121 protein-coding genes, 1 tRNA gene, 1 CRISPR repeat array and 1 riboswitch (2 of these 124 running past the window's edge) are annotated in these 112,092 nt (G+C 55.5%); of the genes, 42 read left to right on the top strand and 80 right to left on the bottom strand.

Going from position 1 to position 112,092, the window contains the following annotated elements; all coding sequences use genetic code 11:
* The 4 genes in view from YERSI8AC_RS01260 to YERSI8AC_RS01245 are tightly spaced (at most 38 nt apart) and all read right to left on the bottom strand, a layout consistent with a single transcriptional unit that may run on beyond the window.
* Positions 1-1,249 carry the 5' portion of an alkaline phosphatase D family protein gene (locus YERSI8AC_RS01260; RefSeq protein WP_022520754.1) on the bottom strand. Its footprint begins 671 nt before the window's first position, so the window shows 1,249 of its 1,920 coding nt (coding positions 1-1,249); its start codon is at positions 1,247-1,249; its stop codon lies off the left edge, out of view.
* Positions 1,250-1,268: 19 nt separating this feature from the next.
* Positions 1,269-2,657, bottom strand: coding sequence for a sensor histidine kinase (locus YERSI8AC_RS01255; protein ID WP_022520755.1), 1,389 nt, complete (start codon positions 2,655-2,657; stop codon positions 1,269-1,271).
* Entirely contained in the window at positions 2,654-3,328 is a 675-nt protein-coding gene (locus YERSI8AC_RS01250) for a response regulator transcription factor (RefSeq protein WP_022520756.1), read from the bottom strand. Before YERSI8AC_RS01250 ends, YERSI8AC_RS01255 begins: the two co-directional genes overlap by 4 nt.
* 38 nt (positions 3,329-3,366) lie before the next feature.
* Entirely contained in the window at positions 3,367-3,726 is a 360-nt protein-coding gene (locus tag YERSI8AC_RS01245) for a PepSY domain-containing protein (RefSeq protein ID WP_022520757.1), read from the bottom strand.
* Positions 3,727-3,900: 174 nt separating this feature from the next.
* Between YERSI8AC_RS01245 and YERSI8AC_RS01240 the strand changes: the two genes are divergently transcribed.
* Positions 3,901-4,380, top strand: a complete 480-nt coding sequence (locus tag YERSI8AC_RS01240) for a PepSY domain-containing protein (protein WP_159175936.1) — start codon at positions 3,901-3,903, stop codon at positions 4,378-4,380.
* 122 nt (positions 4,381-4,502) lie between these two features.
* Positions 4,503-5,516, top strand: a complete 1,014-nt coding sequence (locus YERSI8AC_RS01235) for a DUF1853 family protein (RefSeq protein WP_159175935.1) — start codon at positions 4,503-4,505, stop codon at positions 5,514-5,516.
* Positions 5,517-5,536: 20 nt separating this feature from the next.
* Here YERSI8AC_RS01235 and proB read toward each other — a convergent pair whose 3' ends face one another.
* From proB to rplU, 4 genes are all read right to left on the bottom strand, one after another.
* Positions 5,537-6,676 (bottom strand): glutamate 5-kinase, encoded by a 1,140-nt coding sequence (gene proB, locus YERSI8AC_RS01230; RefSeq protein ID WP_022520759.1) that lies wholly within the window; start codon positions 6,674-6,676, stop codon positions 5,537-5,539.
* Between the two features lie 181 nt (positions 6,677-6,857).
* Positions 6,858-8,045 carry an Obg family GTPase CgtA gene (gene cgtA, locus YERSI8AC_RS01225; RefSeq protein ID WP_022520760.1) on the bottom strand — a complete coding sequence of 396 codons (1,188 nt, stop codon included), beginning with the start codon at positions 8,043-8,045 and terminating at the stop codon, positions 6,858-6,860.
* A 188-nt stretch (positions 8,046-8,233) separates the two neighbouring features.
* Positions 8,234-8,491, bottom strand: coding sequence for a 50S ribosomal protein L27 (gene rpmA, locus YERSI8AC_RS01220; RefSeq protein WP_008957069.1), 258 nt, complete (start codon positions 8,489-8,491; stop codon positions 8,234-8,236).
* Positions 8,492-8,520: 29 nt separating this feature from the next.
* On the bottom strand, positions 8,521-8,832 hold the full coding sequence (gene rplU, locus YERSI8AC_RS01215) for a 50S ribosomal protein L21 (protein WP_022520761.1): 312 nt from the start codon (positions 8,830-8,832) through the stop codon (positions 8,521-8,523).
* 334 nt (positions 8,833-9,166) lie between these two features.
* On the opposite strand from rplU, the gene ispB reads away from it, so the two are divergent.
* The 7 genes from ispB (at position 9,167) to YERSI8AC_RS01180 (ending at position 13,443) form a co-directional block, all read left to right on the top strand.
* Positions 9,167-10,171, top strand: a complete 1,005-nt coding sequence (gene ispB / locus YERSI8AC_RS01210) for an octaprenyl diphosphate synthase (RefSeq protein WP_022520762.1) — start codon at positions 9,167-9,169, stop codon at positions 10,169-10,171.
* 100 nt (positions 10,172-10,271) lie between these two features.
* A tRNA-Pro gene (locus tag YERSI8AC_RS01205) sits at positions 10,272-10,348 on the top strand.
* A 161-nt stretch (positions 10,349-10,509) separates the two neighbouring features.
* The gene (locus YERSI8AC_RS01200) at positions 10,510-10,695 is read left to right on the top strand and encodes a type II toxin-antitoxin system HicB family antitoxin (protein ID WP_236557221.1); all 186 of its coding nucleotides are present in this window, start codon (positions 10,510-10,512) and stop codon (positions 10,693-10,695) included.
* 329 nt (positions 10,696-11,024) lie between these two features.
* The gene (locus YERSI8AC_RS01195) at positions 11,025-11,207 is read left to right on the top strand and encodes a type II toxin-antitoxin system HicA family toxin (RefSeq protein ID WP_159175934.1); all 183 of its coding nucleotides are present in this window, start codon (positions 11,025-11,027) and stop codon (positions 11,205-11,207) included.
* Positions 11,208-11,245: 38 nt separating this feature from the next.
* Positions 11,246-11,665, top strand: a complete 420-nt coding sequence (locus YERSI8AC_RS01190) for a type II toxin-antitoxin system HicB family antitoxin (RefSeq protein ID WP_022520765.1) — start codon at positions 11,246-11,248, stop codon at positions 11,663-11,665.
* A gap of 295 nt (positions 11,666-11,960) precedes the next feature.
* Positions 11,961-12,140: a transcriptional regulator gene (locus YERSI8AC_RS01185; RefSeq protein WP_176316341.1), complete on the top strand. Its 180-nt coding sequence runs from the start codon at positions 11,961-11,963 to the stop codon at positions 12,138-12,140.
* A gap of 70 nt (positions 12,141-12,210) precedes the next feature.
* Complete coding sequence (locus tag YERSI8AC_RS01180; protein WP_223828039.1) at positions 12,211-13,443, top strand: MFS transporter; 1,233 nt, start codon at positions 12,211-12,213, stop codon at positions 13,441-13,443.
* Positions 13,444-13,453: 10 nt separating this feature from the next.
* Here the strand turns inward: YERSI8AC_RS01180 and YERSI8AC_RS01175 are convergent, their stop codons facing one another.
* From YERSI8AC_RS01175 to YERSI8AC_RS01120, 12 genes are all read right to left on the bottom strand, one after another.
* On the bottom strand, positions 13,454-14,236 hold the full coding sequence (locus YERSI8AC_RS01175; protein WP_009287879.1) for a sulfite exporter TauE/SafE family protein: 783 nt from the start codon (positions 14,234-14,236) through the stop codon (positions 13,454-13,456).
* A gap of 21 nt (positions 14,237-14,257) precedes the next feature.
* Complete coding sequence (locus YERSI8AC_RS01170; RefSeq protein WP_159175933.1) at positions 14,258-16,561, bottom strand: ATP-dependent DNA helicase; 2,304 nt, start codon at positions 16,559-16,561, stop codon at positions 14,258-14,260.
* Positions 16,558-18,249 (bottom strand): VRR-NUC domain-containing protein, encoded by a 1,692-nt coding sequence (locus YERSI8AC_RS01165; protein ID WP_159175932.1) that lies wholly within the window; start codon positions 18,247-18,249, stop codon positions 16,558-16,560. Before YERSI8AC_RS01165 ends, YERSI8AC_RS01170 begins: the two co-directional genes overlap by 4 nt.
* Positions 18,250-18,301: 52 nt before the next feature.
* The gene (locus YERSI8AC_RS01160; RefSeq protein WP_159175931.1) at positions 18,302-20,101 is read right to left on the bottom strand and encodes a peptidase M14; all 1,800 of its coding nucleotides are present in this window, start codon (positions 20,099-20,101) and stop codon (positions 18,302-18,304) included.
* Positions 20,098-20,952 carry an ABC transporter permease gene (locus tag YERSI8AC_RS01155; protein WP_009287872.1) on the bottom strand — a complete coding sequence of 285 codons (855 nt, stop codon included), beginning with the start codon at positions 20,950-20,952 and terminating at the stop codon, positions 20,098-20,100. The genes YERSI8AC_RS01160 and YERSI8AC_RS01155 overlap by 4 nt, the downstream gene beginning before the upstream one ends.
* A gap of 2 nt (positions 20,953-20,954) precedes the next feature.
* Positions 20,955-21,878, bottom strand: coding sequence for an ABC transporter permease (locus YERSI8AC_RS01150; RefSeq protein ID WP_009287871.1), 924 nt, complete (start codon positions 21,876-21,878; stop codon positions 20,955-20,957).
* Positions 21,879-21,972: 94 nt separating this feature from the next.
* Positions 21,973-23,502 carry an ABC transporter substrate-binding protein gene (locus YERSI8AC_RS01145; RefSeq protein WP_159175930.1) on the bottom strand — a complete coding sequence of 510 codons (1,530 nt, stop codon included), beginning with the start codon at positions 23,500-23,502 and terminating at the stop codon, positions 21,973-21,975.
* A 50-nt stretch (positions 23,503-23,552) separates the two neighbouring features.
* Positions 23,553-25,409, bottom strand: coding sequence for an ABC transporter ATP-binding protein (locus YERSI8AC_RS01140; protein ID WP_159175929.1), 1,857 nt, complete (start codon positions 25,407-25,409; stop codon positions 23,553-23,555).
* 230 nt (positions 25,410-25,639) lie between these two features.
* Complete coding sequence (locus YERSI8AC_RS01135) at positions 25,640-25,975, bottom strand: hypothetical protein (protein ID WP_022520776.1); 336 nt, start codon at positions 25,973-25,975, stop codon at positions 25,640-25,642.
* 102 nt (positions 25,976-26,077) lie between these two features.
* Entirely contained in the window at positions 26,078-27,112 is a 1,035-nt protein-coding gene (locus YERSI8AC_RS01130; RefSeq protein WP_022520777.1) for a histone deacetylase family protein, read from the bottom strand.
* 35 nt (positions 27,113-27,147) lie between these two features.
* Positions 27,148-27,447: a GIY-YIG nuclease family protein gene (locus YERSI8AC_RS01125; protein WP_022520778.1), complete on the bottom strand. Its 300-nt coding sequence runs from the start codon at positions 27,445-27,447 to the stop codon at positions 27,148-27,150.
* Entirely contained in the window at positions 27,440-27,913 is a 474-nt protein-coding gene (locus YERSI8AC_RS01120) for a YchJ family protein (protein WP_022520779.1), read from the bottom strand. Before YERSI8AC_RS01120 ends, YERSI8AC_RS01125 begins: the two co-directional genes overlap by 8 nt.
* Positions 27,914-28,097: 184 nt before the next feature.
* Here YERSI8AC_RS01120 and YERSI8AC_RS01115 point away from each other — a divergent pair, with 184 nt between their 5' ends.
* Positions 28,098-28,409 carry a hypothetical protein gene (locus YERSI8AC_RS01115; RefSeq protein WP_022520780.1) on the top strand — a complete coding sequence of 104 codons (312 nt, stop codon included), beginning with the start codon at positions 28,098-28,100 and terminating at the stop codon, positions 28,407-28,409.
* 81 nt (positions 28,410-28,490) lie between these two features.
* Here YERSI8AC_RS01115 and argE read toward each other — a convergent pair whose 3' ends face one another.
* Entirely contained in the window at positions 28,491-29,654 is a 1,164-nt protein-coding gene (gene argE / locus YERSI8AC_RS01110) for an acetylornithine deacetylase (RefSeq protein ID WP_022520781.1), read from the bottom strand.
* Between the two features lie 216 nt (positions 29,655-29,870).
* Between argE and ugpB the strand changes: the two genes are divergently transcribed.
* The 8 genes from ugpB (at position 29,871) to YERSI8AC_RS01070 (ending at position 37,086) form a co-directional block, all read left to right on the top strand.
* Positions 29,871-31,196, top strand: coding sequence for a sn-glycerol-3-phosphate ABC transporter substrate-binding protein UgpB (ugpB, locus tag YERSI8AC_RS01105; RefSeq protein ID WP_144813989.1), 1,326 nt, complete (start codon positions 29,871-29,873; stop codon positions 31,194-31,196).
* A gap of 90 nt (positions 31,197-31,286) precedes the next feature.
* The gene (gene ugpA / locus YERSI8AC_RS01100; protein WP_022520783.1) at positions 31,287-32,171 is read left to right on the top strand and encodes a sn-glycerol-3-phosphate ABC transporter permease UgpA; all 885 of its coding nucleotides are present in this window, start codon (positions 31,287-31,289) and stop codon (positions 32,169-32,171) included.
* Between the two features lie 18 nt (positions 32,172-32,189).
* Positions 32,190-33,032, top strand: a complete 843-nt coding sequence (gene ugpE / locus YERSI8AC_RS01095) for a sn-glycerol-3-phosphate ABC transporter permease UgpE (RefSeq protein ID WP_022520784.1) — start codon at positions 32,190-32,192, stop codon at positions 33,030-33,032.
* A gap of 1 nt (position 33,033) precedes the next feature.
* A complete protein-coding gene (locus tag YERSI8AC_RS01090; protein WP_022520785.1) occupies positions 33,034-34,089 on the top strand; it encodes a sn-glycerol-3-phosphate import ATP-binding protein UgpC in 1,056 nt (351 codons plus the stop codon).
* Between the two features lie 90 nt (positions 34,090-34,179).
* Complete coding sequence (locus YERSI8AC_RS01085) at positions 34,180-35,409, top strand: RNA polymerase sigma factor (protein ID WP_138800158.1); 1,230 nt, start codon at positions 34,180-34,182, stop codon at positions 35,407-35,409.
* A gap of 82 nt (positions 35,410-35,491) precedes the next feature.
* Complete coding sequence (locus YERSI8AC_RS01080) at positions 35,492-36,337, top strand: YciI family protein (protein WP_138800157.1); 846 nt, start codon at positions 35,492-35,494, stop codon at positions 36,335-36,337.
* A complete protein-coding gene (locus tag YERSI8AC_RS01075) occupies positions 36,334-36,696 on the top strand; it encodes a YciI family protein (protein ID WP_138800156.1) in 363 nt (120 codons plus the stop codon). The genes YERSI8AC_RS01080 and YERSI8AC_RS01075 overlap by 4 nt, the downstream gene beginning before the upstream one ends.
* Positions 36,697-36,717: 21 nt before the next feature.
* Positions 36,718-37,086, top strand: a complete 369-nt coding sequence (locus tag YERSI8AC_RS01070; RefSeq protein WP_022520789.1) for a DUF1428 domain-containing protein — start codon at positions 36,718-36,720, stop codon at positions 37,084-37,086.
* 67 nt (positions 37,087-37,153) lie between these two features.
* Here the strand turns inward: YERSI8AC_RS01070 and YERSI8AC_RS01065 are convergent, their stop codons facing one another.
* Together YERSI8AC_RS01065 and YERSI8AC_RS01060 are read right to left on the bottom strand one after the other, a co-directional pair.
* Complete coding sequence (locus YERSI8AC_RS01065; RefSeq protein ID WP_159175928.1) at positions 37,154-38,863, bottom strand: bifunctional metallophosphatase/5'-nucleotidase; 1,710 nt, start codon at positions 38,861-38,863, stop codon at positions 37,154-37,156.
* A 308-nt stretch (positions 38,864-39,171) separates the two neighbouring features.
* Positions 39,172-40,176: a porin gene (locus YERSI8AC_RS01060; RefSeq protein ID WP_022520796.1), complete on the bottom strand. Its 1,005-nt coding sequence runs from the start codon at positions 40,174-40,176 to the stop codon at positions 39,172-39,174.
* Between the two features lie 323 nt (positions 40,177-40,499).
* Between YERSI8AC_RS01060 and YERSI8AC_RS01055 the strand changes: the two genes are divergently transcribed.
* The 5 genes from YERSI8AC_RS01055 (at position 40,500) to YERSI8AC_RS01035 (ending at position 44,057) form a co-directional block, all read left to right on the top strand.
* Positions 40,500-41,663 carry a glycosyltransferase family 4 protein gene (locus tag YERSI8AC_RS01055; RefSeq protein WP_022520797.1) on the top strand — a complete coding sequence of 388 codons (1,164 nt, stop codon included), beginning with the start codon at positions 40,500-40,502 and terminating at the stop codon, positions 41,661-41,663.
* On the top strand, positions 41,626-42,165 hold the full coding sequence (locus YERSI8AC_RS01050; RefSeq protein ID WP_022520798.1) for a phosphatase PAP2 family protein: 540 nt from the start codon (positions 41,626-41,628) through the stop codon (positions 42,163-42,165). Before YERSI8AC_RS01055 ends, YERSI8AC_RS01050 begins: the two co-directional genes overlap by 38 nt.
* 965 nt (positions 42,166-43,130) lie before the next feature.
* Positions 43,131-43,262: an entericidin A/B family lipoprotein gene (locus YERSI8AC_RS01045; protein WP_027958157.1), complete on the top strand. Its 132-nt coding sequence runs from the start codon at positions 43,131-43,133 to the stop codon at positions 43,260-43,262.
* Between the two features lie 5 nt (positions 43,263-43,267).
* A complete protein-coding gene (locus tag YERSI8AC_RS01040) occupies positions 43,268-43,795 on the top strand; it encodes a YqiA/YcfP family alpha/beta fold hydrolase (RefSeq protein WP_027958156.1) in 528 nt (175 codons plus the stop codon).
* 88 nt (positions 43,796-43,883) lie between these two features.
* Entirely contained in the window at positions 43,884-44,057 is a 174-nt protein-coding gene (locus tag YERSI8AC_RS01035) for a DUF6435 family protein (RefSeq protein WP_007111925.1), read from the top strand.
* Positions 44,058-44,383: 326 nt separating this feature from the next.
* On the opposite strand, the gene ntrC is transcribed toward YERSI8AC_RS01035, so the two are convergent.
* The 4 genes from ntrC to YERSI8AC_RS01015 form a co-directional block, all read right to left on the bottom strand.
* Positions 44,384-45,811 carry a nitrogen regulation protein NR(I) gene (gene ntrC, locus YERSI8AC_RS01030; protein ID WP_022520802.1) on the bottom strand — a complete coding sequence of 476 codons (1,428 nt, stop codon included), beginning with the start codon at positions 45,809-45,811 and terminating at the stop codon, positions 44,384-44,386.
* Positions 45,808-46,866 carry a nitrogen regulation protein NR(II) gene (gene glnL / locus YERSI8AC_RS01025; protein ID WP_027958155.1) on the bottom strand — a complete coding sequence of 353 codons (1,059 nt, stop codon included), beginning with the start codon at positions 46,864-46,866 and terminating at the stop codon, positions 45,808-45,810. The genes ntrC and glnL overlap by 4 nt, the downstream gene beginning before the upstream one ends.
* A 248-nt stretch (positions 46,867-47,114) precedes the next feature.
* Complete coding sequence (locus tag YERSI8AC_RS01020) at positions 47,115-47,399, bottom strand: hypothetical protein (protein WP_236557220.1); 285 nt, start codon at positions 47,397-47,399, stop codon at positions 47,115-47,117.
* Positions 47,336-47,488 carry a DUF4124 domain-containing protein gene (locus YERSI8AC_RS01015; RefSeq protein WP_223828040.1) on the bottom strand — a complete coding sequence of 51 codons (153 nt, stop codon included), beginning with the start codon at positions 47,486-47,488 and terminating at the stop codon, positions 47,336-47,338. Before YERSI8AC_RS01015 ends, YERSI8AC_RS01020 begins: the two co-directional genes overlap by 64 nt.
* Between YERSI8AC_RS01015 and YERSI8AC_RS01010 the strand changes: the two genes are divergently transcribed.
* A complete protein-coding gene (locus tag YERSI8AC_RS01010; RefSeq protein WP_255200397.1) occupies positions 47,438-47,563 on the top strand; it encodes a hypothetical protein in 126 nt (41 codons plus the stop codon). The genes YERSI8AC_RS01015 and YERSI8AC_RS01010 overlap by 51 nt on opposite strands.
* A gap of 99 nt (positions 47,564-47,662) precedes the next feature.
* Here the strand turns inward: YERSI8AC_RS01010 and glnA are convergent, their stop codons facing one another.
* Positions 47,663-49,069, bottom strand: coding sequence for a glutamate--ammonia ligase (glnA, locus tag YERSI8AC_RS01005; RefSeq protein WP_022520804.1), 1,407 nt, complete (start codon positions 49,067-49,069; stop codon positions 47,663-47,665).
* Positions 49,070-49,602: 533 nt separating this feature from the next.
* On the opposite strand from glnA, the gene YERSI8AC_RS01000 reads away from it, so the two are divergent.
* Complete coding sequence (locus YERSI8AC_RS01000) at positions 49,603-50,226, top strand: hypothetical protein (RefSeq protein ID WP_022520805.1); 624 nt, start codon at positions 49,603-49,605, stop codon at positions 50,224-50,226.
* Positions 50,227-50,287: 61 nt separating this feature from the next.
* Here YERSI8AC_RS01000 and YERSI8AC_RS00995 read toward each other — a convergent pair whose 3' ends face one another.
* Positions 50,288-51,316: an acyltransferase family protein gene (locus YERSI8AC_RS00995; RefSeq protein WP_159175927.1), complete on the bottom strand. Its 1,029-nt coding sequence runs from the start codon at positions 51,314-51,316 to the stop codon at positions 50,288-50,290.
* Positions 51,317-51,468: 152 nt separating this feature from the next.
* Between YERSI8AC_RS00995 and YERSI8AC_RS00990 the strand changes: the two genes are divergently transcribed.
* Together YERSI8AC_RS00990 and YERSI8AC_RS00985 are read left to right on the top strand one after the other, a co-directional pair.
* Positions 51,469-52,407, top strand: a complete 939-nt coding sequence (locus tag YERSI8AC_RS00990) for an alpha/beta hydrolase (RefSeq protein WP_022520807.1) — start codon at positions 51,469-51,471, stop codon at positions 52,405-52,407.
* 66 nt (positions 52,408-52,473) lie between these two features.
* Positions 52,474-52,782 (top strand): hypothetical protein, encoded by a 309-nt coding sequence (locus tag YERSI8AC_RS00985; RefSeq protein WP_159175926.1) that lies wholly within the window; start codon positions 52,474-52,476, stop codon positions 52,780-52,782.
* 42 nt (positions 52,783-52,824) lie between these two features.
* Here the strand turns inward: YERSI8AC_RS00985 and YERSI8AC_RS00980 are convergent, their stop codons facing one another.
* Positions 52,825-53,928 carry a M48 family metallopeptidase gene (locus YERSI8AC_RS00980; RefSeq protein ID WP_159175925.1) on the bottom strand — a complete coding sequence of 368 codons (1,104 nt, stop codon included), beginning with the start codon at positions 53,926-53,928 and terminating at the stop codon, positions 52,825-52,827.
* A complete protein-coding gene (locus tag YERSI8AC_RS00975; RefSeq protein ID WP_201304170.1) occupies positions 53,928-55,136 on the bottom strand; it encodes a DUF898 family protein in 1,209 nt (402 codons plus the stop codon). Before YERSI8AC_RS00975 ends, YERSI8AC_RS00980 begins: the two co-directional genes overlap by 1 nt.
* Positions 55,137-56,034: 898 nt before the next feature.
* Between YERSI8AC_RS00975 and YERSI8AC_RS00970 the strand changes: the two genes are divergently transcribed.
* Positions 56,035-56,466 (top strand): DUF29 domain-containing protein, encoded by a 432-nt coding sequence (locus YERSI8AC_RS00970; protein ID WP_159175924.1) that lies wholly within the window; start codon positions 56,035-56,037, stop codon positions 56,464-56,466.
* Positions 56,467-56,819: 353 nt separating this feature from the next.
* Here the strand turns inward: YERSI8AC_RS00970 and YERSI8AC_RS00965 are convergent, their stop codons facing one another.
* The 7 genes from YERSI8AC_RS00965 to cas1f form a co-directional block, all read right to left on the bottom strand.
* Positions 56,820-57,791, bottom strand: coding sequence for an SEL1-like repeat protein (locus YERSI8AC_RS00965; RefSeq protein WP_159175923.1), 972 nt, complete (start codon positions 57,789-57,791; stop codon positions 56,820-56,822).
* A 136-nt stretch (positions 57,792-57,927) separates the two neighbouring features.
* A CRISPR array of direct repeats spans positions 57,928-58,616; the repeat unit is 28 nt; unit sequence TTTCTGAGCTGCCTGGGCGGCAGCGCAC.
* Between the two features lie 129 nt (positions 58,617-58,745).
* Positions 58,746-59,315 (bottom strand): type I-F CRISPR-associated endoribonuclease Cas6/Csy4, encoded by a 570-nt coding sequence (gene cas6f, locus YERSI8AC_RS00960; protein ID WP_159175922.1) that lies wholly within the window; start codon positions 59,313-59,315, stop codon positions 58,746-58,748.
* Positions 59,316-59,318: 3 nt separating this feature from the next.
* On the bottom strand, positions 59,319-60,344 hold the full coding sequence (csy3, locus tag YERSI8AC_RS00955; protein ID WP_159175921.1) for a type I-F CRISPR-associated protein Csy3: 1,026 nt from the start codon (positions 60,342-60,344) through the stop codon (positions 59,319-59,321).
* A gap of 15 nt (positions 60,345-60,359) precedes the next feature.
* Entirely contained in the window at positions 60,360-61,328 is a 969-nt protein-coding gene (gene csy2, locus YERSI8AC_RS00950; RefSeq protein WP_159175920.1) for a type I-F CRISPR-associated protein Csy2, read from the bottom strand.
* On the bottom strand, positions 61,321-62,694 hold the full coding sequence (csy1, locus tag YERSI8AC_RS00945; protein ID WP_159175919.1) for a type I-F CRISPR-associated protein Csy1: 1,374 nt from the start codon (positions 62,692-62,694) through the stop codon (positions 61,321-61,323). Before csy1 ends, csy2 begins: the two co-directional genes overlap by 8 nt.
* A gap of 397 nt (positions 62,695-63,091) precedes the next feature.
* Positions 63,092-66,436, bottom strand: coding sequence for a type I-F CRISPR-associated helicase Cas3f (gene cas3f, locus YERSI8AC_RS00940; RefSeq protein WP_159175918.1), 3,345 nt, complete (start codon positions 66,434-66,436; stop codon positions 63,092-63,094).
* Positions 66,433-67,407 carry a type I-F CRISPR-associated endonuclease Cas1f gene (cas1f, locus tag YERSI8AC_RS00935; protein ID WP_159177880.1) on the bottom strand — a complete coding sequence of 325 codons (975 nt, stop codon included), beginning with the start codon at positions 67,405-67,407 and terminating at the stop codon, positions 66,433-66,435. Before cas1f ends, cas3f begins: the two co-directional genes overlap by 4 nt.
* A 157-nt stretch (positions 67,408-67,564) precedes the next feature.
* Here cas1f and YERSI8AC_RS00930 point away from each other — a divergent pair, with 157 nt between their 5' ends.
* The 5 genes from YERSI8AC_RS00930 (at position 67,565) to YERSI8AC_RS00910 (ending at position 71,240) form a co-directional block, all read left to right on the top strand.
* Positions 67,565-68,236, top strand: coding sequence for a hypothetical protein (locus YERSI8AC_RS00930; protein ID WP_159175917.1), 672 nt, complete (start codon positions 67,565-67,567; stop codon positions 68,234-68,236).
* Between the two features lie 155 nt (positions 68,237-68,391).
* Positions 68,392-68,541 (top strand): hypothetical protein, encoded by a 150-nt coding sequence (locus tag YERSI8AC_RS00925; RefSeq protein ID WP_162836274.1) that lies wholly within the window; start codon positions 68,392-68,394, stop codon positions 68,539-68,541.
* On the top strand, positions 68,538-69,272 hold the full coding sequence (locus YERSI8AC_RS00920) for a metal ABC transporter ATP-binding protein (RefSeq protein ID WP_035539377.1): 735 nt from the start codon (positions 68,538-68,540) through the stop codon (positions 69,270-69,272). The genes YERSI8AC_RS00925 and YERSI8AC_RS00920 overlap by 4 nt, the downstream gene beginning before the upstream one ends.
* Complete coding sequence (locus YERSI8AC_RS00915; RefSeq protein WP_159175916.1) at positions 69,256-70,146, top strand: metal ABC transporter permease; 891 nt, start codon at positions 69,256-69,258, stop codon at positions 70,144-70,146. The genes YERSI8AC_RS00920 and YERSI8AC_RS00915 overlap by 17 nt, the downstream gene beginning before the upstream one ends.
* A gap of 35 nt (positions 70,147-70,181) precedes the next feature.
* Positions 70,182-71,240 carry a metal ABC transporter solute-binding protein, Zn/Mn family gene (locus YERSI8AC_RS00910; RefSeq protein WP_159175915.1) on the top strand — a complete coding sequence of 353 codons (1,059 nt, stop codon included), beginning with the start codon at positions 70,182-70,184 and terminating at the stop codon, positions 71,238-71,240.
* Between the two features lie 23 nt (positions 71,241-71,263).
* On the opposite strand, the gene YERSI8AC_RS00905 is transcribed toward YERSI8AC_RS00910, so the two are convergent.
* Positions 71,264-72,136 carry a LysR family transcriptional regulator gene (locus YERSI8AC_RS00905; protein ID WP_269318634.1) on the bottom strand — a complete coding sequence of 291 codons (873 nt, stop codon included), beginning with the start codon at positions 72,134-72,136 and terminating at the stop codon, positions 71,264-71,266.
* Between the two features lie 152 nt (positions 72,137-72,288).
* Between YERSI8AC_RS00905 and ampC the strand changes: the two genes are divergently transcribed.
* Positions 72,289-73,461 (top strand): class C beta-lactamase, encoded by a 1,173-nt coding sequence (gene ampC, locus YERSI8AC_RS00900; RefSeq protein WP_159175914.1) that lies wholly within the window; start codon positions 72,289-72,291, stop codon positions 73,459-73,461.
* Positions 73,462-73,652: 191 nt separating this feature from the next.
* A complete protein-coding gene (locus YERSI8AC_RS00895; protein WP_022520852.1) occupies positions 73,653-74,318 on the top strand; it encodes a cupin domain-containing protein in 666 nt (221 codons plus the stop codon).
* On the opposite strand, the gene YERSI8AC_RS00890 is transcribed toward YERSI8AC_RS00895, so the two are convergent.
* The gene (locus tag YERSI8AC_RS00890) at positions 74,315-74,683 is read right to left on the bottom strand and encodes a DUF6164 family protein (protein WP_022520853.1); all 369 of its coding nucleotides are present in this window, start codon (positions 74,681-74,683) and stop codon (positions 74,315-74,317) included. The genes YERSI8AC_RS00895 and YERSI8AC_RS00890 overlap by 4 nt on opposite strands.
* A gap of 9 nt (positions 74,684-74,692) precedes the next feature.
* Positions 74,693-75,229 (bottom strand): lactoylglutathione lyase, encoded by a 537-nt coding sequence (gloA, locus tag YERSI8AC_RS00885; protein ID WP_159175913.1) that lies wholly within the window; start codon positions 75,227-75,229, stop codon positions 74,693-74,695.
* A gap of 244 nt (positions 75,230-75,473) precedes the next feature.
* On the opposite strand from gloA, the gene YERSI8AC_RS00880 reads away from it, so the two are divergent.
* The 6 genes from YERSI8AC_RS00880 (at position 75,474) to YERSI8AC_RS00855 (ending at position 79,676) form a co-directional block, all read left to right on the top strand.
* Positions 75,474-75,818, top strand: a complete 345-nt coding sequence (locus YERSI8AC_RS00880) for a hypothetical protein (RefSeq protein WP_022520854.1) — start codon at positions 75,474-75,476, stop codon at positions 75,816-75,818.
* Positions 75,819-75,872: 54 nt separating this feature from the next.
* Positions 75,873-75,971: riboswitch (TPP riboswitch) on the top strand.
* Between the two features lie 23 nt (positions 75,972-75,994).
* Complete coding sequence (gene thiM / locus YERSI8AC_RS00875) at positions 75,995-76,804, top strand: hydroxyethylthiazole kinase (protein ID WP_159175912.1); 810 nt, start codon at positions 75,995-75,997, stop codon at positions 76,802-76,804.
* Positions 76,794-77,426: a thiamine phosphate synthase gene (gene thiE, locus YERSI8AC_RS00870; protein WP_159175911.1), complete on the top strand. Its 633-nt coding sequence runs from the start codon at positions 76,794-76,796 to the stop codon at positions 77,424-77,426. The genes thiM and thiE overlap by 11 nt, the downstream gene beginning before the upstream one ends.
* Positions 77,423-78,343: a LysR family transcriptional regulator gene (locus YERSI8AC_RS00865; protein WP_159175910.1), complete on the top strand. Its 921-nt coding sequence runs from the start codon at positions 77,423-77,425 to the stop codon at positions 78,341-78,343. The genes thiE and YERSI8AC_RS00865 overlap by 4 nt, the downstream gene beginning before the upstream one ends.
* A 78-nt stretch (positions 78,344-78,421) precedes the next feature.
* The gene (locus tag YERSI8AC_RS00860; RefSeq protein ID WP_051052153.1) at positions 78,422-78,859 is read left to right on the top strand and encodes a DoxX family protein; all 438 of its coding nucleotides are present in this window, start codon (positions 78,422-78,424) and stop codon (positions 78,857-78,859) included.
* 79 nt (positions 78,860-78,938) lie between these two features.
* Positions 78,939-79,676, top strand: coding sequence for a DODA-type extradiol aromatic ring-opening family dioxygenase (locus tag YERSI8AC_RS00855; protein ID WP_159175909.1), 738 nt, complete (start codon positions 78,939-78,941; stop codon positions 79,674-79,676).
* On the opposite strand, the gene trhP is transcribed toward YERSI8AC_RS00855, so the two are convergent.
* The 33 genes from trhP to fusA form a co-directional block, all read right to left on the bottom strand.
* The gene (trhP, locus tag YERSI8AC_RS00850) at positions 79,669-81,060 is read right to left on the bottom strand and encodes a prephenate-dependent tRNA uridine(34) hydroxylase TrhP (RefSeq protein ID WP_159175908.1); all 1,392 of its coding nucleotides are present in this window, start codon (positions 81,058-81,060) and stop codon (positions 79,669-79,671) included. The two genes, YERSI8AC_RS00855 and trhP, sit on opposite strands and share 8 nt — an antisense overlap.
* Positions 81,061-81,200: 140 nt before the next feature.
* Positions 81,201-82,076: a DMT family transporter gene (locus tag YERSI8AC_RS00845; RefSeq protein ID WP_022520861.1), complete on the bottom strand. Its 876-nt coding sequence runs from the start codon at positions 82,074-82,076 to the stop codon at positions 81,201-81,203.
* A 91-nt stretch (positions 82,077-82,167) separates the two neighbouring features.
* Positions 82,168-83,499, bottom strand: a complete 1,332-nt coding sequence (locus tag YERSI8AC_RS00840; RefSeq protein WP_053856922.1) for a D-alanyl-D-alanine carboxypeptidase family protein — start codon at positions 83,497-83,499, stop codon at positions 82,168-82,170.
* Between the two features lie 330 nt (positions 83,500-83,829).
* Positions 83,830-84,216: a 50S ribosomal protein L17 gene (gene rplQ, locus YERSI8AC_RS00835; protein WP_008959150.1), complete on the bottom strand. Its 387-nt coding sequence runs from the start codon at positions 84,214-84,216 to the stop codon at positions 83,830-83,832.
* Between the two features lie 39 nt (positions 84,217-84,255).
* A complete protein-coding gene (locus YERSI8AC_RS00830) occupies positions 84,256-85,251 on the bottom strand; it encodes a DNA-directed RNA polymerase subunit alpha (RefSeq protein WP_009288137.1) in 996 nt (331 codons plus the stop codon).
* Positions 85,252-85,349: 98 nt separating this feature from the next.
* Positions 85,350-85,970: a 30S ribosomal protein S4 gene (gene rpsD / locus YERSI8AC_RS00825; RefSeq protein ID WP_008959152.1), complete on the bottom strand. Its 621-nt coding sequence runs from the start codon at positions 85,968-85,970 to the stop codon at positions 85,350-85,352.
* A gap of 12 nt (positions 85,971-85,982) precedes the next feature.
* Positions 85,983-86,369, bottom strand: a complete 387-nt coding sequence (gene rpsK, locus YERSI8AC_RS00820; protein ID WP_007111985.1) for a 30S ribosomal protein S11 — start codon at positions 86,367-86,369, stop codon at positions 85,983-85,985.
* A 39-nt stretch (positions 86,370-86,408) separates the two neighbouring features.
* On the bottom strand, positions 86,409-86,765 hold the full coding sequence (rpsM, locus tag YERSI8AC_RS00815; RefSeq protein ID WP_022520863.1) for a 30S ribosomal protein S13: 357 nt from the start codon (positions 86,763-86,765) through the stop codon (positions 86,409-86,411).
* Between the two features lie 123 nt (positions 86,766-86,888).
* A complete protein-coding gene (gene rpmJ / locus YERSI8AC_RS00810; protein ID WP_008959154.1) occupies positions 86,889-87,002 on the bottom strand; it encodes a 50S ribosomal protein L36 in 114 nt (37 codons plus the stop codon).
* Positions 87,003-87,066: 64 nt separating this feature from the next.
* A complete protein-coding gene (gene secY / locus YERSI8AC_RS00805; RefSeq protein WP_008959155.1) occupies positions 87,067-88,398 on the bottom strand; it encodes a preprotein translocase subunit SecY in 1,332 nt (443 codons plus the stop codon).
* Positions 88,399-88,833: a 50S ribosomal protein L15 gene (gene rplO / locus YERSI8AC_RS00800; protein WP_009288138.1), complete on the bottom strand. Its 435-nt coding sequence runs from the start codon at positions 88,831-88,833 to the stop codon at positions 88,399-88,401. It abuts the gene before it with no gap.
* Positions 88,834-88,836: 3 nt separating this feature from the next.
* Positions 88,837-89,019, bottom strand: coding sequence for a 50S ribosomal protein L30 (rpmD, locus tag YERSI8AC_RS00795; RefSeq protein ID WP_022520864.1), 183 nt, complete (start codon positions 89,017-89,019; stop codon positions 88,837-88,839).
* A 6-nt stretch (positions 89,020-89,025) separates the two neighbouring features.
* Positions 89,026-89,526, bottom strand: a complete 501-nt coding sequence (gene rpsE, locus YERSI8AC_RS00790; protein WP_007111990.1) for a 30S ribosomal protein S5 — start codon at positions 89,524-89,526, stop codon at positions 89,026-89,028.
* Between the two features lie 11 nt (positions 89,527-89,537).
* Positions 89,538-89,888, bottom strand: coding sequence for a 50S ribosomal protein L18 (gene rplR, locus YERSI8AC_RS00785; RefSeq protein ID WP_022520865.1), 351 nt, complete (start codon positions 89,886-89,888; stop codon positions 89,538-89,540).
* Between the two features lie 9 nt (positions 89,889-89,897).
* Complete coding sequence (gene rplF, locus YERSI8AC_RS00780; RefSeq protein ID WP_009288139.1) at positions 89,898-90,428, bottom strand: 50S ribosomal protein L6; 531 nt, start codon at positions 90,426-90,428, stop codon at positions 89,898-89,900.
* 9 nt (positions 90,429-90,437) lie between these two features.
* Entirely contained in the window at positions 90,438-90,830 is a 393-nt protein-coding gene (rpsH, locus tag YERSI8AC_RS00775; protein ID WP_007111993.1) for a 30S ribosomal protein S8, read from the bottom strand.
* 32 nt (positions 90,831-90,862) lie between these two features.
* A complete protein-coding gene (gene rpsN, locus YERSI8AC_RS00770) occupies positions 90,863-91,168 on the bottom strand; it encodes a 30S ribosomal protein S14 (RefSeq protein ID WP_022520866.1) in 306 nt (101 codons plus the stop codon).
* A 10-nt stretch (positions 91,169-91,178) separates the two neighbouring features.
* A complete protein-coding gene (gene rplE / locus YERSI8AC_RS00765; protein WP_007111995.1) occupies positions 91,179-91,718 on the bottom strand; it encodes a 50S ribosomal protein L5 in 540 nt (179 codons plus the stop codon).
* 18 nt (positions 91,719-91,736) lie between these two features.
* On the bottom strand, positions 91,737-92,051 hold the full coding sequence (rplX, locus tag YERSI8AC_RS00760) for a 50S ribosomal protein L24 (RefSeq protein ID WP_007111996.1): 315 nt from the start codon (positions 92,049-92,051) through the stop codon (positions 91,737-91,739).
* Positions 92,052-92,065: 14 nt separating this feature from the next.
* Entirely contained in the window at positions 92,066-92,437 is a 372-nt protein-coding gene (rplN, locus tag YERSI8AC_RS00755) for a 50S ribosomal protein L14 (RefSeq protein WP_008959163.1), read from the bottom strand.
* A 49-nt stretch (positions 92,438-92,486) separates the two neighbouring features.
* A complete protein-coding gene (rpsQ, locus tag YERSI8AC_RS00750) occupies positions 92,487-92,747 on the bottom strand; it encodes a 30S ribosomal protein S17 (RefSeq protein ID WP_007111998.1) in 261 nt (86 codons plus the stop codon).
* Between the two features lies 1 nt (position 92,748).
* Positions 92,749-92,940 (bottom strand): 50S ribosomal protein L29, encoded by a 192-nt coding sequence (rpmC, locus tag YERSI8AC_RS00745; protein ID WP_007111999.1) that lies wholly within the window; start codon positions 92,938-92,940, stop codon positions 92,749-92,751.
* Positions 92,940-93,353, bottom strand: coding sequence for a 50S ribosomal protein L16 (gene rplP / locus YERSI8AC_RS00740; RefSeq protein ID WP_007112000.1), 414 nt, complete (start codon positions 93,351-93,353; stop codon positions 92,940-92,942). Before rplP ends, rpmC begins: the two co-directional genes overlap by 1 nt.
* A 15-nt stretch (positions 93,354-93,368) precedes the next feature.
* Complete coding sequence (rpsC, locus tag YERSI8AC_RS00735) at positions 93,369-94,070, bottom strand: 30S ribosomal protein S3 (RefSeq protein WP_009288141.1); 702 nt, start codon at positions 94,068-94,070, stop codon at positions 93,369-93,371.
* Positions 94,071-94,080: 10 nt separating this feature from the next.
* Positions 94,081-94,413, bottom strand: a complete 333-nt coding sequence (gene rplV, locus YERSI8AC_RS00730; RefSeq protein WP_007112002.1) for a 50S ribosomal protein L22 — start codon at positions 94,411-94,413, stop codon at positions 94,081-94,083.
* 18 nt (positions 94,414-94,431) lie between these two features.
* Positions 94,432-94,707, bottom strand: coding sequence for a 30S ribosomal protein S19 (gene rpsS / locus YERSI8AC_RS00725; protein ID WP_013330996.1), 276 nt, complete (start codon positions 94,705-94,707; stop codon positions 94,432-94,434).
* Positions 94,708-94,740: 33 nt separating this feature from the next.
* Positions 94,741-95,571 carry a 50S ribosomal protein L2 gene (rplB, locus tag YERSI8AC_RS00720; RefSeq protein ID WP_008959166.1) on the bottom strand — a complete coding sequence of 277 codons (831 nt, stop codon included), beginning with the start codon at positions 95,569-95,571 and terminating at the stop codon, positions 94,741-94,743.
* 17 nt (positions 95,572-95,588) lie between these two features.
* Positions 95,589-95,885: a 50S ribosomal protein L23 gene (rplW, locus tag YERSI8AC_RS00715; protein ID WP_008959167.1), complete on the bottom strand. Its 297-nt coding sequence runs from the start codon at positions 95,883-95,885 to the stop codon at positions 95,589-95,591.
* On the bottom strand, positions 95,882-96,487 hold the full coding sequence (gene rplD, locus YERSI8AC_RS00710; RefSeq protein ID WP_007112005.1) for a 50S ribosomal protein L4: 606 nt from the start codon (positions 96,485-96,487) through the stop codon (positions 95,882-95,884). The genes rplW and rplD overlap by 4 nt, the downstream gene beginning before the upstream one ends.
* Before the next feature lie 15 nt (positions 96,488-96,502).
* The gene (rplC, locus tag YERSI8AC_RS00705) at positions 96,503-97,141 is read right to left on the bottom strand and encodes a 50S ribosomal protein L3 (protein ID WP_159175907.1); all 639 of its coding nucleotides are present in this window, start codon (positions 97,139-97,141) and stop codon (positions 96,503-96,505) included.
* 160 nt (positions 97,142-97,301) lie between these two features.
* The gene (gene rpsJ / locus YERSI8AC_RS00700; RefSeq protein WP_007112007.1) at positions 97,302-97,613 is read right to left on the bottom strand and encodes a 30S ribosomal protein S10; all 312 of its coding nucleotides are present in this window, start codon (positions 97,611-97,613) and stop codon (positions 97,302-97,304) included.
* A 159-nt stretch (positions 97,614-97,772) separates the two neighbouring features.
* Positions 97,773-98,966, bottom strand: a complete 1,194-nt coding sequence (gene tuf, locus YERSI8AC_RS00695) for an elongation factor Tu (protein ID WP_009288143.1) — start codon at positions 98,964-98,966, stop codon at positions 97,773-97,775.
* Positions 98,967-98,995: 29 nt separating this feature from the next.
* Positions 98,996-101,119 (bottom strand): elongation factor G, encoded by a 2,124-nt coding sequence (gene fusA / locus YERSI8AC_RS00690; RefSeq protein WP_009288144.1) that lies wholly within the window; start codon positions 101,117-101,119, stop codon positions 98,996-98,998.
* A 99-nt stretch (positions 101,120-101,218) separates the two neighbouring features.
* Between fusA and YERSI8AC_RS00685 the strand changes: the two genes are divergently transcribed.
* A complete protein-coding gene (locus tag YERSI8AC_RS00685; protein ID WP_081742684.1) occupies positions 101,219-101,434 on the top strand; it encodes a pentapeptide repeat-containing protein in 216 nt (71 codons plus the stop codon).
* On the opposite strand, the gene rpsG is transcribed toward YERSI8AC_RS00685, so the two are convergent.
* The 6 genes from rpsG to rplJ all read right to left on the bottom strand — a co-directional run.
* Positions 101,367-101,837, bottom strand: a complete 471-nt coding sequence (gene rpsG / locus YERSI8AC_RS00680; protein WP_009288145.1) for a 30S ribosomal protein S7 — start codon at positions 101,835-101,837, stop codon at positions 101,367-101,369. The two genes, YERSI8AC_RS00685 and rpsG, sit on opposite strands and share 68 nt — an antisense overlap.
* A gap of 174 nt (positions 101,838-102,011) precedes the next feature.
* Positions 102,012-102,386 carry a 30S ribosomal protein S12 gene (rpsL, locus tag YERSI8AC_RS00675; protein WP_008959173.1) on the bottom strand — a complete coding sequence of 125 codons (375 nt, stop codon included), beginning with the start codon at positions 102,384-102,386 and terminating at the stop codon, positions 102,012-102,014.
* A 213-nt stretch (positions 102,387-102,599) separates the two neighbouring features.
* A complete protein-coding gene (gene rpoC, locus YERSI8AC_RS00670) occupies positions 102,600-106,814 on the bottom strand; it encodes a DNA-directed RNA polymerase subunit beta' (RefSeq protein ID WP_159175906.1) in 4,215 nt (1,404 codons plus the stop codon).
* Positions 106,815-106,824: 10 nt separating this feature from the next.
* Positions 106,825-110,901, bottom strand: a complete 4,077-nt coding sequence (gene rpoB, locus YERSI8AC_RS00665; RefSeq protein ID WP_138800118.1) for a DNA-directed RNA polymerase subunit beta — start codon at positions 110,899-110,901, stop codon at positions 106,825-106,827.
* Between the two features lie 345 nt (positions 110,902-111,246).
* A complete protein-coding gene (gene rplL / locus YERSI8AC_RS00660; RefSeq protein ID WP_022520870.1) occupies positions 111,247-111,615 on the bottom strand; it encodes a 50S ribosomal protein L7/L12 in 369 nt (122 codons plus the stop codon).
* A 112-nt stretch (positions 111,616-111,727) separates the two neighbouring features.
* Positions 111,728-112,092 carry the 3' portion of a 50S ribosomal protein L10 gene (rplJ, locus tag YERSI8AC_RS00655; RefSeq protein WP_022520871.1) on the bottom strand. The gene runs 136 nt beyond the window's last position, so only the last 365 of its 501 coding nucleotides appear in the window; the start codon falls outside the window, past its right edge; the stop codon is at positions 111,728-111,730.

Raw genomic sequence — 112,092 nt, 5'->3', positions numbered from 1 at the left:
CGATTAGTGTGGGAGTGCCGGGCACCTGAAACTCCCAGCCCTGAAAACGCAGCAGCCGCTCAATCAGCCCATCCTGTTCAGCGCAGACTAGCGGTTGGTCGCCATCACCCAGCAGGGTCAAGGCATGGTGGACTAACGGATTCAATTTATCCGGATCGTTACCCCAGGCTTGGCAAAGCAGATAGGCCACCAGGGCGTTACCGATAATTCGCTTAGAGAACGGGTGACCGTAGGCGGCGCGCTCCCAGTCGGCGGTTAGGTTCCAGTCGTCGGTAACGTCGTGGTCATCGAAGATCATCAGGCTGGGCAGGTGCGCCATCACCCGAGCGCATTGGGGCAAGCCTTCAGCAAAGGCATCGATTATCGCCTGCTCCTGACGATAGAGCTCGGCGTCTTTTTCATCTAAGGCAGGCGCTTCAGGGGCAATTACCTGCCAGGGCACCGGTGACCACACCAGGCAGTACATGGCGAGCATTTCTGCCAGCGTCATCAAGTGATTATGGGCGTTCGCCGAGGTAAACACCGGCTTTTTGACACCGCCAAAAAAGCGCTCGCGCAGCGCCACGTTACTGGTCACATCCGGCAACAGTGCAGCACGCCGGTAGTAGCTATCCGGCGAGCGGTAGAGCGCCTGGCTATCGTCGACAGTCGCGCCTTCCAGCCACTCATCCACCAGCCCTAACCGCTCAATCACCGCATGCACGGCGCGTAGCATCGGCCCGGCCACGTCGTCGGCGTACACCTGGTCGCCGGTCATCAGCAGCCAAGCGGGCCACTCGGTGGGCGCTGACTGCTGCTCAGCAAGCCAACTGTCGGCGCGCACCAGGCCATCGGCACTGTCGTGATGGGGCTTGCGGCAGGAGCCATGCATCAGGCGGTGATGGCGGGATGCAATCACAAAGGCAGGATAGGCGGCGCCATCATAACAGAGCCACGGCGCCCACTCGGGCAGAGAGCGCCACTCGCCCTGCTGTGTTTCCACCTGCAGGTCGTACTCGATGCGCTCGTCACAGGGCAGCGCTGACTCAAGCTCACAATCAATTAGGTAGATAAAGGCCCGCTGACCGATGGGGATGCACTGCTGGTGGTGCGCTAAGCCGATTGACTGGCTATCGGCGTGCCCTGGGCGCAGCACTAATGCCATATTCAGTGGCCGAGTGGCGACGAGCCAAAGTACCAGCCGTGTAGTGCTGATACGTCTTAATAGGGGGCCGGCGACTATATCGGGCAGCGTATCTGTACGATTCATTCGGTGCGGTCTCCATTATTTATACGAGACGATTACGAGCGACGACGGGCAGCTCCACCACGACTTTTAACCCACCAGTGCTGGCGCGGCTAAGGTGCAGTTGGCCGCTATACAGAGCGACAAGATCAGTCACAATGGCCAAACCCAAGCCACTGCCCGAACGCTGTTCATCCAACCGTTTACCGCGCTGCACCGCCTGCTGGCACTCTGCTTCGTTCATACCGGGGCCGTCGTCGCTAACGGTCAAGGTTAACTGCTGCCCGTCACTCTCTAGCTGTAGCTGCACATCGCTATGCGCCCAGCGCAGCGCGTTATCCATTAAGTTACCCACCAGCTCTTGAATATCCTGCCCATCCATATGGACTTTAATCTCACCCGCCCAGGTTTGGCGCAGCTCAATGCCACGCCGCTGGGCAAGCCTGGCCAGCCCATTGAGCAGCGGCGCCAGGGTGGCATGTAAATCAATGGGCGCAAAGCGAACGCCTTCGCCCGCCGCTGAAGCGCGTGCCAAATGATGACGTACCGCACTATCCACGCGTTCTAGCTCAACCTCCCAGGCGGCTCGGTTCGCTTCCGGCAACTGGCGTAGCTGCAGGCGCATCACGCTCAGCGGGGTTTTCAGCGCATGGGCAAGGTTGCCAGCGGTATGGCGGCCACGCTCAATCAAGCGCTGATCGCGGGCCAGCACCGCGTTCATTGAGGCAGCAAGCGTTGCCAGCTCGTCGGGCAAGCGGGTATCTAACTGCTCGGCGCGCCCCTGCTCCACCTCATGCAGGTTGGCATGCATGCGGCGCAGTGGCGCTAGCCCCCAGCGTACCTGGAGCGCCAATACGCCAAGCAACAACACGCCCAGGCCCACTAAACCGCCCCACAGCAGGCGCTGAAATTCGCCAATGTCCCGGGCCAACACATCGTCCCGGGCGGCGACGCTAATATGTAGCGGCGTTTCTAACGGCGCCAAATAGATATCACGCTCCACCACGCGCAGCGACTGCCCCCGAGGGCCAGGTATCGAGCGAGCGCTAAGAGTGTCGCTATCAATCACCGGCAGGCGCTGATCCCACAGCGAGCGCGAGGCCAACGTATGCTGCTCGCCATCGGTGATTTGCCAATACCAGCCGGAGTAGACATTGTCAAAACGCGGGTCGCCCAGCGCCCGGTCATGGACAAGCTGTTGCTCTATGCGGTCGTAGGTAACGCCCGCCATGATGACGTTGAGGGTGGCCCCCAGGCGCTCATCAAAGGCCTGAGTAGCCGAGGCACGGTAATGATGAGAAAGCAGCGTGCCCGCAACGGGCAGCGCCAGCCCTATCATCACTAGCACCGCCAGCAGTAGCCGCAGGCTTATAGAGCGCTTTGCCCAGCGCCTTACCCAAAGTTCAGGCCAGACCGAATTGAGTCGACTCATTCGGTAGCGGGCTCTTCTGCTAATAAGCGATAGCCCTGGCCACGCAGGGTGGCAATTCGCCAACTGCCCAACTTACGCCGCAGGCGGCTGACCTGAACATCAATCACGTTGGAGTCCGGCTCGTGGTCGCGGTCATAAACGTGCTCCGAGAGCTCGGTGCGGCTCACCACCCGCGGTGCGGCGTGCATTAAATAGCCCAGCAGTCGGGTTTCCTGGGCGGTTAATCCCACCGGACGCCCTGCCAAGGTGACGTGCTGGGTGTGGGTATCCAAACTCAGCTCACCCACTTTCAGTACTGGATGGGCATGGCCGTGGCTGCGGCGCACAAGGGCGCGCAGGCGAAACAGTACTTCCGCGGGCTCAAAGGGTTTTGTGACGTAGTCATCCGCCCCGGCAGTAAAACCCGCGGCTTTATCGGCCCAGCGTTCCCGGGCGGTAAGGATCAGCACCGGCAGGTCGATACCATCTTCCCGCCATGCCGAAAGCCAGCGAGTGCCATCGCCATCGGGTAGTCCGACATCCAGAATCAGCGTGTCGTAGGCTTCCGTGCGTACCAGAAAATCGGCATCCTGACCGTTAGCCGCATGCTCTACAAGCCAGTCGCCATCGCGCAACGCTTGGCTAAGCTCGCGAGCCAGCGCCTGGTCGTCCTCTACCAACAAACACTTCATCGGCTAACTACCCTTTTTTGGCAAGTGACATCAACAGGCTAGCGGCGCATATCATTGATACGCACCCCTTCAATGGCCATTAATTGGCCGTTATGGCCATCAAACTCGAACTCGACAACTTGGCCCTGGGGGCCAAGCAATTTGATCTCATACTCGACATAACCTCCTTCACGTTCCACCTCAACCTCCAGCACTTCCCCTATATAGTGCGCTTCCAGCCAGTCCAAAATAGTGTCGAGCGGCACGACCTCACCGCGGCGCACTTCGCCGTGTAGCGACTCCCAATGCTGGTCACCCACCGCGCTACCCGCCAGCAACAGCACCAAGGCTAACCCAGTGACGTTGCGACGAGGGACGCTGCGCAGTAGCTTTTTAAAGTGGCGTAGGATTTTACTCATAGGGTCAGCATGCCAAAGGCAACATGAACGTTAGATGAACAGCTTTGTCAGCTTAAGGAAAGTATCGGGGTGGTATAAATTCCCTGTCGCATTCGCTGAATGCCGTTTATTCACTATTGTATAAACATTGACGTACAGACATTCTCGTACAGATACGTAAAGAAGGAATTTGCTATGAACACCATGAAAAAAATGCTGCTGATCCCGACCTCTGCGCTGCTGCTTGCTGCGGCTGCAGGGAGTGTTCAGGCCGACGATTCGCTGCCGATGGATCGCATTGATGACGTATTGACCCACGCCAATGACTACGGTTTCAGCCACTACGAAGAAGTTAGCATTAAAAGCCATGGCCGCGTAGAGGTAGAAGGTTGGCTGGACGATGAGTGGTACGCCGATGTGGAATTTTCTCTTGATAACGGTGAAACGCTACAAGAGAAACGCGAGCGCCTGATTACCGGTGCCTGGGGTATGAGCGAAGACGATATCCGTCAAGCACTGGACGTAGCTAGCCAGGAGGGTATGGTTGAATTTGAAGATCTCGATATCGATAAAAGCGGCATCATCGATATTGAAGGCCGCGGCGAAGATGGCCGTGAGCTAGAAATCAGCGTCCGTCAGGGTTCTTCCGAAGTGACTCAAATTGACCGCGATTAATTTTTATCCAGCTAATCGCTTTGCGGGCTCCCCACGGGGAGCCCGCTGCGTTTATGGTAGGCTGACAAATCATGTAGCTAAAGTGATAGTGCTGACCTTATCAGGTTGCTGAGGAGATATCCGTGCTGAACGAAGGCGTTGATGGCGCGCTGGAGAATGTAGAACTCGGCAACACGGTGTCAGTGCTAAGAGATTTGGCTTGGCTGATCTCCACGCCTGATCTTGTGGTGCTTCCTCCGCCGATTCCCTGTGGAGGGCGGCCCACCATTAAAGAGTTAGGGCTGGAGAAATCGCTATTGGCCTGGCTACGTAAGCTTGGTCTATCACCGCTGACCGCGTTGAACGGCAGCCGCGCAACGCGCATGGGCCATTACCACGAACGCCTGTGGCATATGCTGTTAGATCACGCACCGAATACACGGCTGCTCGCCCGGAACGTGCGCATCACCCGCCAGCGCAACACCCTGGGCGAGCTGGATATGCTGTATAGAACCCGCGACAATCCGGCACCGATACATTTAGAAGTCGCTATTAAGTTCTACCTGGGGCTGCCCGAAGGGCCTGGGGCAGCCAATAGTCAAAGCCGCTGGATTGGCCCCGGCGGGTTAGACAGCCTGGCGCTTAAGTGCTCTCACCTCAGACGTCATCAGCTCCCCCTTTCCACCACGGCGTCGGCGCTGGAAACGCTTACGCATTGGCTAACGCCACGGGATCTGGGTGTTTCTGATCTGCGTTTAGGCGAGCAGTTAACCCAGCGGTTGGCGATGCCCGGCGTACTTTACTACCCCTGGCACGCCGCCATGCCAGCGCCCGAAGGCGCGACGGCAGACCATCGCCGAGGTACCTGGTGCTACTTACGTGACTGGCCTGCGCTGGCAGCCCGGTTTCCCGCCATGCCGCGCATGGCGTGGTTGGAAAAACCTCACTGGTTGGCACCGCCGCCCCTCAGCGCTTTTCGCCCTGCGGCGGAGCAGTTGCCCGCCATTATCGAAAAGGTTCACGCCTGGCGCTCACCCCAGCAAGTGATGCTGTGCTTCTCAGAGCGGGAGCACAATGAACAACGCTACGAGCGGCTATTTTTGGTACCTGATGACTGGCCCCGGCAAGTGCCTCTACCGCCCCGCATTCGGGACTGAAAAACGACCAGAAGAAGCCTCTATATCACGACAAGGTTATCGCGATGGATCAGTTCATGGGCTTCTACGTAGCCGAGGATGGCTTCGATCTGGTGGCTGGGCTGGCCCGCCAATTGGCGGGCTTCAGCAGCACCATAGTTGACCAAGCCTTTGGCCACTGACGCACCCTGCTCATCCACGCACACCACCATATCGCCGCGTTTGAAACCGCCCTGTACGTCGCGCACGCCCACTGCCAGCAGGCTTGAGCCTTTATCGCGCAATACTTTGACTGCTCCCGCATCCAGCACCAGCGTACCACGCACCTGCAGTTGACCCGCCAGCCAGCGCTTGCGCGCCGCCATGGGCACTTGGTCAGGACGCAGCAGCGTGCCTAGCGCTTCGCCCGACATTATCCGGTTGATAACGTCAGGCTGGCGGCCACTGGCAATCACCGTGACCGCCCCGGAGCGCGCCGCCAACTGCGCCGCGCGCACCTTGGTGGTCATACCACCCCGCCCCAGCGCGCCACCGCTACCTGCCACGGCGGCTAAGCGCGGGTCGTCGGCGCGCCCTTCGGCAATCATCTGGGCATCGGGGTTGTGCCGTGGGTCGGCGTCAAACAGGCCTTCCTGGTCGGTCAATAGCAGCAGAGCATCCGCTTCCAGTAAGTTAGCAACCAGCGCGCCTAACGTGTCGTTGTCGCCAAAGCGAATCTCATCGGTGACCACGGTGTCGTTTTCATTGATCACCGGCACCACGCGCATCTCTACCAACGTACGCAGCGCTGAGAGCGCATTCAGGTAGCGCTTGCGGTTGGAAAGATCATCATGAGTAAGCAGAATCTGCGCGGTGAGCATGTCGTGGCGGGCAAAGTGCTGCTCGTAGCATTGGGTCAGGCCATTTTGGCCTACCGCCGCAGCCGCCTGCAGTTCATGCACGGCGCTGGGGCGCACCTGCCAGCCAAGACGCACCATGCCAGCCGCCACGGCGCCGGAAGAGACCAGCACCACTTCAATCCCCTTCTGGTGCAAAGCGGCAATTTGATCCACCCAACCACCGATGGCGGGTTCGTCCAGGCCGCGGCCATCGTTAGTCAGCAGCGCACTACCAATCTTCACCACGACCCGCCGTGCACGGCTTAGCGCGCTGCGGCCCAGGATTTGCTCGTTACTTTCCATGCGACCCACCTCAATCAGACGCTAACAACTTAATCAGGCACTCATCACTAAATCAGATACTCACCACTAAATCAGCCACGTGCAACTTAATAAGACGCCCATAAAAGGGGCCGCGCGAACGCAGCCCCTTTTTGAATACTACCGATTTTAGCTGACTACCGAATGCACCCGCTTAATACCACTAAGGGGCGTATTCGACTTCAACGTCGTAATCATCGTCGTCGAAATCTTCGTCATCTTCATCGTCCCGCTTACGCCGACGGCCCAGGCGAGCTTCGGTACGCGCAACCGACTCTTCTTCCATGCGGCGACGCATCTCTTCTTCACGGGCCAACGCCTCTTCATCTTCGTGCTCAAGGCGGCGCTGCTCGGTCAACCAGCGGTAAGCCGCCTGAACCAGTTTATCGGTGCCGTCGCTGCTGATCGCCGAAATACGGAATACCGGGCCTTCCCAGTTGAGCGCCTGAATAATCTTCTGGGCGCGCTCTTCGCGCTCATCTTCCGGCAGCAGGTCAAACTTGTTCAGCACCAGCCAGCGCGGCCGCTCAGAAAGCGCCGGGGAGAACTGCCCCAACTCGTGAACAATCGCCTTCGCCGCTTCCACCGGATCGGATTCATCAAACGGTGCCACATCGACCACGTGGAATAGCAGCCGCGTGCGGGTTAAGTGCTTCAAGAAGCGCAACCCTAAACCGGCGCCATCAGAGGCTCCTTCAATCAAGCCGGGTACATCGGCCATTACGAAGTGCTCGTGCATACCCAGTTTTACCACGCCCAAGTTGGGCACTAAGGTCGTGAACGGGTAGTTGGCAACCTTGGGCTTGGCGGCAGACACCGAACGAATCAGCGTCGATTTACCCGCGTTGGGCATGCCCAGCAGGCCGACATCGGCCATCACTTTCATTTCCAGGCGCAGGTTGCGGCGATCACCGTCGGTGCCCGTTGTGGTACGGCGCGGTGCGCGGTTGGTAGACGATTTAAAGTGGATGTTACCCAATCCACGCCGACCACCTTCGCCCACCAGCACCACCTGGCCAATTTCGGTCACATCGGCGATGACTTCCAGGGTGTCTTCATCAATCACCGTGGTACCCACCGGCACTTTGACGTGCAGGTCTTCACCGGCCTTGCCGCTCATTTGACGGCCCATGCCGCCCTGCCCGTTCTGGGCTTTATAGAAGCGCTGGAATTTAAAATCGATCAAAGTGTTAAGAGCATCGTCACCAATTAGGTAAACGCTACCACCATGACCGCCATCGCCCCCATCGGGGCCGCCCCTGGGCACATATTTTTCGCGGCGAAAGCTCAGACAGCCATTGCCGCCTTTGCCCGCCTCAACAATAATCGAGGCTTCATCGACGAACTGCATTGGATTCTCCCGGCCGCTTCCGCCGCCCTAATATATGCACTACTTTTTCTCCAACCCTTTATTCCCACCAGTATCTTGGTAAAACCCAGCATTCTGGTAAAGCGTATTGGAAAAGAGATTTAACCGACAAAAAAGCCCCGCCATAGCGGGGCCTTTTTTCTCGCAACCGCGAGCATAGCACTAGCCGTTTAGGCAGAAACGATGCTAACGAACTTGCGGTTTTTCGGGCCTTTGGTCTCAAACTTCACAAAACCGTCGCTCAGTGCAAACAGTGTGTGGTCACGACCAAGGCCTACGCCCGTGCCCGCGTGGAAACGCGTGCCGCGCTGACGCACGATGATGTTACCCGCAGTCGCCGCTTGGCCACCGAAGAGTTTTACACCTAAGCGTTTGGACTCGGAATCGCGACCGTTACGCGTGGAGCCGGCTGCCTTTTTATGTGCCATTGCAAAATCCTCCTAAGGGAATTGACCGCTTACGCAGAAATTCCGGTAATTTTGACTTCAGTGAACCACTGGCGGTGGCCCTGACGCTTCATGTGGTGCTTACGACGACGGAACTTGATGATGGTGACTTTATCGCCGCGCCCGTGGGAAACCACTTCGGCAGAGACTTTAGCACCACTGATCATCGGCGCACCGATGTTGAAGTCATCGCCGTCAGCGACCATCAGCACTTCGTCAAACTCAATCGTTTCGCCGGTAGCGACTTCGATTTTCTCGAGCTTGAGGGTTTGACCTTCTTGAACGCGGTACTGCTTACCACCGCTTTTGATAACTGCGTACATGTCGCTCTCCGGACTGTCGTTAATGCCGTTCTAACGGTTAAACGGCACTCATCTCCTACGCTCTTTCGAGTCGTGCTCTTATCGACCTGCTGCGAGTGGCGCCCCTTTTGGAGCCATCTGACAGGGAGCAAGATGAGTGGGTCGCGGATTATAACGACTATCTTCTCTTACCACAAGACCATAGGCCGTTGTCAATTGACACGACCATCTCCTTATAACGGCATATCATAGCGTGACCACAGCGCGTGTCTTGACGCCTAACAGGCAGCCCCATAGCATGACCTCCACTATGGGCGGGAGTTACCGCCTCAATCTGCCGCGATGAACGTATCCCATGACCGCTAACGTCTCCTCAGCCCAGCCTGACAGCCCAACGCCTTCACCGCTGCATGCCGTGGTGGCCGATGATTTCGCAGCCGTCAATCGGACAATTGTCGAGCAGCTCAATTCTAAAGTGCCACTGGTTGAAACGATCGGCCAGTACATCACCGAAAGCGGCGGCAAGCGCTTGCGCCCTTTACTGGCACTCCTAGCCGCCCGCTCCCTCGACTACACCGGCGACAAGCATATTCCGCTGGCCACATTAATAGAGTTTATGCACACCTCCACGCTGCTACACGATGACGTGGTGGATGAATCGCATATGCGCCGGGGCAAGAAAACCGCCAACGACGCCTGGGGCAATGCGCCCTCGGTACTGGTCGGCGACTTCCTCTACGCCCGCTCGTTTCAGATGATGGTCGATGTGGGCTCGATGCGCATTATGGCGATCCTTTCCGGTGCTACCTGCATCATCGCGGAAGGGGAAGTGCTGCAGTTGACCAACATCGGCAACCCCAGCATCTCCGAAGAGGACTACTTCGAGACCATTTTGGGCAAAACCGCCATGCTGTTTGAAGCGGCTTCCCACAGCGGTGCTGTGCTGGCAGAAGCAACGCCGGAACAGGAGCGCGCTCTCCAATATTATGGCCGCTACTTAGGTCTCGCCTTTCAGTTGATCGATGACCTGCTGGATTACCAGGGCGACGCCGATGCCATGGGCAAAAACGTTGGCGACGACCTAGCCGAAGGCAAGCCGACACTGCCGCTGATCCACGCCATGGAGCAAGGTACGCCGGAACAGGCCAAGCTGATTCGCCAGGTGATTCGCGATGGCGGGCTTGAGCAGCTCGACGCCGTACTGGAAATTATTCACGCCACCGGCGCACTCGACTATACCCGTCAGCGCGCCGAAGAGATGGCCGATAAAGCCCTGCAGCAACTGGACGCCCTACCGCCCAGCGCCTACCGCGACAGCATGGCCCAGTTGGCCCGCTTAGCGGTTGATCGCCAAGCATAAAAATTGCTAGATCACACCGCCGAGGACTTGAAAAAACACGTCTGGCTAAGTATGATCCACCTCCGTTGTTGAGCACAGATAAGCATTGCTCGGCAACCTTCGGAATATAGCTCAGCTTGGTAGAGCGCTGCCTTCGGGAGGCAGAGGTCGTAGGTTCGAATCCTGCTATTCCGACCAAAAAATTTAGAAAAAACGGCCACTTAGCTAATATAGCAAGTGGCCGTTTTTTGTTGGTAGCAACACTAGGTTCCAAGCAGAAACATTAGGGGCTAGCAGCAAATGGCTAATACATCGCATACGCCGATAGCGTTGCCAGGCTACGCGACGAAGGCAAAATCTTGCTGCGTATTTTTCTGGATGAATGCCAAAAGCGCGGCATTAAACCCACCAAGTCCTACTCTGGCAAGTTTCAGGTGCGTCTACCGGAAGAACTGCACAAACACGCCGCCGACGCCGCCACGACCAAAGGACAAAGCCTTAATCAGTTTGTAACCACCGCTATCGAACACGAACTTTCTGTTTAAGCAATTCAGCCGCTTCATTTTCCCAATGCCCTGTTTTAAAAACATAATCCCCGGCCATCCAATGGCCGATGGTCTTTGGTATCCGTCTCCTTACAGAAAAGCTGGCTCCTTCCAGCTCGCGCATCCAAGCGTCATAGCCAGCTCCTCAAGCCCCCATTGATGTAAGCCATTGCCGACAAGATTTGTAAAAGATCTCTTACACCGACAATCACCGGATAATCGACGGAACCACCCATTGAGTAAACTGGGGTTATCAGGGTTATAGAAGTTGACTCTTTTTAAATTCGGGGTTATAGTAACCCCAATAATTAACAGCACAGGGGCAGGAGGTGGATAGCAGAACACTGATAAAAGAACTGAAGAAAGATGGCTGGGCGTTGGTCAGAGTCAACGGCAGCCACCACCACTTCAGGCACCCTATCAAGCCCGGCACGGTCACCGTGCCACATCCTAAAAAGGATTTGAAAACGGGCTTGGTAAGAGCAATCAGAAAAAGCGCCGGCCTCTTATGAGGTTGGCCACTGCTGCCCCCCATAAAGGAGATCAACGTATGTTGTTTCCCATTGCAATTGAGCGCGGCGACGAACAGCACGCCTATGGCGTAGTAGTACCCGATCTTAACGGCTGCTTTTCAGCGGGTGACACCTTTGAAGAGGCGTTAGCCAATGTGAAAGCAGCGATCGAAGGATGGCTGGAAGTAGCCGTGGACTATGGCGACCCCATTCCCGAAGCAACGTCTATTGAGCACCACATGGACAACCCTGAATACGCCGGCTGGATCTGGGCGGTGGTGGATATCGACCTGACCCCCTATCTGGGCAAAAGCCACAAGATCAACGTCACATTACCTGATTTACTGGTTAAGCAAATTGACGACTTTGTGGCCAGCCACCCCGGCGACAAAACCCGCTCGGGCTTTCTGTCCCGCGTCGCCATGGCCGAACTGGCCAGAGCACGCAAAGGCGCATAACCCAAGCAAAACAAAACCCCCGGCTACTCCAAATAGCCGAGGGTTTTTATTGCCGCATTATTCTGGCGAAGCGTTTCCGCAACGCGTGCTCTTAGGCGACACTTTCACTATGGCAAAGTTTTGCTAAGTTGCAAACAAGTAATTTAACGTTACGTAATGTAATAGTTCGCCTACACCGCCCAACACCTGGCTTGCCTTACCACCACCCCTTGAACTGCTGTGCGGTCACAAAACAGCCCTGGCCACCATTTGTTGGCACGCATCAACAGTACGACCACGTAAATGCGGAGACTGTATGATGAATATCCAGCCTATCCATAACGATGCCGATCCTGATCGTGCATTTGCTCGCCTAGAAGAGCTATGGGCCGCAGATGCTGGTACTCCAGAGGCTAATGAGCTTGAGGCACTCTCCTTGCTCATCAAGAAATATGAAGATGACCGCTACCCCGTCGGTTCTTCCCATAGCGCTTAACGGTTCGTAGCCGAACCTTACTGCTTGAGAAGTAGAAGGTAAAAAACACAAACATAGCACGCTAACAAACATGCTACGATTAGCGTTTGTGCTCTTCACTCTCTCCCCTCCTCTTGATATGGACAAGACTATTAGCCAATTAACGCATATTAAGGCCGTACTACTGTTTGCCAGCACCATGACCGTGATGTCGGGGGCAATTATCGCGCCTGCACTGCCGGGCATCAGCCGCCATTTTCCCGACCAGCCCCAGGTAGTGATCCAGCTGATTCTGACCCTGCCTGCGCTGATGATTACGCTGTTCAGTCCACTGATGGGTTATCTTGCTGACCGGTTTGGGCGCAAGAAATTGCTGCTGATGATGCTGGGCATCTACGGTTTTGCGGGGGGCGCGGGCTTTTTCATTGATCGCGTGGATCTGCTATTAAGCTCCCGCGCACTGATGGGGATTGCGGTAGCCGGTATTCTCAGTATCAGTACCACGCTGGTGGGGGATTATTTTGACAGCTCCGAACGCGCCCGTTTTTTGGGGCTGCAAAGCAGCTGCATGGCGCTGGGCGGGGTAATCTTTATTAACCTGGGCGGGCTACTTTCCGACTGGAGTTGGCGCGGCCCGTTTTTACTCTATATGACCGGTGTGCTGCTGCTTCCCTATGCCTGGGCGATTCTCCAAGAGCCTCAATCCAGTGATGGTGCCAGCCGCGATACAAGCGATGCGCCGGTAACGGTGGACTACGGACGTACCTGTCTTGCTTACCTGATCGCCATGATCAGCATGACCATGTTTTATATGTTTCCCGCGCAGCTGCCCTTTCTGCTTTCCCAGCAGGGTCAAGTCAGCGGCGTAGCGATCGGCGTGGCGCTCTCGATGGCAGCCCTGACGGCCAGCATCGTGGCGTTTTGCTATGGTTACTACAAGCCGTTCCTGTCGGTGATGACAATCTATGTGCTCGGCTTTTTCCTGGCGGCAGCCGGTTTTTTGGTGGTGGGCTTCACCCAGAGTTACGCCATGGCAATCGTGGGTGCGGCGATCTCCGGATTTGGCCTTGGCGCCTTTATGCCCAATACCACCACGTGGCTGATGCGGATCACTCCTCAGCGAGTACGCGGCCGGGTATTTGGCGGTTTTACCTCGACCTTCTTTTTTGGCCAGTTTATCTCCCCGGTGGTGGTCGCCCCGGCGGTGATCTGGCTGGAGTCGTTGCGTAACGTGTTTACCGGCATGGCAGTCGTGTGCGGCCTGCTAGCCGTTGTCCTGATCATTCTGGGCAAGACAACGCTCAAAGCCGACAGCCAGCTTTGAGCATCAGCACTTACGCAGGCGGGTGAATCAACCCCACGACACTGACAAGAATCAGCACCGCGCCCAGCACACGAAAGAACAGACCGGTGTTCGCTTTAAGCATATAGCGATGGGCTTTCTCGCCCACCAAATGGCCGATAAAGGCACAGGGCAGCAGCCACAGCTGGTGAATTAACTGAAGATCCACGCCTGCAATCAGGAACGAGACCATCTTGATCATCACCAGGATAAACCACAGCACAAACATGGTATCCCGCAGTTGCTCTTTGGCGACGTGAGTGGCGAATACCGCCACAATCAACGGCGCGCCAATCAGCGACGTACCGCTGACATACCCACCAAGCGCCAGCAGCACGTAGTCCACGTACTTGTTCTTGCTTTTGAACGGCTTATTCAATACATAGCCAATGGCATAGATGATCACAATGCCGAAAATGATACTGGTCATGACTTGTGCGGGCAGCGTTAACAGCCCCACTACCCCAATCAGCTTGGGGATGATCATGATTTTCAAGGCTTTGGTTAAATAACCCCAATCGATATTACTCTCTGGCGATGTGGTGCCCACGCCCGCTTGCTGTAGCTGGCGATGCCCACTCCAGGCGATCCAACTGGAGAAAATCAGCAGGTGAATGGCAATAATCGGCAAGAATACCAGTGGCTCGTTGACGACCAAAAGCAGGAAAGGCAGTGCCAGCACGGCACCGCCAAAGCCCAAGCTGGTTCGCACAAAACCGCTCCAGGCAAAAATTAGCCCAATCAGCGCATACTGGTACCAGAGTAGATCTGTCATGGTTCGCGTTAGGATCCTAAGTTAGGGGTGGATATCTCCCAGCGTCCACCAGCGTGGCAATAGCGCACGTACGCTGGCCTGGGCAAAACGATCATCCATTAATACCACAACCCCTTGATCTTCTGGACTGCGAATAACGCGACCTGCGGCCTGCACCACTTTGATCATGCCGGGAATGCGGTAGGTATAGTCGTCACCTTGGCCGAAGCGGGCGGTTAGTCGTGCTTTAAGCGCTTCGTTAAAGTCGTTAAACGGCGGTAGTCCCAAGGTGGCGATAAAGGCTCCGATCAATCGGTCGCCGGGCAGGTCGATGCCTTCTGCAAAGGCACCGCCCAACACCGCAAAGCCGATGCCTTCTCCGCCGGGTGCAAAGCGCGCCAGAAATTCCTCGCGCTGCGCTTCCGGCATCCCGCGGGTTTGGCTGAAAACGGGTACTTCCGGGTGCGCCTCGCGAAACCGCGCCAGCGCTGCCTCCAGGTAGGCAAAGCTGCTGAAGAACGCTAAATAGTGGCCTGATTTGCGCTGATACTGCTGCGCTATGGCCGCGACGATAGGATCGACAGAGGCGTCCCGATCCCGAAAACGCGTGGAGATATCCGTGCGTATACGCACCTCCAACTGACACGCGGTAAAGGGCGATGCCACTTCCCGCCATACCGTGTTTTCCTGCAAGCCCAGCAGATCCCGGTAGTAGTGGGCAGGGTTTAACGTCGCCGAAAACAGCACCACTGAGTGGGCCGCGTTAAACCGTGCGGCCAGAAAATCGGCGGGTATCAGATTGCGTAACCCCAACACCGCCCGACCGCGCCCATAGCGGGTAAGATCACACAGGGAGTGCTCACCAAAGCGCTCCGCCAGGCGGCAGAATGCCAGCGCTTCAAATAACAATTCCTGTAGTTCCAGGCTGGCATCTTCGGGGTGCTCACCCAGGTGGTCAGTGATGGCGGCGCCCACCTGTTGGGCAGCGGTGACTAGCTTGTCGGGCAATGCCGTAAGCAGCCGGTAGGCCGGTTTCCTGGGGTCGCCCTCCTCTTCCAGCCCTGCCTCTTTAAACGACGTATCTTTAAACAACGCCTGCCACTGACGGGCCAAACGACCCAGGGGCCGGGAGAGCGCTTTGGGCGCAGCACGGCGAACCCGGTTGAAACGCTGCTGATCGAGCTCGGCGCTGTACATGCCGCGGGCGCGCTCAATCAGATTATGCGCTTCGTCGACCAGCACGCCCGTTCGCCAATCGTTGGCCTGGGCCAAACCGTGCAGCAGTGCGTGGCTATCGAACCAGTGGTTAACGTCACCGACGATCACATCCGCCCAGCGCGCCAGCTCCTGGCCGAGATAATACGGGCAAACATCGTGGGCCAACGCCACTTCGCGCAGCGCGTCGCGATCCAGCCATCCCTGATCCACCGCCGCCTGGCGTGCTGCAGGCAGGCGATCGTAAAAGCCGGCGGCCAGTGGGCACGACTCGCCGTGGCAGGCGCGATCTGGGTATTCGCAGGCTTTCTCCCGCGCCACCAGTTCCAGCACCCGCAGAGGAAGTGTTTCATCACTAGTGCGCAGTGTAGCCAGGGCATCCAGCGCCAAACGGCGGCCAGGGGTTTTCATGGTCAGAAAGGCGATCCGATCGAGCTGCTGGCGGGGCATGGCCGAAAGCATCGGAAACAGCGTGCCCATGGTTTTACCAATACCGGTGGGCGCCTGGGCGAGCAGGCAGCGCCCGGTGCTGGCAGCTTTGTAAACATCTTCAGCGAGTTCGCGCTGGCCGGGGCGAAACGCAGCATGGGGAAAACGCAGGGTCTGCAGGCCACTATCGCGATCCTGACGGTGAACGGCCTCCTGTTCTGCCCAGGCAAGGAAGCGTTGGCACTGCTCGGCAAAGAACGCCTGGAGTTCGTCGGCAGTGGCTTCCTGGCTGATCAGGGTCTCTTTGCCGCTGGCAATATCCAGATAAACCAACGTCAAGGTAATCGGTTCCAGCGCACGCTCAGCACACAGTAACGCGCCGTAGACTTTTACCTGCGCCCAGTGGAGGGCGCGCTGATTATCCGCCATGCGCTCCAGGCTGCCACGGTGGGTTTTGATCTCCTCCAGGCGGTTGGCCGTGGGGTCGAAACCATCGGCGCGGCCGGTAACTATCAGCCCTTCAAACTTCCCCGACAGGGGCAGTTCAGCGAGATAGTCTTCTCCCCGGCGGCTGGTCACCAGCGTATGCCCTTCCATCCCTTCGCGCGCACTGGGCGCCGGGGTAAAGCGGTGATCGAGATCCCCCTGCCGAGCAGTGAAGTCGCACAGCGCGCGCACTGCCACGCGATAGGTCGCGCTCATGGTTCAGGCTCGTCGCCAGTCGACCAGCTCACGTAACACACCGCCACGGGCATGGCATGGCGGTGAAAAAACGTAAGCCAGCGGCGCTGGTTATCCTGCAGCCGATCGCCGGGGCCTTTGACCTCAATCATCCGATAGCGTGGCTCGCCAACGGGTGCATCGGGCATAAATTGAATTAAATCCGGTAGCCCGGCCCGGTTGGCTTTCAGATCCCCCAGCAACCGCTCAAAGCACAGGCGTAGGTGCACGGCGGGAATGCACGTCAACGCCAGCTCAACCAGCGGTTCATCGACAATCGCCCAGTGCACAAAGGGAGACGCCAGGCCGTGTTTCTCCCTCCAGGTCGAACGAATCACTTCGCGGTAACTGCCGTCCTCCAGACGCGCAAGGCAAGCATCGAAGGCGTCTCGCCGTCGCGCCACGAAGTCCTCACGGTACAAGTCCGCCGGGCCATTGTGGAAAGGATGGAAGAAGGCCCCCGGCAATGGAGCAAAAATCGCCGACCAGCAGAGCAAACCAAACAGCCCGGTCAGCAGCGCGTTTTCCACGTAGTAGACCGGCGCCCCAGGCTCGCTGAGTGCCTCGACCACGGCGCGTTCGACCCACTGCGGCCCCGGCAATGATAAGTCCCAGCGCTCATGAGTGGGTTCGGGGTCGCTCGGCTCAGCAGGCAGTTTAAGCCGCCGCCGCAAGCGGGGCAGAATCCGCGCCAGCGCCTGGTGCTCGGTTTCGTTGGGGGAACTCTTAAGCGCTTGGGTCGCCAGCTCAAAGGCCGCAGGGTGCTCGCCTTGGCGCTCCAACACACGCAACTGCCGAATGCGCGCCTCGCTACTGCCTGACTCGCTATACAGTGTTAGCGCCAGCGCCGTATCACCGCTACGCTCTGCTTCACGGCCCAACTGGAGCAGCAGTCTTGCGCGCCGCGTGGCCAGCCAGCGGTTATCCGCGGGCGGCGGTACCTCAGGATAAAGGGCGGCGGGCAGCTCACCGGCATCGAGACGTTGGCGTAGGTAATGGAGCTCCAGATAGACATCCACCTCGTGGCGGCATTGGAAAGCGCGTGATTGCGGCGTAAAGGGCACCGTCTCAAAGCGCTGCAGCCCCAGTTCGGTTAACACGAACTCGGCCCAGTCCTGGCGCAGGTTGCCAAAGAACATCAGGCGCAGGCGGTCGCAGGTTTCCATGACTGTTAGCCGCAGAACTGGATCGTTTGCCTCGGGCCACCACTGGCATAACCGCTTGGGTTCATTGAGCTGGCTCGCCAGCGTGTCGTAGAGCACGGTTTTAGCGCTTGAGGCGCTCAGCCCGGCAGCGCGTATCTCCGCTACCAACGCCTGGCGCAGTTCGGCCAAGCGTAGCTGGTTAAACAGCTCATCAACGCTAAGCACCGATTCACTATCGACCCAACCTAGCGACATCAAGGGCGCCATGGCGCTGGCACTGTCGCCAACCTCGGCGTAGCTTAATTTGCTGAGCCGAAACAGCTCGCCCTTGCGCATCACCATGCGCACCAGCAGCGCTTGGGAGGCTTGCGGTAAGCTCTCAAACTGTTCAAGAAAAGCGAGCTCGTCTGCCGCGAGCAGATCAGCGTGGCGCTCCCCCACCCAGGCCAAAACGAAGCGGAAGTTCGTTAAGTAATAGAAGGGGTCATCAAGGGAGGCGGTAGGTGTCGCGAAAGCACTGTTCATTTATCCATTGTATCAGTGCGATGCTATTTTGACAGTCTCGCCGTCATTGAGATTAAGCATTCAATAAGAGCGTTTGAAAGGCCTTATAGGCCGCCACCACCGTTGCCATTTGCGCGGTATGCGCCTGCACAAAGGGCTCGCCGGTTAGGGTTTCATCAGGGTATTCAGTGATCAGCATCAATGGCGTTAATTGATTGGCATCTTCCGAGATTAGGTAGGGGAAGCCGTTCAACATCGGGAAGGTTAACGCTCCTGCATGAGTCTCAAATAACGCAATTTGCGCGGCATTAAATTCGACCAGCCCAGGCACTTGCGCAAGCTGCTGGGTAACGGCTTCCACCAACTGCTCGGCGGCTGTTTCGTAGCCTGGCTGATGGCGCAGGATCAAAAAGAAGCCCTTGGGAATCGTCCACATCTCAAAGCCGCGGGGCACGTAACCGCTTAACGGCCGCGTCCACTCATGGGCCGGGTAGCCGTGCAGATTGATATGCAGTCCGGCATTACTGAAAGCAAATGCCTGTTCACGAATAGCATGTTCAAATGGCTGCCCAAGCGGCTGGCTCTGGAGGTCATTACCAAAGGCGGTATAGCGCGCCGCGTGGTGCATATGGCGTGGCTGAGTGGCGACGAGCCGACCTTGCAATGCGTAGCCATCAGGGTTTTCCAGCGGCGAAATGACGAAGTGGGCCTCAGGCTCACCGCTAAGCTGCGCCGCAGCACGCAACGCCCCCACCACGCCGGAGGTTTCGTTGGCATGCTGCCCCGCACTGATCATAACGGCGCGGTCACTGCCGACGATATAACGCGCCTCTACCGCTCTCCCCGCTCGTGTCTTGGCGTGTAACGCCTGACCACCCAGCGCTGCCAATAACACCTCTATTTGTTCAACGCCGATGGCCTGCTGAGCGCTCTCCAGTTCGACCTCGGCCCGCGGCAGTTGGGAGGCATCCAAAGGCCGTAGGCTGACGTTTAAATAGGCTCGCTCCCCCTGAGAGGAGACTTCCGGCACAATCTGCCCCGGCTGAATGGATCGATCCCCCAGCGCCAAACCTGCGCGGCGCTGAAAATACTCCAGCGCTGAGAAATAGAGCTCTTCATGGAGCGCCTCGGCAAGGCTGATATGCTCATCGTCCAACGCTAAACGGCGGTCACTACAGGGCAACTGCACCGTAAAGTTGAGCTCTTCAAAGTAGGGCGATGCTGTCTGCCACTGGGTTGAGGATAACGTCGCCATCGCCGCTTGAAACAGCGCTTCATAGTCCGTCTCAACAATTGACTCGCTTACCTCGCCATTGGGAGAGGTGAGCCGCAGCCAGCCACAGGGTGAGCACTGTGCTTCATCTACATGATCTAAATGTTGACGGTTAGGTGCATCAACCCAATACGTTTCCCGCTCCCCAGTGCTACGCTCCACACGAACGCGATAATGAAGAGGTGTAGAAATAGTGGTTGAAATAGTGGTTGAAATAGTGGCAGGCGTAGCATCAACTTCTTCCCAGCGTAGCGCTACACCTTGCGGAAGTAGCGCCGCCAGCGGGTAGGCTTCCAGCAGAAAGCGGCGCGGCGCATGTGCTAACACCGGGTACTCAATTACCAGCGACCGCAGCGACGCCCACGAGAACTCCTCTAAAAAGAAGTGCACCAGGGGCTTATAGGCACTGCGCAGGCGCGCACTAATACCAGCAGCCTTGAAGGCCGTTTCTGTGGCTTGGCGTTCGCTTTCATCGTCGAAGACCCACGCCTCCAACTGATAGCCTTGATAGGCAGGCGTGGCGTACTCATCAAGCAAAGATCGCGTGGTGCGTGGAAACGAGCGCTCTAACAAGATCTCGATACGGGGATCGTTGGTCATAAGGAGGTGCGTCCGGTGGGATCCAAGGCATCCCGGAGCCAGTCACCCAGCAGGTTCAGCCCTAGCACGGTTAACAGAATAGCCAAGCCAGGGAACACACTAACCCACCACGCCGTTTGCAGATAGGTACGCCCTTCCGCCAGCATGCCGCCCCAACTGGGAATCACTGGATCCACGCCCAAGCCTAAAAAGGTCAGGCTGCTCTCAAGCAGAATATTATTGGCCACATTGAGGGTCATCAGCACGATGACGGGGCCAATCAGATTCGGCAACAGATGCTGGAACAGAATACGAATATCTTTCACCCCAATCGCTTTGGCCGCCAGAATAAATTCGCGGTCGCGCAGCGATAGCACCGAGCCGCGCACCAGGCGCGCGTACTGCACCCACTGGGAGATAATCAGCAGAATAATCATATTGGTTAGCCCGCCACCAATCACGGCGATAAAGGTAATCGCCAGCAGAATAAAGGGCAGCGCGAGCTGCACGTCGGCAAAGCGCATCACGATCATATCCAGGAACCCGCCGTAGTAGCCGGATACCAACCCCATAATGATGCCGATCACCACCGCCCCAAGGGCGGAGTAGACCCCAACTTTTAGCGAGATTTCACCGCCGATAATCACCCGCGCGAGCACGTCCCGGCCTAATGGATCCGTGCCCAGGGGAAAGCCAGGCTCCACCAGCGGCGGCGTTAAACGGTAGGCTAAGTTAAGCTCTGAACCTCCTCCGGGAAATAGCCAGCCGGAGAAGATCACCGCTAAACCAATACCGCCCACAAGCAGTACGCCAAGGATAAACTCAAGGTTTTTAAAGCGTTTCAATTTGTCGGTTTTAATAGCTGCGGTCATGGTTATTCCTTGCGCACCCTGGGGTCAACCAGGCCATAGGCGATATCAACAAGCAGGTTAATGGAGATGATCATTAACGAGAGCACGGTAATAACGCCTTGTAAGACGGGGTAGTCCCGGGCCGATACGGCTTCGAAAGCCAAGGTGCCTAGTCCTGGCCAGTTAAAGACACGCTCGACCACCACGATACCGCCCAACAGACCACCGAACTGCAAACCAAAATAGGTGATCAGCGGAATGGAGCAGTTACGCAGCGCATGTTTGTAGAGTACGACCGTGTTGGAAAGGCCTTTTGCCCGCGCCACCATGATGTACTGAGAGCGGAGGGTATCCAGCATAGTGGTTCGCACAAGGCGCACGTTGGTGGCGGTTAGAATGATCCCCATCGTCGCCGCGGGCATAATGAAGCTGGAGAAGCCCTCCATGCCACTGGGCGGCAGCAGATTAAAAGTGATGGAGAGCAGCAGCACCAGCATGATGGCCAGCCAGAAGTTAGGAAAAGAGAGCCCGATCAGGGAAAAAATCCTGATCATCTGGTCGGGCCACCTTCCCCGCGATACCGCGGCCTTAATACCCAGCGGTATCGATACCACGATAGACACAAACAGCGAGGCAAAAGCCAGCGCCAAGGTGGCGGGCAGCGCGCGACCAATCAAGTCACTCACTGGGGTTCCGCCCATAAAGCTGCGCCCAAAATCACCCACCACCAGACCGCGCAGGAAACCGATGTACTGGGCCAGGAAGGATTGATTCAAACCCAAGGCTTCACGAATCCTTTCCAGATCCGCCTCGGTAATACTACCCGCCCCTTGCGCCAGCATGACCGCCGGATCACCGGTTAACCTGATCGCAAAAGAGACGATCAGCGTCACGGCGATCACCACAAAGACGGCCTGCAGTATTCGATAAAGAAGAAATTTTGCCACTATGACCCCAAGCCTGAAACGCTTACATGAAGCTTTTGTGAAGTGTCAGTGTGAAGAGCCGACCGCCCTTTCAAGCGGCCGGATGGCGTCACGTTTATTCACTAACGTCCACGTTGGTTAAACGCATACGGTTATCCGGGGCAGGTTCAAAATTCTCCACCCGGTCACTGACACCGTAGAGGGCATTGATGCTATAGAGCGGCATTTCCAAGGCGCGATCCTGGGTATACTGCGCAATCGCCTGGAGCAGCGTTTCTCGCTCTTCCTGATCAGTAATGCTGCGCTGGGCTTCGAGCATTTCATCTAACTCAGCGTCGCTATCATAAGGATTCCAGCGTTCGCCCGTGTGGTACATCAGGTAAGCGGTATTGTCGAAGTCGAACGTCCAACCGCCCCATTTCTGCTGGAACATCTCCCCAGTGCGGCCTGCCGGGATAATGTCGTTAAGTAGCACATTGGTTTCATATGGCTGGATCGAAGCGGTAATCCCCACCCCTTGTAGGTAAGACGCCACTACCTGGGCCACCTCACCAAAGGTGGCGTCGTTACCGCGCACATCAATCTGTACCGTGGCGCCTTGCTCGACGCCCGCTTCATCCAGCAGTTTGCGAGCCTGCTGCGGATCATACGGCAGGGGCTTCATATCAGGGTCGTTACCGAAGGACTGAGCGCCCTGGAAACTGGCGATCATTTCACCCTCGCCAGCCAGGATGGAGTCGATAATCGCCTGACGATCCACGGCCATAATCAAGGCTTTACGCACGCGTTCATCGGCGGTAATACCGGATTGGGTGTTGAACCGAATCGCTTCCACCGTCGGCGAAGCCACGCTAACGATGCTGGCGCCGTCGTGGTTATTGATGGTGTCGATCATGCCGATAGGAATCGTCGGCGGAATAACGATATCAACCCGCCCAGCCTGCAGTTCAGCCACGGCGGTGGAAGGCTCGGAGATAAAGCGGTAAGTCACTTCGTCAAGTTTCGGCGCGCCGCCCCAGTGGTCAGCAAAGGCCTCAAGCTGAACGTCTTCACGAGGATTATATTCCACTACTTTGAAAGGCCCAGTGCCTACCGGATGGGTATTGAAGTGTTCATCACCATGCTCGGTCAGATACTCCGGTGGCACAATCATCGCCCCGTAGCCTGCTAGCTTAGTGAGCAGTACTGGGTCGGGCTCATTCAGGTGGAAGTCAACTGTGTACTCATCGATGACTTCCACGCTTTCAATCGCCGTGTAGTTGGAGCGCTGGGGCCCCTGCCCACCTTCCTCACCTAATAAGCGATCAAAGGTAAACTTTACCGCTTCCGCATTGAAGGGCTCACCATTATGGAAGGTGACGCCTTCACGCAGAGTGAAACGGATACGGGTACCATCATCCAGTTCCTCCCACTCGGTTGCCAGACCGGGCACCAGCTCTAAATCAGGGCCTCGATAAGTCAAACCATCGAAAATATTGGTGGCAACCGAGGCCCAATTCACCAAAAAAGTGTCGATGGGATCCCAGCTACCCGGATCTTGCGGCGAAGCAATCGTTAATGAACCAGCCTGCGCAGAGGCAGAGAAGGCAGCGCTCAGAGCCATACCGGCGATGGCACCATTGAGCACGCGTTTGTTTTGCTTCATGGGATTACTCCTGTTGTTGTCTCACAGTTTTTATACCATCAGGAAACTAACTATGATGCCAAACGCTCGGCGCTGCCTACTTCCTGGGCAACGAAATGACCGCTAGCCACCTGCACTAATGACCAATGTTCTGGCTCATCACCGACCTTACGAATGGGGCTAAGAATATCGCCCTGCAGCAATGTACGCTCCCGCCTCTGTGCGGGGTCGGCCACGGGCACAGCGCTCAACAGCTTGCGTGTATAGGAGTGCTGAGGCGAATCAAACACCGCTCGGCGCTCGCCTAACTCAACGACTTGGCCAAGGTGTAATACCGCTACGCGGTGGCTCATTTTTTCCACCACTGCCATATCGTGACTAATGAACAGATAGGCCAAGCCTTCGTCTTGCTGCAACTCCATGAGCAGGTGAATGATCTGCGCCTGGATGGAAACATCGAGGGCGGATAGCGCTTCATCAGCAATGATCAACTTAGGCTTGGAAGCCAGAGCGCGGGCAATACATACCCGTTGGCGCTGGCCGCCGGAAAATTCATGGGGATAGCGCTCAGCCTGATCAGCACTCAAACCAACGCGCTCAAGTAACTGATTAACGCGATGACGGATTGCTTTAGCACCGTGCAGCAAGCCGTGCGTACGAATGGGTTCGGCTATCGAAAAGCCCACGGTTTTGCGGGGATCCAAGGAGGCAAACGGATCTTGAAAAATGTACTGCACTTCTTGGCGCAGGCGCATTTTTTCTGCCCGGGACATGTCGGCCACGGCCTTGCCACCAAAGCGTATCGTGCCACTGGTGCTTTCCTGCAACTGCTGAATGGTGCGCCCGATGGTCGACTTGCCAGATCCCGACTCGCCTACCAGCGCCAGCGTCTCTCCAGGAAAAATGCTGAAACTGACATTTTCCACCGCATGGACGCGATGGCTAACCCCCCCAAAGAACCCTTTTCGGATATCGAAACGGGTGACTAAATTTTCTATCTCCACCACCGGGGCTTCATCGATTCTAGCGGTATCCTGCTGACGACTTTCACCCAGAGTGCGCGCAACATTTCCATCCAGCACCACTAATGGATCCATGCGTGGAAGAGCTTCGCCCTGCATACTGCCAAGTTTAGGCACCGCCGCTAACAGTGCTTGGGTATAGGGGTGTTGGGGGCGGGCGAAAATCTCCTCCACCGCCCCTTCCTCGACCTTTTCGCCATGGCGCATGACTACTACCTGGTCGGCCATCTCCGCCACCACCCCCATATCGTGGGTAATGAAGATAACAGCCATCCCTAGTTCCTGCTGCAGGTCACGCATGATGGTAAGTATCTGCGCTTGAATGGTGACATCCAATGCGGTGGTGGGCTCATCGGCAACCAGCACTTTTGGTCGGCAGGCCAGCGCCATCGCTATCATCACTCGTTGGCGCATGCCGCCGGATAGCTGGTGGGGGTATCGTTTTAACAGCGCTTCAGCATCGGCCAGGCGCACCAGTTTTAACAGTTTTACTGCTTCGACCCGCGCCGCGTCTTGGGTTAGCTTCTCATGCAATACCAGCACTTCGGTAATCTGATCGCCAATAGTGTAAACAGGATTCAGCGACGTCATTGGTTCCTGAAAGATCATGGCGATTTCCTTGCCACGTATCTTGCGCATCGCTTTATCGGAAAGCTGGGTAAGATCCAGTGGCTGAGAGCCGTTGGCATCGCGATTAAACAGTATCGAGCCACTGGTAATCTCGGCGTTCATGTACTCTACCAAGCGCATGATAGCCAGAGAAGTCACCGATTTACCCGAGCCAGATTCGCCAACGATTGCCGTCGTTTTACCGGGATAAACATCAAAACTCAGATTTTTAACAACCTGGTTGGAGCCAAAATTCACGCCCAAGGAGCGAACCGATAGCGCTGGTGTAATGGTCACAAGATGTATTGCCCCCTGCTCTTAGATAGCGTTTTTTTAAAACGTTAGTCGAGTAGACATATCCTTTCAAACTACTCATCTTATTAAACTTTTGTCAATACATCGTTATTAAGCACCTACTAATTCTTCTGCCATTAAAAAATTCGGCTACCTGTTAAGACATACATCTCGCGCACAAAAAAAGCCCCATCGCAGGAGCTTTTGATCGCAGTTAGTGCTGATGGGTGCTGTTACCCCACCCGGTGCTGCTTGAGCACGGTGAGGCTTCGCTCTTCCTCGCTTTGCGGCTGGGAAGGTGCTTGGCGGGTACCGACCAGCACATACCACTCTGCCTCTGAAAGGTAGGTTTGACACCAGCGGCCAAGGTCGGCTGCGCTCTCTTCGCGGCTAGAATCGCCACAGCGGTAGTCGTTCGCCAAATGAAGGAGGTCTTGACGGGCGGTACGCGCACGTGCGTTGCCACCGTGTACTTTTACCAGCGGGCAGCGTCGGTCATAGGCGGCGTTGGTTAACGCATTAAGCCAACGCTCCAATTCATGTGCCTGAATTCCACCATACACTGCCACGCTTGAGCTCCCTGCCCCGTTGAAAGGGCAATAGCCTGCCCGATTTAGGGGCCGCTGTCACGGTTAACCTTTACCCTTGTTTAGATGCAGTTCCAGGCCGTTTTATAGCGCCTGTTCAAAACCTTGTAACACGTTGACTACATTGACACCTATTTCATCTACAGCATAGCCCCCTTCCATCAGAAACACGCTGGGTAAGCCTACTTGGGCCAGGTGCTCACCTAACGCTGTGAAATCTTCGCTGGTAAAGGTGAAGGCACTTATGGGGTCACCTTCGAAGATATCGACCCCTAACGATACGATCAGGCATTCACACTCCGCGGCTTTAATTTGCGCCAAGGCTAGCTCAAGTGTGGCCATCCACCTGGTAACGCTGGTGCCCGGCGGCAACGGGTAATTGACGTTAAAGCCCTTACCTGGCCCTTCGCCGTTTTCATCAGCGTAGCCCAAATAGTAAGGAAATGTGACCTCAGGGTCGCCGTGCAGTGAGATAAACAGCACATCATCACGCTTGTAGAAAATCTGCTGGGTGCCGTTGCCGTGGTGAAAGTCGACATCAAGAATGGCGACCCGACGTTTGCCTGCATCCAGCGCTCGCTGGGCGGCAATGGCGGCATTGTTAAAGAAGCAGTAACCGCCAAACTGATCAAACGCGGCGTGGTGGCCTGGCGGCCGGCATAAACCAAAACTGGGTTCGCCGGTTTGTAACGTATGCTCTACCGCGCCTAACGCCACGTCTTTGCTCGCCATGGCGGCTTCAAAGGTTCCTGCTGAGATCGACGTTTCCGCCGCCAGCGCGTAGTAGCCTAGCTGACCGCTAACCGATCGCGGGATGCGGTCACCACGCATGGTTCGTGCGGGCCAAATATTGGGAATCGCCTCCCCCTCATGCCCAGCCGCCTGCCACTCTTGCCAACAGTTGGCTAGAAACGTTACGTACTCTTTGTCATGCACCGCTAATACGGGGGCTAACCCATAAGCGCTAGGGGTACGAATATCCCCAAGCCCGGACTGGTGAAGATGCTTTAGCACTAGATCAAGGCGTTCGGGGCACTCAAACGGGGTCACCAGCGCGCCGTCATGTAACTCCGTGCGCGCTTGGCGCAAACGGCTGTCCTCTGAGTAAAACGTCAGCATGTAGGTTCCTTAATCTACGCCTAACGGAAAAGAGTCTAGTTAGCTTCTAATTGTACAGGCCACTGCTTGGCCCAGCGGCGCTTTTGGCTCGGTGTCTGTTGCTTTAACTGATATTCAGCCCGGCTTGCGGCGGCGCGGTCTTCAAACGGTTCGGCACCCAGCAGTGCAACAGGCGGATTTGCACGGGTATAACGCGCCCCTTTGCCGGTGCAGTGCGCTTGATAACGCTTTGCCAGGTTATTGGTAATGCCCGTATAGGTGCCACGCTGGCACTCCAGCAAATAGAGATACCATTGCGGTTCGGCTTTGTGAGGCTGAACGATGCCACTATTCACCGCAACATACCTTTAATTTACGCCCACTACCACATAAGCACGGGTCGTTGCGGCGTGGTTTCAGGCGGGTAAGCGTGGGTGTTCCGTCTATATACCACCAGCGTTGCTGCTCTTTAACGAAGCGGGAGACCTCTTCTAATACATGCCAGCCTTTTTGCACTCGCCCCCTTTCATAAAAACAGGCACGAAAATGCACGTAACCGATATTGTCGAGCGGCGGTTCTGCGGAGACGATAGATAGCGACTTCCACTCAGCGTCAGGATCAGGCGCAAGCTCTGCAGGGCGGGTAGAGGGGTGCCATGTCGCCAACAGGTAGTCGCTACGCCCTAGCACAAAAGCCACATAGCGAGAGCGCATCAAAGCTTCAGGCGTGGGGGCAAGCCCGCCTTGGTGATAACGGCCACAGCACTTATCAAGCGTTAATAAGCTACCACAGGGGCAACTTGGATCAGTTGTGGAGGTCATAGAAAAGCTCGTTAGTCACATCTTTTATAGCCTAACCGATACGCCCTATGCGCGTCGCCCAACGCGTATCACTATTGTTCGATATTTATGCTGCGTTAGGTATATAGTAGTGGGGCAATACATTCAGACGATGGGGTACGAAACACGATCGATCATTCTTTCCAAAATTTTTGGAGGTTCTCCTATGAAGGTCTTTAAACCGGAATGGCAGTGCACGTTTAGCGTAAACGAAGGCGCGGAAGAATCAGCAACTTGGAAAGAGAAAATCGCGTGGCGGCTCAGGGGAGTTGCGGATCGGCTGGAAGGTGGTGGGCGCACGGTAAAAATCGATTATCGAGTGACGCCAGCGGTTAGCCAACAGGAAGTCGACACTTGCTTAGGCAAGGGCTTCGAAGTAACTCAACGCCTGCTAACGCAGTTAGCCCAACAGCAGGCGTGCGAAGATGTGATGCGCCATGCCAAAGCTGAGCTGTTTGAACAACATCCTCAGCACTGAAAAAGCGACATGGTATGAAAGCACTACAAAAAATCCCACCCCATTAGCCGGGTGGGATTTTTTTGGGCAGTTATTAGCTAGTTAGACAGTCTTCTCTAACGCTTTACCCATCTTCGTTAGAAAATCCTCACACGCTTCAAGCTGCTCAATATCAATATATTCATCGGGCTGATGCGCCTGGGCGATGCTGCCAGGGCCAAGAATTATTGTCTGCAAGCCCTGGCCCTGGAACTGCCCCGCTTCCGTGGCGTAAGCCACCGCGTGGTCGCAGCACCCTGCGGGCAAATGGTCTTTGGCTAGGCGAAGTACCTGATCGTTTTCGCGGTCGGCCAGGCCCGGCACTGTCACGTTTAGCGGCTCAGTAGTAATTTCAACGTGCTTGCCTTTGGCCTGCAGCTCAGCGCTTAGCTGGGCGCAATAGGCCTCAAAGCGCGCGTATATTTCGTCGAAGGTGTCCGTGGGCAGATGGCGAATTTCCCACTCGAACTGGCACTCCCGCGCCATAATATTGATCGCCGTACCACCTTTTATTTTGCCGACGTGCAGGCTGGTGTGAGGCACGTTAAAGGCCTCATCGATGCGCCCCTCTTCCACCAACGCCGCCATGGTGTCCTCAATAAAGGTCACTAGCCTTGCCGCTACGTGGATGGCTGAGGTGCCTTGATTGACCTGGCTGCTGTGAGCTTCCTGACCAATCACGGTGGTACGCAGATTGGTCGCCCCTTTCTGCGCTACCACTGGCTGCATGCTGGTGGGCTCGCCGACAATCACATGGGCGGTGGTGGAGTAGTGTTCGTAAAAGCGCTTAATGAGGCTTGGCGCACCCACGCAGCCGATCTCTTCGTCATAGGAGAAACCCAGATAAATCGGCTGCTGCAGAGGCGCTTTCGTCCAAGTGGGCACCATCGACAATACGCAGGCGATAAAACCTTTCATATCGCAGGTGCCGCGCCCATAAAGGCGCCCACCGCCACCATCACGCAGGGTGAACGGATCGCTCGACCACGGCTGCCCCGCCACCGGTACCACATCGGTATGCCCGGAAAGCATCACACCGCCCGGCGCCTCTGGGCCAATTCTTGCGATCAGGTTGGCCTTGGTACCGCAGGGGCTCATCACCCGCTCGGCGCTAACGCCATACTCGGCCAAATAGCCTTCCACATACTCAATCAGCGCCAGATTAGATTCACTGGAAGTGGTATCGAATGACACCAGCTTCGTCAGTAAAGTGGTCACGTCAGTCATACTGCTCTCGTTAGTTGGACTCTTCCTATCACACTATCATCGCCCTCTTCCTTTTCCTACTCAGTAGGCCTGCTGGCAGCGCAATGTTGACTGTCACGGCAGGTTCATCGTGCATTCACTAAAACGTCATCTACACTTCTTAATGTTCAGTGCATCTAAAAATCTCAACAAACGCATTGCACGCCTGACTAAGTTCAGGCCTATAAGGAGCTTGTTATGTCTCGTTTCACACTGCACGCGCTTGCCGTAGGGGTGGCGACGGCCAGCCTAAGCCTGTCTGCTCAGGCGGCAACAGAGATTAGCTGGTGGCACGCCATGGGCGGCCAACTGGGCGAAATTCTCGAAGAGATGACCCAAGACTTCAACGAGTCTCAAGACGACTACCACGTTACTCCCAGCTATCGCGGCACCTATACCGAAACGATGACGGGCGCGATCGCCGCCTTCCGTGCCAACGAGCAGCCGCATATCCTGCAGGTGTTTGAAGTCGGCACTGGCACCATGATGAACGCCAAAGGCGCCATCTACCCAGTGTACGAGCTGATGGAAGAGCATGGCCGCGCTTTCGATAAAGAAGCCTTCCTGCCCGCCGTCGTGGGTTATTACACCGACACCAACGGCAATATGCTTTCTTTCCCGTTTAACTCCTCTACGCCAATCATGTACTACAACCGGGACATGTTTGAAGAAGCAGGCCTGGATCCCGAGCAGCCCCCACAAACATGGGACGAAGTGGCCGATTTTTCACGCCAAATTGTCGACTCTGGTGCGGCCAGCTGTGGCTTTACCACCTCCTGGCCTAGCTGGGTCATGCTGGAAAACTTCTCCGCTTGGCATAACGTGCCGCTAGGTACACTGGAAAACGGCTTTGGCGGTATGGAAACCGAGTTTACCTTCAACAATGAGCTGGTCGCTCGCCACTGGGACAACCTCCACGACTGGCAGGAAGAAGGTGTCTTTAAATGGGGTGGCCCCGGCTCCGGCCCCGACTCTGAGCCGATGTTCTACTCCCAGGACTGCGCGATTTTCTTCGGCTCTTCTGCTTCACGTGCGGATGTCGCCGCCAATTCAGAATTTGAAGTTGGCTTTGGCATGCAGCCCTACTACGACGACGTAGAAGGCGCACCGCAAAACTCGATTATCGGTGGCGCCACCCTGTGGGCACTGCAGGGCCATAGCGACGAAGAGTACGAAGCCGTTGCGGCGTTCTTTGAGTACCTCTCCCAGCCCGAAGTACAGGCACAGTGGCACCAGCAAACTGGCTACCTGCCCATCACTCAGGCCGCTTGGGATCTGAGCCAAGAACAGGGCTACTACGAAGAGAATCCAGGCGCGGATATTTCGCTGAAACAGATGACTCTCAACGAGCCGACCGAGAACTCCAAAGGCCTACGCTTTGGTAACTTCGTGCAGATTCGCGACATCATCTCCGAAGAGATGGAAGCGGTGATGACCGGTGACAAATCGGGTCAGGAAGCAGCGGATGAAGCAGTAGCACGCGGCAATGATCTGCTCCGTGATTTTGAAGCTGCCAACCAGTAAATAAGTACTCACTTCGCCGCCTACCCTTCTGGGTAGGCGGCGATTTCGTTTGTTGATGCTTGTTTTTGCTAACAATTTGCAGAGCTGCCCATGCAAACCAAACGCATGACCTACCCTGGTCGCTTTTTGCCCTACGCGCTGCTGACGCCCCAGGTGATTGTGACACTGATTTTCTTTATCTGGCCTGCGGGCCAGGCGCTGTATCAGTCGCTACTGCGCGAAGACGCCTTTGGGCTGCGCTCAACGTTTGTGGGTCTTGAGAACTTTGCCCGTCTATTTCGTGACGGCAGTTATGTCAATTCGCTATCGGTGACGGTGGTATTCGCCGTGGGCACTACCCTGCTATCGATGACAGTGGCGCTTTTATTGGCCAGTACCGTCAACCGGATGATTCGCTCACGCAGCACCTACACCACGCTACTGGTGTGGCCCTACGCCATCGCCCCCGCGCTTGCGGGCGTGTTGTGGTGGTTTATCTTCAACCCCTCTATCGGCATTGTGCCCTATATGCTGGAAATGGTGGGTTACCAGTGGAACCACCGTAACTCGGGCAGTGACGCCATGCTGCTGGTGATTTTTGCCGCCGCCTGGAAGCAGATATCCTATAACTTTTTGTTTTTCCTGGCGGGCTTACAGTCAATCCCGCAATCGCTGATTGAAGCCGCCTCCATTGACGGCGCCAGCCCGACTAAGCGCTTCTGGACGATTATTTTCCCGCTGCTCACGCCGACCACTTTCTTCTTGCTGGTGGTTAATGTGGTGTATGCCATGTTCGACACCTTCGCGATCATCCACGCCACCACCGCAGGCGGCCCGGCCCAGGCCACTAACATACTGGTTTACAAAGTGTATGCCGACGGTTTTGTCGGGCTAAACCTTGGCTCGTCCGCGGCTCAGTCGGTGATTCTGATGGTGATTGTGGTGGCATTAACGATGATTCAATTCCGCTTTATTGAGCGCCGAGTCAATTACTAAGCCTTTGGGAGAACGTTAATGGTTGAAAACCGCCCTTGGGCTAACCTGATAGCCCATATTGTTTTGATCTCTGGTGTCGCGCTGGTGGTTTTTCCGGTGTATGTCGCGATCATCGCCTCTACCCATTCCCTATCGGGTTTGCTGCAGGGTACGCTGCCACTGCTGCCCGGTGGCCACGGGATCGAAAACTACACGCGCATGTGGCAGTCGGGCGTCTCCAATGCCGGCGCACCGCCGGCCGCCCTGATGCTGTGGAACAGTTTTATAATGGCCATGGCGATCACAGTGGGTAAGCTGTCTATTTCGCTGCTTTCCGCCTTTGCCATCGTCTACTTCCGTTTCCGCTTCCGGATGTTCTTCTTCTGGGTGATCTTCGTCACGTTGATGCTGCCGGTGGAAGTGCGCATTATTCCGACTTTTCAGGTCGTTGCGGATCTTAAAATGCTCAATAGCTTTGCCGGGCTATCGATCCCGCTGATTGCCTCGGCTACCGCAACCTTCTTGTTCCGCCAGTTCTTTATGACCATTCCCGAAGAGATGCTCGAAGCCGCCCGGGTCGATGGCGCCGGGCCACTGAAGTTTTTTAAAGACATCTTAATGCCGCTGTCGGTGACCAATATCGCCGCGCTGTTTGTGATCATGTTTATCTACGGCTGGAACCAGTACCTCTGGCCGTTAATTATCACTACCGACCCTGATTATTACACCATCGTAATGGGCATTCAGCGCATGACCTCGGAAGAGAACCCACAGTGGCAATTAGTGATGGCCGCGGTGGTCATGGCAGCGCTGCCGCCTGTATTAGTGATTCTGTTTATGCAACGCCTATTTGTGAAAGGCCTGACCGAGACGGAGAAATAAGATGGCCAGCATTACCTTGGAAGGGCTAAAGAAAACCTATAGCGGCGATGTTCAGGCCGTCAAAGGCATCGACTTACAGATTGAAGATGGCGAGTTTGTGGTGCTGGTGGGGCCTTCCGGCTGCGGCAAATCTACCCTACTCCGCATGGTGGCGGGGCTTGAAACCATTACCGAAGGCACGCTCAAAATCGGTGACCGGGTGGTCAATAAGCTAGAGCCCGCCGAGCGCGATATCGCCATGGTGTTCCAGAACTACGCGCTCTACCCGCATATGACGGTGTACAACAACCTAGCTTACGGCCTCAAGAACCGCGGGTTTAACAAAGAAGACATTGAAAAGCGCGTGCGAATTGCCGCCAAAATGCTCGAGATCGAAGAGTTTCTGGAGCGCAAACCGCGCAAGCTCTCTGGTGGTCAGCGCCAGCGCGTCGCCATGGGCCGCGCGTTGGTGCGCGACCCGGCAGCCTTTCTATTCGATGAGCCACTTTCCAACCTGGATGCCAAACTGCGCGTGCAGATGCGCGTGGAGATCAAACAGCTGCAGCGGCGCCTGAAGACTACCAGCCTGTATGTGACCCACGACCAGCTGGAAGCCATGACACTGGGTGACCGTTTAGTGGTTCTTAACGCCGGGCAGATTGAGCAAGTGGGCACACCCATGGATATCTACGCCCGCCCCGCCAGCATGTTTGTCGCCGGGTTTATCGGCTCCCCCGCCATGAACATGCTGCCGGTGGATTACTTGAACGAACAAGGCGCCAATGGCCTGCTGGATAACCTGCCCGACGGCACCGATGTCGTCGGCATTCGACCGGATGATATGCATCTAACGCCGCCGACCGCGCCTCACCTAATTGTCGACTCAACGCTGGCGCTGTTTGAAGCCGCGGGGGCCGAAAGCCACCTATATGTGACCCTCGCCGATAGCGACCAGCCTACAGTCATCCGCGTTTCGGGGCAGCCGCCCGTTGCCGAAGGCGAAACCCTGCGATTTTTTGTGACCCGCGACGCTCTGCATCCTTTCAACAGCGCCACGGGAAAACGCACCGGGGATTGAATACCTATCCCCCGAAAGACAAAACAAGAAAAACAAGTCAACGGAGAAACCATGCGCTACGTTTGAGATAAAGCTTACGGATCTCCCTTGATGAGTACTGAACCTTCATACGTCGATGACCTGTATCGTGAGCACTCCCGGCGCGTGCAGGCGACGCTGATACGCCTGCTGGGGGATTTTGAACTAGCCGAAGAAGCCATGCAGGATGCCTTTGTGGCGGCGGTTCAACAGTGGCCGGTTAACGGCAAACCTGACAACCCCACGGCATGGCTAATTCGCACCGGCTACCACTGCGGAATAGACCAAATTCGCCAACGCAGTACTGCTCGCCGTCGGGCTCACTTGCTATTACCCACAGATGAAGCGCTGGATCTTGAGCCCACCACCATCGAAGATGACGCCTTGCGGCTGCTATTCACCTGCTGCCACCCAAGTTTGAGCATGGAAGCACGGATTGCCCTGACGCTTCGCGAGATGTGCGGTTTGACCACTGAGCAAGTAGCCAGCGCGCTACTGATGAAGCCTACGACGCTGGCACAGCGTATCGTACGAGCCAAACGCAAAATTCGCGATGCGCATATCCCTTATGCCGTGCCTACCCAGGAAGAGCTGCCCGAGCGTTTACCCGATGTGCTCCAAGTCATCTATCTGGTCTTCAACGAAGGCTACTCGCGCAGCACGGGCGCCAGCGTGGTCGATATCAGCCTAACAAAAGAAGCCATGCGACTGGGTAATGAGCTGGCGCGGCTACTGCCCCAGGGGGAAGTATTTGGGCTGATGGCTTTGATGCTGCTTAATGATGCCCGCCGGGATGCGCGCCAGGATAGCGACGGTGAGCTGGTAACCCTGGATGCTCAGGACAGACGCCTATGGCGCCAAGAGGATATCCAGGTCGGAATAACGTGGCTAGAACAGGCACTGGCGCTCACCCCCACCGGGTACTACACCCTTCAGGCGTCGATTGCCGCCGTACACGCCCAGGCTAGCCACGCCGAGCAAACAGACTGGGGGCGTATCGTCAGACTCTACGATGCTCTCTGCCGACGTTTTCCATCGCCGATTCTGGCGCTGAACCGTGCGGTCGCCATTGCCATGAATGGTGCACCCGATACCGGCCTGAAGTTACTCGACGACATCGCTCATCACCCACAAATCAACCGCTATTATCTATTTCATGCCGCAAAAGCGGATTTACTGCGTCGCCAAGGCCAGCATGAGGCCGCGCGCAGCGCCTATCAACAGGCGCTACTATTGGTCACCCTGGATCCAGAAAAACGCTTTTTGAACAGGCGATTGGCAGAACTCGAAAATTCCCCATAAAAAAATGCTTAGGCTATGTCGATTCAAGACGACGCCAAACGACTACAGAGAGTCACTACCCTGACCAACCAGGAGGCTCTCAATGAAATTCATGCTGATACGCCGTGCCGATGCCAACACCGAGAATGGCGCTATGCCATCCCAGGAGATGCTTGCCGCCATGGCTGCTTATAACCAGCGAATGATCGAGGCTGGCGTGTTTTTGAACGGCGATGGCTTACATCCGACCAGCGAAGGGTGCCTGATCCGTTTCAAAAACGGTGAGCCCACCATCATCCCCGGGCCTTTGTCTCCAGCCAGTGAGCGTATTGCCGGTTATAGCGTGCTCGAAGCCCCCTCTCTGCAGGCGGCCATTGAGTGGGCCCAACAGTGGCCCACCCAAGATGCCGATGGCAACGTGACCCTTGAGCTACGGCGCTACTTCTCGCTGGAGGATTTTGAGCCCGGCGCCGGAATTGAGCAGCACCGTAACCTTGCTCGTATACCGGATGCCATGAACGTGCACGTTGCCTTTCCCGGCACCTGCCGGGAAGCCATGCAGTTCTATGCCGATGTCACCGGAGGGCATTTGGAGTGCCTGTTGACCTATGCTGACACACCCGCCGCTGAACACATGCCGCCTGCTCTCCATGACCGCATTATCCATGCTTCGTTGAACCTACGTGGCCGTCGCTTAATGGGCGCCGATATGGCGGCTGACTGCTATACACCACCGCAAGGGATAGAGGTTCAATTGGAGTATCAGGATATCGAGCAGGCCGCACGAACCTTTGCTCAGCTAGCGGAGGGTGGAAAGATTGTCATGCCGTTCGAAGCGACCTTCTGGTCACCAGGGTTCGGCATGACGGTAGATCGTTTTGGCGTCGGCTGGATGGTAAACGTTCCGTCAGACAACTGCCCCTTGGCCACAGAAGGAGACTCCCCATGAAGTACGTTGCGCTGGTCTATTACCAAGAACAGATTATCAACGCCATGAGCGAACAGGCGTGGCACGACCTCAACCAAGAATGCATTGCTGGGGTTGAGCGCCTGAGCGCCAGCGGCCACTACCTGGCCGGGCAGCCATTACAACCGACGGAGACCGCCACCACCGTGCGTGTGCGCGATGGCGAGACGTTAATCTCCGATGGTCCCTTTGCGGAAACCAAGGAGCAGTTGGCCGGTTTCTACCTGCTCGAAGCCCACGACTTGAATGAGGCGCTGCAGCTGGCTAGCCGTATTCCACCCGCCCGGCTGGGCAGCATTGAGGTACGCCCCGTTCGAGAACTCCCCCCTAAAGCAGAATAAAACAGTAATAGGAGAACAGCCATGAGCAAGCTTACACACCCTTATGTAGATGGTTTCGTCGCTGCTGTGCCCAGCGCTAATAAAGATGAGTTTATTGAGCATGCCCGTGCCGCGGCCGTTGTTTTCAAGGAACACGGCGCACTGCGGGTCGTGGAGTGCTGGGGAGACGATGTCCCCGAAGGGGAAGTGACCTCCTTCACCATGGCGGTCAAGCGCAAGGATGACGAAAGCATCATCTTTTCCTGGATAGAGTGGCCATCGCGCAGCGTGCGCGATGAGGCCATGCCGAAAGTCATGCAAGACCCGCGCTTGCAGATGGACGTTAACCCGATGCCCTTTGATGGCAAGCGGCTCATCTTTGGCGGCTTTGAAAGCATCATTGATGAGTAAAGTGCTACCCGTGGCCCGGAACTCACTACGACGCTTCCTGGGCCACATCCTCTGGTACCACATCTTCTTAAACTACATCAGTAATCCGCCCTTCCACCTGGTAGAACACCTCTTTACGTTCCACCATATAGTCGCGCAGCATCTCCCAATCCGTATTGCCGACGATGGTGTTGCGCCCATCTTCATAGGCAGCGCCAAGTACCGTATGACCGTCGCCGCCAGCAGCGGTAAAGTTATTGGTGGCGATGGTGTTGCGCCCATCTTCATAGGCAGCGCCAAGTACCGTATGACCGTCGCCGCCAGCAGCGGTAAAGTTATTGGTGGCGATGGTGTAAGTACGCTCGGGGTCAATCGCCTGCATTGCGCCTTCCTGGGCAACGCTTAGGCTAACCACCCGCTCGCCCGACGGCTCACCGCTGTCGTATATTAACTCTACGCCTGCCGACACCTGCAGAAAACCGCCGTCTTCGCCGGGTGCATTAGCCAGGGCGATCTCGAAGGTTTCCAGCAGCTCGGCGCCGGTGACATCAAGCAGCGTCAGGCGATTGCCAAATGGCTGCACGGCGATCAAATCACCCACAGACACATCACCACTCTCAATCGCTTCACGGATGCCGCCGCTATTCTGAATCGCCATAACCGTGTCGGGCGCCACCTGCTGCGCAGCATGCAACTGGGCATCGGCGATTAAATTGCCCAGCGCTGTTTCATTGGCACGCACGCTCCGTTCATCGCCACGCCCGTGGCGCGGGTTGGGTAGCGTGGAGATTACCTTGGCGCCGACCTGGGTATCCCGCAGTGTCTCAATCTCTGCGGTGTAGGATTCAAGCCGCTTGGCGGCATCAGCGTCCGCTTCCCGATCGTCGGCAGCGAGCAGTTCACCGCTGGCATCCACCACCACGCCGTTTTCGTCGAAGGTGACCTGCATAACGCCCAGATGCTGGCCATACTCGCCTGCCTGGCCAATCACCGTCGGTGATAGGAGCTTCTCACCAGCGCGGCTCTCGCTCAGCAGCCTGGGGGGCGACACTTGGGTATGGCTGTGACCACCAATAATAATGTCGATGCCTTCGACATGCTCTGCCAGCAGCAGGTCATTACCTACGCTGGGGTCACTGTCGTAGCCCAAGTGGGTAAGGGCAATAATCTTGTTAACGCCCTGCTCTTCAAGGCTTGCCACCATGGCTTCAGCCGCTTGGCGATAATCGCTGATGGTGACGTGGCCAGGGCTGGAAATCGTCTCACTGTCCTGAGTGCTTAACCCAAAGATACCGATTGGCTCGCCGTTATGCTCAACGATCATACCGTCATAAAGCGTCCCCGCCTGCGGCTCAGCGCTGACTGAATCACCCAACATGTCAGCAAACTCCGGGCCTGCGGAGAAGTCCAGATTCGCCCCTAAAATAGGAAACTCGGCGCCTGCGAAAAACGCCGCTAGCGCTTGGTGCCCCTGTTCCGGGTCACCCAAATCGAACTCATGGTTGCCGGGCACAAAGGCGTCGTAGCCCATTAAATTCATAAATTCGAGGGCATCCTGGCCTTGAAACTCTGTGAAGTAGAGCGTGCCTGTAAAGATATCACCGGCATCCAGCAGCAACCCTTCGCCAAAGCGCTCCTGCGCCTCGTTCAGCGTGGTAATTAGATAGGGGTACTGATCGGTACGCCCATGTAGATCGTTGGTGTGAAATAGCGTCAGGGTGTAGTTATCAGCAAAGGCAGGAGGAACGGTGGCAAATAGCGCTGTCCCTAGCGCCAAGCCATAGCGGTGAAAACGCATTTAAATGACTCCTTTCATAACAGTGTTCAGACACTTTAGCAGCAAAGATAGCCTACCAGCGACATTTCGTCTCCATGGTAAAAGTATTGCCTTACCCCCCTCTCCCTAAATTTATATTGAGAGAAATAACTCACCGAGAAAAAGAGCGCCTCTTTGAAGGCAGGCAAGTAAAGCATAAAATATAAAAACGCTAAAAACCGGTGTGGAGTTATCCACACCGGTAAAGATCGAAACATGCGAGCTAACTAAAAGCTAAAGAACTAATGCAAAAAACTAATGCAACACTACCGCTAACATCACTCTATTAATTAGAAGTGATAGCGAGCGCCTAATGCGTAGTACATATCTTCTTCGAAGTCATTAACAGCATCCAGGTTACGATCGTTCAGCTCAAGGAACATATCGAAATTGCTAGACAGCTTGTACATTGACCCTAGCGCCCAAGCGTTACGCTCATCGCTAGCGCCGTCTACGTCGATGTTGTAGTAATCGGCGAAGAACTTCCAGGAATCGATGGCGTACGTAGCACCAACGCCGATTTTATCGAAACCACCACCGTTAACATCGTCATCACCGCGGGTTTCATAACCTACACGAGCAGCGAAAGCATCTGTAACAGCAAACTCGCCCGTAGCGCCATAACGCACTTCACCGTTACCGCCACCACGTACCGTATCTTCCACATAGCCAAGCGCTAAACGAGCTGGGCCTGTTTCGTAGACAACACCACCCTGAGTGGCGATAACGGATCCTTCGGAAGTCTGCTCGGCTTCAGTCAAACCACGCTCAGAGAAGTGCTTGGCAGAAATAACCGCCTGAAAACCACTCATTTTAGGCGTTTTATAGCCAATAGAGTCGCCGCGTGCCTGGGTACCACCACCCGCAAACTCGTAGCCGCGCTCAACGTAAACATCGAACGGCGTCATCACGTAGTTATCGTAGAAACTGTTGTAGTTCCCGGCCATAAAGGTACCGAACTGCTGGCTTTCCAGGCCTAGGTAGCTGTTACGTACCTCATCGAAACCAGAGGATGTATTACGCTCATCACCCGTAAAACGCCACTCTACACGGGCGAATGCACGCAGGTCAGAGGAAATCTGGTGGCCAGCGGTAATCCGTAAACGCGAGCCGAAATTACGGAACTCTTCGCCGTTATCAACACCGTTGTCAACACCACCGCCTTCAAGACCCATAGCGATGCGACCATAGATTTCGAGATCGGTACCGTCTTGGTCATAAACGGTTGCTGCTTGTGCTGCAGAGGCTGCCAATAAACCGCTAACGGCTAGGGCCAGTGTCGTTTTTTTAAACATGATCGTTCCCATTGAAGTAGTTAATGCTTGCGCTTGCGAAGGCACAATGAAGGACGAATAACGCCTCAACACAGGGAACCTTAAAGGAGTTATGTTTCATTAATCTTAAAGTTTTATTTTTTGGGAACTTATTTTTTTATGCGCTATTAAATAAAACTGCCATCCAAATTTAACATTGAACTGATATTAGAACAGATGGCTGTAGCACTTTGTCTACTAGCCTATTTATTTAAGCGTGTCATCACTTATTCACCTGTTTGTCTCGGCAGTGTCATTCACCCCACCCACACTGAACGAAAACGTGATAAAGGGATGAATCGCTCATGCGGCTCTGCATCGTTAGTGAGACATGGTCACCGGACATCAATGGCGTTGCCCATACACTGAGCCGGTTAAGCTATGAACTTAACCGGCAAGGAGTGCCGGTGGATGTGATCCGCCCTCGGCCACGATCTGCGGGTAATGCAACCGGTATTAACCGCGAGCTACAGGTGCAGCGCCTTGCCCTACCTGGCTACACCGATGTGCAGGTAGGGCTGGTTAGGCCCGTTACACTGCGCCGCTTTTGGCGCCAACATCGCCCCGATATCATCTATGTAGCGACCCAAGGCCCTCTCGGCTGGGCGGCACGCCAAGCGGCACGGCAACTCAATATCCCCCTGGTAGCGGGCTGGCACACCAACTTTGACCACTACTGTGAAGATTATGGCGTCAATTGGCTGGCCTCGACCACACGCCGCTACCTGCGCTACTTCCATAACGGCTGTGATCTGACGTTAGTGCCTACTCATCAGCAGGCTAAAGCACTGCAGCGCCAAGGGATTCGGGGGGTTCATGTGCTGTCACGCGGGCTGGATGGCGAGCGCTTTTCACCTGCCCACCGTGACCCTTCATTACGCGAACGCTGGGGAGTTAGCGAGCATCAGCCGGTGGCCCTTTACGTTGGCCGACTAGCCGCAGAAAAAAATCTCACCTTGCTCCATGAAAGCCTTCAAGCCATGCGTGAGGTGCGGCCCGATATCGCCCAAGTGATCGTCGGCGATGGCCCCGCACGGGCACAATTGGAAAAGGCGCTGCCCGATGCCCATTTCACCGGCTTCGTGGGGCAGGGATCGCTTGCTCGCCACTATGCCAGCGCCGACCTGTTTATTTTCCCCTCGCTTTCAGAAACCTGGGGCAATGTGGTGGCGGAAGCCATGGCCAGCGGCTTAGCCGTGGTGGCCTATGATCATGCAGCCAGCGCTGAGCTCATTAGCAGCGGCCACAACGGTGTCACCGTACCCGCTGGCAATAGCACCGCTTTTCAACAGGCAGCAGTTGAGTTGTGCCAACACCCAGCTGACTACGCTCGTTTAGGCCGAGTAGCGCGTTTACGCGCCCTTGAGCAGAGTTGGACAGGTATTGCCGAGCAGTTTTTGCGTTACTTACACCAAGCCCAGGAGGCTCATCATGCGCCCGCGTCCGCTTGTCGTATTCGATCGTCTTGACCTGCTGGAGTGGCAGTTCTGCCAGCGCATTGCGCGGCTATCGATCTACCGCCCCTGGCGAATCACGCTTCAGGCCGCCAGCCGCTTAGGCGATTGGCCTATTTGGGTGCTGCTGATTCTCGCCCAGCCCTGGCTTCAACCCAATGGCGCCTGGCGCGTACTGCAGTACAGCGTTATCGCTCTATTTGCCGTGGCGGTTTATCGACTGGTGAAAACTCGCTTATGCCGTGAGCGACCCTTCATTACCTATAGTGAAGGCATCGAGTGCTGTGAACCTGCCCGCGACCGTTACAGTTTTCCCAGCGGCCACACCATGCACGCGGTGATGTTTAGCGTCTTGGTCGCCGCCCACACGCCCTGGCTACTACCGGTGGTATTGCCATTAACGCTTCTAATAGCGGTCTCACGGGTAGGCTTAGGGCTGCACTATGTCAGCGATGTACTGGCAGGGGCAGCGATGGGCTACGCTTTTGCCTTGGCCAGCCTGTATTGGATGGGGTAAAGCGCGTCCTGTCCCCCCCCAATGGACAACCCTTTGATGGACAGCCGCGTGATAGACACCAGCGCAAAAACGCCCGCATAAGCGGGCGTTTTACTTTCAAGGCAGATAGTTAAACGTCGGGCGGCATGTCATCGCGTTCATCAATACTGGCCGTAAACGATGTCTTAAACATCATATACACGCCCACGCCTGAAAACCCTAAGAACAAAACAAACATGCATAACATCAATGCCATCGCCATAATCTTGTCCCTGATCGTGCGCGGTCGTTACGTTGACGTTTTCTAACCGCTGCATTTTGGTTTCATCGAAGGATAGACCAAAATCACACTTTTTTCTGTACAAAAGCTGTGCAAAAACCAGAGCCTTATAGAAAGTACTTATCTATCAAATGATTATTTAAATCACACATGCGAAAAAACCACCTCACTTGCATGAGATGGTTGATTCGCATCGGTCCGCTCCCTGGTTTGATGAACAGCGCCTCCTTACGCTGCAACCAGTGAGTGGGCTAATTGTCCCTTAAACATCCTGTTCGTTTTTCGGCTTCCTGCCTTCCATTTTGCTGTTAGCCCACTCACTCAGTTACTGGTGAAAAATGTTAACTCGACTAGCGTTAAGTGACTGAATTTAAAAATGACTTACTTTATTCATTTGCGAGTATTTACTTGGTTTCTTGCTGGATTCTACTTAGTAACTGCAGGCAATGAGCCAAACCATGCCAATAACGAATATAAACATTAAAAAACAACTACTTAAAACAATAAAAAGTGAATGACAAAGCACTCTCCACCTCTATTTTTCATGTATAGAAGTGGCACATGCGACATAAACATACGGTTTCGAGGCACACTGCTATGCTTCCTTGTGTTTAAACGTATTGAAAACCGTAGCGTATCGTCACGACAGAGGGTATTTTTGCTTTCTACTCCTTTCACTAGCGGTATGCCTTCGAAGGAGGCTTTTATGAAACGCACTATCGCCCTCGGCTTCGTGATGGTGGTGACCCTGATGCTGGTCAGTGGCTGTAATACCATTCGCGGTGCGGGTGAAGACCTTCAACAGGGTGGCGAAGCTATCCAGCGTGCAGCGAGCTAACCGTTATGATGACCGTTTATCTATCCCATGGCCTTGAGAGCGGGCCAGGCGCACTGAAAACCCAGGCAATGAAAGGTGTTGCGCAAAAGCTGGATGACTGTGAGCCGGTGGTCATGGATTATCGAGGCATAGCAGAACCACAGCAGCGCCTTGAATACCTTCTGAGAGTATTAGCCGAGCGCGGAGATGATCCTGCCCAGTGTGTACTGGCAGGCTCCAGCTTGGGGGGTTGGCTAAGCGCGGCGGTTAGCGCTCAGCAGCCGGTGTTGGGCTGCTTTCTGCTGGCGCCTGCATTGGGACTTGCCGACTACCCGGAAACGTCACCGGTTATTCAGGCGCAGCACAGCCATATTATTCATGGCTGGCGGGATGATGTGGTTGCCCCTGAACCGGTGATCGAACGTGCTCGTCTTCAGCGCCTATCGCTGCGGATGGTTGACGACGATCACCGCCTGCACGCGAGCCTGGAGACTATTTTATGTGATTTTGAGCGCTTCTTATGCCAGTGCGCCACGCCTAATCACTACGATTAGCAAGGCTAGTTAAAGCAAACATTCGACACGAGCACTTCAATCCTATACAAATAGTGTACAAGAGACATTGATAGCGAGGAGATTGCTCATGTTAGGTATGTTTAAGCGTGACCCCAAAAAGAAGCTTCAACAAGAGTATGAGCGCAAACTACAAGCCGCCATGGAGGCTTCACGCAATGGCGATATGCGTGCCAATGCCACACTTACTGAAGAAGCAGAAGCGTTACTTGCCGAAATCAGGCGCATTGAAGCGACACAATAACTGCCATAGACAACGCTGTTGCTGCCCAGCGTCACTTCGGCAGCCTACCCAAGCCCAGGGTAGTGGTGGCAGGATGAGCAGCCACTCACCAGTAGCGACTGCACTTTTCCCAACCCCACCACCCTAGCCGATGCGGTATATATACTCGCTGGCGACTAGGAGCCTGTCTGGCTTGGCCGATCGTCGCGAGAAGCACGAATTTTGAGCCAAATTTATCGATCGATTGAGGCGAATAGCGTGCTATTTAACGAAATCGATCGAATAAAGTTGGCCAAAATACCGGGATTCGCAGTAGATCAGTGTTAAGCCAGACAGGCTCCTAACGTTTACTCGTCAGCGAGTGCCGGTAGCAGTGTTTTCAGTTTACGCGTGAGCGTATTGCGCCCCCAGCCCAGCAGCTCGGCGGCTTCACCTTTGCGCCCGCCGGTATGTTTTAGCGCTGTCTCAATCAGAATCCGCTCAAAATCGGGCACCGCTTCTTCCAGTAGATGGGTATGGCCTTCGGCCAGGGCATGATCCGCCCAGTCACGAAACGCCGTGCGCCAATCGCCGTGGGCGCTGCTTTCAGAAGCGCTGGGTGAACGCAGCTCCGGCGGTAGATCTTCAACCAGAATCTCACGCCCTGATGCCATCACGGTGAGCCAACGGCAGATATTTTCTAACTGCCGCACGTTGCCGGGCCACGGCAAACGCGTTAGGTGGGCTTCCGCTTCGCTGGTCAGCACCTTGATATCGGTCGTCAGCTCTTTCGCCGCTTCAGCTAAAAAGTGCCGCGTTAAACGAGGGATATCTTCGCGGCGCTCGGCAAGCTTGGGCAGGTGAATACGGATCACGTTCAGGCGGTGGAACAAATCCTCCCGGAAGCGGCCGTCATCCACCAACACTTCTAAGTTTTGGTGGGTGGCAGCAATAATGCGCACATCCACTTTGACCGGCGTATGCCCGCCAACGCGATAGAACTCTCCATCGGCCAGCACGCGCAGTAGCCGCGTTTGGGTTTCAGCGGGCATATCGCCTATTTCGTCTAAAAATAGCGTACCGCCGTTGGCTTGCTCAAACCGCCCCTGGCGCTGCTGGGTCGCCCCGGTAAAAGCCCCCTTCTCGTGACCAAACAGCTCAGACTCAATCAAATCACGGGGAATCGCCGCCATATTGAGGGCAATAAACGGCTTGCCCGCACGAGGGCTATGCTGATGGAGTGCCTGGGCAACGCGCTCTTTGCCGGTTCCCGACTCCCCATTAATCAACACTGTGATGTGGGAGTGCGAGAGGCGACCAATGGCACGGAACACCTCCTGCATGGCGGGCGCTTCACCGATAATTTCGGCGTTCAAGCCTTCCGGCACGGTCACCGGACGCTGGCGTTCACGGGCGTGAGCCACGGCGCGACGTACCAGCGCCAGGGCCTCGTCAACATCGAACGGCTTGGGCAGGTATTCAAATGCCCCGCCCTGATACGAGGCCACGGCGCTGTCCAGGTCGGAGTGCGCGGTCATCACGATCACCGGCAGGTCAGGATGCGCTTCGCGTACCCGGGACATTAGATCCAGCCCATCGATACCCGGCATACGAATATCGGTGACCAGCACGTCGGGTGGATTTTCCAACAAACGTGTCAGGGCAACGTCGGCGCGCTCGATACACTCAACGTCAAGGTCGGGTTGCGCCAAGGCGCGCTCCAACACCCAGCGGATAGCGCGGTCATCATCGACAATGACCACCCGCGCAACATCATTACGTGCAGCCTCAGTCATGACGCTTCTCCGGTGAAATTAATAACCATGGGAATCAGTAAACGAAATTCGGTGTGTCCAGGACGTGAATCGCATTCAATCAATCCTTGATGTTGGTGCAAAATCGACTGGGCAATAGAGAGCCCAAGGCCGCTGCCTTCCGCGCGTCCCGACACCATGGGGTAAAACAGTGTTTCCTGCAGCGTATCGGGAATACCGGGGCCGTTATCGATCACGGCGACTTCACTGACCAGCCGGTGACGTTCGGCGCCAAGCGTAAACTGGCGACGGGCACGGGTGCGTAGTATTAAAGTGGGCTCCGGCGTTTGTGCATCGCTCATGGCCTGTACCGCATTGCGCGCCACATTGAGCACCGCCTGAATCATTTGCGATTCATCGCCGGAAAGATCGGGCAAGCTGGGGTCGTAATCACGGCTGATTGTCACACTAGGGTGTTCGGCAATCAGCAGCGCCCGCACTCGCTCCAGCACCTTGTGGATGTTGACTGGCTCGTGTTTAAGCATCCGGTTAGGGCCGAGCATGGAGTCGACCAGGTCGCGCAGCCGATCCACCTCTTCAACAATGATATGGGTATATTCGCGCAGCGCCGGGTCGTCTAGATCACGCTCTAGTAGCTGTGCTGCCCCGCGAATGCCACCCAGCGGGTTTTTGACTTCATGGGCAAGCCCGCGGGCGAGCACCTTGATGGTCTCCTGGCGTGTGGTTAGCGCCTCTTCCCGGGAGATCTGCATCAGCCGATCCCGCGGCTCTACTTCCAGTAGCAGCTCATCGTCGGATAAGGGCGTCACCGTGTAGTCCACCGTGAGCGGTTCGCTATTCAACGGGGTAATGCGTGCTTCACGCTGGGTATAGGGGTGAAACGCATCCCGCGCCTTGGCCAATACTTCGTCAATGCTTACATCCCCGCCAAGTAGCGTATCCAGGCTGATGCCGTGAACACGGCTAAGGCTGACCGCTAACAACGCTTCAGCGGCAGGGTTCATCCATCGCACACGCAGTTCGCCGTCTAGCAGCAATACCGCTGTGGTGAGATGCTCAAGCAAACGCTGATGCATGGTGGTGTCCTGAAAAATCGCGTCTTCCATCGCCGATACAGACCTACAGGTGGATGATCAATGAGGGAGCTGCAAAAAGCGCGCCAACTGTACGTTTATGTCCATTTGCACGGCTTGCGGGCATCGCAGCGAAAGAGCGCGAATCGTTTTAGCGCACTTGCCGTGCCAAATGCTCCTGCTCATGCACCACTTTAGTGCACCCAGGTTTTGGTAGGTAATACTTAGGGCTGTTTTTTTGATCGCGTTTATTAAAGCGCTCTTAAGGAACCGTAATCGTCACCGCTGCCGTGCGGTGCTGTAAACGCTGGCTGCTCTCCAGCATTCTGCCTGGATCTCGTGCCCCCTTGCGGCAGGCCCGTTAACCAGAAGACATCGCTGTGCAGCGCTTTCTGGCTAATCTCGCCATTCACCAACAGCCGTACCTGATGGTCGTCGCGCAACGGTGGCGCAATAACCACCTCCACCACGGTCATCCCCTCTTCCACCTGTGCGCCTTGCTGGGGCAGAGCGATGGAAAAGTGGTCGCAGGGCATAAAGGGCTGCTTGGGTTATCGGTAAAGGTAACGTTGCCGTGCTGATCGGTCACCCGATACACCGCCTGCCCGAACGCCGTGCCACCCACTCCCCCACGCCCAAGAGAGCTACCAGCACACTGCTCATCGCCCCTCTGGCACGCTTCTCAGCCTCCCAGCAATAAAAAAACCCCGCCGTAGCGGGGTTCTATTGGCAATCATTGTTACCACCGCCTGGCTGATAGTAACAGCCAAGGGCGAGTAACACTGATTCGCAGCTGTACTTAACAGCTATAGTACATATCAAACTCGATGGGGTGAGTGGTCATACGAATACGCTCCACTTCTTCCATCTTGAGGTCAATGTAGGCATCGATCATTTCGTCGGTGAACACGCCACCTTCGGTCAAGAACGCACGGTCAGCGTCGAGGGCTTCCAGTGCTTGATCCAGGCTGTGCGCCACAGTCGGTACTGACTTGCCTTCTTCTGGCGGCAGGTCGTACAGGTTTTTGTCCATGGCATCGCCAGGGTGGATCTTGTTTTTGATACCGTCGATACCCGCCATCAACATGGCAGAGAACGCCAGGTAAGGGTTGGCAGTCGGATCAGGGAAGCGCGCTTCCACACGCTTGCCTTTCGGGCTGGCGGTGTAAGGAATACGGATTGAAGCCGAACGGTTGCGGGCACTGTAGGCCAGCATGACCGGCGCTTCAAAGCCAGGCACCAGACGCTTGTACGAGTTGGTAGAAGCGTTAGTAAAGGCGTTCAGGGCACGGGCGTGCTTGATGATGCCGCCGATGTAGAAAAGCGCCATTTCAGACAGACCAGCGTACTCGTCACCGGCGAACTGGTTGTTGCCATCTTTCCAGAACGACTGGTGAACGTGCATACCCGAACCGTTATCACCGACCAGCGGCTTCGGCATAAAGGTGGCCGTTTTGCCATACGCGTGGGCCACGTTGTGGATCACGTACTTCATTTCCTGAACTTCGTCAGCTTTCTTCACCAGCGTGTTGAACTTAACGCCGATTTCGTTCTGACCTGCGTTGGAAACCTCGTGGTGGTGTACCTCGACGGTCTGACCAATCGCTTCCAGGGTATTACACATTGCGCCACGAATATCGTGGAAGCTATCGACCGGAGGAACCGGGAAGTAGCCGCCTTTAACGCGCGGGCGGTGGCCAAGGTTGCCGCCTTCAACGACACTGTCGGTTGCCCAGGCGCCTTCGTCGGAAGTGATTTTGTACATGGAGCCCTGGATATCAGACTTCCAATGCACTTCGTCAAAGATAAAGAATTCAGGCTCAGGGCCGAAGAACGCGGTGTCGCCCAGGCCAGTAGACTGCAGGTAAGCTTCTGCGCGCTTAGCGATAGAGCGCGGGTCACGATCATAGCCTTGCATAGTGGCCGGCTCGATGATGTCACAGCGCAGCACCAGCGTCGCATCTTCGGTGAAGGGGTCAAGGTAGCCCGTACCATCTTCCGGGCGCAGAATCATGTCGGATTCGTTAATGCCCTTCCAACCTTCAATAGAAGAACCATCGAACATTTGGCCATTCTCGAAGAATTCTTCGTCTACATCGCGCGCAGGCACGGTCACGTGCTGTTCTTTACCGCGAGTGTCGGTGAAACGCAGATCTACCCATTTAACATCGTGTTCTTCAATTAGCGCGAGAGTCTTGGCTGACATAGTGTCCTCCGGTATGAGCGTGGCTTAAAGCTAACGACAGTAAGCTACCGATAAAAGTGTTGTTCGACAAAATACGTGCTAAACCGCACGTTTGTCATTCTTGTTCGCTCAACGTTTGCCTGACATTGGTTAACAAATCGCTCAGCGAGCATTTCAGACCGGCTATCGTTTTAGCACGCCGCAGGGCTTATGCCTACGGCCCGCTAGCCGCTTGCAAATACAATGCAGAGAACATGCCAACACTGCACCAATATGGCATAAAAAAACAACAACTATCTGTTTTATAAACATTAAAAAATGGCTTCGAATGCCTCTTGATGACGCATAACGGCGCAACAGGCTATTCTGAACCGTCTAAAAAACCTCTTATGCACCAAAATAGAACAAAAATAATGCCGCACGCCCCATAAAAGTGCACAAGTCATACTTGGCGCTGTTTTTTAGCTCGCAAATTTTTTTACTTGCTACGCAAATAAACCAGCTACTACAATAAATTACAATTTGATAGATTTGCTCACAATCGGAGTCGGCAAATGGGATCGGTCTGCTTTATCGTTGATGCCATGGTGACGGGTGAAATGTTGCCACGCCACTTAAAATCCATACGTGAATCCGGTGTCGCCGACCACTTGCTGCCCATTTTGGTGACAGCCACTCAAGCGCAAGCACGCCTGAGTGCTATTGAACAGCGCTACCATGCTCATTCGCTGATTACACCATCAAGGCCGCTGGGGGCTCGCTTGAATAAAGCCGCGTTTACCAGCCAAGCAGAGTGGCTCATCATTGCGCTGCAGAAAAAACCACTGCCTGCGGAGCTTTGGTGTGCCCTCTATTCACAGCTCAACACTTACACCCTTGACGCCTTGATTATTGGCCTCACCCGGCCATCGCTGTCGGAACGCATCCTGCGGCGCTTATTGGCCAGTGCTTTACTTTTGCCGCCCTACATTGCCGTGAGGCGAGCCTGGCTAGAGCGCTTGGGTGGGTTTGACCCTGAGCTGGACGATAACAGCGCGATCGACGATTTTCTGCAACGTTTACACGCCTGCCCTACGCGTTTAAAAACCTACAACGGAAACCTGCTTAGACTAACGAAAGAGCCAGAAAACCCTTTTCTGGCTAACGCCCCGGTTACGGCTTTCACTCCACGCCCATAATGCGTTTTCTGCCGCTATCTACCGATATCATCCACAGATACCATCCACCGCCACTCTCTGACTAACTTACCTTTAATCGCTTGCCGAACAGCATGGCGCCCAGTGTCGTGGTATTGGCGAGCTTATTAAGCCCCACTGACCCCACCACACCAACCGCCATAAGCGCCAGTGCATACACGCCAATGGGCAACGACAACGGCTCGACAGCCAGATCAGCGAGCACAAAGAACATGGGGTGAGCCAAGTAAATGCCAAACGAATACGCATTAATGTGGCGCACCCACAAAGGCGCAGAACGCCCGGCCAAGTAGCGCATGGCACACAGCGTGAACAGCACGAAGAAAGGAATGACCCACACCTCTTTGGAAGAGAAGGCCAGCCAACCTGCAAAGGTCGCGGCAATAATCAGCGCCACCATTAGCACCAACCAGACCGGGCGGGCCATTTGCTGCATCCAGGCAGGCCGCGCCAGCATCACGCTCTCAGGGGGTAGCGGGTAGTAGCGCACCAGCACCAGGGCAAGAAAAAACACATAGATCCAACCCAGTGGAGCAATCCACAGCAGATAGCCGGGCAGGTCAACCTCAAACCAGTAAGCCAACCCCCAATACGCCATGCTGATCACACAAGCGCCCCACAGCCACGGCACCGGGTTCAAACGCCACAGCTGCCAACGGGTAAACAGCCAATAGGCCACATAAAACTGCATCGCAATAATCAAAAAATAGCCATGCCAGCCCGCGTACACATAATACTCAATGGCGTTGGCCACGAACCCCACCGGTTCATCCGATGGCTGTTGGCTTAGCCATTCAGCCGTCGAATAAATAAAGCCATACACAAAATAGGGCACCATTACATACTTCACGCGCTGGGCAAGGAACCCTTCCGGCACGGATTTATCGTAGCGAACGGCAAACACAAAGACCGCAATAAACAGGAAAATCGGGGTACCCAACACCAGCGGTATGCGCATCAAATCGGTGGCAACGTTATCGAGGCGCTGATTGACATGATCTAGTAAGTGAAACAAAAAAACGGCTATACAGCCGTAAGCACGCAACCAATAGATCTCTTCAATTTTGCGCATTGGGCCTCCCGCCTCGACCTACTCCTACCCTGGCATTTTGCATGGCGATGATGAATGACTATGCTAACTGACTGTCTTATATGGCTATGATGAACAATAAAAGCCTTCGCGCTGTCCGACCCCATTGAACAGTTTTAATTCCCGGAGGAAACGTGTTCATCCCCAAGCCACCAGTATTCTCGTACCGATTTCACGCCCTACTTACGGCATTTATTGGCTGGCTAACGTTCAGTGGCCATAGCTTAGCCAGCGAGGTTGAACACCATCAGTTTTTCTCGCCCACGCTAGGTTACGACTACCCCTACAGTATTTATTTACCCGACAATTATGACGCCCAAGCGACAGACGCGTATCCGGTCGTTTATATGCTGCACGGCTCATTTAACACTGACCGCGACTGGGTTTCTCGCGGCAACTTGCAGCAGGTGGCGGATAGGTTAATCGCTGCCGGGCATATTCCTCCGGCCGTTTTCATTATGCCCGGCAGTCGCAGTTGGTGGGTAGATGGCCACAACGAACCCGCCCGCAGCGCATTTTTTAACGACCTAATGCCACATGTGGAAGCAACCTATCGCGTGGGACAAGAGCGCCACCTGCGTGGCGTGGCAGGCTATTCCGCTGGCGGTTACGGCGCACTCAACTTTGCCCTGGAACGGCCTGAACTGTTTGCCGCGGTAGCCGCGCTAAGCCCCGCCAGCTACGTCCCCCTGCCGCCGCGTAACTCCACCGCCTGGCGCCACCCCTCATTTATCAATGACCAGGGCCGATTTGATCGCGAGCTGTGGCAAAACCTTAACTACACCAACTATTTGGAAGAGTATCGCCTGCGCGTAACCCCTCGCGGTACCGAAGATGAGGGCGACCTTTCCCCCGTACCGCTGTATATCAGCGCCGGGCGTAGCGACGTTTATGATGCTGAATTTCACGCCCGCATACTGCGTCAAGCCATGGAACGCATCCAGCCCAACGATGTGCGCCTCGACCTCTACCCCGGTGGCCATACATGGAAAGTATGGCGCGCCAGCCTACCGGCAGCGCTAAACTTTCTCTTTCAATACGTGGGACAAGAAAACAGCCCAGAGGATACATAACCCCGTTGAAGGCACTACACTGAAACAACACATATCACGCCACTCAACAAGGCAAGGAAGACAGCGATGCATCAGCATATCGAATGGGATGAACCCGGCAACGCCAGTGTTATGCAGTACTTTAAAAAACACCCGGATCAAAGCAGCCAACCCGACCCAGGCGATATTATTTCCGCCCGCTACCAAGGCGCCATGGTGCGCGTCAAAGTAGAAGCCTACCGAGAAGATGACGCCGTCAGCATCGGCGAAGTAGCCGCGATCATCGATACCCACGGCGGCCGCCACCAAAGCCACAACAAGCTGGAAGTCGGCCACATCGTCCGGGTACCCGACGACAAACGCGCGATGGAAAAATGGGGAGACGACGAAACATAAGCATGAAGAGTGGCGCGGTTCTCGATACAGCGTTAACAGCCTTTAATCGCAGATCGCTTGCAAGGCCGCCCATTCAGCTGGCGTTAGAATCGCAGTAGTACCGCCTTGGCTTTCAGCTAATTGCTGGGCCTGGGTACCGCGCCAGCTGGAATCAGGGTGTGTAGATAAATGCTCGGGGGTAGCAATATCACCGTCCTCCAGCCCCTCGATCCGCGTAAAAAAGTTTGCAAACCCAGCCGCATCAACTTCCGCCGTAGCGAGCATTTCGAGAGCAAAACGGTCTGCTTCGACTTCAGCCTCCCGGCTATAAGAAGCAGTAAGCAAATGCTCACCCACCACCGCGGCACCCGCAAGATCGCCAAAAACCATGCTAAGCAGCCCCGCTGCCCCCGCCGCCCGTAATGCTTGCCGCATTGGGTCTCGCCGCTCCACATGGCCAATTTCATGAGCCAGTACCCCCGCCACCTCTTCGGGGGACTCAGCCTCTTCCAGCAATGCATTCAGGATAACCACCTGCCCGCCGGGAGCGGCAAACGCATTGACTTCAGAATGACCGAAAACCTGAATGTCTATGGCGTAGTGCATATCACGCCCTGCAGTCAACCTCTCCAGCATCGTATCTAGCGCCGCCACCCCCTCAGGAGAATCGCAGCGCTGCATGCCTGCGTTTGAACTACTTAGCACCCATTCGATTTGCTGGGTAACGGCTTTACCAAACGCAACTTCGCGCTCGATAGGAATGGCCTGAGCCAGGATATTGGCCATGCCCGGCAAAATAACGAAAAGCATCAGCGCAATGGCCGCCACCGCGCCCGCTCCCCATCCTGCCATGCGCAACCAGGTTCTTTTACGGACATCACGGCGGAAAAGATCAGGCTGTGTGGCACGCAACCAAGCAATAAAGTCGTTATCAGTGACAATAAGCCGTGCAGGATCTCTCTCGTCAACAGACGAGACATAACGGGTCAAGGTCAGCTGTTTTGTACTCGAACTATCACGGAGAGCACGAAGATCGGCGAGTTCCCAGCGAGCAGGTTCAGCTAGCGTTTCTGCGTGGATGACCAGCGCCTGCTGGTCATCTAACACCGAAATGCACACCTCATGACGATAGGCCGTCACGCCGTCAAAGAATTGCGCCTGCAACATTAAAATGCGCCAGCGACATCGAGTGCATCAGCCACGCCCTCAGCACCAACGGCATCATCTGCCTGACGCTGCTGGATTTGATGTAAAGGCTCGGGATTTATGATACTGAATGTCTGAACATAATGACCCAGTATAGGCTGAGTAATCATCACCATCTTCATTGCCTGAAACAGCAAAAATAAAAAGATATAGCTCAGCGCACCACCGACGAGGGCAAAAGTGACTGACGAAATACCAAAATCAAAAACGGTCGTCATAACGCTTATTATAAATAACGACATCACCCCCATCCCGACACCTGCAATTAAGTAGATCCGGATAATAGCCCCCGTTCTAGGCTCAGCCTTAAAGCTAACCTTCTCGCCTAACATCTTGTGAGAAGTCATATAAGCAAAACTCTTAACCTGGTAATACACAACACCGATAGCCACCCAAATGCTACCAACAAAAAGAATGGCTGACGCCAAGCCGTCATAACCCCAAGCAAAAACACCTCCGCTTACCAGCAGAATGACGATGCCTATAAACAAATGCGTTAGCGACGAGTAAAGACGCGGCCAAGACCCACCTTGCTTAATACGAACATCACCATAGTAACTCCGCTCAGCCATATACTGCTCTAACTTGAACGTAGCCAGTGGGGCCAGCGCACCCAATGTTACGACCGTCAGCAACCTGTAACCGATGGCACGGATCACATAGCCCCAAGCGCCTTTTTCCATACTAAAACGAATGCCGCACCACCGCGTTCGACTCATCATGTATCGGCGTTTTTGATAACTGGCGTAAAAAAGAAGAGGCAAAACAGCAAGAATGTGTATATACACAACAACCAGATAACGGGCTTGTTCAGCTGGATTAGTAGCACTCGACGAGACGCTAAACATTGAAAGGCCGAAGTAGAAGAGCAGCATCTGGAGAACGCCGAGATACACCGCCAGAATAACCAAAGCAATGAGAAAGCCAACAAACTTTTCAAGCCCTGTCCCCGTGTACTCCAAGGCAGAATCATTGGCGCTTGTAGAGCCCCAAAGATACTGACGGATGCGAGTCGTTTGCCAGAAACGGTAAATCCCCAAAGTAAGGATAGTGAGTAAGCCGGTCTTAAAAACCAGAAAGAAAAGCGAGAGACTATCGGGCTCTTGACGAGCGGCAACGCTTTTCGGTTCAGACGCTAAGTGATGAGTGTCCATGCGGGAAAGATCCATGTCTTTTAACGTTAGTGATATAGCTTAATTTGACGTCTAGCTAAATAAGTATATCTCAACGCCGCACAAAAACTAAGTAGGCTTTGCCATTAATTGCAATTAGATAACCAGAAATCGGCAGAAGGACTCAATTCTCGCCACTTATGACGGTTCATGCACATTCCGAGTAGCCGTGATAAGCCTCAAGCGCAGCGGTGCCACGAGCACACACTTTAATAAGCTTATGCCGCTGGCCATGCTTTCTGAGCGGCCTATATGGCAACACCTACTCTGCCACCTAGTCCGGGGCATGCACATTTCGAGTACGTTAGCGCACCCGCGAAAGCACCGCGCAGAGGTGCCACGGGCACACACTTAAATAAGCTTACGCCGCTGGCGATGCTTTCTGAACGGTCTATATGGCAACACCTACTCTGCCACCTAGTCCGGGGTCATGCACATTTCGAGTAGCGCGGCGTAAGCGTTAGCGCACCCGCGAAAGCACCGCGCAGCGGTGCCACGGGCACATACTTTAAATCTATAGCCATACTGCCTGGGCGGCAGCTAACCGACTAACCGCTAATCAAAAGGAGGTGGGTATTTTCTGAGCTGCCTGTGCGGCAGCGAACGGTTGACCATCTCTTCACCGATGCTTTTCATCTTTCTGAGCTACCTGAGCTGCATCACATAATGCCTGCATGCTCCCCAGCAGCGCCGTTTTAAGCTACCTAGACGGCAATGTAAAATTGATCATCACCACACAAAACGGCAGGCAAACTATCCCAGCACCCCGCTTTAGCGCCAGTAAACAGAAGCCTTCCCGTAGACTTATATTCACTTCAATATTGTCGCCTGCTGTCGTCTTACGTTTACACTAAACAGATATAAAGCGGTTTAGCGGTTTTAGAGGAGCATCACTATGGCCGTACATTATGAACACGACGCCTACGCCTGGGCGCTTGAACAAGCAGGGCTTCTGCGGGCGGGAAAACTGGAACAACTTGATCTTGAGCACCTCGCTGAGGAGATTGAGAGCATGGGCAAAAGCGAGCGCCGCGCGCTGGTCAGCCAACTGGCCCGCCTATTAATGCACCTGCTTAAATGGGATCACCAGCCCGAACGACGCTCACGTAGCTGGCGTTTGACCATCATTGATGCCCAAGCCAAAACAACCCGCCTGCTTAACGACAACCCCAGCTTGAAAGCATCACTACCTGAATTGATGAACCAAGCGTATGAGGATGCACGCCGCGCAGCAGCGATTGAGACCGATAGCGAGTTGCATGATTTTCCAGAGGAATGTATGTACGGTTTCGATGAAGCGGTAACGTTTCAACCTGACGAGCACTAAGTTGTATCACCCAATCAGGCTTAACCAATTGCTCGCCCAATGCACATCACTTGCAGCGCGGCGTAAGCGTTAGCGCAGCGGTGCCAAGGGAAGCCAGCTCCAAAACTGCTTGGGCGGCAACGCACCAGTTGTACCTGCAGTGAATGCAATCTGCATTAAAGATCCTATATGGCCTAAAAATCTCACCGAGCGGTATTATCTGCTGCATTTTCAATGCAAGTAGCAACAGCTACCTGACTATTTCTGAAATCAAACAAAATGCAAAGCCATCTACCCTGTCCCCACAACGCACATTATCTTGCATTTCTTTGGGAAGAAAAATCGGCTCGGAATGGCGAGCAGATGAATCACTGTTATGGCCAGGTACTGATATCTTTCAATGTAGGTAACGGTGTTCTCGCACGCCACTCACTCGCTATGTGTTGTCCTTCAGTGAGCTGTTCACGCGAAAGTTCGTTAGCAATGGCCTCACGATTTTGGTGAGCCTGTTCATGTCCTTGCGCCGCTGCAAGATTGTTCAGCACATTAGCCATGACTGGATTACGGCTTACCCCTTCGCCATTGTAGTAGCTGACCCCAAGGTTGTACTGCGCGTCAGCATGTCCCTGTTTGGCGGCTTTTCGGTACCACTCGGCGGCCGTTGAGGCGTTTTGAGGGACTCCCTCGCCGAGGTCGTACATGACCCCAAGGTTGTACTGCGCGTCAACAATGACGCCAAAAGTGTACTGCGCATCAGCATCGCCCTGCTCAGCGGCTTTTCGGTACCACTCGGCGGCTGTTGAGGCGTTCTGGGTAACTCCCTCGCCAGTGCGATACATATTGCCAAGATTGAACTGCGCCCGGGCTTCTCCCTGTTCGGCGGCCCGGCGATACCACTCAACGGCCGTTGAGGCGTTCTGGGAGACCCCCGCACCGTTGGCATACATACTGCCGAGATCGGTTTGAGCGATGGCATTGCCCTGCTCAGCGGCCCAGCGATACCACTCAGCGGCCGTTGAGGTGCTCTGGGGAACTCCTTCGCCGTATTCATACATGAGGCCAAGACTTAGCTGCGCGTCGGCATCGCCCTGTTCGGCGGCTTTTCGGTACCACTCGGCGGCTGTTGAGGCGTTCTGGGTGACTCCCTCGCCGAGGTCGTACATGACGCCAAGAGTGTACTGCGCGTCGGCATCGCCTTGTTCAGCCAACGGCTCCAAATACTTCAGAGCGGTGGCGTAATCACCATTGTTATAGGCCTCGGTTCCTGCCTTCACTGGCTGACCCAGTATAGGAGGCGCCAGAGTAATCGCGGCGGCGAGAACAATGGCTTTATTCAACGAGTGCATAAGTGGAAATTCCTTTTAAAGAATGCTCCTATGCTATCAATTTTAATTAATAAAAGGTTCAGCTATTCAGGGATGAAGTACGATACTGAGCCAGCAATAAACTCAATATCCCGCATTACCTTGAGTTTTTTGGAGCTTTCTGGGCTGCCTGAGCGGCAGCACACACCTAAGCAAGGGTGCCAAGCATCCATCAGAATTTTCTGAGCTGCCTGCACGGCAGCGAACGCGGGCAGCGTGCAAATGCAGTCAGGCCGCCATTTCTGAGCTGCCTGCACGGCAGCGAACGGGTTTGCCTATCGGCTGACGACGTTTGGCACTTTCTGAGCTGCCTGGGCGGCAGCGCACCCGGATACCCAAACAGTGCGCGATCTCGTGCTTTTCTGAGCTGCCTGGGCGGCAGCGCACGCGCTTCTTCTCCCCCAAGAGCCAGCGGATAATTTCTGAGCTGCCTGGGCGGCAGCGCACCGCCTGTGCTTACCGTGCCCGTTACGGCACTTTTTCTGAGCTGCCTGGGCGGCAGCGCACGTACACGCTGCAGAACATGCCCAGCGATTTACTTTCTGAGCTGCCTGGGCGGCAGCGCACCCGTTGACTTCTTTCCAGGTGAACTCGTTATTTTTCTGAGCTGCCTGGGCGGCAGCGCACAAAATAGGTTCCAGGCATTGTGAGTTCATTCATTTCTGAGCTGCCTGGGCGGCAGCGCACAAGACGTCGAGTTCGGCACGGTTGTTCTGGGCTTTCTGAGCTGCCTGGGCGGCAGCGCACTGGCCCTTTACCTCCGACTGCGCGGCGTTGGCTTTCTGAGCTGCCTGGGCGGCAGCGCACTAGAGCATATCAAAATTAATGTGCTGATTGTTAAAGAGCTTTAGCCAAAAAAAGCGGTATCACCCTTTTTCGAGCGACACCGCTAAGTGATTGATTATTGGTCGCCTATTTTCATGTTAGAAAAAAGGGTCAAAACCACGGCACTGTGGCGTCAGGGCTTAAGCCATAGTGATTAAACGAACCCGCCACCGGTTTTTCCTGAGGCTTGCCGTGTTCAATAAACAGGCTAAAGCGCTGCTGGGTGGAGCGGCTGTTTATTTGCACGAAGGGTAGCTCAATGCGCCGCGCCGCTAGCTTGGCATAAATCTGCTGCGCTTCATCTTCCGAAATGTCATGCCGCTTGGCATAGCGTTTGGCACGGCTTGGGCTGCCCGTATTGAACTGCTTGCGCGCCACGTTGAAGTGCTGAGAATTGGCGGGCACGGCAAGCACCTCGCTGACTTGGGTGTGATCACGCATGCCGGTTAGCCAGTCAGCGCCCATCAATTGCCCCAGCCGTGCCTGAGTGCCATGCAAACGCAGGTGATCACCTAATGTACGAGCACGGACTCCATGCTTATGGCCTGGAAAGCTAACGCCTATATCCGTTGCCTGTAGGTCAAATAGCACTCGATGCAGCTTGTTGTAGAGCGCGCCCATCAGCATCGGCGTAGCGAAATCGGGGTCGGGCCTTAGCCGAATATCAATATAGTGATCCATGGTTTACCCCGCTTCGCCGAATACACCGCCGCGAATCAGGGTCGCCATAACAAAGTGCTGATCTTCTTTCGTAGGTACTTGATCCTTGATCATCCAGTTATCTAGCAGAGAGTAGAAATCAGCCTTCTGCTTGGGCTGGCGGTACGCTTTGCCCTGCGTGGTCACTGAGCCATACGGCTCAACAGCAATAGGGCCTAGGTCTTCATCGTTTTCATTGGGGTACCAGGTGTCGATGGTACGAATGGCATTACCCAGTTTCTGCGAGTGAATACCGGCAATCTTGCTAACGTGATAAAGCGTTTTGCTCTTATCCCCCCGGCCCCGGTCAAGAATCAGCTCTTGGGACGGGAACACTTCTTGGCCACTGCCCACACGCACATAAGCCACTACCTCAAGCAGTAAGTGCTGCTCACCCGCCAACGCGGAGGCGATAACACCGGCGAGTTCTTTAAGCTCAGCGGTGTCCTCGAAAGCTCGTAACGAAAGCGACAGTGCATCAAACGTCCACTCTTTGGTGGTTTTACCCTGCGCCAATTGTCGAACGCTTACCTCAACTTGCTCTGCGCCCATGCGGTTACGCCACAGAAAGCGGCCATTAGCGAGGTTATTGGCGTAACGATGTGCCAGCTCGCCGAAGCCTTGTGCTTGTTTATACTCGGCAACTGCCTGTTCCAGCTTGGCTTGGTACTCGGCGTTATTACAGGCCGAAGGTGTTCCAGCACCGGCTAATACACGCAACGTAAAACGCGCGACTAAGGTATCTGCATTGTGGGGTAGCGTGGCGACATCGACGGTTTGTAGGTTGGGGTTTTCAATCGCGGCATCTAATTTAGCGGGATCTTGGTCTTTCGCTTTCAAGCGATTAGAAATAGTGCCGCGCACCGATTTTTCACGCACCTCAACCGGCTGCCACTGCTGTTCATCTTCCCGCTTCTCCCAACTGCTGGCGTAGAGCAGCGCATCTGAGGGGTCGAGCTTGCGCTCAAAAGCGAGGACGGAAGCGGTTTTAAGGGTATCGTTTTTAGCCATGATAAAGCTCCTTGTTTACTGTGCTGTGGCGCGAAGGTGGTAATCGTTATTAAGACGGTAGAGGCCCGCTTCTTCGTCGTTATCAACGTACCAAAGCAGGTCTTCAGGTTGCTTCATGCGGTGTGGGCTAACCCATTCACCAATGGAGTAGAGGCTTTCGACAAAGCGGAACGGGGTCTTGGTATCGCGGGCGTTAGCCACTTCTCCGGGCTGGAAAAGGTCGGAAATAGCGCCATAACCAACTGGAATCGGCACAAGCCAGCCGCGATAGGGCCGCTGCGTCTGCCAAACGGGCTTCTCGTTGGGTTCACCTTCATTCTCTAACGTGCAAACATGGTTAAGACGAGAGAGGTCTAACCACGCATCCAGCAAACTGGCCTCAGGGTTGTGTTTTTGCAGCGTTGTGAGGTGTTTGGTGAGGTAGTCATCGCGCAGGGTCAGCGCAAAGCCCGGCAGCCAGTGGCGCTTCAGTCGAGCGAACTGCTTGTAGCGTTCATCTTCGTTGTCATCAAGCATGACCCATTGCGGGCGCTGCTTATGGCTCGACACGTTGCGATTGGGCACCACACTGCCACCGGCAATACGCATGCCCGATACAATCTCACGGATTTGGTGGGCGATATCCTCATGCTCGCTTTCTGCAGCGCCGGTATCAATCGCGAAGATCAGCGTGATATCCAGATGGATACGCCCTTCTTCTACAATCGCTGCCGTACCACCGGTTTTGTCCACCGGGTTGCGCGTCAGGTGAAAGCCACGAATGTAACCACCTTCAGTGGCCTGGGCTTCAAAGTCGTGGCAAATAACCCCAACGCGACCTAACGAAACGGGAAGACTTGCCTCTGCTAACTTCCGCTCCAGAGCATGCATCAAACCTACAAAAGCACTCATGGCAGGAAAGCCCCAGGTCATTGGGCTGGAAATCGCGTTGGCGTTTTGTACCCGCAGGCGCGGCAGGACTAGGAGGCCTTTCATTTCACTCATCGTCTAGTGCTCCTTGCCATGCATCTAATTCTGTTTCTAGCGATGCCATCCAGCGGCGATCACGATCCAAAACGCGCTGATGGGTAGCGTCTTCTTTCAGCTTTTTCTGCCAATGGAGAAACTCAACATCACCTACACTCAGTTTTTTGCTTAGCTTTTCGTTAAGCCAATTGGAAAACCGTTGGCGAACAGTAGCCGCCCAGTCGATGTTCTTGCGACCTTGTCGAAACTGCTCATCGTCCTCGGCACGCTCTGGATCAAGCCAATAAATTTCCTCAACAGGCAGCTTGCACTTTTCGTTGGTACTCCAACCTGCTGGCAGCTCATGGAATTGGCTTGTGAAAACCATCAGCTCATCTATGAGAGAGCCATGAATATTGTCTACCCGTGAACGGGTATGAACATTCGGGGAGGGGTCACTTGAGAGGAACCAGGCGAGGTTGCTTAAACTTTTCTTAACACTGCTTAGTTTTTCAAAGCGCTGGAAAATAGAATCCACATTATATGGCGGGCTGACCTTTTGCTTTTCCCAACTAGGAGGCATTGAAGCCAATAAGTAATTATTGCCGCCCCGCTCGCTATTCAGTTGCGAGATATTCTGCGGCTTGGTGCCGCCCATTTTCTGTACGGCTAGATTGGGGTAGCTGTGTACCGGTTGACCAGCGTATTTCCCTTCCCGCTTGGCTTTACGTGACTCTTTGGCTTCTTCGCTAAAGCGGTCATGGTTAATAGTTTGAAAGACACGGTGCGCCAGCGAGGTGGCATAGAGAGGGGCCAGCAGATGGAAGTTCTCAGCGTCATTTTCTACGTCTGCTGCATCATCACCCACCAGCCAGTAGAGTTGCTTGCCCCGGGTATGTGAAGCATGTTCACCGCGCGGCTCAGTAATCGCAGCAAAGGCGTCGATCCACGCCTGAGCTTGTTCGGGATTATCACTTAACGCTTTTGCTAGCTCAGTATCATTTTCTAGCACACGTTCAAGCAGCGATTTACCTTCATACTCCAGCTTCAAAAATTTATAAACATCTAATGCCGCAGCATTACCTACTACATCGCCTGCAAAATCAGCGGGTAGCGCGTGACTGCCTACAAGAAAATGTTTGTTTAGCGACTCGGGAGGAGCGTAAAGGTTAGAGCCTTTGGCATCGGGGTGAATAGGTTTGAGGGAGTGGGTAACGACTTGCAGTTGACCAACGCGCCTGGCTGCATCGTTGATCCAGGTATCGAACTGAAACTGATCGACCAACACCTGGTATTTCGGGTCATCGGGAAGTAACTTTTCACTTTTTGAACGAAAGCGTTCGCTCAAAAACTCTTTTATTGTTAATCCTAAACTCGATTGTTGCTCACTTGCGGAATCAGACATAAAGCAGAGCCTCTTTGCATCAATGCAGATATCGTGCAAAATATGCTCTGAGGTCTCGACCTCAGAGCATAAGCAGGTTATCAACTAACCCGCTGCTCTACTCTTCTAACGATGTGGTAATTAACCACACTAGCATCCTCCTTCTCTTCCTCAACTGGGAGAGTCAGATACAGTCGATTATTCCGTACTTTTTTACCCGTGAGCGTTGCAGCGCTCACGGGTTTACTTTAGTGTGCTCAAAGGTCTACGTCAAGAGTATTATTGAAAGTAGATTGCAGACGCACCTAATGGTGTAATGGATAAAAACCGAACAGGTAGCTTAGAAAATTACCCCTTTGGGTTCATTTGCTACGATACTCTGCCGCACAGGCAGCGGGCCGGTGTCTATCACCGGCCTTCATTTACTCCTCCAAAATCCCAACACCGGGTGATACCCCCACCGCTGGTTTCTAGCCGAGGCCGTTACCGTGCCGAAGGTACGGGCGGCGCGATCAAGGGAGATATCCAAGTCTTCCGCCAAGTCAGCCAGTGCCGTTAAGTAATCACTTGCACCCCAGGGTTGTATCCGCTCGCCCTGCTCTTTTGCTAGGTCTACCCGCACCAGCAGGCTCTCTTCCACCGGGATATAGAGTTTTTCACCGCGCCTTGCGCCATCGTCTACGCGGTGTAGCGTCCAGGTTTCACCGCCCTCATCAGGCAGCAGCGCTAGCGTTATTTCAGGTTCGAGCTGCTTACGAAATGGGTCACGTTGAATCAATACACCGGTTAAATGCAGTTGCGGCATTACATGCCAGCTATAGGCGCCTAACGGCGGTGGCTTGGGCGCTTTCCCTATTCTTATCTCTTTTTTGGTTAACGGCTCGGCGGGCTGTTCGATCATCAGTTGGTGCAGCCGCTCGTGCTCCAGGTCTACCAGGCTATCTTTGGCGTGGAGCGTTTCTCGCGCCAGCACGCGGGGGCGTGCATCGATCACCTGATACTCATCTGGCGTAAGAAGTGTGTTAAGTGAGTGGCTATTAAGACGCCAGGCCATCTTCGTTTCGAAGCCTGGCTTATGAAAAGCGGGTTCATCCCCGCGCTCCAGGTGCTTTAGGTTGGTCTCCAGGAGCAGAATATTCGCCACCTCGCAGGCCTGCTCACGGTGACGGCGCACCCGGCCCGCTAACTGAATAATCGAACGCATGGAGGACGGTTCAACAATCGCCCAATCATAATCGTGGTCGCGACCCACTTCCGTTACCGGCGAGCCAAGCACAATAAACAGGTGGTCGTTCTCTTCGCTGCTATCCATCAGGCGGCGGATATCCGGCTGCTGGAATACGCGATCTGGCTCAGCCCGTTGCAGTGTTCTATCTAACCGGCGCTCAATTTCTGAGCGCATGACCAACGGGTGTCGGGAGTGGTAGGCGCAGAGGTGAATGCGCACACCTTCAGGGGCACCCTGCTGAAAAAGTGCTCTGGCTACGTCCACCAAGGGGTCGATATTGGCCATTCGAATCAAACCAAAGCTGACGCGTTTGCTGGTGTGAGGATCAACGGAGTGGTGCTGCTGGTGAAGCGCTAGCGCATGCTCGCGTAGCAGCGCTGAAACCGCGGGCCTAATTTCTTCTGGCCGTTTACCCAGCGATGGCAACGACAAAATATCGCCACGGCGGCGCACCGGGCTAGTAGATAGGCGCTCTAACCGACGCTTGGCAAAGGCCTGATGCGCGGTCTTGAAAGTCTCGTTACTGGCGCAGTTTTCATGCTGTCGGTCGTGCTCGTCGAACCAGGCGCAGCAAATATCGGTCGCTAATCCCGGCTCGCCGCGATGACGCTGAAAGGCTTCACGACCGCTGCGATAGGCTTCATACAAACCCTCCACCAGCGCAGGCGGCAAGGTGGCCGATGAAAGCAGTACCCGTGACCCTAGCAGCCCAGCCCAATTGACGAGCCGGGTAAGCGCCGGTAGGTCGTTGATATCGAAATCGTCGATCTCATCCAGCACTAGGTCACTGCTCATTAGGCGCAGCATGGGCACGATTTGACGCCCGCCCCGGGTGCTCTCCGTGGCAGGCACAAGATGATCAACTGTACATACCAAAATGGGGGCGGCAATCAGCGCGCGGGTGCCCGGCTCATCGCTCAAACGACGCAGCACGGGGTGGCTATCAAAATTGCCGTCAAACACCACGTGGGCATCTTCTTCTATCAGCGCCTGATTGGATGCCGAGCCGCTGGCTTCGGCTTCCTGCTCGTAGTGCTCAAACAGGGCTTTATTGGCACTGCCACCTACCCGCACGGCGAGTTCATCTTCGCCCAGATGCAGACGGTCACGTAATGCTTGGCCAGTTTGCAGAGTTAGGGTGCGCAGCCCTAGGGCTATGCTAAAGCGCGCACCCTGCTGGGGATCGGCCAGAGCGTACATAATGCGGCCATTCGCTAAGGTTTTACCACAGCCGGTGGACGCCATATTGATGCCAAAAAAGCCCTGCCGTTGGCTACGTTCCCTAAGCGATTGGGCCAGATCAAAGGCTTTATCCTGCCAGCGAAACCGTGGGTGACTGCTGCGTTTACGGAAGCCTTTATGGCGCGCTAGACGTGGTAAGTGGCTGTCAACGCTGGGTAGCGCACGGGCGACCGCGGCGGCATGTTTTTCAACTCCCAGGATATGCTCATCCAATAGCTGATTGGGCTTGCCGGTTTTGCGCACGGTATTGGCAATCAGCGGGTAGTTGGGCTCGCCGCGCACGCGATGCTGGAGGTCTTCCAGGCTAGAGTAGTGGTGGTCAGCCAGCATTAAGCTAAGCCGGGCTAAGTGCATGACATAGCGGCTTTCCAGCCAGTGACTGCTATTTTGCAGCCGCGCCTGTAACCGTGTGGCAAGCTTGGTAGCACGATCACGCCAGCGTGGGGTACTAACGGGCAATCCACTCTTGAACTGCCAATAGGGCGCGATGCATTTAGGGTCTTGCGTTTCAGGAATCTCGTTCCACTCGGCGTTTATCGACTCAAATAACGCGGGCAGTTGTTCGGCCTGTAGGGGCGCATTTCCTCTCCCCCATCGCCTTTCATTTTCGCCAACTTTTTCCGGCGGTTTTAACGGTAGCCGGTGGTGGCTAAGCACCAGCCAACCCAGCGCAGCCGCCAGCGGCGGTAATCGGCTGAACACTGCCGAGGTAGGAGCGTCTATTCCATCGCGCTCCAATCCACCTAACCAGTCCTGCGTTTGATAGTCGCCTTCCGCGAGGCGCGCCAACCAAGTAGCGTCATCGTCACTGCCTATAAACGCTTGGAACAAGCGCAGCGATATCCACTCATGACGGTATAAGTTGCGCCCTTCTACTTTGCCTTTTAGCCGCTGCTGAAAGGCGTCGCAGGCTTTGCCCAGGTCATGCAGTAGCGCAGCCAGCGCGGTGAGCAAAAGGATATCTTCACCATTGTGCCAATCGTTTTCATCACGACTGCGCAGAATATCGCGGGCAGTGATGTTGGTCGGCACTGCGCCCTGGATATTAAATCGCGAGGCATCCCCCACCACCCACATCAGCTCGCTGTGATCGTGGCCACGAATCCAGTGGCAGGCGACGGCGGTGTTTTTGCGGGCTTTTTTACGCAGCAGTTTGCGCAGGGTATCCAGCCCGGCTTGGGTGATCGGCGTTTGCCAGGTGCGGTCACCCCGGCGTTCGGCAAACTGGTCGAGGATGCGGCGCGTCTCTTTCAGGGCGTTTTTGTTGCACTGGGAAATCAGCAGCACGTTCATGCTTCGCCACTCCCCAGCGCTTGGGCGACTTCCTTGAGAGTATCGATCATAAAGTCGAGGGATTCGGTGCGGGTTAAGCGCTCGATGCAGGCTTGGCGAAATTCCTGCTCTTCATCGCCGCGCATGGCGGAAATAAACGCCTGGGGCAGAATCACCGCGTCTTTAACCAAATCCGCCACGTCGAACACCAAGCCGCCCCGGCGGGTTTTACCGTGGAGTACCGCCAGGCCATGGGGAATGCCCAGCACCCAGGTGGCAGTAGCCGCCAAGCCATAGGCGAGGTAGTTGCCGTGATCGAGAAAGCGGTTGGCAGGATCGGTGCCGGTACCGCGTTTGGCACGGGTGAAGTCGCCGTAGTCGACCGCATTAACCGCCAGCTTAAACAGCGTTTTGGTTAAACGCGCTTCCAGGGTCAGTAGGTCAACGGTGCTGGGGGCTTTGTTGATTGCTTCACGGTGGAGGTTCAGCGCGCTATGCAGGTGATCGGTGGCAATAGTAAAACCAGCGTCTTTCATCACGCGGCTTGTCCACAGCGATTCAATACGCGCCAAGCGTGCCTGCTGAAATGCACGGGCGGCATCCAGGCGTTTTACATCATCAAACCAGAAGCGCACCCAGTATTGGAGATACTCCGTGGGTCGATACTCGCTTTGCGGGGTCAGCCAGGCGACATCCACATCAACCTCATTGGCAGCAAATAACGGCGTACCGCCCCCACCACAAAACCCCACCAGCACCCCAGCTTTCGCCAATTCGCGCATAGCCGCTTGGGTAATCGAGGTGCCAGTACCCAACAGTATCGAGGTGGTGTTGGCAATGGGAATATTCCAGTATCGGGATTTACTGCCCTCATCGGTGACATACTCCACTCGGCCACCGTTCACCAACACCCGGCAATGCTGCAGGTAATAGAGGTTGGCACGCTTGGAATGAAGAATGGTTTTTAGGTCACTGGGCGAAAAGTCATCCATGCGGCGCTCCTGGTTATCGTCTTTCCCCATCTAACCATCCTTCACCCCGCAGCACCATTGACCTTAGTCATACTTCGCCACCCCTGAATCCCCCTCGTCTCATTTGTTTTGCGTGCTACGCTTAGCGCGACTGCTCCCCCTATATAGGCACTTCACCATGCATGCTTTTCGTCTTTTTGCCGCGCTGATTACCACCTTGGTGATCACCCTGCCTGTCTCTTCACACGTCCAGGCTCAAACCGAGGGACAGTGGAGTGAGTACGATGATGTGTTTGAGGACGGCGCACGCCATGCCAATATTTGGCAGTGGGGTTGGACGGGCATTTACGCCACCAGCCTGGCGGTGAACGCTTACCAATCCAGCGAGGCGGGCGACCCGGATGACCGCTTTGATGCCCGGGTGGGCGTGGTGAAATCCGTCCTGGCCGTGGGCGGCATGCTAACCGACCGCCAGCCGCACCCCGCGGCACTGGCCGAATATGAGCGTTTGAAAACCAGCGGTGATTTAAGCGGCGTGCAGGCACTGGGTTTACAGCTCGCTCAAGCGGAGCGTGAGCGCCGCGGCTGGGGCGCCCGGGTGAGCTCACTTGTGGTGAATGGCGTGGCGGGTGCAGTGATTGCCGCCGATGGCAGAGAAAGTGATGGTGCTATCAACTTTGTTACCGGCATGCTGGTGAATGAGCTACAAATTTGGACACAGCCGAATCAGGCGTCTTCTGCGATTAATCGCTTCCAACCCGCTAACCTATCGCTGGGGCCGATCACTATTCCCGGTGAATACTCGCTGCATGTAGCGCCGCAGCAGCTAGGTGCTACCTGGCGCTATTGATACACCCTACGGTTATTCCCTTAAAGCGCTGGCGACGGTTTTCCGCTAGCGCTTTATCGTTGCTAGCGCGGCGTGAACGAGTAAAATACTCAGCAATTTTTTGGCTTTGCCAAACGTTATGTTATAACCTATTTGAAATTATACGAGGCCGCTTGATGAGTGAGCATACGCACCGCCATAACAAGGAGGGCCCCTGTCACTTCTCCTTGATGTCGCTATCAGCTGTTAAACGGCTGCTGTTTGTTGCCGTGCCGCTATTGGCGTTGTGGGGCTTGGTGGTTTGGGCTAGCGGGTGGTTAGGATGAGTCAGCGCTCTTTATCACGCTTACAGCTGCACAACCTGCACTTGGCCCAGGCGCGCCGCACGGTGCTGGAACATATCGAGGGCGACTTTAAGCCGGGCGCGATTACTGCGCTGATTGGCGCTAACGGCGCCGGTAAAAGCACACTAATTCAGGCCATTATGGGCGAACTTCGGCCTATTAGCGGCGAAGTGGTCTGCACCGTCGCGAAAGAGCGCCGCGCGTGGTTGCCACAGCAGTTGGCGCTGGATCTCACCTTCCCGATGAGTGTGGAAGAGTTAGTCATGACCGGCAGCTGGCCCAGCCACGGCGCGCTAACCGGCTACTGTGCGGGGCACTACCGTAAAGGCCGCGAGATTATGGCGCGGCTGGGTATTTCGCACTTGGCCCACCGCCCGCTGGGCGAACTTTCCGGAGGCCAGCGCCAGCGTGCACTGATCGGCCGTACGCTGATGCAGGAAGCCGAGCTACTGCTGCTCGATGAGCCATTTGCCAACGTGGATAGCGAAACCGTGGATATTTTGATCCGCATCCTGCGCCAAATGGCGGACGACGGCGCGACGATCATTGTCGTGCTGCACGATATGGATCACCTGCGCCGCCTGGCCGATGAAGTACTGATGCTAAACGGCGGCCATGGCCGTTGGGTGGCGCCCAGTGCGCTGACCCATCAACACGCACCCGCTCAGGTAGTGCCGTTTACCATGGGAGGACGCCATGCTGGATCTGCTTAATGCGTGGTTTGTCAGCCCGTTCGATTACGGCTTTATGCGCCGCGCGGTGGTGGGTGGTTTGGCGCTTTCGTTGGCCGCGCCGCCGCTGGGTGTGTTTTTGGTGCTACGCGGCATGAGCCTGATTGGCGATGCCATGGCCCACGCGATTCTGCCCGGCGTCGCGCTGGGGTTCCTGCTGGCAGGTTTTTCGCTGCCGATTATGAGTATTGGCGGGGTGTTGTTTGGGTTAATGGTGGCGCTGCTGGCGGGGGCGGTCTCGAAAATGGGCGGCCAGCGCGAAGATGCCGCCATGGCGAGCTTTTTTATTATCTCGCTGGCCGCAGGCGTGATGCTGATTTCGCTGGGCGGTAGCAGCGTTGACCTTACCCATGTGCTGTTCGGCTCGATTCTGGCGATCAACTCCACCGCGCTGTTGCTAATCGCGGGTATCAGTACGCTGATTGTGCTGACCCTGGCAGTGGTGTTTCGCGCCCTGGTAGTGGAGTGCTTGGATCCACTGTTTTTGCGTGGCCAAAGCCGCCGCAGCGGTTGGGTACACAGCGTTTTCCTGGGCCTGCTGGTGCTGAACCTAACCGCCGGCTTTCAAACCCTGGGTACGCTAATGGCGGTGGGACTGATGATGCTGCCCGCCACCTCGGCGCGCTTTTGGAGCAAACGCTTAGAGGGCTTGATCGGCATCGCGATTGTACTGGCCATGGTAGCGAGCACCGGTGGCCTGCTGCTCTCTTTTCATCTGGATATCCCTTCAGGCCCGAGCATTATCCTGCTGGCGGGGTTCGGTTATCTCTTTTCGGCCCTGTTTGGTCGCTACCACAGCTTGGCAGCCAAGCTGCGGCGTAAAACCACGCCGCTGGCAGTGGAACAAGGGTCTTAATTGTCAGTTTTCATGCTTTTTGTAAGGAGTGTTGTATGTCGCTTGCCTATTTATCATCTCGGCCATCGCGTTGGTTAGTCGGTGTGTCCGCGCTGCTGGCGCTGCCTGCTGCCATGGCTAATGAGCGCGTTCAGGTGGTGACCAGTTTCTCTATCCTGGCGGATATGGTGGAAAACGTAGGCGGCGAGCATGTCGAGGTGACCCCGCTGGTGGCTGCCGATGGCGATGCCCACGTTTACTCCCCCAGCCCCGGCGATGCACGCTCCCTGGCCAATGCCGATTTAGTCGTTTTCAACGGCCTGCTGTTTGAAGGCTGGATGGAGCGCCTGATTAGCGCCAGCGACTACAACGGGCCGATGGTCACCGCGACCGATGGTATTGAACCGCTCTCTTTCGCTGCACATGAAGAGCACGGCCATGATGATCATGACGAGCACGACCATGGGCACGACGACCATGACCACGAAGAGCATGCCGATGAGCACGCGGGGCATGACCATGGCAATCAAGATCCTCACGCCTGGCAGGATATGCACCAAGCCGAGGTGTATATCGCCAATATCCGCGATGGCTTAATCGCCGCCGACGCAGATAACGCCGATGCCTACCGCGCCAATGCGGAGCAGTATTTACAGGAAATGGCCGAGGTAGACGACGAGATTCGTGCGCTGATTGACGAGATCCCGGCCTCCACCAGCGTGATTACCGGCCACGACTCCTTTGGCTACTTCTCAAGCGCCTACGGGGTGACCTTCCTCTCTCCGGTAGGGCTTTCCACGGAAGCCGACCCCAGTGGCGCCAGCATGGCGGCGCTAGTGGATGTGATTGAGCAGGAGAACGTGAAGGCGCTGTTCCACGAGAACATGACCAACCAATCGATCATCACCCAGCTCGCCGAAGAGACCGGCCTGCCCATTGCGGGCACGCTCTACGCCGATGCGCTGGCAGCAGAGGGTGAAGCTAGCACTTATCTGGGTATGATGCGCCACAATGCCCACGTGCTGCACGACGCGTTGGCCCAGCCGGGTCATAACGACCACGACCACGACCACGACCACGACCACGACCACGATGATCATGGTCACAGCCACTAAGCAGTTAACGTCAATAGTGCTGCTCAGGCATTAATGGCCGTGAGCAGCCATTCCCGGAAGGACGCCATGGCGTGGGTTTCGGGGCGTGTCTGCAGGCGAGTCAGCCAGTAACCGCCTAGGCTAACAGCGGTGTCGAAAGGCTGTATCAGTGCGCCGCTGTTTAGTTGGCGGGGAAACATCAGCGGTGGCGCCAGCGCCACGCCTGCCCCTTGTAGGGCTGCTTCCACCATGGCGATGGAAGAATCAAACACAATGCTGTTGGTCATCGGAAAGCTGCGTGGTAGCCCTGCCGCCAATAGCCACTCTGTCCATTCATCGGCGCGATAAGAGCGCAGCCAAGTTTCCCCCAGCACATCGGCTGGGGTGTTAAGCCGCGCGGCGATATCAGGTATGCACATTACCGAGAGTGACGCCGGTAGTAGCGGCTGCGCCGCGGTGCCATGCCAGGCCCCTGTGCCAAAGCGGATCGCAAAATCCAGCCCCTCGCCGGCAATATCCGCGCGGTTGTTATGGGTGGAGAGCCGTAAATCGACGTAAGGGTACTGGCGCTGAAAGTCTCCCAGTCTCGGCAGCAACCAGCCGACGGCAAAAGTCCCCACCACGCCGACGTTTAATACCTCCCGATAGCTGCTCTCGCCCACCCGCTCCAGCGTGTGGGCTATCTGGTCGAATGAACTCTTCAATACCGGCAGCAGCAGCTCGCCCTCCTGGGTAAGCATTAGCCCCCTGGGCAAACGCTTGAATAGCGGTACCTTCAACAGCGTTTCGAGCAGCTTTACCTGGTGGCTTACCGCCGCCTGGGTCACATGAAGCTCTTCTGCCGCGCGAGTAAAGCTTAAATGCCTGGCCGACGCCTCAAACGCGCGCAGCGCCTTCAACGGCAAGTAGGGACGCACCAACTTGACCCCCAAATTTTTCTAATGGCTTATGCAAAATATCGCTGTTTGTGAATTGCCGCAGCGCGCCGTAAGTTAACCCCTGTCACAGGCTTTGCGTCTGGAAATAACTCTCCGCCCTCTCTTGGTATTAATCACAACAGGATTTTGGTATGCGTAAGATGTTAGCAGCAAACTGCGGCCTTATCATGACAGGTTCGCTTCTACTCAACGGCTCTGCATGGGCTTCCGGCACGCCTGAAAGCGCCGATATTGAGGCCCTGGTGAACGATACTATCGCGCCTTTGATGGCCGAGCACCGTATTCCAGGCATGGCGATCGCGCTGAGTATCAACGGCCAGCAGCACTACTTTAATTATGGCCTCGCCAATCAAGAAGCGGGGATTCCGGTCACTGATGAGACGCTGTTCGAACTCGGCTCTATCAGCAAGATTTTCACGGCTGCACTCACTGGCTATGCCCAGGCTAGCGGCGCCCTCTCGCTTTCCGACCCGGCCAGCCGCTACCTGCCTGAACTTGAAGGCAGCGCCTTCGATGAGATCACGCTGCTGGAACTGGGTACTTACACCGCGGGCGAGCTGCCGCTGCAGTTCCCTGAGTCGGTTCAAAGCGAAGAGACGATGATCGACTACTACCGCCAGTGGCAGCCTGAATCCGCCCCTGGCAGCCATCGGCTCTACTCCAACCCGAGCCTGGGCCTGTTCGGTTATCTCTCCGCACAAAGCCTTGGTCAGCCCTTCGAGATGGCGATGGAGGAGGCGCTGTTTCCCCCGTTAGGGCTTGAGCATAGCTACTTTCAGGTGCCTGAAGCGCAGCAGGCGAACTATGCCTACGGTTACTCTAAAGAGGATGAACCCATTCGGGTGAACCCAGGCATGCTGGATGCCCAAGCCTACGGATTGAAATCGACTGCCGCAGACGTACTAACGCTGGTGGAAGCCAATATGAGTGGTGCTGAGCTTAATGAGCCACTAAGCCAAGCCTTGGCCGCTACGCGCACGGGGTACTTTGAGGTCGGCGATATGACCCAAGGACTGGGGTGGGAAAGCTATGCCTACCCGGTGGCGCTCGATCAGTTACTGGTAGGCAACTCGCTTGAGATGATTTTGCAGCCCAACCCTGCCAACCGCTTAACCCCACCGCTAGTCCCCAGGCAGGAAGCGCTCTATAACAAAACCGGCGCTACCAACGGCTTTGGCGGCTACGTGGCTTTTGTACCCAGCGAGCAAATCGGCATTGTGCTGCTGGCTAACCGCAACTACCCCAATCAGGCGCGCATCGAAGCTGCACACCATATTCTTACCAAGCTGACTGAAGCGCCCTAAGCAAGCAGCCAGACAACCTGATGCCGCCTTCGTGAACTGCACCCCAATCGTTGGATATTCATCCAATGGTTGGGGTGTTTTTTATGGCGATATAAAGAAGATCAAACAACCGAAAGTTGCATTTTTTGCTGTCGATAAGGAGACTAGCACCCTCCCCCGTCACTTACCTTCACTGCGAAGAGCCCTTTCCCATGCGTCTAAACGCCGATTTTAGCCACTTTGCCTGTGTTACCCCGGAAGAGTATCAGTGGGTCGATTCCCCCAGCGCGGGGGTAGAGCGCATGATGTTTGACCGGATTGGTGATGAAGTTGCTCGCGCTACCAGCCTTGTGCGCTACGCCCCCAATACAAAGTTTGAGCGGCATACCCACGGCGGCGGCGAAGAGATTCTGGTATTGGAAGGCGTGTTCGCCGATGAGCATGGGCGCTACGCGGCGGGCAGCTACTTAAGAAACCCCATTGGCACCGGCCATACCCCGCAAATTGGCGAGGAAGGCGCGCTGATATTTGTCAAACTGCACCAGTTTGACCCCAACGACACGCTACAGTTGGCAGTGCCAGCGCATCGGCTGCCCTGGCAGCCTGATCGACGCCCGCGCATTGCCTATAAAATGCTGCACACCTACAAGCAGGAGCGCACCAGCCTGGAGCGCTGGTCGGCGGGCACCTCCATTACCTACCCCACGCTGCTGGGCGGGCTGGAGTTTTTGATTCTGGAAGGCACACTGAGCGATAGCGAACAGAGTTACACGGCAGGCACCTGGTGCCGCTACCCCAGCGGTTCTGCTCCGGCACTTACCGCCGGTGATGATGGCGTCATGATGTACCTCAAACGCGGCCATCTGCCAGCCGCTTAGCTTCGCGACATACCCAGGAACGGCAGCAGCGTAAGGGCGGCAATAAGCCCCACTGCTAGCAGTACTAACACGACCTGCACCGGGTGAGCGGCCAAACGACGCCACAGCGTCTCCGCGTCACCCCGCTCAACCGCCGCCTGATGCTCGCGTTGGGCGCGCTCAAGGCGCTCCGCCTGGTAGGCCTCTAACGCCGCGATGGCAGCGTCGTGCTGATGTGGATTGCGCAGCCAAATCGCGTCAACGCCCAGGCGGAAAAAGCCCGCCTGGGTTTCATAGGTATCAAAGCCATGGGCAGCGAGCAGGTCACGCACCTCCATGGCCTCTTCGTCGGTCACATGGCGCAGCCGGAACAGTAGTTCAGCCATTGGCGTGCCTCAAGAGTCGCTCTTCCCCACCATCAGGTCTGCCTGAATCACTTCGATCCAGTAGCCGTCCGGGTCTTTAACGAAGATAACATCTTTCATCTTGCCCTGATCGGAGCGTTTGACGAAGGTGACGTCATGCTCGTCGAACCACGCCTGGGCCGCTGCCAAATCCGGTACGTTGAAGCAGATATGCCCAAAGCCCTGGGGTTCGGCATTGCCATCGTGATAGGCGAAATCTTCCTGGTCTTCAGTCCCCCAGTTGTGGGTCAGCTCCAGCAGCCCTTTCTGGCTAAACGTCCAGGCGGTACGCGCTTGTGCATCGTCCGGAACGCTGTCGCTGGGTTCCAGGTTGGCCAGGAAGTAGAGCGAGAACTGCATCTCTTCGAAATCCAGCCGCCGCATCACCTGCATACCAAACACTTTTGAGTAGAACGCCAATGCCTGCTCAGTGTCTTTCACCCGCAGCATGGTGTGGTTTAAACGAAACCCTTGAGTTTGGGGCGGCGTAGCCACGACGCCGGGATGCTGCTCGCCTTGAAAACTCATTTTGCTCTCCTATCGCTGATGTTGATCATTGAATCCATTGAGCTTCACGTACCGCTTACCATGGGGGCTTTATGGCCATAATAACAGCCCTTACAAGCACGTAGGCAGTGTCGTATCGAGGTGCCGATAAGCGCACTGGCAATACTAAACAAAAACCCTACACTTATTCTTCATAAGCTTTACAAAAAGCAGTTCCCGCAACATGAGTGATGCCCCACCTTTGAGGCGTCTACAGGAGTTTTCCATGAGTGCGATCGATATGACGCTGGGTGACCACCTGACGCTAAAACAGCTTTCCAATGCGCTTCACAACGGTTTTTCGCCGATTGTTGAAGTCGAGTCGATGGATGGAATCTACAAAGTGCGTTTTCACCATGCTAACGGCGTGTCTGAGCTGAGCGATAACAAGGGCCACGTCAGTACTTTTCTGGGCACGGGCGAAATCCGCGATACCCTGGGCCAACTGGGCTTGACCCACGGCGTGCTAACCTTCGCCGACCAGTGTGGTGACGAGATGATTGGGGTCGAGGGTAAAGCGATGACACCTGATGAAATGCTTACCTACGGTACGCGTATTTCGTTTCGTTAGATTGCTATCGTCCGCATCCGGGGCTTTACAGGGCTACTTCAGGCAAGGATAGTAATCCCTCGACAGGGGCGCCCTCCGTTACGGTTGGGCTGAGAAGCACCCTTTGAACCTGAACCGGATAACACCGGCGTAGGGAGTCGTGGTAACGCTTACCACCTCCCTGCCGGGAGGATGCTATGACCCTACGCCCGCTTGGCGATTACCTTGAGACGCTGCGCTCAGTGACACCGCTGGTTCACTGCATGACCAACTATGTGGCCATGAACAGCACTGCCAACCTGCTGTTAGCCACCGGCGCGTCGCCCGCCATGCTGCATGCGCCTGAAGAAGTGGCTGAATTCACGGCTATCTCCGCGGGGCTGTCGATTAATATCGGTACGATCTCTGCCCACTGGGCTGACGCTATGCTCACCGCCACAGCGACTGCCGATCAGCATGCCATTCCCTGGGTATTAGATCCCGTCGCCGTTGGCGCCACGCGCTATCGCCAAACGCTGTGCGCGAAGCTGCTGGCCGCTAAACCCAGCGTGATTCGTGGCAATGCGTCTGAAATTCTTGCCCTTAACGGTTTAGCTAGCCAAGGCCGTGGCGTGGACGCCACAGCCGCCACCGACCAAGCCGTGGACGCTGCGATAGCATTAGCGCAAAAACACGGCTGTATTGTCGCGATGACCGGTGAAAGCGACTGGGTGACGGACGGCACACAGTACTACCGCATTAACGGTGGCCATCCTTTGATGCCCCGCGTAACAACGCTTGGCTGTGGGCTGAGCGCGCTAGTGGCGGGATTTGTGGCTGCCAACCGCGACGCCCCACTGGGTGCAACGGCAGCCGCGCTGGCCTGCTTTGCGGTCACAGGAGAGCGTGCGGGCAGCAACGCCAACGGGCCTGGTAGCTTTCAAGTGGCACTGCTGGATGCGCTGTATCAACTCACCCCTGACGACCTCACTACTTATGCCCAACTGGAGGCAATCCATGCCGCTTGATCTATCGCTCTACTTGGTCACCGATGCCACGCTCTGCCAAGAGTATGGTTTGGAACAAACGGTTGAGGCAGCGGTAAAAGGCGGTGTCACCATCGTGCAGTTGCGTGACAAGCATGCCAGCGACGAACAGATGATTGCCCAAGCCAAACGGTTAAAAGCGCTTCTGGCAGGCACCGGTGTCCCGCTGATCATTAACGACCGTTTGCAGGTGGCACTAGAAAGCCAGGCAGATGGCCTGCATGTCGGTCAGAGCGACGCAGCCGTTCAGCAAGCGCGCCGGGTACTAGGTGAGCAAGCGATTATCGGCCTGTCGATCAATACTATCGCCCAGCTGCAAGTCTCTCCGTTTGAGCTACTCGATTATGTCGGGATTGGCCCCGTGTTTGCCACCGAGAGCAAACAAGATCACGCCCAACCCATCGGCTTTGGCGGTTTAGCGGCGCTGGTCAAGGCGTGCCCACTGCCCAGCGTGGCCATTGGTGGGCTGAAAGCGGATCATGCGATTAGCGTACAGCGCGCGGGAGCGAACGGTTTAGCGGTGATATCGGCCATTTGTGGCCAGCCCGACCCTTACAAGGCAGCGCGCGCTTTTCAGATTTTCCAAGCCGATTCGGCGTCATGAATCAGTTAGAGCATATCGTCGCTTTTGTGCGGGTAGCCGAGTTGGGTAGCTATACCCGCGCTGCTGAAGCGCTGGATATTTCCCGCACTCGCGTATCCCGCCAGGTCATGGCACTGGAAGAGACATTGGGCGCGCGACTGATACAACGCACCACGCGACGACTACATCTCACTGAGGCCGGAGAACGCTATCTAGTCCGCGCCCAAGGGATACTGCAAGCGCTCGATGAGGCCGCCGCCGAGGTGGGCCAAGGTACCAGCGATGTGCGTGGGCGGCTGCGCGTTAATGGGCCGATGAGCTTTGGTACCCGCTACCTAGCGCCGCTCGTCGCCCAGTTTATGCACACCCACCCCGCGCTAGAGGTGCGCCTGGATTTGAACGACCGCCGTGTCGACCTGCTTGAAGAGGGTTACGACGTAGCGATCCGTATCGGCAGCCTGCCTGACTCCAGCCTGGTGGCGCGCCGACTGACGCGGTGCCGCCTACTGTTTTGCGCATCGCCTGAATATCTTGCCAACCACGGTGAACCCGACAGCGTTCAAGCCCTTGCCAAGCACCACTGCCTACGCTACCGCAGCGGCCAACAGAGCGCTGACTGGAAGATTGCCACGCAGTCATTGACGGTCAATGGCCCACTGGAAAGCAATAACGGCGATGTACTCACCCACGCCGCGGAAGCTGGCCTGGGCATCGCTCAGCAGCCCAGCTTTCTGGTCACAGAGAGTATCGCCAGCGGGCGTTTAGTGCCCATCTTGACCAATGAGCCAGCGGTACGGCTCGATGTTCATGCCCTCTACCCCGCCCGGCGCTACCTGCCCGCCAAGGTGGAACGCTTCATCGACCTGCTCACCGAGGCGTGGGGCGATCCGCCAGTTTGGGAGCAGAACATTGGATTGTCGCCCATTACGCAACAGTGATGTGCAAAATACGCTGATTATCTCGATCTTATCCGGCTGTAAAGTAGCGTCATCAACCACTCGATGGAAGCTACTACGATGACAACGCATACTCACTCTGCCCCCTCTCTACAGCCCTCTGTACAGCACTCTTTACAACCCCAGGCCATCTCGCTACTGCGCGTCGCACTGGGTGTGATGGCCCTTGCTCACGGTTTGCTCAAGGTGTTTGTATTTACCCTACCGGGCACCGTCGGCTATTTTGAATCACTGGGTTTACCAGGGTTTCTGGCCTACTTGACCATTGCCGCGGAAGTGGGCGGTGGAGCCGCCCTGATTCTGGGTGTTTACACCCGCTGGGTGAGCCTGGCACTGGTGCCGGTACTGCTCGGCGCTGCTTGGGTGCATCTTGGCAACGGCTGGATGTTCTCAAATGCCGGCGGCGGTTGGGAATTCCCGGTGTTCTGGACGCTGGCGTTAATCGTGCAAGCGGGCCTGGGCAGCGGCCGCTGGGTGTTAAGCAACCGATTCGCCTAACACCTAACACTAGCACCTAACCCTATTGCCAGCGCTTGCTTACCGCCAGCGTTGGCCATGCTGCTGAGGAGAGTTACTCATGTTACCTAGCCTGTTTATTTCCCATGGTTCGCCCATGCTGGCCCTCAATAAAACCCCGGCTCATGCCTTTCTACGTGAACTGGGCAGGCAGCTTGCGCCCAAGGCGGTGGTAGTGGTCTCAGCGCACTGGGAGAGCCTGGCGCTTAAGGTCAGCACCAGCGCCAAACCAGAGACCATTCACGACTTTGGCGGCTTCCCACAGGCGCTTTTCGAGTGCCAGTATCCTGCCCCGGGTGAGCCGAAACTGGCTGAACGGCTGGCCGTGTTACTGGGCGCCGAGCGGGTAGAGCGCGGCCTGGATCACGGCGCCTGGGTGCCTCTTTCACTGATGTTTCCTGACGCCAATGTGCCGGTTGTCTCGCTGTCACTTCCGGTGCGCTGGAGCAATGCGGAGCTGGCCACGCTGGGCGAGCGCCTGTCGGCTCTGCGGGAAGAGGGGATTTTGGTGATCGGCTCGGGCAGCCTGACCCATAACCTGTATGAAATCATGCCCCAGGAGAGCCCTGTGCCCGCCTGGGTAGATGAATTTGCCACTTGGGTAAGCGAACGCCTTATCGCCAATGATCGTGAAGCGCTGCTTAGCTGGGAGCGCGCACCCTATGCGCAGGAGAACCACCCGACCCCTGAACACTTTCAGCCATTGCTGGTGGCCATGGGGGCAGGAGGCGACGCAAAACAGCTGCACCACAGCGTAGAGCACGGTGTGCTTGCGATGGACGTTTATGCGTTTAGCTGATCGCTACCCCTAACGATTCAGATTGTGCTGCTCTGAAAGGCTTGAGATCACGCATTAACAGCGCAAACTCAAGCTGTTCAGGGGTAATGCTGACCTTGGGAACGGGGATTCGCACGCGATGCCCAGAACCAGGTGCTGCGCTCTGCGCTTCACCTCCTAAGTTCTCGATATGCTTGAGCACGAAGCGGTGATTGCCACCTGGCAGCATAAGCTCCATGCCATCCCCTACTTCAAAGCGGTTTTTAACCTCGACTTCCAACCTGCCACGAGCCGGATCGAAACCCAACACTTCACCGACGAACTGTTGGTGAACGCCGATCGAGTTCCCCTGCTCATAGCTTTGGAACTCACCGTGCACATGGCGTTGATAGAAGCCCTCGGTGTACCCTCTATTCGCCAGGTTCTCAAGTTCATCCATTAGCCGTTTGTTAAAGGGGCGTCCAGCGACGGCGTCATCAATGGCTTGTCGATAAACTTGCGCTGTACGCGCGACGTAGTAATGGGACTTGGTGCGTCCTTCAATCTTTAGTGACGCCACGCCCATTTGCGTCAGCCGAGCCACGTGCTGCACCGCGCGAAGATCCTTGGAGTTCATGATGTAGGTGCCGTGTTCATCTTCATGCACAGGCATCAGCTTGCCAGGGCGGGAAACGTCTTCAATCAGCGCCGAAAGCTCATCTGGGCTGCCGGCCGCAGCGCTACCACTTCCTTGGGCGGCTATTAAGTTGCCCGTGTCATCGTGGGTTGCCGCTATGGTGTTGTATTTCCAGCGACACGCGTTGGTGCAGGTGCCTTGATTAGGGTCGCGATGATTGAAATAACCCGACAGCAGGCAACGCCCTGAATAGGCGATACACAGTGCGCCGTGAACAAAGGTTTCGATCTCTAAGCCTGGGCACTGTTCGCGTATTTCGCCGATCTCTTCCAGTGATAGCTCCCTAGACAAAATGATGCGGCTGATACCCTGCCGCTGCCAGAATTGGGCGGCAGCCCAGTTGACGACGTTCGATTGCACTGAGAGGTGGATAGGTTGATCCGGCCAGCGGTCACGAACCATCATAATCAAACCGGGATCCGACATAATCAGCGCATCGGGCCCTGCCTCGATCACCGGCGCCATATCCTGAAGGTAGGTTTTCAGTTTGCTGTTGTGAGGGGCAATGTTGGAGGCAACGTAAAACTGCTTGCCTCGGGCATGGGTATACTCGATACCACGATGTAAGTTATCAATTTTAAAATCGTTGTTGCGCACCCTGAGAGAATAGCGCGGCTGCCCTGCGTAGACCGCATCGGCCCCATAGGCAAAGGCGTAACGCATGTTCTTGAAGGTGCCCGCAGGGGAAAGGAGCTCGGGAGCTTGCTTCAGTCGTTCGGGGGCTTGCATAGACAGTCACCGTGATCAGGACGATGGCTCGCAGCGGACTGCGATGAAAGGCCAGGATTATAACCAGCCCAAACCCGCCGTTTTGGCAAGCTCACCGCTTCCGTGACCTAGATCAAAAAGTGGCGGTAGAGTGACGTCAGTTAAGCGGTAGGACGACGTTTAAGGGTTGTCCTACGGTCGTGATACGCCACCGCTAACCCGCTGCCCATTATCAAGGCACTGCCTACCCAGACCCAGAGATCCGGCATTTCGCCCCAGAACCACCAGCCCAGCAGTACCGCCCAGAGCATAGCGGTGTAATCAAACGGCGCGGCGATGGCCGCAGGGGCAAACCGGAAGGCCAAGGTGATAAAAGCGGTGGCCGCAACGCCCAATATTCCGGAGGCGAAAAAGCCTACCCAGTGCCACGGCTGGGGTGTCTGCCACACCCATGGCAGCGTTAGCGCGGTCACCACCAGCGGCACACAGGTCATGTAAAACAGCATTGCCCAGAGGTGTTCGCGGGCGCCGTAGCGCCGGGCGGTAATCATCATCAGCGCATAGAATAGCGCCGCCCCCACCAATACCAGCGCGCCCATCTGAAACGCATCGCCGTTGGGCCGCACCACGATCAGCACCCCCGCAAACCCCACCAAGGATGCGATCAGCACCGGTGGATCAATGCGCTCACCCAACAATGGCACCGAAAGCAGGGTCACAAACAGCGGCGCCACAAAGGCAATCGCCGTGGCCTCCGCCAGGGGGAGCAGCGTTAGCCCCCATACGAAACAGACCATGGTGGCGGTATAAATCAATCCGCGCAGCAAATGGACGCCCGGCCGTTTCGTACGCAGCTTGCGTAACCCACCGGCAAAATGGGCAAGCAGCGCAATCAGCGGTAGCGATATCAAGGCACGGAAGAAAATAATCTGCAGTGGCGAGTGCACTTCACCTAACCACTTGGAAACAGCGTCGCCTAGGGCGAGGAAAAGAACGCCCAAACACATGCAGAGTATGCCTTTCAGCGAGGTTGTCACCGCGATCTCCCTGTTCACTGGTCAATACAAAGTGCCAAAAAAGAAAAACCCCGCCAATTAACCATTGGCGGGGTGATGACGGCCCACCCCCTTACAAGCTGGCGTTAACGACCATACAGTCCATACCTTGGGAGTGCAGCTCACGGCACGCTTGGCGAGCGCGCTGCTCGTCCAATGCCATTAGCCGGGCGCGATAAACCGGGTTTTGGCCCTCTACCGTGTCTACAGCAATGCGTCCGCCTAAAGTCTGTGCAATCCGCTGAGCCGCCTGCTGCGCCAATTGCCGTGCCTGGGCTTCACGACTGAAAGCACCCACTTGCACCCCCCAGCCGCCGCCCGTTTCATTGACAGAGGCCATCTTGCGTTCACGCTCAATGAACGCTTGAAGTGGGTCGGGCTGTGGATCTTCGCTTGCCGGCGTTGGGCGCTGAATGGTGACGATATCGGCTAGCTGTTCTTCAAGATCGACAACCGGCGTTGAGGGGGTAGAGTTACTCGATGGTGACAATGTTGACGTTTCGACCACCGCCAGCAGGGGTTGGCGTGGCGCTGGCTGCTGTGGTGCCACCGGCTGAGCAGGGGGTGCAAAGGCCATAAATTCCCGCGAGAAGCTGGTGTCGCCCATCCAGCTTTGCTGGTCGCGTAGGGACGCACGCAAGAAGCTACGATCCAGCAGATTGGCCATATGGGTATCCCGGGACTGGGATGAAAAACCACCCATGACGACGCCCACCAGCCGCCGATCACCGCGCACTGCGGTAGTGGCCACGTTAAAGCCAGAGGCGCGAATGAACCCCGTTTTTAGGCCATCGGCACCTGGGTAGTCACGCACCAATCGATTGTGGCTGGTGTGCCGGGTGCCGCGATAGGTAAACTCTTGCAGGCCGAAGTAATGGTAGTACTGGGGGAAGTCCTGCATCACGCGTACCGAAAGCGTGAGCATATCCCGCGCGGTGGTGATTTGGCCGTCATCCGGCAAGCCAGAGGCATTGCGAAAGGTGGTGGCATGCATGCCAAGCTCGCGTGCCTTGGTGGTCATCATTTGCGCAAAGTGGGCTTCGCTGCCGCCCAGGGCTTCGGCAACCACTGCGGCAACATCATTGGCAGAGCGAACCGCGAGTGCGCGAATAGCGGTATCCACCGGAATTGAGCTGCCCGCCGCCAGCCACAGTTTGACAGCAGGCTTGGCGGCAGCGTAATGGGAAACCGGCAAGGGTTGGTCCAAGCGCAGCGTACCCTCTTCTAACGCTTCAAAGGTTAGATAGAGCGTCATCATTTTGGTAAGCGACGCAGGATAGCGCTGATCGTCAATATTCTCGGCGTAAAGCACTTCGCCATTGTCCAGATCAACGACAATACCCGCATAGCGCGGGTTGTCGGCATGCGCAGTAGTGACCATCGCAAGTATGAGCAGCATTAGCATACTCAAAAACCCTATCGCCGACGCTCCCCCGGCAGCGCTTTTTATCCTCGCATACATACCTGCCCCTTGCTTGTTATCAATGCGCTAGTTCGAATCGCTGTTTAACCAACCTGCCGCTGCTTAACTACCATGCCACACTCAAGCTACAACACAAGGCTTGCCCAAGCGGCACGCGACGCTTACTCAATTTAATAATAGGCCGAGTATAGGGTATTAGTACGAAGAATAGACGCCGTTAAGTGTAGAAAACAGAAGATAAATGCGCCCATAAAAAAACCGACCACTGAGGGTCGGTTTTCATTCGCTACCAAAGAGGCCTGGCGCAGAGGATTACTCTTCTGCAGCGGCTTCTTCAACAACCGGACGGTCAACTAGTTCAACGAACGCCATAGGCGCGTTGTCGCCGGTGCGGAAACCGCACTTGAGAATACGGACGTAACCGCCCGGACGCTCGGCATAACGCGGACCCAATTCGTTGAACAGTTTGCCGACGGCTTCTTTAGAGCGCGTGCGGGCAAACGCCAAACGACGGTTTGCAACGCTATCCTGCTTAGACAAGGTGATCAGCGGCTCGATTACGCGACGCAGCTCCTTGGCTTTCGGCAGGGTTGTCTTAATGACTTCATGTTCGACCAGCGAGACAGACATGTTCTTGAACATGGCCTGACGATGCGAGCTGGTGCGATTCAGATGACGACCACTCTTACGATGACGCATGGTTGTAATTCCTTACCAAACTGGGACTCAAGTCGACGCTCACGCGGAGGCTTTGTCGTCCTTCAGGCTTGCCGGTGGCCAATTTTCCAACCGCATGCCAAGGGACAAGCCGCGAGCCGCCAATACATCTTTGATTTCATTCAAAGACTTTTTACCGAGGTTCGGTGTCTTCAACAGCTCAACTTCTGTGCGCTGGATAAGATCACCGATGTAGTAAATATTCTCGGCTTTTAGGCAGTTCGCGCTACGAACGGTCAACTCAAGATCGTCTACGGGGCGCAATAGAATTGGATCGACATGATCCTCTTCCTCTTCGACTTCCTGTTCTTTATCAGCTTCCAGGTCGACGAAGGCGGCCAGCTGCTCTTGCAGGATGGTCGCACTGCGACGGATAGCCTCTTCCGGATCCAGGGTACCGTCGGTTTCCAGATCGATAATTAGCTTATCGAGGTCGGTGCGCTGCTCGACACGAGCGGCCTCAACCGAGTAGGAAACACGGCGGACAGGGCTGAAGGTGGCATCCAGCTGCAGGCGGCCAATGGCACGTGACTCTTCATCAGAGCCGCGCGCGTCAGCCGGTTCGTAGCCACGACCCAGCGCTACCTTAAGCTGAATTTTCAGCTCGGCACCTTCATTGACATGAGCAATGACGTGGTCCGGGTTGACGATTTCGACGCTATGATCAAGCGCAATGTCGCCAGCGGTGACGACGGCTGGGCCCTGCTTGTTCAGCGTGAGCACCGCCTCATCGCGGCTGTGCATCTTGATCGCAACATCTTTCAAGTTCAGGAGGATTTCAATGACATCTTCCTGCACCCCTTCAAGCGCACTGTATTCATGCTCGACGCCGGCGATTTCAGCCTCTACCACGGCACAGCCGGGCATGGACGAAAGCAGAATGCGACGTAGTGCATTCCCCAGGGTGTGACCAAAGCCACGCTCGAACGGTTCGAGCACGATTTTGGCGTGATGTGCGCTGATTTCTTCGACCTTGATGTCGCGAGGACGGAGAAACTCTGTCACTGAACGCTGCATATGAACACCTTTCAGGCTGCCAAACGGATACTTGGTACTCGGTAAGATCTGGTGCGGGCTTTAAACCGGCACCAGATTGACAAGAAACAGAAAACTGCTTACTTGGAGTACAGCTCGACGATCAGGTTTTCGTTGATGTCGGCAGACAGGTCACCGCGTTCAGGCAGAGCCTTGAAAGTGCCTTCCATCTTCTTGGCGTCGATTTCGATCCAAGCGATATCGCCACGGTTGGCCGCAATGGACAACGCGCTTTGAATACGTGCTTGGTTTTTCGCCTTTTCGCGAATGGAAACAACGTCACCCGGCTTCACTTGATAGGAAGCAACGTTAACGGTGCGGCCGTTCACGGAAATCGCTTTGTGGCTGACCAGCTGACGCGCTTCAGAGCGAGTCGAGCCGAAGCCCATGCGGTAGACGACATTATCCAGTCGGGATTCGAGCAACTGCAACAATACTTCACCGGTCGCACCTTTCAGGCGAGCGGCTTCTTTGTAGTAGTTACGGAACTGTTTTTCGAGTACGCCATACATGCGACGTACTTTTTGCTTCTCGCGAAGCTGCAAGCCGTAGTCTGAAAGACGCTGACGACGCTGGCCGTGTACACCCGGGATCTGCTCGGATTTACACTTTTTCTCGAAGGGAGTAACACCACTCTTCAAAAAGAGGTCGGTGCCTTCACGACGAGACAGTTTGCACTTCGGTCCAATATAACGAGCCATGAATCTGTCTCCTTAAACGCGGCGTTTCTTAGGCGGACGGCAGCCATTATGGGGAATGGGCGTCGCGTCTACGATGCTTTGCACGCGGAAGCCGGCGGCATTCAGTGCGCGCACGGCGGATTCACGACCGGGACCTGGGCCTTTAACCAGTACATCTACGTTTTTCACACCATACTCGGCTGCAGCAGTTGCTGCACGTTCGCTTGCCACTTGAGCAGCGAACGGGGTGCTCTTGCGAGAACCACGAAAACCCGAACCACCGGCAGTCGCCCAAGAAAGAGCGTTGCCCTGGCGGTCTGTGATCGTCACGATCGTGTTGTTAAAAGAGGCATGGATATGCGCAATCGCATCCACTACCTGCTTTTTAACCTTTTTACGGTTACTACGCGGGTTAGCCATGTTGATGTCTATTCCTGTCTTTACGCCAGAACGTGCGTGTTATTTGCGGATCGGCTTACGCGGGCCCTTACGGGTGCGCGCGTTAGTCTTAGTCCGCTGACCACGCAGCGGAAGACTACGACGATGACGCAGACCACGGTAGCAGCCTAAGTCCATGAGACGCTTAATGTTAAGCGTGACATCACGACGAAGGTCGCCTTCTACGGTGTACTTGCCAACTTCAGAACGCAGGGTGTCGACTTCTTCAGAAGACAGATCCTGGATCTTGGCAGTAGGCGCGATACCGGCTGCAGCACAGATGTGCTCAGCACGGGTACGGCCAATCCCGAAGATATAGGTCAGCGAGATCGCCGCATGCTTGTTGTCCGGGATATTGACGCCTGCAATACGGGCCATCAGCTTACTCCGAAATTTGAGCGGCTTGCTCGTTTATTCATCTACAAAAGGCGCAACAGCATACCCCATCATTTGCCCTAAGGCAAGGGGTATGCTGGCACCCGCTTAATACAACCCAGGCTATTAACCCTGGCGTTGTTTGTGCCGTGGCTCGCTGCAGATGACGCGGACAGCGCCATTGCGACGAATGATCTTGCAGTTACGGCACATTTTCTTTACGGAAGCTCGAACTTTCATCGATCTTTCTCCAAAAACCGGCTCGCGGCGCGCCCTCTCTAACTAAATAGGGGTGGACGGCGCCTCAGCGCATGATACCGCCGCTACCGTAGCCTTTCAGGTTGGACTTCTTCATCACTGAGTCATACTGATGCGACATGAGATGCGACTGCACCTGGGCCATGAAGTCCATGATGACCACGACTACGATTAACAACGAGGTACCGCCGAAGAAAAACGGCACGTTCCACGCCACAATCAAGAACTGGGGCATCAAGGAAACCGCAGTGATATACAAGGCACCGAACAGGGTCAAACGTGTCATGACCTTGTCGATATAGCGAGCGGTCTGCTCGCCGGGGCGAATGCCCGGCAGGAAAGCGCCTGACTTTTTAAGATTGTCAGCCACATCCTTGGGGTTGAAGACCAGCGCTGTGTAAAAGAAGCAGAAGAATACCACTGCCGCCGCGAAAAGCAAGATGTAAAGCGGTTGACCTGGGCCTAATGCCTGAGATGCACGCTGCAACCACTCCATACCTTCACCGGCACCTACCCACTGACCAATAGAGGCCGGGAAAAGCAGGATACTGGAGGCAAAAATCGCCGGAATAACACCGGCCATGTTGACCTTCAAAGGCAGGTAGCTACTTTGCCCTGCATACATCTTATTGCCCACTTGTCGCCGAGGGTAATTAACTTTGAGACGGCGTTGGCCGCGCTCAATGAAAACCACAAAGGCGACAGTCGCAATACCTAACACTGACAGCGCTAACAGCGGCAGAACATTCCAGGCCCCTTCATTACGGGCAAGCTCGAAGGCTTGGCCCACGGCACTGGGCAGTCCAGCGACAATACCGGCGAAGATCAGCAGCGAAATACCGTTGCCGATGCCCTTCTCGGTAATCTGCTCACCTAGCCACATCATAAACACCGCGCCCGATACAAACGTAATCACGGCGGTGAAATAGAAGCTGAAGTCAGCACTGTACGCGATGCCTTGGCTAGCCAGACCGACGGACATGCCGGTAGCCTGGACAAACGCCAGTATCACCGTGCCGTAGCGGGTGTACTGGCTAATCTTGCGGCGGCCAGCCTCACCCTCTTTCTTGAGCTGCTCAAGATGAGGGGAGACCGCAGTCATGAGCTGCATGATAATCGACGCCGATATATAGGGCATTATACCCAGGGCGAGAACACTCATGCGCTCCAGGGCGCCACCCGAGAACATGTTAAACATGCCCAGAATGGTGCCCTGTTGCTCCCTAAACAAGGCAGCAAGCTGGTCAGGATTGATACCGGGAACGGGAATGTGGGCACCAATACGGTACACCACGATGGCGAGGAGCACGAAGCGCAAACGCGCCCACAGTTCACTCAGACCGCTGCCCATCGCCGGCATTTTTCCTGACTTGGCCATTTAGTCCTCTACCTTGCCGCCAGCGGCTTCGATCGCTTCACGGGCACCTTTGGTGACCTTGATTCCGCGAACGGTAACCGCCGTTTTCAGTTCGCCAGAAAGGATGATCTTCGCGTGTAGCGTAGAGTCCTTTAGCACGTTGGCTTCTTTCAAAGATGCCAGGGTGACTTCGCCACCGGCAACTTTAGCAAGCTCAGCCAGGCGTACTTCTTCAGAGACCAGAGATTTTGCAGACGTAAAGCCGAATTTCGGCAAACGACGCTGCAAAGGCATCTGACCGCCTTCGAAACCGGGCTTAACACTGCCGCCACTACGTGACTTCTGACCTTTGTGACCACGGCCACCGGTCTTACCAAGACCGGAACCGATGCCACGACCAACGCGCTTTGCAGCGTGTTTGGAGCCCGGAGCCGGGCTTAGGTTATTGAGTTTCATGGATTACTCTCCCTCAACGCGCACAAGGTAGTTCACCTTGTGGATCATGCCGCGTACGGCAGGGGTGTCTTCCAGTTCAACCGTATGACCGATGCGACGCAGGCCCAAGCCTTTCATAGTAGCCTTGTGCTTGGGCATAATGCCGATGGTGCTGCGGATCTGGGTAACCTTGATCGTTGCTGCCATGGTGCCTTACCCCGTGATCGCTTCGACAGACAGACCGCGCTTGGCGGCCACGTCTTCCGGTGCTTGCATGGAGGAGAGACCTTTAACAGTCGCTCGTACCACGTTAACCGGGTTGGTGGAACCGTAGCACTTGGCCAGTACGTCGTGGACACCGGCGAGCTCTAATACAGAGCGCATGGCGCCACCGGCGATGATACCGGTACCTTCGGAAGCCGGCTGCATGTACACCTTGGAAGCACCGTGACGGGCTTTGACCGGGTACTGCAGCGTATGGCCAGCAAGGTTCACCTTGACCATGTTGCGACGAGCTTGATCCATCGCTTTCTGGATTGCGACAGGCACTTCACGCGCCTTGCCACGACCGAAACCGACACGACCTTTACCATCACCAACGACGGTCAGTGCGGTGAAGCCGAAAATACGACCACCCTTGACCACCTTGGCGACGCGGTTGACCTGCACTAACTTCTCTTGCAGATCACCGCTTTGCTGTTCGTTCTTCGCCATCGTAAAACCCTTTAGAATTCCAGGCCGCCTTCACGTGCGGCGTCGGCCAGCGCCTTGACGCGGCCGTGATACTTAAAGCCAGCACGGTCGAAGGCCACCTGGGTGATGCCTGCTTCTTTAGCGCGTTCAGCAATCAGAGCACCCACTTTAGAGGCCGCATCTGAGTTGCCGGTCGCACCCTCGCGCAGTACTTTGTCCAGCGTAGAAGCACTGGCTAGCACTTTGCCACCATCCGGCGAGATAATCTGCGCATAGATGTGACGCGGGGTACGGTTGACGCACAGGCGATACACGCCCAGCTCGCGGATCTTTGCGCGAGCGCGGCGGGCACGACGGAGACGAGATTCTTTCTTCGCGTTCATAACCCTGCCTTACTTCTTCTTGGCTTCTTTGCGACGCACCTGCTCGTCGGCGTACCGAACACCCTTGCCTTTATACGGCTCGGGGGGACGGAAGGCGCGGATTTCCGCGGCGCACTGGCCGAGCATCTGCTTATCCGCGCTTTTCAGCACGATAACGGTGTTCTTCGGCGTTTCCGCTGAGACACCTTTAGGCAGTTCATAGTCGACCGGGTGCGAGAAGCCCAGTGAAAGATTGAGCGTCTGGCCCTTAGCTTGGGCACGATAACCGACGCCAACAATTTCGAGAGTTCTTGTGAAACCCTCGGATACGCCCGTTACCAGGTTCTGAACTAAGGCGCGGGTAGTACCGGCCATGGCCCAGCTCTTGGCAGACTCACTCGGGGCGAAGGTCAGCTGGCCATCTTCTTGACCGACCACTACATCAGAGTGGATGGTCATAGATAGCGTGCCCTGGCCGCCTTTGGCGGTCAGCTGGTCAGCATTGATTTTAATCTCAACGCCGGCAGGCACTTTAACCGGATATTTCGCTATGCGGGACATTCCAGCCTCCTAGAATACGGTGCAGATGACTTCGCCACCGACACCCGCTTGGCGCGCGGCACGATCGGTCATGACACCATTGGATGTGGTGACAATCGCGATACCCAGGCCATCGGCAACCTTAGGCAAGTTATCCTTGCCCATGTAGCGGCGCAGGGACGGCTTGGAAACCCGCTGAATGTGCTCAATGACCGGCTTACCCTCAAAGTACTTGAGAGTTACGGTTAGCTCGGGCTTAGCGCCCTCCGCTACCGCAAAGTCGGCAATGTAGCCTTCTTCCTTTAGCACTCGGGCCACTTGCACTTTCAACTTGGAGGACGGCATGGTAGCCGTCTCCTTGGTGGCCATCTGCGCATTGCGGATACGGGTAAACATATCCGCCAGAGTGTCTTGCATGCTCATTTAATGTGCGCTCCTGATAATTCTACGTGGCGTTACCAACTGGATTTTTTCAACCCAGGAACGTCGCCACGCATGGCGGCTTCACGCAGCTTGTTACGGCCAAGGCCGAACTTGTTGTAAAAACCGTGCGGACGACCGGTGATACGGCAGCGGTTACGCTGACGCACCGGGCTTGAGTCGCGCGGCAGTTGCTGCAGCTTCAGCGTCGCCTCGAAGCGGTCTTCCTCAGACGTGTTCACGTCTGAGATGATCTTCTTGAGTTCAGCGCGCTTGGTCGCATACTTCGCGACCAGCTGAGTACGCTTAAGCTCACGCTCTACCATACTTTTCTTAGCCATGATCTCGCCCCTATTTCTTGAACGGGAAGTTCAGCGCGGTTAGTAGCGCACGACCTTCCTCGTCGGTTTTGGCGGTCGTAGTGATAGTGACGTCCAACCCCCGGATGCGATCGATTTTATCATACTCGATCTCCGGGAAGATGATCTGCTCACGCACACCCATGGAGTAGTTACCACGACCGTCGAAAGACTTCGGGTTGAGACCACGGAAGTCACGCACGCGGGGAATCGCGATGTAAACCAAACGGTCCAAGAAGTCCCACATACGCTCAGCGCGCAGAGTTACCTTGATGCCGATTGGCCAACCTTCGCGCACCTTGAAGCCCGCGATGGACTTACGTGCCTTGGTCACCAACGGTTTTTGACCAGAGAGTTTCTCTAGATCGCCGATGGCATTGTCAATCAACTTTTTATCGTTGACTGCTTCGCCGATACCCATGTTCAGAGTCACTTTCGTGATCCGGGGTACCTGCATAACGTTGGCATAGCTGAACTCTTCTTTGAGTTGAGCTGCTACCTCGTTTTGATAACGTTCTTTCAAGTTCGCCATTGTGCTACCCGACTCGCGTTAGGCGTCGATCTGCGTCTGCGTCGACTTGTAGATACGTACCTTGGTACCGTCTTCCTTCACTTGGAAGCCGACGCGATCCGCCTTACCGGTCTCCGAATTGAAGATGGCTACGTTGGACGCGTGAATCGGAGCCTCACGCTCGACGATACCGCCCTGATTACCCGCCATGGGATTTGGCTTGGTGTGACGCTTAATCATGTTCACACCGGACACCAAAAAGCGGTTTTCTAATACCCGCTTAACGGTGCCACGCTTGCCTTTATCCTTCCCGGCGATGACGATGACTTCATCGTCACGTTTGATCTTTTGCATATCCGCCTCGCTCCTTACAGCACTTCAGGCGCTAAGGAAATGATCTTCATGAACTTTTCATTACGAAGTTCACGAGTCACCGGCCCAAAAATACGGGTACCGATGGGCTGTTCGTTGGTGTTATTCAACAAAACTGCCGCATTTCCATCGAAACGGATGAGCGAACCGTCGGGACGACGGACGCCACTACGGGTCCGGACCACGACCGCTTTTAGCACCTGGCCTTTTTTGACCTTGCCACGCGGAATCGCTTCCTTAACCGTGACCTTGATGATATCACCAACGCGAGCGTAACGACGATGTGAACCGCCTAACACCTTGATGCACTGCACCCGGCGCGCTCCGCTGTTGTCGGCGACATCCAGCATTGTCTGAGTCTGAATCATCGGTTTTCTCCAAACCTAATCTGACTGCACTGATTGACAGGCCTTGGGATTAACCCTTGGCGTGTTCAACCACCTCGACCAGCGTCCAGGCTTTCTTCTTGGAAAGCGGACGGCACTCCTGAATGGAAACCGTATCGCCTGCCTTAGCCTGGTTCGCCTCATCATGGGCGTGCAGCTTGGTGGAGCGCTTAACGTATTTTCCGTAGATCGGGTGACGCTCGCGCCGCTCGATCATGACGACGATGGACTTGTCCATCTTATCGCTCACCACTTTACCGGTGAGCGTACGCTTTGTGTTTTCTTCGGCCATCTCAATCACCTGCCTTCTCGTTGAGCAAAGTCTTAACGCGGGCGATATCCCGGCGGACCTGCTTGAGCAGATGAGTCTGGCTCAGTTGGCCAGTGGCCTTCTGCATGCGCAGGTTAAACTGCTCGCGGAGGAGTTCGAGGAGTTGCTCCTGGAGCTCTCCTGCGGACTTTTCACGAATTTCCTGGGCTTTCATCACATCACCGTCCGTTTCGCAAAGGTGGTGGATAAGGGCATTTTCTGTGCGGCAAGCTCAAACGCTTCACGAGCGAGCTCTTCCGACACGCCTTCAATTTCATACAGGACCCGACCCGGTTGGATCTGGGCAACCCAGTACTCAACAGAACCTTTACCTTTACCCATACGAACTTCGAGCGGCTTCTTGGAGATCGGCTTATCAGGGAAGACGCGGATCCAGATTTTACCGCCACGCTTTACGTGACGTGTGATCGCACGACGGCCTGCTTCGATCTGACGCGCAGTGATGCGGCCGCGACCAGTAGCTTTAAGGCCGTATTCCCCGAAGCTGATCTTGCTTCCGCGATGCGCTAGGCCACGGTTGCGGCCTTTCATCATCTTGCGGAATTTCATACGCTTGGGCTGTAACATCGACTCGCTCTCCCCTTACCTGGAACCTTTCTTCTTGGGCGCGTTGCCGGCAGGCTGTTGTTTAGCCTTGGCACGTACTTCCTCGATACCGCCGAGGATTTCACCCTTGAAGATCCACACTTTGACGCCGATAACGCCATAGGTGGTGTGAGCTTCGTAAGTGGCGTAGTCGATATCCGCACGCAACGTGTGCAGCGGAACGCGACCTTCGCGGTACCATTCGGTACGTGCGATTTCAGCGCCACCAAGACGACCTGACAGCTGAATCTTGATGCCACCAGCGCCAAGACGCATTGCGTTCTGTACCGCGCGCTTCATAGCACGACGGAACATGACGCGACGCTCAAGCTGACCCGCTACGTTAGCAGCGACTAGCTTGGCATCCAGCTCCGGCTTGCGAACTTCTTCGATGTTCACATGCACGGGAACGCCCATCATCTGGGTGAGATCGCGACGCAGACGGTCGACATCTTCACCTTTCTTACCAATCACGATACCCGGACGGGCAGTGTGAATGGTGATACGGGCATTGTTCGCCGGACGCTCGATGTGGATGCGGCTAACAGAGGCGCTTTTAAGACGCTCTTCCAGGAAGCTACGCACTTCGAGATCGTTATTGAGCTTATCGGCGTAAGCGCCGCGCTCAGCATACCAGACAGAAGCATGGTCTTTGACGATGCCCAGTCGAATGCCTGTTGGATTGACTTTCTGACCCATCGGTCGACTCCTACTTCTCGGCTACCTTGACGGTGATGTGGCACGTGCGCTTCAAGATACGATCCGCACGCCCCTTGGCACGCGGCTTGATACGCTTGAGCGTCATGCCCTCATCGACGCAGATGGTCGAGACACGCAGCTCGTCAATATCCATGCCGTTATTTTCTTCCGCGTTTGCAATCGCGGATTGCAGCACCTTCTTAACCAGCTTGGCAGCCTTCTTCGGTGAGAAGGTCAGCAGGTCGAGTGCCTCGGCGACAGGTTTACCGCGCACCTGGTCAGCCACCAAACGGGCCTTCTGGGCGGATAAACGAGCGCCAAGCAGCTTAGCTGTGACTTCCATCTCTCAATCCTCTCTGGCTTACCGTTTGGCTTTTTTATCCGCCGCATGCCCGCGATAAGTGCGAGTAGCAGCGAATTCGCCCAATTTGTGGCCAACCATTTCCTCGGAGACGTGCACCGGGACGTGTTGGCGACCGTTATGGACCGCGATAGTGAGGCCTACCATATTGGGCAGGATCATAGAACGACGCGACCAAGTCTTGATCGGTTTGCGATCGTTCTTCTCCACTGCAACCTCTACCTTCTTCAAAAGATGAAGGTCAATGAAGGGACCTTTCTTTAGTGAACGTGGCACAGCCGTTACCTCTTAATGTCTTGGCAATGTAGATCAACGCGTCTTATTACGACGACGAATGATCAGCTTGTCGGTGCGCTTGTTCTTACGCGTCTTATGACCCTTAGTCGGCACACCCCATGGGGATACCGGGTGACGACCACCACTGGTGCGGCCTTCGCCACCACCGTGCGGGTGATCGACTGGGTTCATCGCGACACCGCGAACAGTCGGACGCACACCTCTCCAGCGCTTCGCACCGGCCTTGCCAAGTTGACGCAGGCTGTGCTCTGAGTTGCTCACTTCACCCAAGGTCGCGCGGCACTCGGCCAACACTTTACGCATTTCGCCAGAGCGAAGACGCAGGGTGGCATAGTTACCTTCACGAGCAACCAGCTGGGCGCTTGTACCGGCACTGCGAGCAATCTGCGCGCCTTTACCCGGCTTGAGTTCGATGCAGTGCACCGTAGAACCCAACGGGACGTTGCGCAGCGGCAAGGCATTGCCTTTCTTGATTGACGCGTTAACACCAGATTCCAGCACGTCACCCGCGCTGACACCTTTCGGTGCAATGATGTAACGACGCTCACCATCGGCATACTTCAGCAGCGCAATGTGCGCACTGCGGTTGGGATCGTGCTCAAGACGCTCAACGGTGGCAGGAATGCCATCCTTGGTGCGTTTGAAATCGATCAACCGATAGTGGTGACGATGACCACCGCCCACGTGGCGGGTGGTGATACGACCGTAGTTGTTACGGCCGCCGGACTTGGACTGTTTTTCTAAAAGCGGTGCATAGGCACGGCCTTTAAACAGTTCCTCGCCAACGATCTTGACGACGTGGCGACGACCGGCGGAAGTGGGTTTGGTCTTGACGATTGCCATTATCCGTACTCCTGCCCTTATTCGGCGCCAGAGAAGTCTTCGAGCGTTTCACCCGCAGCCAGGGTCACATACGCTTTGCGGTAACCCTTACGCAGGCCAACGCCGTTCGCAGTACGTTTTGTTTTACCCTTCATGTTCAGTACCTGAACACTGCCGACCTTTTTGCCGAAGAGTGCTTCAACGGCCTTTTTGATCTCGGGCTTGGTAGCATCAGATGCCACCTTGAAAACGTACTGGTTGCGCTCGGCTGCCATTGCGGCCTTTTCGGTCACGTGCGGCCCAAGCAGAACCTTAAATACGCGTTCCTGGTTCATGCCAGCTTCTCCTCGAATTTACGCAGGGCGGAGACGGTAATCAGCACCTTATCAAAGGCTACCAGGCTTACCGGGTCAGCTGCCGCGACATCCACCACGTCAACGTGGGGAAGGTTGCGTGCGGCCAAATAGAGCTTTTCGTCAACTTCTTCAGTGACGATCAACACTTTTTCAAGGTTGAGCTCTTTTAGCTTGGCAGCTACCTGCTTGGTCTTAGGCGCATCGACGACGAACTCTTCAATCGCGACTAAACGCTCTTGACGTACCAGCTCTGACAAGATGGAGCGCATCGCTGCACGGTACATCTTGCGGTTAACCTTCTGGGTGTAGTCTTGCGGACGCGCCGCGAAGGTTACGCCACCACTACGCCATAGCGGAGAGCGGATGGTACCGGCACGTGCACGACCGGTGCCTTTCTGACGCCACGGCTTTTTACCACCGCCACGAACGTCGGAACGACTCTTTTGTGCGCGGGTTCCCTGACGACCAGCCGCCAAATAGGCAGTGACAACCTGGTGAACGAGCGCTTCGTTGAATTCTTTGCCAAAAGTGGCGTCGGCTACTTCAACGGTACCCGCGCCTGCAGCAAGATTCAGATTCATTGGTAATTATCCCCTTCAGCCTGCTTTCACGGCGCTGCGAACGATAACGTCACTACCGGGAGCACCCGGTACGGCGCCTTTAATCAGCAGCAGGTTACGCTCGGCGTCAACACGGACGATCTCAAGGCTCTGCACGGTGCAACGGTCGTTACCCATTTGACCGGCCATCTTTTTGCCTTTGAAAACGCGACCCGGAGTCTGACACATGCCGATAGAGCCCGGCGCGCGATGCGACAGAGAGTTACCGTGAGTCATATCTTGGGTACGGAAATTCCAGCGCTTAACAGCACCCTGGAAGCCTTTACCCTTAGAGGTGCCAGTCACGTCAACCATTTGACCAGCTTCGAAGAGGGATACGGTGAGTTCGCCGCCTACTTCAGGAATCTCTTCGCCTTCTGCAAGACGAAACTCCATCAGTGCACGACCAGCTTCAACACCCGCCTTGGCAAACTGACCCGCTTGCGCTTTGGTGAGGTGCTTAGCTTTACGAGAGCCAGATGTGACCTGAATCGCTGCGTAACCGTCAGACTCGACAGATTTAACGCGTGTAACACGATTAGGATCAACTTCAATAACGGTTACGGGCACAGACGCGCCGTCTTCGGTAAAGACACGGGTCATCCCGGCCTTTTTACCGACTAAACCGATAGTCATACTCAGTCTCCTATAGTGTACGGGGCTATCACCCGCTATGGCTGCCCTTTCCAGAGCATTCCACTAGCACATTGTATGGCGCCTCACGGCGCGGCGGCTGCTGCTCATGCTAGCTCTTTACAAAGAACGATGAGCGCTGGGCCGCAAGTGACTAGTGTAATTAGTTGAGTTTGATTTGCACGTCAACGCCTGCGGCGAGATCAAGCTTCATCAAAGCATCAACAGTTTTTTCGGTCGGCTCAACAATGTCGAGCACACGCTTGTGCGTACGAATCTCATACTGGTCACGCGCATCTTTGTTGACGTGCGGTGAGATCAGAATGGTGTAACGCTCGCGGTTGGTCGGCAGCGGAATCGGACCACGAACCTGAGCACCAGTACGTTTAGCGGTTTCAACAATCTCCGCTGTAGACTGGTCGATCAGGCGATGGTCGAAAGCTTTCAACCGAATGCGAATCTTTTGGTTCTGCATTTGCCCTAAACTCCAATGGATGTCGACGGCGCGAGCCGTCTACCCACGCATTCAAAGGATGCGCATTATAGGCACGCCAAAAGCCCATGTCAAACATTTGCTGTTGGTGCGCAGAAAAGGGGGCTCATCAGAGCCCCCTTCATCATTCAAGCATGCTGCTTACTTGACGATTTTGGCCACAACGCCAGCACCGACAGTACGGCCGCCTTCACGAATAGCGAAGCGCAAGCCTTCGTCCATTGCGATCGGGGCGATCAAGGTAACAACCATCTGAACGTTGTCACCCGGCATGACCATTTCAACGCCTTCCGGCAGTTCACAGGTACCCGTTACGTCGGTGGTACGGAAGTAGAACTGCGGACGGTAGCCCTTGAAGAAAGGCGTGTGACGACCACCCTCTTCTTTGGACAGTACGTAAACTTCTGCTTCGAAGGTAGTGTGCGGGTTGATGGTGCCCGGCTTGGCCAGTACTTGGCCACGCTCGACGTCATCACGCTTAGTACCACGCAGCAGGGCGCCAACGTTCTCACCAGCACGACCTTCGTCGAGCAGTTTACGGAACATTTCAACACCGGTAACGATCGTTTTGGTGGTATCGCGGATACCCACGATTTCCACTTCTTCGCCCGCTTTGACGATACCGCGCTCTACACGACCGGTGACAACAGTACCGCGGCCAGAGATAGAGAACACGTCTTCGATCGGCATCAGGAACGGCTGGTCGATGGCACGCTCCGGCTCAGGGATGTAAGCATCCAGAGCTTTGATCAAATTAGCGACGGCAGTCGTACCCATGCCCTTGTCATCTTCACCGTTCAGCGCCATCAGCGCAGAGCCAGTGATGATCGGCGTGTCGTCACCCGGGAAGTCGTACTGGTCTAGAAGTTCGCGAACTTCCATTTCTACCAGCTCGAGCAGCTCTTCATCATCGACCATGTCCGCTTTGTTCAGGAACACAACGATGAACGGTACGCCAACCTGACGAGACAGCAGGATGTGCTCGCGAGTTTGCGGCATCGGGCCGTCTGCGGCAGAACATACCAGGATAGCGCCGTCCATCTGCGCAGCACCGGTGATCATGTTCTTGACGTAGTCAGCGTGTCCCGGGCAGTCAACGTGCGCGTAGTGGCGATCTTCAGACTGGTATTCCACGTGGGAAGTAGCGATTGTGATACCGCGCTCACGCTCTTCAGGAGCGTTATCGATGGTATCAAACTCACGCCAGTCGCCGCCGAAAACCTCAGCAGACACGCGGGTCAGGGCCGCCGTCAGAGTCGTTTTACCGTGGTCGACGTGACCAATGGTGCCGACGTTGACGTGCGGTTTGGAACGTTCAAATTTTTCCTTAGCCACTGCTATAACCTCTTTACGTTAGCTAACGGTTAACCGTTTTGATTGATGACGGCTTCAACGACGCTGGAGGGCGCCTCGTCGTACTTCGAGAACTCCATAGAGTAGCTCGCACGGCCCTGGGTTTGTGAGCGCAGATCGGTTGCATAACCGAACATCTCGCCCAGTGGCACCGTCGCACGAATGACTTTACCAGAAGAGGAGTCATCCATACCCTGCACCAGGCCGCGACGACGGCTCAGGTCACCCATGACGTCACCCATAAATTCTTCGGGGGTCACGATTTCGACCTTCATCACCGGCTCCAGCAGCACGGCCTTGGCCTTCCTGGCACCTTCTTTTACTGCCATAGAAGAAGCAATCTTAAACGCAGTCTCGTTGGAGTCTACGTCGTGGAAGGAGCCATCAAACAGCGTTACTTTAACGTCGATCATCGGGTAACCCGCGATGACGCCGTTTTTGAGCTGCTCAAAAGCACCCTTCTCAACCGCGGGAACGTATTCCTTGGGAACCGCACCACCCACGATCTCAGAGTTGAACTTGAAGAACAGTTCGTCTTCGCCTTCACCCTTCTCTTCTGCTGTCAGCGGCTCAATACGCAGCCATACGTGACCATACTGACCACGACCACCGGACTGACGTACGAACTTGCCTTCTTGCTCAATGCTGCCGCGAATCGTTTCGCGATAGGCAACCTGAGGCTTACCGATATTGGCTTCAACCTTAAACTCGCGACGCATACGGTCAACGAGGATATCCAGGTGAAGCTCACCCATGCCAGAAATAATCGTCTGGCCGGTTTCTTCGTCGGTTTTGACCTGGAAGGAAGGGTCTTCTTGAGCAAGCTTGCCCAACGCAACACCCATCTTCTCTTGGTCTGCCTTAGATTTAGGCTCTACAGCAACCGAGATAACCGGATCCGGGAACTCCATGCGCTCGAGAACGATCTTGTTATCGATGTCGCACAGGGTATCACCCGTGGTGACGTCTTTCAGACCGATACAAGCAGCGATGTCGCCCGCCAGAACTTCTTTGATCTCTTCACGGGAATTGGCGTGCATCTGAACGATACGGCCAACGCGCTCTTTCTTCTGCTTAACGGAGTTATAGACACCGTCACCAGATTTAAGAACACCCGAGTAGACGCGAATAAAGGTCAGCGTACCAACGAAGGGGTCAGTGGCGATCTTAAACGCCAGGGCTGCAAACGGCGCACTGTCATCAGCTTCACGGGTATCAACGGTGCCGTCTTTATCGTCGAGCTCACCTTCGATCGCCTTAACTTCCGTCGGCGAAGGCATGTATTCGATAACGCCATCCAGCACTGCTTGAACGCCTTTGTTCTTAAAGGCAGAACCACAGGTAACCAGAACGATATCGTTAGCCAGGGTGCGCGCACGCAGACCGGCCTTGATCTCTTCAACCGATAGCTCACCGCCTTCAAGGTACTTTTCCATCAGCTCGTCAGAGCCTTCGGCAGCAGCTTCGACCATCTCTTCGCGGTACTTTTCTGCTGTTTCTTGTAGCTCAGCAGGAATGTCCGCGAGGTCATAATTCATACCCAGGCTCTCCTCGTCCCACAGGATAGCCTTCATCTGAATCAGATCAATAACGCCTTTAAAGTCCTCTTCCGTGCCCCAGTTAATCTGGATTGGCACAGCTTTGGCACCCAAACGCTCTTTCAACTGCTCGACAACCATGAAGAAGTCAGCGCCGGTACGGTCCATCTTATTGACGAAAACCATGCGCGGAACTTCGTACTTGTTGGCTTGGCGCCATACTGTTTCGGTCTGCGGCTGAACGCCGGAAGAACCACACAGCACAACAACCGCACCATCGAGTACGCGCAGAGAACGTTCAACTTCAATAGTGAAGTCAACGTGCCCCGGGGTGTCGATAATATTGATACGGTGCTCAGGGAACTGCTTGTTCATGCCCTGCCAGAAACAGGTAGTTGCAGCTGAGGTGATAGTGATACCACGCTCCTGCTCCTGCTCCATCCAGTCCATGGTCGCAGCACCGTCGTGTACTTCGCCCACTTTGTGGGAGAGGCCGGTGTAGAACAGTACACGCTCAGTCGTCGTGGTTTTACCCGCGTCGACGTGAGCGACGATACCGATATTACGGTAGCGATTTAGTGGAGTCTTGCGTGCCACGGTGAAACTCCCGTTTGTTGGCGATGCTCGTTAATTTAGCGGCGTATGCAAGCGAGGTTTATGCGGCCGCCGCTACCACTGCGTCATGGTAGCGGCTGAGTGTTGCAACTTTTGAATTGCAACAACGCGACTCAGCAAACATTCCACCATGCTGAACAACGTGCATATATAAACCAGAAAGCCATACTTAAAAACGCCGTACAAAGAAACGCCGATTTTAGAAACGCTGACCTTAAAAACGCCGACCTTAAAAACGGTAGTGCGAGAAGGCCTTGTTGGCTTCTGCCATGCGATGCACGTCTTCGCGCTTCTTAACGGCAGAACCTTTACCTTCAGCGGCATCCAGCATTTCACCCGCCAGACGCTGAACCATGGTTTTCTCACCGCGACGACGCGCCGCGTCTACCAGCCAGCGCATTGCCAGCGCTTGACGGCGAGACGGACGTACTTCAACCGGCACCTGATAGGTCGCACCACCAACGCGGCGCGACTTCACTTCGACCATCGGCTGGATGGCTTCCAGCGCTTTGTCGAAGATCTCCAGCGGATCTTCTTTACTACGCTCGGCAACCTTGTCCAACGCACCGTAGACGATACGCTCAGCTATGGACTTCTTGCCGCTGACCATCAGGTGGTTCATGAACTTCGCCAGACGCTCACTTCCGAACTTAGGATCCGGCAGAATCTCGCGTTTAGCTACTACTCTTCTTCTAGGCATGATAAGCCCTCAATTAAGGATCTTTCAGGTAAACCCGGAACTCATGCAACCTGCGTACGCTATTCAAGTACCACAAGTGCAGCCCGACCTTACTCTTATCAGACCGTCAAATTCGTGAAAATCGTTACTCAGCATGCCCTTTTGACGGAGCGACGCTGCACAGCTGACCCAGCCTTACGACTTAGGACGCTTAGTACCGTATTTAGAACGACCCTGACGACGATTTTGAACGCCAGAGGTGTCAAGGGCGCCACGAACGGTGTGATAACGCACACCTGGCAAATCCTTTACACGACCGCCGCGAATCAAAACGACAGAGTGTTCTTGAAGGTTGTGACCTTCACCACCGATATAGGAAGACACTTCAAAGCCGTTGGTAAGGCGCACACGGCAAACCTTACGCAGAGCCGAGTTAGGCTTCTTCGGGGTGGTGGTGTAAACGCGCGTACAAACGCCACGTTTTTGCGGACAGGCCTGCAGCGCTGGCACGTCACTTTTTGTGACGGGGCGCTTGCGCGGCTTGCGCACTAGCTGATTAATCGTTGCCATGGTGTTTAGCTGACTCCAATGGTTGCCTTGCCTTTTAACAAATGCGGGCAGCGGATGCGGACGCACCCACCCCACTGTTAAAGGCTGCGCATTCTAAAGGCTGACCCTAGGTCGCGTCAAGCCTTGCCGGCGGTTTTACCGGCAAGGTGATACTTTTTCAGGTCAGCTATTCGTTTTACTTACTCATGTTGCCTACTGCTTTAGGCGCCAAATCTACAGCTCGTCGTCAGAATCGAGAGCGGTCAACTGTGCACCCAGCTCCTGTTCGACTTCGGTAGCCGAAGGATTGAACAGTTGCTCAACGTCTTCGCGCTTGCGACGACGTTCTGCGTGGTGAGTCAAGCCCGTACCGGCCGGTATCAGGCGACCAACCACCACGTTTTCTTTCAGGCCGCGCAGGTAATCGCGCTTGCCAGTCACCGCCGCTTCGGTCAGTACGCGGGTTGTCTCCTGGAAGGAGGCCGCGGAAATGAACGACTCGGTGGCCAGGCTGGCCTTGGTGATACCCAGCAGCATACGCTGATACTTGGCCGGGAATTTCTTCTCTTTTTCAAGACGTTCGTTCTGTTCCAGCACGCGAACCAGTTCAGCCTGGTCGCCCGTGATGAAGTCAGAATCGCCCGAATCAGTAATCTCTACCTTACGCAGCATCTGACGCACAATGACTTCGATGTGCTTGTCGTTGATACCTACGCCCTGCAGACGATAAACGTCCTGTACTTCGGCAGTGATGTACTTGGCGAGCTCCTCAACACCCAACAAGCGCAGGATATCGTGCGGATTGCTCGGCCCATCGGAAATTACCTCGCCCTTCTCGACGGTTTCGCCTTCGAAGACGGCAATTTGACGCCATTTCGGAATCAGCGCTTCAAACGGATCGCCAGATTCCGGGGTAATGGTCAGACGACGCTTACCTTTGGTCTCTTTACCGAAGCTGATCACACCGCTGATCTCGGCCAGGATCGAGGACTCTTTCGGCTTACGCGCTTCGAACAAGTCAGCAACCCGCGGCAGACCACCGGTGATGTCTTTGTTCGCCGAGGCTTCTACCGGGATACGGGCAACCACTTCACCCACCCCGATCGTCACACCATCGTCGACCGAAATAATCGAGTTACCCGGCAGCAAGTACTGTACCGGCGTGTTTGAACCAGAAACCGATACGTATTCACCCGCAGCGTCTTGCAGCATGACCATGGGGCGCTTATCGCGGCCGGCCATAGGACGTGCTGCAGACTCGATCACCTCGATAGAGGAGAGGCCGGTCATCTCATCGACGCTGCGGTGCATGGTGACACCCTCGTCGAGATCGATGAACTGCGCCTTACCTTCTACTTCGGCAACGATCGGGTGGGTGTGCGGATCCCATTTGGCCACTGTCGCACCAGCGTCGACCACGTCGCCGTCGCGTACAGAAAGCTCAGCACCGTAAGGGAGCTTATAGTACTCACGCTCACGGCCATGGTCGTCAGCAACGGCCAGGGCGCTAGAACGAGATACCACCACCAGCTTACCGTCGGCACGCTCTACATGCTTGATGTTGTGCAGACGAACCTTACCGCCGTGCTTCACTTGTACGCTATCCACAGCAGACGAACGCGATGCCGCACCACCGATGTGGAAGGTACGCATGGTCAGCTGGGTACCCGGCTCACCGATGGACTGTGCGGCGATAACGCCGACGGCTTCACCGATGTTGACCTGATGGCCACGGGCCAAGTCACGGCCGTAACAGGAGGCACACACGCCGTGTGCGGTCTCACAGGTAATCGTAGAGCGAACGATGATCTCGTCGACACCCATGGTGTCGAGCTCGGCACACCATTTCTCGTCGAGCAAGGTACCTTTCGCGATCAAGACTTCACCGCTGCCAGGGTGAACCACATCCTGAGCGACTACACGACCCAGCACGCGCTGGGAAAGCGGTACGATAATGTCGCCGCCTTCGATGATCGGGTGCAGGGTCAAGCCATTTTCGGTGCCACAGTCGACTTCGGTGATGACCAAGTCTTGCGCTACGTCTACCAAGCGACGGGTTAGGTAACCGGAGTTGGCGGTTTTCAACGCCGTGTCCGCAAGACCTTTACGTGCACCGTGGGTCGAGATGAAGTACTGCAGTACGTTCAGACCTTCACGGAAGTTGGCGACGATCGGTGTTTCGATGATTGAACCATCCGGCTTGGCCATCAGACCACGCATACCCGCCAACTGACGGATCTGGGCAGCACTACCACGAGCACCGGAGTCGGCCATGATGAAGACGCTGTTGAACGAATCCTGCTCAACTTCGTTACCATCACGATCGATGACAGTCTCTTTAGAGATACCCACCATCATCGCCTTGGCGACTTTATCGTTGGCCTTGGACCAGATATCGATAACCTTGTTGTACTTCTCACCCGCTGTTACCAGGCCAGAAGAGAACTGGTCTTCGATCTCTTTAACTTCGGCTTCCGCTGCATCAACGATTTCAGTTTTTGCTTCGGGGATAACGAAGTCGTTAACACCGATTGAGGCGCCGGACCAGGTCGCGAGACGGAAACCGGTATACATCAGCTGGTCAGCGAAAATGACGGTCGGCTTGAGGCCGGCACGACGGTAGACTTCGTTGATCAGGCTGGAGATCGCCTTCTTCTTCATCGGCTGGTCGATCAGCTCGAAGGGCACACCTTCGGGCAGAATGCGGAACAGCAGTGCACGGCCTACCGTCGTATCGTAAATACGGCGGTGGAAGCTACGCTCGCCGCTCTCTTCTTCGATATCGATTTCGTCCAGACGCACTTTGACCCGGGCGTGCAGTGATACTGACTGAGTACCAAAGGCGCGCTCAACTTCATTAAGGTCAGAGAACACCATGCCTTCGCCTTTGGCGTTGATCTTTTCGCGGGTCATGTAGTAAAGACCCAGAACAACGTCTTGCGACGGTACGATGATCGGCTCGCCGTTAGCGGGCGACAGCACGTTGTTGGTGGCCATCATCAGCGCACGCGCTTCAAGCTGTGCTTCCAGCGTCAGCGGTACGTGTACCGCCATCTGGTCACCGTCAAAGTCGGCGTTATAGGCAGCACATACCAGCGGGTGCAGCTGAATCGCTTTACCTTCGATCAGCAGCGGCTCAAACGCCTGGATACCCAAACGGTGAAGCGTGGGTGCGCGGTTAAGCAGTACCGGGTGTTCGCGGATAACATCGGCAAGGATGTCCCACACTTCCGGCAGCTCGCGCTCGACCATCTTCTTGGCGGCTTTGATCGTTGAGGCATAGCCCAGCGACTGCAGCTTGGAGTAGATAAACGGCTTGAACAGCTCAAGCGCCATTTTCTTGGGCAGACCACACTGGTGCAGACGCAGGGTCGGACCAACGGTAATCACCGAGCGGCCCGAGTAGTCGACGCGCTTACCCAGCAGGTTCTGACGGAAACGACCCTGCTTACCTTTGATCATGTCGGCGAGCGATTTCAGCGGGCGCTTGTTAGAGCCCGTGATCGCGCGGCCACGACGACCATTGTCGAGCAGTGCATCGACGGCTTCCTGCAGCATACGCTTCTCGTTGCGCACAATAATGTCCGGCGCATTGAGATCGAGCAGACGCTTCAGGCGGTTGTTACGGTTGATCACACGACGGTAAAGGTCGTTGAGATCGGAGGTCGCGAAACGGCCACCGTCCAGCGGTACCAGCGGACGCAGATCCGGTGGCAGCACGGGCAGCACTTCCATGACCATCCACGCCGGCGCGTTACCGGAGTGGTAGAAGGCTTCAAGCAGCTTGAGGCGCTTGGAGAGCTTCTTGATCTTGGTTTCGGAGTTAGTCTGCGGAATCTCTTCGCGCAGGTGGTTAATCTCTTCTTCCAGATCGATGTCTTTGAGCAGCTCCTGAACGGCTTCGGCACCCATGCGGGCGTCGAAGTCATCACCGAACTCTTCCAGTGCTTCAAAGTACTGCTCGTCGTTCATCAACTGACCACGCTCCAGCGTGGTCATGCCTGGATCGATAACGACAAAGCTTTCGAAATACAGCACGCGCTCGATATCACGCAGGGTCATATCGAGGAACATGCCGATACGCGACGGTAGTGACTTCAAAAACCAAATGTGTGCCACCGGCGAAGCGAGCTCGATGTGCCCCATGCGCTCACGGCGCACGGCGGCTTTGGTCACTTCTACGCCACACTTTTCGCAGATGATACCGCGGTGCTTCATGCGCTTATACTTGCCGCACAGGCACTCGTAATCCTTAACCGGGCCAAAAATCTTGGCGCAGAACAGGCCATCCCGCTCCGGTTTAAAGGTACGGTAGTTGATGGTCTCAGGCTTCTTCACCTCGCCAAACGACCAGGAGCGAATCATGTCCGGCGACGCCAGGGTAATCTTGATCGCGTCAAACTCTTCGGACTGAGACTGCGATTTGAGTACTTTCACCAAATCTTTCATGGGACGGCTCCTAGCTCTCTAACTCGATATCGATGCCCAGCGAGCGGATTTCCTTCACGAGTACGTTGAAGGATTCCGGCATGCCTGCCTGCATGGTGTGGTCGCCATCCACGATGTTTTTGTACATCTTGGTGCGGCCTTCGACGTCGTCCGACTTGACGGTGAGCATCTCTTGTAGCGTGTATGCAGCGCCGTAAGCTTCCAGCGCCCACACTTCCATCTCACCGAAGCGCTGACCACCGAATTGCGCCTTACCACCCAAGGGCTGCTGGGTAACCAGCGAGTAAGAACCAGTAGAACGCGCATGCATCTTGTCGTCTACCAAGTGGTTAAGCTTCAGCATGTACATGTAGCCAACGGTGACCGGACGGTCAAAAGCATCACCGGTACGGCCATCGAACAGGGCCATCTGACCCGACTCGGGGATGTCCGCCAGCTTCAGCAGGTGCTTGATTTCGTGCTCTTTGGCACCGTCAAACACCGGCGTGGCCATAGGCACACCACCTTTGAGGTTCTTCGCCAGGGCGATGATCTCGTCATCCGTCAGGGAGTCGAGATCTTCAACGCGCGTACCTTGCGTATTGTAGATCTGCCCCAGGAAATCACGGATCTCGGCCACTTGCTGTCCACGTGCGTCGCGCAGCATGGCTTCGATCTTGACGCCCAAGCCACGTGCCGCCATACCCAGGTGGGTTTCCAAAATCTGACCGACGTTCATACGCGACGGTACGCCCAGCGGGTTCAGCACCACGTCGACCGGCTCGCCCTTTTCATCAAACGGCATGTCTTCGATGGGCATAATCGCCGAGATAACACCTTTGTTACCGTGACGACCGGCCATCTTGTCACCCGGCTGGATGCGACGCTTAACCGCCATATAGACTTTGACGATTTTTAGCACGCCCGGTGCGAGATCGTCGCCCTGGGTCAGCTTGCGCTTCTTATCTTCAAAGCGCTCGTCCATCTCTTTACGACGGGTTTCCAGCTGTTCGTCGGCCTGTGCCAGCAGCTCGTTGTAGGACTCATCCTGCAGACGCAGTTTGAACCACTGCTGACGCGGCAATTCATCCAGGTATGCCTCGTCGAGCACGTCACCTTTCTTGAGGTTCGGGCCGCCGTTAACAGCCTGACCGTCAAGGGTACGCTTTAGACGCTCAAAAGTGGCGTCTTCGGCGATACGGTAAGTCTCTTGGAGATCCTTACGAACTTCGTCAAGCTGAGTGCGCTCGATCGACAGGGCGCGTGAATCTTTCTCAACGCCGTCACGAGTAAACACCTGAACGTCGATGACCGTACCTTTCATGCCGGTGGGGGCACGCAGGGAAGTGTCTTTAACGTCAGACGCTTTCTCGCCGAAGATGGCACGTAGCAGCTTCTCTTCAGGCGTCAGCTGGGTTTCACCCTTCGGCGTTACTTTACCGACCAGAATATCGCCCGGGCCGACTTCGGCACCGATGTAGACAACGCCCGCTTCATCCAGCTTGGAGAGCGCAGACTCGCCCACGTTAGGGATATCGGAGGTAATTTCTTCCGAGCCCAACTTGGTGTCGCGGGACACACAGGTCAGTTCCTGAATGTGGATCGTGGTGAAACGGTCTTCTTGAACGACCCGCTCGGAAAGCAGGATGGAGTCCTCGAAGTTGTAACCGTTCCAGGGCATAAACGCGATGCGCATGTTCTGGCCCAGCGCCAGGTCGCCCATATCCACCGACGGGCCGTCAGCGAGAATATCGCCACGTGCCACGCTGTCGCCAGGCCGCACGATGGGGCGCTGGTTCATACAGGTGTTCTGGTTCGAGCGGGTGTACTTGGTCAGGTTGTAGATATCAACGCCGGCTTCACCGCCGATGATTTCATCTTCATTAACCCGTACAACGACACGACGCGCATCGACGGAATCAATCACGCCGCCGCGATTGGCCACCGCACAGACGCCGGAGTCACGGGCAACAAAGCGCTCCATGCCCGTACCTACCAGCGGCTTATCGGCACGCAGGGTCGGTACCGCCTGACGCTGCATGTTAGAACCCATCAAGGCGCGGTTGGCGTCATCGTGCTCCAGGAACGGAATCAATGCCGCTGCGACTGATACAACCTGACGTGGCGACACGTCCATTAGCGTCACTTGTTCAGGACGCATAAAGGTCGTTTCACCGCGGTGACGAACCTGAACCAGGTCATCACTTAACTTGTTGGACTCATCTACCGCTGCTGATGCCTGGGCGATAACGAAATCGCCCTCTTCGATCGCCGAGAGGTGAACGATGTCGTCGGTCAACTGACGATCAACCACTTTACGGTACGGCGTTTCGAGGAAACCGTAGCTGTTAGTGTGGCTGTAAGTGGCCAGCGAGTTAATCAGACCGATGTTCGGGCCTTCTGGCGTTTCGATCGGGCATAGACGCCCGTAGTGCGTGGCGTGAACGTCACGTACTTCGAAGCCAGCACGCTCACGGGTCAAACCACCGGGGCCGAGTGCCGACACACGACGCTTGTGGGTAACCTCAGAAAGCGGGTTGTTCTGATCCATAAACTGCGAAAGCTGGCTGGAACCGAAGAACTCCTTCACCGCCGCCGCGACCGGCTTGGCGTTGATCAAGTCTTGGGGCATCAGGCCTTCGCTTTCCGCCATGGAAAGACGCTCTTTCACGGCGCGCTCTACACGCACCAGGCCTACGCGGAACTGGTTCTCTGCCATCTCGCCCACACAGCGAATACGGCGGTTACCCAGGTGATCGATATCGTCAACGTCACCGAAGCCGTTACGGATACTGATCAGCTCGCGCAGCACATCAAGAATGTCTTTGCGATCCAGTACGCCGGAGCCCGTGTCAGTATCACGACGCAGGCGACGGTTGAACTTCATGCGGCCAACGCCAGACAGGTCGTAGCGGTCCTCAGAGAAGAACAGGTTGTTAAACAGGGTCTCGGCAGACTCTTTGGTGGGCGGTTCGCCGGGACGCATCATGCGGTAAATTTCGACTAACGCTTCAAGCGCGGAATTAGTAGCATCCAGCTTCAAGGTGTCGGAAATGAATGAACCGCAGTCGAGATCATTGGTGTAGAGCGTTTCCACCAAGGTAATGCCACCCTGGGCCATGCGCTCAAGCACCTCGGGAGTGATCTCGGTATTACACGGGCAGATCAGCTCGCCTGTTTTGGAGTCGATTTGATCTTTAGCCAGCGTTTTGCCGAACAGGTACTCCATCGGCACGTCCAGACGCTCAAGGCCGGCTTTTTCAAGCTGACGAATATGCTTCTGGGTAATCCGACGCCCCTCTTCAACGATCACATTACCTTCGCCATCCTTGATGTCGAAAGTAGCTGTCTCGCCGCGCAGGCGCGACGGAACCAGCTCAACATAGAAACCGGATTTCTCAATGTGGAAGACGCTGGTTTCAAAGAACTCGGCCAGAATTTCTTCGGTGTTCATCCCCAGCGCACGCATCAGTACCGAGGCCGGCAGCTTGCGGCGACGGTCAATACGTACGAAAACGTTATCCTTGGGGTCAAACTCGAAGTCTAACCAGGAGCCACGATAAGGAATCACGCGAGCTGAATAGAGCAGCTTGCCGGAAGAGTGGCTCTTACCTTTGTCGTGATCGAAGAACACACCGGGCGAGCGGTGGAGCTGGGAGACGATAACCCGCTCAGTACCGTTGATAACAAAGGTACCGTTCTCAGTCATCAGGGGGATTTCCCCCATGTAGACTTCTTGCTCTTTAATATCTTTAATTGCTTTGTTCGAGGAGTCGCGATCATAGATGATCAAGCGAACCTTGACGCGCAGCGGGGCGGAGTAAGTCACGCCGCGCAGTTGGCACTCCTTAACATCGAACGCCGGCGTGCCAAAGCGGTAGCTGACATACTCAAGCGCTGCATTGCCGGAGAAGCTCTCAATCGGAAACACGGACTTGAATGCCGCGTGCAGACCGACCTCGTGACGCTCGTCGGGCGAACGATCTTGCTGGAGGAAGTCGTAATAGGAATCAAGCTGGATCGCCAGCAAGTAAGGCACATCCATCACTTGGGGCAGTTTGCCGAAATCCTTGCGGATGCGTTTTTTCTCAGTATATGAGTAAGCCATCTGTATTCCCCAGCTTGTTCACCATGGGTGACCGATGCGTGGTCATCTGCCCTTCGAGCTTCGTCAGACACAGACAGCAAGCTCCTCAATCGGTAGCTCGCCGTCGAAAATCTAGTTCGATAACTCAGTCGTCGATAACACTGTAGTCGATAACACTATCTTCAATAACGCCATCTTCAATAACGCTTTTACGTTTCTGTCGTGGCTACTCTCAATGAGCAGTACTGCTGTCGTTCAATATCACCGAGTGTTCGACACCAGCTACAACAGAAAAAGGCCGGCAGCGGGAAATCCCGCCGCCAGCCGTGGAAGCTTACGCAGCGCGTAAAGCCGTCCGCACAAGGCTTACTTGAGCTCGACGGTTGCGCCCGCTTCTTCCAGCTTGGCTTTAGCTGCTTCAGCGTCGTCTTTAGACAGACCTTCTTTGATGGTCGCCGGAGCGCCGTCAACAGCACCTTTAGCTTCTTTCAAGCCAAGGCCAGTGATCTCACGTACTGCTTTGATCACGTTAACTTTCTTGTCGCCAGCAGCGGTCAGAACTACGTCAAACTCAGTCTGTTCTTCAGCTACTTCGCCGCCAGCAGCCGGACCAGCCATTACGGCAGCGGCAGCAGAAACGCCGAATTTCTCTTCCATTGCTTCGATCAGCTCGACAACTTCCATTACGGTCATGTCGGCTACAGCATTGATGATATCGTCTTTAGACAGTGCCATTGTTTCATTCCTAACTTTGCGGGAGTCTCGGTCAGCCGAGGACTCAGGATTCATTGCTCGGTTCAGGCAGCGCCCTGGTTAGACCGTTTACGCCACCTGCAAGAAGAACTGCTTATGCAGCTTCTTGCTTCTGGTCGCGCAGAGCGGCCAGAGTACGAACCAGCTTGCCAGCGGAGGCTTCTTTCATTACCGACATCAACTTGGCAATTGCTTCGTCGTGAGTCGGTAGGGTTGCCAGACGGTCGATGTCAGCAGCCGGAATCAGCTCACCTTCGTAGGCCAACGCTTTTACTTCGAAGTTCTTGTCCGCTTTAGCAAACTCTTTGAACAGACGAGCGGCAGCGCCCGGATGATCAGTAGAGAAGGCCAACAACGTAGGACCAACGAAGCTATCGTTCAAGCACTCCCACTGAGTGCCCTCGAGAGCGCGGCGAGCCAGCGTATTACGTACAACACGCAGCTCTACACCATTCTCAC

This window comes from Halomonas sp. 113 (assembly GCF_904067645.1).
GTDB lineage: Bacteria > Pseudomonadota > Gammaproteobacteria > Pseudomonadales > Halomonadaceae > Vreelandella > Vreelandella titanicae.
This window is presented reverse-complemented; position numbering and strand designations above follow the sequence as displayed.

What these genes read in the sequence shown, in the direction of transcription:
- rplV (WP_007112002.1), bottom strand. Translation starts at nt 94,413, where the DNA reads ATGGAAGTCACAGCTAAGCTGCTTGGCGCTCGTTTATCCGCCCAGAAG.
- csy3 (WP_159175921.1), bottom strand. Translation starts at nt 60,344, where the DNA reads ATGGCTAAAAACGATACCCTTAAAACCGCTTCCGTCCTCGCTTTTGAG.
- YERSI8AC_RS00920 (WP_035539377.1), top strand. Translation starts at nt 68,538, where the DNA reads ATGAGTCAGCGCTCTTTATCACGCTTACAGCTGCACAACCTGCACTTG.
- YERSI8AC_RS01045 (WP_027958157.1), top strand. Translation starts at nt 43,131, where the DNA reads ATGAAACGCACTATCGCCCTCGGCTTCGTGATGGTGGTGACCCTGATG.
- rplC (WP_159175907.1), bottom strand. Translation starts at nt 97,141, where the DNA reads ATGACTATCGGTTTAGTCGGTAAAAAGGCCGGGATGACCCGTGTCTTT.
- rpsK (WP_007111985.1), bottom strand. Translation starts at nt 86,369, where the DNA reads ATGGCTAACCCGCGTAGTAACCGTAAAAAGGTTAAAAAGCAGGTAGTG.
- glnL (WP_027958155.1), bottom strand. Translation starts at nt 46,866, where the DNA reads ATGCATCAGCGTTTGCTTGAGCATCTCACCACAGCGGTATTGCTGCTA.
- rpsM (WP_022520863.1), bottom strand. Translation starts at nt 86,765, where the DNA reads ATGGCCCGTATTGCAGGCGTCAATATCCCGGACAACAAGCATGCGGCG.
- thiE (WP_159175911.1), top strand. Translation starts at nt 76,794, where the DNA reads ATGCCGCTTGATCTATCGCTCTACTTGGTCACCGATGCCACGCTCTGC.
- rpoB (WP_138800118.1), bottom strand. Translation starts at nt 110,901, where the DNA reads ATGGCTTACTCATATACTGAGAAAAAACGCATCCGCAAGGATTTCGGC.
- rplB (WP_008959166.1), bottom strand. Translation starts at nt 95,571, where the DNA reads ATGGCAATCGTCAAGACCAAACCCACTTCCGCCGGTCGTCGCCACGTC.
- YERSI8AC_RS01170 (WP_159175933.1), bottom strand. Translation starts at nt 16,561, where the DNA reads ATGAGCGCGACCTATCGCGTGGCAGTGCGCGCGCTGTGCGACTTCACT.
- csy2 (WP_159175920.1), bottom strand. Translation starts at nt 61,328, where the DNA reads ATGAGTGAAATGAAAGGCCTCCTAGTCCTGCCGCGCCTGCGGGTACAA.
- YERSI8AC_RS01250 (WP_022520756.1), bottom strand. Translation starts at nt 3,328, where the DNA reads ATGAAGTGTTTGTTGGTAGAGGACGACCAGGCGCTGGCTCGCGAGCTT.
- YERSI8AC_RS01085 (WP_138800158.1), top strand. Translation starts at nt 34,180, where the DNA reads ATGAGTACTGAACCTTCATACGTCGATGACCTGTATCGTGAGCACTCC.
- rpsD (WP_008959152.1), bottom strand. Translation starts at nt 85,970, where the DNA reads ATGGCTCGTTATATTGGACCGAAGTGCAAACTGTCTCGTCGTGAAGGC.
- argE (WP_022520781.1), bottom strand. Translation starts at nt 29,654, where the DNA reads ATGACTGACGTGACCACTTTACTGACGAAGCTGGTGTCATTCGATACC.
- YERSI8AC_RS01190 (WP_022520765.1), top strand. Translation starts at nt 11,246, where the DNA reads ATGTTGTTTCCCATTGCAATTGAGCGCGGCGACGAACAGCACGCCTAT.
- YERSI8AC_RS01080 (WP_138800157.1), top strand. Translation starts at nt 35,492, where the DNA reads ATGAAATTCATGCTGATACGCCGTGCCGATGCCAACACCGAGAATGGC.
- YERSI8AC_RS00865 (WP_159175910.1), top strand. Translation starts at nt 77,423, where the DNA reads ATGAATCAGTTAGAGCATATCGTCGCTTTTGTGCGGGTAGCCGAGTTG.
- YERSI8AC_RS01165 (WP_159175932.1), bottom strand. Translation starts at nt 18,249, where the DNA reads ATGAACAGTGCTTTCGCGACACCTACCGCCTCCCTTGATGACCCCTTC.
- csy1 (WP_159175919.1), bottom strand. Translation starts at nt 62,694, where the DNA reads ATGTCTGATTCCGCAAGTGAGCAACAATCGAGTTTAGGATTAACAATA.
- ugpA (WP_022520783.1), top strand. Translation starts at nt 31,287, where the DNA reads ATGCAAACCAAACGCATGACCTACCCTGGTCGCTTTTTGCCCTACGCG.
- YERSI8AC_RS01240 (WP_159175936.1), top strand. Translation starts at nt 3,901, where the DNA reads ATGAACACCATGAAAAAAATGCTGCTGATCCCGACCTCTGCGCTGCTG.
- rpmD (WP_022520864.1), bottom strand. Translation starts at nt 89,019, where the DNA reads ATGGCAGCAACGATCAAGGTTACCCAGATCCGCAGCACCATCGGCATT.
- YERSI8AC_RS01175 (WP_009287879.1), bottom strand. Translation starts at nt 14,236, where the DNA reads ATGACAGATCTACTCTGGTACCAGTATGCGCTGATTGGGCTAATTTTT.
- YERSI8AC_RS01120 (WP_022520779.1), bottom strand. Translation starts at nt 27,913, where the DNA reads ATGACCTCCACAACTGATCCAAGTTGCCCCTGTGGTAGCTTATTAACG.
- YERSI8AC_RS01070 (WP_022520789.1), top strand. Translation starts at nt 36,718, where the DNA reads ATGAGCAAGCTTACACACCCTTATGTAGATGGTTTCGTCGCTGCTGTG.
- YERSI8AC_RS00985 (WP_159175926.1), top strand. Translation starts at nt 52,474, where the DNA reads ATGCATCAGCATATCGAATGGGATGAACCCGGCAACGCCAGTGTTATG.
- thiM (WP_159175912.1), top strand. Translation starts at nt 75,995, where the DNA reads ATGACCCTACGCCCGCTTGGCGATTACCTTGAGACGCTGCGCTCAGTG.
- ntrC (WP_022520802.1), bottom strand. Translation starts at nt 45,811, where the DNA reads ATGACTGAGGCTGCACGTAATGATGTTGCGCGGGTGGTCATTGTCGAT.
- YERSI8AC_RS01035 (WP_007111925.1), top strand. Translation starts at nt 43,884, where the DNA reads ATGTTAGGTATGTTTAAGCGTGACCCCAAAAAGAAGCTTCAACAAGAG.
- YERSI8AC_RS01065 (WP_159175928.1), bottom strand. Translation starts at nt 38,863, where the DNA reads ATGCGTTTTCACCGCTATGGCTTGGCGCTAGGGACAGCGCTATTTGCC.
- cgtA (WP_022520760.1), bottom strand. Translation starts at nt 8,045, where the DNA reads ATGCAGTTCGTCGATGAAGCCTCGATTATTGTTGAGGCGGGCAAAGGC.
- YERSI8AC_RS00890 (WP_022520853.1), bottom strand. Translation starts at nt 74,683, where the DNA reads ATGGCTGAACTACTGTTCCGGCTGCGCCATGTGACCGACGAAGAGGCC.
- rpsL (WP_008959173.1), bottom strand. Translation starts at nt 102,386, where the DNA reads ATGGCAACGATTAATCAGCTAGTGCGCAAGCCGCGCAAGCGCCCCGTC.
- rpsH (WP_007111993.1), bottom strand. Translation starts at nt 90,830, where the DNA reads ATGAGCATGCAAGACACTCTGGCGGATATGTTTACCCGTATCCGCAAT.
- YERSI8AC_RS01255 (WP_022520755.1), bottom strand. Translation starts at nt 2,657, where the DNA reads ATGAGTCGACTCAATTCGGTCTGGCCTGAACTTTGGGTAAGGCGCTGG.
- rplD (WP_007112005.1), bottom strand. Translation starts at nt 96,487, where the DNA reads ATGAATCTGAATCTTGCTGCAGGCGCGGGTACCGTTGAAGTAGCCGAC.
- YERSI8AC_RS01130 (WP_022520777.1), bottom strand. Translation starts at nt 27,112, where the DNA reads ATGCTGACGTTTTACTCAGAGGACAGCCGTTTGCGCCAAGCGCGCACG.
- YERSI8AC_RS00910 (WP_159175915.1), top strand. Translation starts at nt 70,182, where the DNA reads ATGTCGCTTGCCTATTTATCATCTCGGCCATCGCGTTGGTTAGTCGGT.
- trhP (WP_159175908.1), bottom strand. Translation starts at nt 81,060, where the DNA reads ATGCAAGCCCCCGAACGACTGAAGCAAGCTCCCGAGCTCCTTTCCCCT.
- proB (WP_022520759.1), bottom strand. Translation starts at nt 6,676, where the DNA reads ATGGAAAGTAACGAGCAAATCCTGGGCCGCAGCGCGCTAAGCCGTGCA.
- YERSI8AC_RS00855 (WP_159175909.1), top strand. Translation starts at nt 78,939, where the DNA reads ATGTTACCTAGCCTGTTTATTTCCCATGGTTCGCCCATGCTGGCCCTC.
- ampC (WP_159175914.1), top strand. Translation starts at nt 72,289, where the DNA reads ATGCGTAAGATGTTAGCAGCAAACTGCGGCCTTATCATGACAGGTTCG.
- gloA (WP_159175913.1), bottom strand. Translation starts at nt 75,229, where the DNA reads ATGAGTTTTCAAGGCGAGCAGCATCCCGGCGTCGTGGCTACGCCGCCC.
- YERSI8AC_RS01055 (WP_022520797.1), top strand. Translation starts at nt 40,500, where the DNA reads ATGCGGCTCTGCATCGTTAGTGAGACATGGTCACCGGACATCAATGGC.
- YERSI8AC_RS01090 (WP_022520785.1), top strand. Translation starts at nt 33,034, where the DNA reads ATGGCCAGCATTACCTTGGAAGGGCTAAAGAAAACCTATAGCGGCGAT.
- rplF (WP_009288139.1), bottom strand. Translation starts at nt 90,428, where the DNA reads ATGTCCCGCATAGCGAAATATCCGGTTAAAGTGCCTGCCGGCGTTGAG.
- YERSI8AC_RS00975 (WP_201304170.1), bottom strand. Translation starts at nt 55,136, where the DNA reads ATGGATCTTTCCCGCATGGACACTCATCACTTAGCGTCTGAACCGAAA.
- rpoC (WP_159175906.1), bottom strand. Translation starts at nt 106,814, where the DNA reads ATGAAAGATTTGGTGAAAGTACTCAAATCGCAGTCTCAGTCCGAAGAG.
- ugpE (WP_022520784.1), top strand. Translation starts at nt 32,190, where the DNA reads ATGGTTGAAAACCGCCCTTGGGCTAACCTGATAGCCCATATTGTTTTG.
- glnA (WP_022520804.1), bottom strand. Translation starts at nt 49,069, where the DNA reads ATGTCAGCCAAGACTCTCGCGCTAATTGAAGAACACGATGTTAAATGG.
- rpsC (WP_009288141.1), bottom strand. Translation starts at nt 94,070, where the DNA reads ATGGGTCAGAAAGTCAATCCAACAGGCATTCGACTGGGCATCGTCAAA.
- rplU (WP_022520761.1), bottom strand. Translation starts at nt 8,832, where the DNA reads ATGTACGCAGTTATCAAAAGCGGTGGTAAGCAGTACCGCGTTCAAGAA.
- YERSI8AC_RS00995 (WP_159175927.1), bottom strand. Translation starts at nt 51,316, where the DNA reads ATGCGCAAAATTGAAGAGATCTATTGGTTGCGTGCTTACGGCTGTATA.
- YERSI8AC_RS00930 (WP_159175917.1), top strand. Translation starts at nt 67,565, where the DNA reads ATGCATGCTTTTCGTCTTTTTGCCGCGCTGATTACCACCTTGGTGATC.
- YERSI8AC_RS01050 (WP_022520798.1), top strand. Translation starts at nt 41,626, where the DNA reads ATGCGCCCGCGTCCGCTTGTCGTATTCGATCGTCTTGACCTGCTGGAG.
- YERSI8AC_RS01020 (WP_236557220.1), bottom strand. Translation starts at nt 47,399, where the DNA reads ATGCCCTGCGACCACTTTTCCATCGCTCTGCCCCAGCAAGGCGCACAG.
- YERSI8AC_RS01115 (WP_022520780.1), top strand. Translation starts at nt 28,098, where the DNA reads ATGAAGGTCTTTAAACCGGAATGGCAGTGCACGTTTAGCGTAAACGAA.
- YERSI8AC_RS00925 (WP_162836274.1), top strand. Translation starts at nt 68,392, where the DNA reads ATGAGTGAGCATACGCACCGCCATAACAAGGAGGGCCCCTGTCACTTC.
- YERSI8AC_RS00980 (WP_159175925.1), bottom strand. Translation starts at nt 53,928, where the DNA reads ATGTTGCAGGCGCAATTCTTTGACGGCGTGACGGCCTATCGTCATGAG.
- rplR (WP_022520865.1), bottom strand. Translation starts at nt 89,888, where the DNA reads ATGAACGCGAAGAAAGAATCTCGTCTCCGTCGTGCCCGCCGCGCTCGC.
- YERSI8AC_RS01245 (WP_022520757.1), bottom strand. Translation starts at nt 3,726, where the DNA reads ATGAGTAAAATCCTACGCCACTTTAAAAAGCTACTGCGCAGCGTCCCT.
- rplX (WP_007111996.1), bottom strand. Translation starts at nt 92,051, where the DNA reads ATGCAAAAGATCAAACGTGACGATGAAGTCATCGTCATCGCCGGGAAG.
- rplL (WP_022520870.1), bottom strand. Translation starts at nt 111,615, where the DNA reads ATGGCACTGTCTAAAGACGATATCATCAATGCTGTAGCCGACATGACC.
- rplW (WP_008959167.1), bottom strand. Translation starts at nt 95,885, where the DNA reads ATGAACCAGGAACGCGTATTTAAGGTTCTGCTTGGGCCGCACGTGACC.
- ugpB (WP_144813989.1), top strand. Translation starts at nt 29,871, where the DNA reads ATGTCTCGTTTCACACTGCACGCGCTTGCCGTAGGGGTGGCGACGGCC.
- YERSI8AC_RS00915 (WP_159175916.1), top strand. Translation starts at nt 69,256, where the DNA reads ATGCTGGATCTGCTTAATGCGTGGTTTGTCAGCCCGTTCGATTACGGC.
- YERSI8AC_RS01145 (WP_159175930.1), bottom strand. Translation starts at nt 23,502, where the DNA reads ATGAAGCAAAACAAACGCGTGCTCAATGGTGCCATCGCCGGTATGGCT.
- rplP (WP_007112000.1), bottom strand. Translation starts at nt 93,353, where the DNA reads ATGTTACAGCCCAAGCGTATGAAATTCCGCAAGATGATGAAAGGCCGC.
- YERSI8AC_RS00860 (WP_051052153.1), top strand. Translation starts at nt 78,422, where the DNA reads ATGACAACGCATACTCACTCTGCCCCCTCTCTACAGCCCTCTGTACAG.
- YERSI8AC_RS00830 (WP_009288137.1), bottom strand. Translation starts at nt 85,251, where the DNA reads ATGCAGCGTTCAGTGACAGAGTTTCTCCGTCCTCGCGACATCAAGGTC.
- YERSI8AC_RS01000 (WP_022520805.1), top strand. Translation starts at nt 49,603, where the DNA reads ATGGGATCGGTCTGCTTTATCGTTGATGCCATGGTGACGGGTGAAATG.
- rpmJ (WP_008959154.1), bottom strand. Translation starts at nt 87,002, where the DNA reads ATGAAAGTTCGAGCTTCCGTAAAGAAAATGTGCCGTAACTGCAAGATC.
- ispB (WP_022520762.1), top strand. Translation starts at nt 9,167, where the DNA reads ATGACCGCTAACGTCTCCTCAGCCCAGCCTGACAGCCCAACGCCTTCA.
- YERSI8AC_RS00840 (WP_053856922.1), bottom strand. Translation starts at nt 83,499, where the DNA reads ATGCTAATGCTGCTCATACTTGCGATGGTCACTACTGCGCATGCCGAC.
- rpsE (WP_007111990.1), bottom strand. Translation starts at nt 89,526, where the DNA reads ATGGCGAAGAACGAACAGCAAAGCGGTGATCTGCAAGAGAAGTTAGTG.
- YERSI8AC_RS00880 (WP_022520854.1), top strand. Translation starts at nt 75,474, where the DNA reads ATGAGTGCGATCGATATGACGCTGGGTGACCACCTGACGCTAAAACAG.
- cas1f (WP_159177880.1), bottom strand. Translation starts at nt 67,407, where the DNA reads ATGGATGACTTTTCGCCCAGTGACCTAAAAACCATTCTTCATTCCAAG.
- YERSI8AC_RS01075 (WP_138800156.1), top strand. Translation starts at nt 36,334, where the DNA reads ATGAAGTACGTTGCGCTGGTCTATTACCAAGAACAGATTATCAACGCC.
- rplE (WP_007111995.1), bottom strand. Translation starts at nt 91,718, where the DNA reads ATGGCGAACTTGAAAGAACGTTATCAAAACGAGGTAGCAGCTCAACTC.
- YERSI8AC_RS01185 (WP_176316341.1), top strand. Translation starts at nt 11,961, where the DNA reads ATGATGAATATCCAGCCTATCCATAACGATGCCGATCCTGATCGTGCA.
- YERSI8AC_RS00965 (WP_159175923.1), bottom strand. Translation starts at nt 57,791, where the DNA reads ATGCACTCGTTGAATAAAGCCATTGTTCTCGCCGCCGCGATTACTCTG.
- rpsQ (WP_007111998.1), bottom strand. Translation starts at nt 92,747, where the DNA reads ATGGCCGAAGAAAACACAAAGCGTACGCTCACCGGTAAAGTGGTGAGC.
- YERSI8AC_RS01155 (WP_009287872.1), bottom strand. Translation starts at nt 20,952, where the DNA reads ATGACCGCAGCTATTAAAACCGACAAATTGAAACGCTTTAAAAACCTT.
- YERSI8AC_RS00970 (WP_159175924.1), top strand. Translation starts at nt 56,035, where the DNA reads ATGGCCGTACATTATGAACACGACGCCTACGCCTGGGCGCTTGAACAA.
- YERSI8AC_RS01040 (WP_027958156.1), top strand. Translation starts at nt 43,268, where the DNA reads ATGATGACCGTTTATCTATCCCATGGCCTTGAGAGCGGGCCAGGCGCA.
- cas3f (WP_159175918.1), bottom strand. Translation starts at nt 66,436, where the DNA reads ATGAACGTGCTGCTGATTTCCCAGTGCAACAAAAACGCCCTGAAAGAG.
- YERSI8AC_RS01180 (WP_223828039.1), top strand. Translation starts at nt 12,211, where the DNA reads ATGCTACGATTAGCGTTTGTGCTCTTCACTCTCTCCCCTCCTCTTGAT.
- rpsN (WP_022520866.1), bottom strand. Translation starts at nt 91,168, where the DNA reads ATGGCTAAGAAAAGTATGGTAGAGCGTGAGCTTAAGCGTACTCAGCTG.
- cas6f (WP_159175922.1), bottom strand. Translation starts at nt 59,315, where the DNA reads ATGGATCACTATATTGATATTCGGCTAAGGCCCGACCCCGATTTCGCT.
- rplN (WP_008959163.1), bottom strand. Translation starts at nt 92,437, where the DNA reads ATGATTCAGACTCAGACAATGCTGGATGTCGCCGACAACAGCGGAGCG.
- rpmA (WP_008957069.1), bottom strand. Translation starts at nt 8,491, where the DNA reads ATGGCACATAAAAAGGCAGCCGGCTCCACGCGTAACGGTCGCGATTCC.
- secY (WP_008959155.1), bottom strand. Translation starts at nt 88,398, where the DNA reads ATGGCCAAGTCAGGAAAAATGCCGGCGATGGGCAGCGGTCTGAGTGAA.
- YERSI8AC_RS01160 (WP_159175931.1), bottom strand. Translation starts at nt 20,101, where the DNA reads ATGACCAACGATCCCCGTATCGAGATCTTGTTAGAGCGCTCGTTTCCA.
- YERSI8AC_RS00895 (WP_022520852.1), top strand. Translation starts at nt 73,653, where the DNA reads ATGCGTCTAAACGCCGATTTTAGCCACTTTGCCTGTGTTACCCCGGAA.
- rplQ (WP_008959150.1), bottom strand. Translation starts at nt 84,216, where the DNA reads ATGCGTCATCGTAAGAGTGGTCGTCATCTGAATCGCACCAGCTCGCAT.
- rpsG (WP_009288145.1), bottom strand. Translation starts at nt 101,837, where the DNA reads ATGCCTAGAAGAAGAGTAGTAGCTAAACGCGAGATTCTGCCGGATCCT.
- rpsJ (WP_007112007.1), bottom strand. Translation starts at nt 97,613, where the DNA reads ATGCAGAACCAAAAGATTCGCATTCGGTTGAAAGCTTTCGACCATCGC.
- rpmC (WP_007111999.1), bottom strand. Translation starts at nt 92,940, where the DNA reads ATGAAAGCCCAGGAAATTCGTGAAAAGTCCGCAGGAGAGCTCCAGGAG.
- rplO (WP_009288138.1), bottom strand. Translation starts at nt 88,833, where the DNA reads ATGAAACTCAATAACCTAAGCCCGGCTCCGGGCTCCAAACACGCTGCA.
- YERSI8AC_RS01060 (WP_022520796.1), bottom strand. Translation starts at nt 40,176, where the DNA reads ATGTTTAAAAAAACGACACTGGCCCTAGCCGTTAGCGGTTTATTGGCA.